Below are 113463 nucleotides of genomic sequence, written 5' to 3' on the forward strand. Positions count from 1 at the left end.
GTACTGCACTCGGGAGGGTGTGGGAGAGTAGGTCGCCGCCGGACATCTTTCACGGGAGTGGAGGAGTGCTTGAACCCCCAGGTTGTCTGGGAGTGTTCGCCTCCTCCACTCCCTTTTTTCATGCCCGGACACCGGCGTGGGCTTGTTCCCGGGAGGTCGGCACGCGGGCTGCGGCCGGGTGGGCGGTAGAGCTGGCCGGAGGTGCGATGCGTGCGCTGCCAGGGGTTCGGTGCCCGGGGTCGGCTGCGGCGAGCGGGCGCTGGAGCTGTTCCGGGTACTGCCGCGCTCGCTTCCCCGCCCGCCGGCCACGGAGATGCTGGGGCGTGAGGAGTGAATGGTCGCTCGAGGTCGCTGGACGTCCCACCGGACGGGAACCTCTCCCTCACCACCTGGACAGCACCGCACAGGGTGGTGATGGCCGCTCCAGGTGCCACCGGGCTGGGACCGAGACCTCTCTGCTGTCGGGTGAGCTCAGCTCAGCAGCAGTTCAGCACGGTGCAGCGCGGTGACGGAAGCTCCGCCCCGGAACTGCGGTGCATCCCGACGAGGTGGTCGCCGGCCAGCGCTCGAGGGCGGTCGGGTCAGGTCCGCTCCAGCGCGAGGCGGGTCACCGCCTCCGGTCCGGGCTCATCCCAGCAGCGCGTGCCAGAGCAGCAGCTGTGTCAACAGGAAGCCGCTGACGAGGTTGAGGACGAGGAATCGGCGCCACCCGTCCCGTGACCGCGCGGCCTCGGAGTCATCGAGCCCGCGATAGGGCCAGATGCTGACGATGTAAGGGACGACCAGGACGGCGCCGAGCAGAGTCGGCCACGGCAGCGTGAGCATGACCAGGCCCGCGGCGGCGTACGCCCCGATCGCCAGGCGGACGGTCCGACGAGCCCCGAGCACGGTCGCGACGGAGCCGATCCCGGCGGCGCGATCGGGCACGATGTCCTGCACAGCACCGAAGGCATGGGAGGCCATCGACCACAGGAAGAACGCCCCCAGCGCCCCGAGCGAGGTCACGGTGATCGGCGCACCGACGAGCGCGAGCCCCACGGCGGCCGGTCCCACGAAGTGCGTCGCCGAGGTGATCGAGTCGAGCACCGGACGCTCCTTGAGACGGACCCGGGGCGCCGAGTATCCGATCACCGCCGCCAGCACCACAGCCATCAGGAGGGAGGAGGCCCAGTTCCCGAGCACCACCAGGACGAGCGTGAACGGGAGCGCGAGCAGCCCTGCCGCCCACAGGGTCACCGCGTGCCATCGTCGGTCCAGGACCACGCCCTCGACCCCGCCCTTGCGCGGGTTGCGCAGATCCGATTCATGGTCGAAGACGTCATTGACCCCGTACATCAGCAGGTTGTACGGGATGAGGAAGAACAGGGTGCCCACCAGCAACGTGGGGGTCAGACCTCCGCCGGCGAGCAACCATGCCGCGGCGAAGGGGTAGGCGGTGTTGATCCAGCTCAGCGGGCGTGAGGAGCCCACCAGCTGGCGCACCATACCGGGGGCATCGGCCACAGCGGTCATCATCGCTCCTTCTCGGCTGGTGTCGCCAGCAGCCACAGCGCGGGCAGGAGGAGCCCGGCTGCGACGGGCCAGGCCAGATCCTCGACCGGGACCAGCCCGATCCTGACCCCGCTGAGCAGTGACGGCTCGTAGCGGAACAGGTCTGCCGCGATCATCAGGGAGTCGAAGACCAGGGTGAGCACGGTCAGTGAGCCCACGGTCAGCGCGGTGGCGGCCCACCAGCGTCGGCCGGGGCGGCGCAGGACCGCGACCAGCGCGATGAGCAGGAGGGGTGGCAGCAGGAACAGCGTGGCCAGCGCGGCATACGTCATGGTCCGGTCTCCGGGTCCATCGGGCGTCGGCCGTGTCGATCCGCGAGCGGTGCGGCGGGCGGCGCAGCGTCGGATCCTCTCCGCCGGATGTCTGCCCTCCCGGGGCACCGCCGTCGCAGCACCTCCTCCGCCAGTCCTCGCAGCACCAGGGTCGTGTACGAGAGGAAGGTGACGAACACGAGCTCCTCGAGAGGCAGCTCGGGGGCCAGCATGATGCCGGTCATCGCCTCGCTCCGGCCGGCCATGTAGTGGCCTGCGGAGATCGCCGCCAGATCCCAGAGCAGGAAGAAGCCCGCGCTCAGAGCGAGCACGAGGACGGCGCGCCGCGGAGCGCACCACAGCACGAGCCTGAAGCGACGATCCACCAGAGCCATGCCCGCGGCGGAGACCAGCAGGGAGATCAGGTACAGCAGCGAGGTCACGGCACGACCACCGGGTCCGTCTCGGGCTCCGGGAGGGGAGCGCTCGAGCGATCGCCGCGCAGTCGCTTGGCGACCAGCTCCGCGCTGATCACGCACATCGGCAGACCCACCCCGGGGATCGTGCTGGAGCCGGCATAGAGCAGGCCGTCGACGTGGCGCGAGGCGTTGCCGGCGCGGAAGAAGGCGCTCTGGCCCGTGGTGTGTGCGGGGCCCAGCATGCTGCCGCGCCACGCCCCCAGGTCCTCGTGGAACTCCGCCGGGCCGATGGTGCGCCGCACGACGATGCGCTCGGCGAGGTCCGGCACCTCCGCCTCCGCGGCGATGCGCGCGATCGCCTCGTCCGCGATCCGTTCGACCTGCGCGGCGCCGCCCCCGTCCAGGCCGCCGCGGCCCAGGCCGGGATCCGAGGGGACCGGGACCAGCACGAACAGGTTCTCGTGCCCGGCCGGTGCGACGGCCGGATCGGTGGCGGAGGGGCGGCAGACGTACAGGGACGCGGGGGAGGGGACACGTCCCTCCGCGATCGCTCCGAAGTTCTCGTCCCAGTCGGCGGTGAAGAACAGGCTGTGGTGCGCGAGCTGCGGGAGCTCGCCGCGCACGCCCAGCAGCACGAGCACCGCCCCGGGCCCGCTGGTGCGTCGCGTCCACCAGGACTCCGGGAAGGTCTGCAGCTCGCGCGGGAGCATCGTCGTCTCGACCCGATGGAGATCCGCGGTCGCGACGACGGTGTCCGCCACCAGCGTGCGCTCGATGTCGTCGGACCCGCGCACGGCCACCCCGGTCGTGCGGGCGCGGTGTGTGCTCCGCCCTGGCAGGAGGCCCGCGGCGCGGTGGGTGGGCTCGGTGAGGATCCGCGTGGCCCGGGTGGAGGTGTGCAGGCGCACCCCCTGCTCTGCGGCGAGGCCCGCGATGACGTCGATGACGCGAGCGAAGCCGCCCTCGGGGTACTGCACGCCTCCTGTCAGGTCCAGTGCGCTCATCAGGTGATACATGCTCGGTGTCCGGTCCGGGGAGGAGCCGAGGAAGACCGCCGGGTAGCCCAGCACCTGCCGCAGGCGCGGGTCGCGGAAGCGGCGGCCCACGAAGTGCTCGAGCGACTCGGTGAGCAGTGCGAGCAGACGCGGCGCGCGGGCCAGCAGCTCGCGGTCGAGGAAGGGGCGGAGCGAGGTGAAGGAGGTGTACAGGAAGTGTTCGAGCGCCACGTCGTACGTGGTCTGCGCGGAATCGAGGTACCGGGCGAGTCGCAGGCCCGCGCCGGGCTCGATCGCCTCGAAGGCGTCGGCATTGCGTGCGGCGGAGGCCCGCACGTCCAGCGGCCGTCCGCGATGACCGTCGAAGAACACCCGGTAGCCGGGATCCAGCCGACGCAGGTCCAGCTGCTCCGCGGAGGAGGTCCCCAGCAGGCGGAAGAAGTGGTCGAACACCTCGGGCATCAGGTACCAGGACGGCCCGGTGTCGAAGCGGAACCCGTCCCGCTCCCACCGCCCGGCCCGGCCGCCCAGCTCCGGACGGGCCTCGACCAGATCCACCCGGTGACCGTCCCGCGCCAGCAGCGCGGCGGTCGCGAGCCCCGAGATGCCACCGCCGATCACCACCACGGAGCGCGGGGCGGCGTCCTCCGGGCGCTCAGGGTCGACGGCCGGGCGCATCGCCGGGCTCACGGGTGGACCCCGATCAGGGCGCGCGCGAGCACCAGCGCCTTCTCGTGGTCGGGCACCCGGACCCGGGAGCGGAGGATCTCCGACGCCGGTGTCGCTCGCAGCCGCCGAGACAGCGCGAGGTACAGCCCGTGGGCGGCGGCCACTGCGCGGCGGCTGCTCGGCGGCAGCTGGGGGATCGCCTCGGCCGCACGGCGCAGATCCGCATCGATCGCATCCAGCAGCAGGTCGCGCTGTGCGTCCGTGATGGCCGCGGGGTCGATCCCGGGGACGTACGAGCGGCCCAGACGGTCGCGGTCCTCGGCCAGGTCGCGCAGGAAGTTGACCTTCTGGAAGGCGGCTCCGAGGCACCGTGCGGGCTCCCGCAGCCGCTGGTAGGTCACCTCGTCGCCGCCGACGAACACGCGCAGGCACATCAAGCCCACCACTTCGGCGGAGCCGTGGACGTAGGTCTGCAGGCTCTCGGCATCGTGCGCGGAGATCGTGAGGTCCGCTCGCATCGCGGCGAAGAACGGGTCGATGAGCTCGGGGCCGATGCCGAACCGGCGCGCGGTGAGGCCGAAGGAGTGCACCACCAGGTTGGTGCTGCGCCCGGTGCGCAGCGCCCGGCCGGTCTCCACCTCGAGCTCGTCCAGCAGCCGGGCCCGCTCGGCGTCGGGCAGGCAGGGATCGGGGTCGTCCACGACCTCGTCGGCGATCCTCACCAGCGCATAGAGGTTCCGTACGTGGGTGCGTACCGGCTCCTCCAGAAACCGCGAGGCCCAGCCGAAGGACGTGGAGTAGCCGGCGATGACACAGCCCGCGCTGCGCTGGGCGACCCGGTCGTAGAGCGGCGCCGGATCCTCGGCCGCGAGCGCGTTCATCGGGGCTCTCCGCGCTGGGCGCGGCGCGCCTGAGCGGTGATCGCGGCGAGGGCGATGAGCACGGCCGCGACCACGGCGGCGACGGCGGTGACGGGCGAGGAGGGAGCATCGGTCCAGCGGCCGACCGCGATCCACCCGAGCCCCCAGATCATCGCCAGCGGTGCCGCGATCGGATGGCGGCCCGCGACGATGAGCGCGATCCCGATCACCGCCACGACCGCCAGCACGAGGACCGCGAACAGCGCCGGGACGCCGAACCCGGTGAACCCGGCGCCGAACAGGGCCGCGGCGACGTTCGCGCAGGTCGCGACGCTCACCCAGCCCAGGTACACCCCGAAGGTGCCGTCGACGACGACCTTCTCGAGGAGCCCCCGGGCGGGGCGGGCGGCGAGGCGCCGGAACAGGTCGGCCAGGACGGCGAGCAGGGCCAGGATGACCAGCACGCTGAGCCACACCCAGCCGGCCTGGACCACGAGGATCCAGGCGGCGTTCAGCAGCAAGGAGGCGATCGCGTGCCCGGCGATGCGGCGCTCGTCGTCCGCATCCCACCACTGCCACAGCGCGTAGGCGCCGAGCCCGAGGTAGATGAGGGACCAGATCGAGAAGGCGGATCCAGCCGGGGCGAGATGGGTGGCGTCGGCGGAGAGCAGGCCCCCGGCGGCCTCGGAGATCGAGACCCCGCCGAAGGCCCCCACGCCGATCGCGGTGCCGACCATCGCCAGCACGAAGGCGAGGGACACCGCGAGGTGACGCAGAAGGGCGGTGGGGGTGGTGCGGTCGGTGCTCATGAGTCCTCCTGGGTCGCGTCGATGCCGCCGCGGCGAGGGCGCACGGCCGGTGCGGCCGTCTCCGCCGAGCGGGCGATATTGCGCTGCATGCCGCCGAAGACGACCCCGTGGAACGGCCATACTGCCCACCAGTACAGATCCCCGGCCAGACCCCGGGGGTGGAAGACCGCCCGCTGGTGCAGCACGGAGCCGCCGTCACCGGCCTCCTCCACCCGCAGCTCCAGCCAGGCCCGTCCGGGCACGCGCATCTCCGCGCGCAGCCGCAGCAGCCGGCCCGGCTCCAGCCGTTCCACGCGCCACCAGTCCACCGCCTCGCCCACGCTGAGGCGGTGCGGGTGACGCCGGCCGCGGCGCAGGCCCGGTCCGCCGACGAGGCGATCGAGGAGGCCGCGAACCCTCCAACCGAGCCGCCAGGAGTACCAGCCGTTCGTGCCGCCGATCCCTTCGATGACCGACCAGACGGTCGCCGGGGAGGCGTCGACGTGACGGCTGCGGGTGTCGAGCCGCGTGATGCCGCCGGCCCACTCGGGATCCTCCGGCAGCGGGGCGGACGGGGCGCGGGCCGGGAGCGCGGAATGCCAGGCGGTGGGGACGTCGAGGTCCCGCAGCCTGGTCAGGGCGAGCTCGATGGCGCGATCCGCACCGGTCAGGCCGCCGGCGGGGTCGGGGATCAGGGAGCGGACCGTGTCGTCCCGGGCGACGGACTCGTGGATCAGCGACTCCACGAGGGGACGTGCGATACCGGTCGGGACGGGCGTGACCAGCCCGATCCAGAGGCTCGCGAGCCGCGGGGTGAGCACCGGAACGGCGAGGATCCGGCGGGGGCGCAGCCCGGCGACGCGCGCGTAGGCGCGCAGGAGCCCGGCGTAGGTGATGACATCCGGCCCGGCGATGTCGAGGGTGCGGTCCTGATCGCCCTCGAGCCCGGCGGCGCCGACCAGGTAGTGCAGCACGTCGCGCACGGCGATCGGCTGCAGGCGGTTGTGGATCCAGCGCGGAGCGATCATCACCGGGAGCCGCTCGGCGAGATGGCGCATGATCTCGAAGGAGGCGCTGCCGGAGCCGAGGATCACCGCGGCCCGGAGCACCACGGTGGGCACGGTGGACGCCAGCAGGATGTCGGCGACCTCCTGGCGGGAGGCCATGTGCGCGGAGAGCTCCTCGTCCTCGGGGTGGAGACCGCCGAGGTAGACGATCCGGCGCACCCCGGCCCTCTCCGCCGCCCGGGCGAAGGCGAGCGCGCCGCGACGGTCGCGCGCGGCGAAGCGTCGGCCGCCTCCCATCCCGTGGATCAGGTAGTAGGCGACGTCGATGCCGGCCAGCGCCCGCTCCAGGCTCGCCGCCTCCTCCACATCCGCCTCGACGACCTCGATGTCCTCGCGCCAGGGGCGTGCGTCGAGCCCATCGGCGCGCCGAGCCATGGCGCGCACCGGCAGCCCGGCCGCCAACAGCTCCGGGATCAACCGACCGCCGATGTACCCGGTGGCGCCGGTGACGAGCACGCGGGCGGACTCGCGCGCCCGGTCGTCGGAGTGCGATGAGGTGCGGGTCGCCGGACTCATGCGAGCTGACCTGCTCGATCGGGTTCCGGGGCGGCGGGGGCCGCCTCCGGGGCCGGGGACAGGGCGGACTCGGCAACGGCCAGGATCTCCGTGGTGGTGGCGGTCAGCGCCTGCGTCAGGGCAGGGGGGAGCCGATGACGGGTGGCGGCCTCGATCGCGCTGCGGAGATGCCAGCATCCCAGGTCCTCTGTCCAGGCCCGCGAGCCGCTCTCGACCAGCAGGTCGCGGGCACGGCGCGCCCCCACCGCGTCGAGGTCCGCCCGACCGATGAGCGGTCGCAGCCGCGGCCAGACGGGCGTGCTGGAGGCGTGGGCGAGCAGCACCGTGCGCTTTCCCTCCCGCAGGTCTCCGAGGGCGCTCTTGCCGGTGCGCTGCTCGTCCCCGAAGATCCCCAGCAGGTCGTCGAACAGCTGGAAGCCGATGCCGAGCAGGCCACCGATCTCGTCGAGCGCGGTGAGCACCTCCTCCGAGGCGTCGGCGAGCAGCGCGCCGGCGTGGAGGGGGAGCTGGAAGGAGTACACGGCGGTCTTGAGCTCGGCGACCCGGAGAGCGTCGCGCAGCGGTGCGGAGGAGGGCGTGAGGTCCAGCTGCAGGCGCACGTCCGCGAGCTCACCGGCCGCCGAGGCGTGGACGGTGGTCTCGAGCAGGTCCAGGAGCCGGTCCACCACGGGCGGCGGGGCCTGGCAGCGGACGATGGCGCGTGCGGCGGCCAGCAGTCCCAGATCGCCGGCGAGGATCCCCGCCGCCTCGCCGTAGCGCTCGGCGCCGGCCGGGGAGGCGCCGTGGCACCGGGCGCGCTGGGCGAAGGCGCCGGAGAGGTTCGGCACGCCGCGGCGCATCCGGTCGCCGTCGATGACGTCGTCCTGGACCACGAACGCGGTGTGGAGGAGCTCGATCGCCGCGCCCACCTGGAACGCTGCGTTGTGCCGAACTCCTCCGAGGGCGTGGTGCGCGGCGATCAGCAGGGCGGGTCGGAACCGCTTGCCGCCCTCGGCCGAGCGGGCGAGGGCGGACCACAGCGCGCCATGGTCCTCGAGCGGGAGGATGCCGGGCGTCGTGGCACCGCCGCTCAGCAGCAGCCCGAGCTCCCGGTCGATCGCCCGACGGTCCTCTTCACTCACGAGGAGATCCCGGGCGCTCATGGAGTGCTCCCGAGAGCGGCGGAGCGGAGCGCACCCGCGTCGGCGGGCGGGGCGGCGGGAGCCAGGTGGGCGCGCAGCGCGGGGATCTGGCGCACGGCCCATGGGCTGAGGGTCCAGGGAGCCAGCTCCGCCAGGTGGATGAGGTGCTCGGGGCGGACCCACCGCAGCTCCATCACCTCCGACGGGCGGGGGACGGGGGCGCTCGCGGCCTCGGCGACGAAGACCGGGCAGATCTCGTTCTCGACCACGCCGGAGGCGTCGACCGCGCGATAGCGGAAGTCGGGCAGCGCAGGGCGGAGGGCCTGGACCTCCATCCCCAGCTCGTGGCGCGCGTGGCGGGTCACCGCCTCGGACAGCGCCTCGCCCTGGCGAGGATGGCCGCAGAAGGAGTTGGTCCACACGCCCGGCCAGGTGCGCTTGGTCAGTGCTCGCCGGGTCACCAGCACCGATCCGTCCTCGTGGAGGACGTAGCAGGAGAATCCCAGGTGCAGCGGGGTGTCGGTGGTGTGGACGGAGGCGCGCGGGGCTCGCCCCCGCACCTGTCCGTCGGCGTGCACCAGGAGGACATGGTCGCTGATGGCGGCGTCGGGCATCGCCCCTCCTGAACTACTTAGCCTGTCTAGTTAAGTGGACTGTAGCATCCAGGCATGCATGACGAGTCGCGGGGCAGGGGCACGGGGGCGACCGACGGCGCCGCCGGGCCCTCCACCGAGGAGCCGGGCGGCTCCTACTGGTATGCGGACGCGGACTCCGCGGTGCAGCTGCTCTCCGCGCTGCGAGGATTCCGCGCGGCGGACACGGACCTGCGCCGGCGCATGAGTGCCGGGATGGACATGAACGTCACCGATCTGGCCGCTCTGCGGTTCGTCATCGCGCACGAGGTCGCCGAGGAGCCGGTCACTCCGCTCGGTCTGGCCCAGCACCTCCGGATCTCCGGGGCCTCCACCACGAAACTGCTGGACCGGCTCACCGCCTCCGGGCACCTGGCCCGCGTCCCGCATCCGCGGGACGGCCGCTCGCGGATCATCGTGGCCACCGATCACGCCCACGCCCAGGTGCGCGAGCGCCTGACCCGGATGCACGAGCGGATGCTGGAGATCGCGCGGTCGGTGCCCGAGGCGTCGCGGCAGGACGCCGTCGACTTCCTCCGGGCCATGGCCGAGCATCTGGACACGGAGTCGGTGCCGGAGCAGCTCACGCCGCACGTGGGTCAGGACCGGCGAGCTGCGCGATGATGACGGCTCCTTCTCGGCGCGCTCCCCGGGGTCTGCTCGCTGCGGTGCGCTCGCCGGATGTGCTCACCGGCGCTCTGCAGATGCTCAAGAGCGTGGCCGCCGCCACCCTCGCCTGGTGGCTGTCGATCGCCATCCTGGACTCGCAGCTGCCCTTCCTCGCGCCGTGGGTGGCGCTGCTGACCGTGCACGCCACCGTCTACCGCTCGGTGCGCCACGGTCTGCAGACCACCGTGGCCTCGGCGCTCGGGGTGGGGCTGTCGTTCCTCGTCGGCGCGCTGCTGGGCGTGCACCTGTGGAGCTTCGCGCTGGCCCTGCTCGTCGGTCTGCTGGTGGCGAAGATCCCCGGCATCCGGGAGGAGGGGGTCGCGGTCGCGACCACGGCGATCTTCGTGCTCGGCAGCGGCTTCGGTGAGCAGGCCCCGCTGCTGGAGGATCGGATCCTCGAGGTGGCGCTGGGGGTCGGGGTGGGCGTCGCCGTGAACCTGGTGGTCGTCCCCCCGCTGCGTGACCGGCAGGCAGCGCAGACGGTGGACAGCATCAATCGGCGGATGGGGGCCGTGCTGACCGAGATGGCCGACGAGTTCGGCACCTCCTGGGACGACGGCCGGGCGGAGGCATGGTTCGCCGAGACCGGCAGGATGCGGGACGAGCTCGACGCCGCCTGGCAGACCGTGCGCGTCGCGCGCGAGAGCGAGCGCGGCAACCCGCGACGGCGACTGCGCCGGGGGCGCCCGGCCGTCGACAGCTCCGCGTCCTACGAGGAGATCCTCGGACGTGTCGACGAGGGCGTCTCCCACCTGCGGCATCTCGCGCGCACCTTGCGGGAGGCCGCCTCCGCGGACGAGGTCTCCTCCGCGGAGACAGCGTGGGGCGAGGACTTCCGCCAGCGGTGGGTCGCGATCCTGCGGGACACCGGTCACGCGCTCGAGGACCCGGACGCGGAGGTCGAGCCCATCGCCGACCGGCTCGATGAGCTCGCCGCCGAGATCTCGTCGAACGGTGCGCTGCCGGCAAGGGCGTGGCCGCTCTACGGCTCGCTGCTGGCCAGCACGCGCCATATCGCGGTGATCGTCGACGACGTGGCCTCGGCCCGGGCGGCCCGCGAGGAGGAGCGGACGAACCCGGCGAGCTGACCGCGCGAGCTCAGGCGCGCTCGCCCAGCTCCACGACGTTCGGGGCCAGGCGCTCGTTGCTGCCGTACATGAAGTGATTGGCCATGTTCTCCGAGTAGCGGCTCGCCTCCGGGGTGCGGCCCACGGCCTCGGCCACCTCCCGGAGGTGGATCGGGGCGGCGCCGCAGCACACCCCCAGGTAGTTCACGCCCAGGGCGAAGGCCTCCGCGGCGAAGTCCCGGATCTCGTAGCGGTTGGTGAACAGCGGATCCAGAGCGGTGGGGAAGGTGCGCCCGTGCGGGGACGGGACGGCGGCGGCGTCATCGGAGAGGTTGAAGAACGTCGGCTCCTCCTCCGTGGTCCGGTAGGGGACCGGCAGCGCGCCCACGTGGCACGACACCGCCTCGCGGATCTGCCGCAGCCAGGGCATCATCGTCGCCGGGCCGCGGAAGCAGTTCAGCCCCACCACGTCGGCGCCGCCCTGCTCGAGGCGCTGGGCCGTCTCGACGATGCCGACCCCGTCGGCCATCTCCTGGAAGGCCATCGGGGCGAGCGTGAGGACCACCGGCAGCCCGGAGGAGGCGGCGACCTCGAGCGCCGCGAGCGCCTCCCCGGCGTAGTAGAAGGTCTCGCCGACGATGAGGTCCGCACCCTCCTCGACGGCCCAGCCCACCATCTCCTCGAACATGCCGCGCACCTCCGCCTGGCGGGCGGGATCGGCCGGATCCCAGATGTTCGAGTTCGAGATGTTGCCGGCCATGAGGTTCCCGGGGACGTCGTCGGCGACCTCGCGGGCGATGCGCAGCGCGGAGCGGTTCAGCGGCTCCAGCAGGTCCTCCTTGCCGATCACGCGCATCTTCTCGCGATGGCCGTTGTAGGTGAACGCCTCCACCACGTCGGAGCCGGCGCGCTGGAAGTCCACGTGCAGGCCGCGCAGCGCCTCCGGGTGGTCGAGGGCGACCTCGGGGACGAACTCGCCCGCGGTGAGATACCCGCGGCGCTCGAGCTCGAAGAGGAAGCCCTCCGCGCAGAGGACGGGGCCGGCGTCGAGGCGCTCGGTGAGGATGTTCTGGGGCATGGGGGCACTCCGTGGTCGGTCGAGGGGCCGTCCCGGCCGAGACTAGCTCTCCGGCGCGGCGGTACCGCCTCCGTGGCGGAGTGTGAACGCGGCGCGGTCCGCTCCCGGTCCACGCGTGAGGGACGCTCGGCGGGCCCGGGTCCACCCCATCGAGTACGCCCAGGCCATCACCTCCCGCAGCGGGGAGCGCAGGGCGATCCCCACCGCGACCTCGCGCAGCGCCGCGACGGTCGGCGGGAGCGGACGCCCCAGCACCGTGTTCGCCTGTGCCAGGTGCCCGGCGCGGCGGGCGCGACGGCGGATCCGGCGCTCGGCGCGCTGCCAGGCGGGGTCCTCGTTCAGCGGCCCGCGGCTCTCCCCCTCGGCCGCGCTCTGCAGCAGGGGCGCGAGCTCGAGGGCGTCGAGCCACCCCAGGGTGATGCCCTGACCCCCGATCGGGCTGATCTCGTGCACGGCATCGCCCACCAGCAGGCAGCGCCCGCTCAGCATCGTCCGTGCGGTGCGTCGCCGCACGGTGAAGACGCTGAGCATGCTGCACGTCGCCGCCTCGAGGCTCACCCCGGTGCGCGCGCGGACCAGGTCCGTCAGAGTCCTCGCGGTGGGTTGGACGGGCGGGGTCGTCCCCGTGTGCACCACCCAGCGCCGCCGGTGATCCGGCAGGGGGAAGGACTCGACGACGCCGTCGGGCTCGAGGTGGATGATCGCCTCGCGATCCGCGGAGCGCTCACCCGGTGCGCCGGGGTCGGCGAGATCTCCCATGAGATAGGTGTCCGGACCCTCGCCGCCGGTGGTGGGGATCCCCAGCAGGCGGCGCACGCCGCTGCGAGAGCCGTCGGCCCCCACCACCACGGCGGCGCGCCGCGGGGGTGCCGGGCCGGTCGCCGGCGTGCCCTCGGCGCGCTGCGCGGTGATCGCCACCCCCTGCGCCTCCTCCTGCAGGCCCGTCACCTCCCATCCGCGATGCAGAGCACCGGGTGCGAGCTCGGCCAGGCGCCGTTCGAGCAGGGCCTCGGTGCGGCTCTGCGGCAGCGACAGCACGTAGGGGCGCTGCGGCCAGGCCCGGGCGAAGCGCAGCGTGCCCAGCTCTCGCCCCCGGCTCCGTGCACGACCGCGCCGGATCCTCGTCCCGGCGGCCACGGCCGCCGCGTCCAGCCCCACCGCCGCCAGCGCCTCCAGGGCCGGCGGGTGCAGGCCGATGGCGCGCGACTGGTCCCTCGGGACGGTGCGGCGCTCGAGGACCTGCACATCCACCCCGCCCGTCGCGAGCAGGCAGGCGAGGAACAGGCCCGTCGGCCCGCCGCCGACGACCAGCACCCCGCAGGGGGACGGCGCCTCGTGCGCCGACGGTGTTCCGGCCCCGTGCGCGGCGGTCATCGTGCCCCGGCCCCGGTGAGGTCCCGGGTGAGCAGCAGGCGCCATCGGGCCGGCGCGCTCACCGACCAGGTCGCAGGAACGCTCCGGGCCAGCTCGGGCGCGGTGTAGCTGCGCCGGATCGAGGTCAGCCCGTCGGTGCGGATGAAGGAGCCGGGGGACAGCGGAGCGGCGCCCAGCGCGAACAGGGCGTAGCCCAGCCGATCCCGCTGGATGTCGCTGTGGACCACGGCGGCGCCGGCCAGCCGCGCGGAATCGGCCAGCAGGCCCTCGAGCTGCGCCGGGGCGAGATGGTGCAGCAGATGGTTGGAGATCACCAGGTCGAAGCGCGCTCCCTCGGCCACCAGATCCGCGGAGGTGGCCCGGCGGAAGCGCACCCCCGCGACCGGCGGCCGGGACCGCGCCCAGGCGTGCGCCCGTGGATCGGGGTCGATGCCGGTGACGCGCAGATCCAGGCCGTCTCGGCGGGCCCAGCGGGCGAGGGACCGGGCCAGGTCGCCGCCCCCGCTGCCCACGTCCAGCAGGGTCGAGGGGCCGCGCTCGCGCAGATGCGGCCGCAGGTGCCGGCGGTAGGTGGCATGCCACCCGGCCACCACCGCGTTGACCACGCGGAAACGGGCGTAGGTGCGCTCGAGGCGGCGCGGATCGCAGTGCGGGTCGTCCATCTCCTCGGTGGCGTGCCGGTCCCGCGCGGCGAGGTCCGGCACGATCACGAGCCGGTCGCGGAGGCGGGGGCGCCGTGGACGGTCAGCAGCGCGGTCTCCACCGTCAGCCCGGGGCCGAAGGCCATGGAGCACACGCGCTCGCTCGTGCCGGGCTCCGCGGTGCGCAGGATCTTCTCGAGCACGAACATCACGGTGGCGCTGGACATGTTCCCGAAGTCGCGCAGCGTCTCGCGGGCGGGGACCAGCTGGGATTCCTCGAGCGCGAGCTTGGCCTCCACCTTGTCCAGGATGCTGCGGCCCCCGGGGTGGATGGCCCACTGCTCGATCTCGCGGTAGGGGATCCCCTCCAGCGTGGGCTCGTGGGCGAGCAGCGGGGCCAGCGCGTCGACGATGTGCTCGTCGATGATGTGGGGGACGTAGGTGCCCAGCACCATCTCGAAGCCGTTGTCGCCGATGTTCCAAGCCATCGCCTCCTCGCCGACGGGAGTCAGCACCGTCTCGAAGTGGTCCAGCTGCAGCACGGGGGTGGAGGAGGGCAGGTCCCGGCCGGTGATGATCGCGCCGGCGGCGCCGTCGGCGAACAGGGAGGAGCCGACGATGGTGTCCGGGTCGTTCGAGGTCCGCACGTGCAGGGTGCACAGCTCCACGGTCGCCACGAGCACCACGGCCTGGGGATCGGCGCGGCAGATGGTCTGGGCCTGGCGCAGGGCGGGCAGCGCGGCGTAGCAGCCCATGAAGCCCAGGTGGTAGCGCTGGACCGAGGGGTTCAGGCCCAGGGAGCGCACGATCCGGTAGTCGGGGCCCGGGGCGAAGAAGCCGGTGCAGGAGACGGTGATGACGTGGGTGACGTCGGCCGCCTCGATCCCTTCCGCGCCCTCGAGGGCGCCCGCGGCGACGCGCGTGTAGAGCTCCGTGGCCTCCCGGGCGAAGATCGCGTTGCGCACCCCGGTGGTGGGGTTCAGGAAGCGCCTCGTCTCGGCGTCGAAGAAGACCGGCTCGCCCTCGGCCGGCGGGCCGTCCCATTCGTCCAGCGCGCTGTAGCGCCGTTCGATCCCGGAGGAGTTGAACGAGGTCGCGACCAGGCGCTGTCCGAGCCGGCTGAGATCGGGCTGCGCGGCCAGGACATCACGCACCGCCTCCTGGGGGAGCTCGGTGGCGGGGACGGCGACGTCCAGGGACCGGAGAGTGACAGTCATGTCTCATGGTCATGACAGGGCGCCGCCCGGGGCAACCCCTGGGGCGCCCCGATCCCTTTCCGGGCAGGGCCGGCGCGGCGACCGAGCGGTCCGGGGACGAGGGAGGGGGTGTCCCGGCGCTCATCTGGACCCGGTGCGCCCGGACTGGGGATAATCGGCCGTGCGCCGCCCCGTTCGCCCTCTCGTCGACAGGACATGCATGAGCACCGATCGCCGTTTCCCCCGCAGCGTCTACCAGCACGGGAATGAGCCCGATCCCCGCTTCAGCCTCGCCAACGAACGGACGTTCCTGGCCTGGCTGCGCACCGCGCTGGCCATGTACGCCGGAGCGTTCGCGCTCGAGGCGCTGGCCCTGCCGGAGGCCACCGGATGGCGGCTCAGCGCCGCCGCGGTGTTCGTGCTGCTCGGCACCCTCGCCGCGGTCCAGGCCTGGGTGCGGTGGCGCTCGACGGAGAAGTCCCTGCGCCTGGCGCGGCCGCTGCCGGGCCTGGCCGTCGGCGGAGTGCTCGTGGTGGGGCTGATCGTCGGCGCCGCCCTGGTGACCATCGGGCTGTTCGCATGAGCCAGGTCCACGAGGGCGTCTACGACGACGGGCTGCAGCCCGAGCGCACGCTGCTGGCCTGGCGCCGCACCTGTCTGTCCTTCGCCGTGGCGAGCCTGGTCGGGATGCGGGTGGCGCTGCCGACGCTCGGCCTGCCCGCGGTGATCGTCGGCGTCGTGTGCGCGGGCCTCGCCGTCCTCGCCTACGTCGTCGCCGCCACCGGCTACTCCCGGGCCCATCGGGCCCTGCACGAGTCCGATGCCCTGGGTCGGGGCGGACTGCCGATGATCCTCGCGACCGCCTCCGTGCTGTGCCTGGGCGTGCTGTGCCTGTACTACCTCGTCTCCGGGGCGGTGCGGGAGCTCGGCTGAGACGGGGCGCGGACGACGCCGCGCTCAGATGACCGAGCGGCCGCCGTCCACGCGCACGTCCTCGCCGGTGATCATCGCGGCGCCGTCGCTCGCGAGGAAGGCCACCAGCGCGGCGACCTCCTGCGGGGTGGCGAAGCGGCCCGCGGGGATCTCCGCCATGGCGCGCTCGCCCTTCTCGCCGGCCCAGACGTCCCGGGCCAGGGCGGTGTCCACGATGGTGGGGGAGACGGTGTTCACGGTGACCCCGCGGCGCGCCCACTCCACGGCGAGGACCCGCGTGAAGCCCAGGACCCCGGCCTTGCTCGCCGAGTACGCGGCGTGCTCGGGCAGGCCGATCTCCGCGGCCTGCGAGGCGATCGTGATGATGCGGCCGGTGCCGGCGGCGAGCATGTGCCGCCCGGCGGCCTGGGCGAGGTAGAAGCTCCCGGAGAGGTTCACGTCGAGGGTCTTCTGCCACTGAGCCGCGCTGAGCTCCTCCGCGGGAGCCATCAGCCCCAGCCCGGCGCAGTTGACCAGCGCGTAGGGGATCTCCTGCTCCGCGACGACCCGCTCGACGAGCTCGGCCACGAGCGCGGGATCCGCGATGTCCGCGACGTACCCGGCGTGCCCCTGACCGGGCAGGGCCGCCATCGCGCCGGTCACCTCCTCGGAGAGGTCCACCCCGGCGATCCGGGCGCCGCGCTCGGCGAGATGGGCGGCGATGGCATGGCCGATGCCGGAGGCGGCACCGGTGACGATCGCGAGGCGTCCGGAGAGATCATGCGACATGGGGAGCTCCTGGTCGGGAGGGGGCACGGGGTGCCCGGGGTGCTGTCCCCTCCACCCTAACGAGGGCGCCGCGGTCGATGCCGCCGGGCGCCCTGCGCGGGCGCCCGGCCGGCGGCGGGATCAGTCCTGGAGGCGGGCCACCAGGTCGATCTCGACCAGGATGTTCGCCAGCTGCGAGCCGACGGTGGTGCGCACCGGGAACGGCTCCGAGAAGAACTCCCGGTAGGCGGCGTTGAACTCCTGGAAGTCGGCGAGGTCCGCGAGGTGCACGGTCGTCTTCAGCGCGTCGTCGAGGGTCGCTCCGCGCTCGGCGAGCACCGCCTGGATGTTGCGCAGGACCTGCCGGGTCTGCTCGCCGACGGACTCGGCGACCTCGCCGGTGGCGGGGTCCTGCGGGCCGAAACCGGCGGTGAACAGCAGATCGCCGCTGACGATCGCCTGGCTGTAGGGCCCGGCGGGCTGCGGGGCGTTCGTGGTGGCGAGGGCTTCCTTCTTCACGGTGCTCATCGTTCTCCCTGTTGTGGTGAGCGGACGGACGGAGGCGCCGCGGAGCGGTCGCCCCGCGAGGCGGCAGGACCGAGGCCCTGCGGCGTCGCCGGGGCGGCTCGCAGGCCGCCGCCGGGACGGTCGCCGGTGAGCTGGCCACCGGCGAGGACTGGACGGCCGCCGACGAGCACGTCGTCGATGCCGACGGCGAAGGCGGTGGGGTCGTCGTACGTGGCCATGTCGCGCACCGCCTCGGGATCGACGAGGGCGAGGTCGGCGAGATGGCCGGGGCGGAGGCGTCCGCGGGCGCCGAGTCGGAAGCGGTCCACCGGCCCGGTCGAGAGGTGGCGCACCGCCGCGGGCCAGTCGAGGTCTCCCCGCTCGCGCACGAAGGTCGCGAGATAGGAGGCGAAGGTGCCGCGGGCGCGCGGATGAGGGTGCGCCCCGATGAAGATCCCGTCGGATCCGCCGAGGTGTCGGGGGTGGGCGATCAGCCGGCCCAGGTCCTCGACGCTCCGCTGATGGGGGACGGCCATCACCACGTTCACCGCGAGGCGGGAGGCGGACAGCAGGTCCAGGGCGGCGTCGATCGGGTCCGTGCCGCGCCGCCGGGCGAGCTCGGCGAGGGTCAGCCCATGGGCGTCCGCGAACTCGGGAGCGGGGGTGTGGCCGATCGTCATCAGCTCCGGCCAGGCGGGGCCCAGGCTCGCGTAGCGATCCACCCGCGGGAACCACTCCCGTCGCAGACGCTCGCGCTCGCCGCCGTCCCGCAGGCGGGCCGCGGCCTCCTCGGGCGCCAGGGCGTTCAGCGCCGGGGGCAGCAGCGACATGGCCAGGAGCGAGCAGCCGCGGGTGTACGGATAGGCGTCGAAGCTCGCCTCGACGCCTCGCTCCTCGAGCAGGGCCATCAGGCGCCGGGCCTCCTCGGCCCGGGTGTGGAAGTGGGAGATGTGCACGGGGACCCCGGCGCTATCGCCGATCCGGGCGACCTCCTCGATGCCCACCTGCGAGTTGTCCTCGTAGCCGCCGCGCATATGGGTCACGTACGGCAGGTCGGTGCCGGCCAGGGGTGCGCACAGCGCCGCGATCTCCTCGGCGTCCGCGAACAGCCCCGGGGTGTAGTCGAGCCCCGTGGAGAGCCCGACGGCGCCGTCGGCCAGACCCTCGGCGACGAGCGCCGCCATCCGGTCGCGCTGCGTCGCATCGGCGGGAGCGTCCGCGGGGCCCATCACCTCGTGGCGCACGGTCCCGGCGGGCACCAGGTAGGCGACGTTCAGCGGGATCCGCCCGTCGTAGCTCGCCAGCAGGTCCGCGACCCGCGACCCGCGATAGGCGGGATGCGGGCCGTTGATCGCGGCGAAGTACTCGGAGGCGTGGGCCCCGTCCCCGGGCGCGTAGGAAACGCCGTCCTGGCCGCCGATGACCGAGGTGATCCCCTGTCGCAGCAGGGCCTGCTGCACCTCCTCGTCGAAGATCGCGCCCTCGGCATGGGAGTGCGCGTCGACGAATCCGGGGACGACCAGTCGCCCGTCGGCCTCGAGGATGCGCGCTCCGGCGGTCTGCGCGGGCGGGAGATCGCCGACGGCGAGGATGCGCTCGTCCTCGAGGAGGACGTCGGCGCGGGCGAGGCCGTCTCCGTCGACGACGATTCCTCCGCGGATCAGCAGTGACATGAGGACGATCTTCGCAGACCCGCGCACCTCGCGACGCCGCGGCGCCGCGAGGTGGACGGCGACGGGCTCAGAAGAAGGTCTCGACCGCCTCGTGCACGAGGCCTGAGGTGGTGTCGAGGATCGGGATCAGCCGCCACTTGTCGAAGGCCGTGCACGGGTGGGACAGCCCCAGGGAGACCACGTCACCGATCCTGAGCGGTTCCTCGTCCCCGAGGCGCAGGAAGGTGTGCTGATCGTTGAGGGCGGTGACCTCGCCGGCCAGCGGCCGCTCCGGCCCGCCGAGCGTCCGGGAGACACCCAGCGGCACGGGGAGCCCCTCGTCGAAGGGCAGGTCCCGTTTGCCGGCGTCGAGCAGTGCGAGGCCCGGCTCCGGCATCGAGACCACCCGGGCGTAGCCGCGCATCCCGGCGTGCAGCGCCTGTTCGTCCTCGACCCCGCGGGTGGCGTCCAGCGGGGAGATGCCCCGGTAGAAGCCGCTGTCGTGGACGATGTACGCCCCGGAGCGCAGGATCGCCCGGACATCCGCGAGCCCCGCGAAGCTCGCGGCCACCACGTCGAAGTAGGCGCTGCCGCCCGCGGTCACCCACGGGGTGCCGCTGACCAGGGGCCGCACCCTGTCCACGAGCGCGGCGAGCTGATCGCAGTAGGCACCTACGACACGCAGGGCCTCCTCGGAGCGGTCGTGCGCCAGCGCCCCCTCGTAGCCGGCCACGCCGCGCAGGACGAGAGCGGGGGAGGCGGCGACGCGCTCGGCGAGGGAGAGGACGTCGGCCGCGGTGCGCGCTCCGGTGCGCCCGCCCTCGGCGCCGAGTTCGACCAGCACCCCCAGCCGGGCGTCCGGCGGGAGCGCCTCGTCCAGCAGGTCGATCGTGGCCGGCGAGTCCGCCCAGCACACCAGCTCCTGCTCGGGATGGGCGGCCAGGTGCGCGGCCAGTCGCCGCAGCAGCGCGGGATCGGTGCAGGTGTTCGCGATCTGCACCGTCGGCACGCCGGCGCGCAGGGCGACGTCCGCCTGCCAGCCGGTCGCCACCGTGATCCCCGTGGCGCCGGCCGCGAGCTGGCGGCGCCACAGCACCGGCGCCATGGTGGTCTTCCCGTGCGGCATCAGCTCGAGCCCGCGCTCGCCGGTCCACGCGGCCATCACCTGCAGGTTGTGCGCGATGGCCTGCTCATCGAGCACCAGCAGCGGGGTGGAGAACTCCGCGAGCGGCAGCTCGAGCGCCGTGATGTCCCGGCCGACGGCTCCTGCCGGGAAGGACTTGTCCTCCGCACGGACCGTGCGCTGGACCTGCTGGGACATGGGCGACCTCGCTCTGCTCGATGACGGTGACTGCGAGTCTCGGGGTTCGGCCGGGAGTGCGCAAGGTGGCGACGAGACTCACGGCGAATGCCCGCGAAACATCCTCGGTGCTACACGTAGAGGTGCCTGCGAACCGGTGTGACGCTGGGGCATGGGATGTGAGCTGACGATGGGTGCGGGAGCGGGGATCACGGCGAAGTACGCAAGGGCCTACCGGCAGGCTTCGAGGAAGGACGAGGGGGGTAATGGTGGACGAGGTCACTGCGGTCACGGGGTGGTCCCGGGACAGCGCCAGGAGGCGCCTGCAGGGCGCCGCCAGGCCGGCGAGCGGGATCTCGGCGGAGCCGCTCACGGAAGTACTCCTTCGACGCCCTGAAGGCCCCGCTGTCGTGGCGTTCGCGAAGTTGCGTATCCGCAAATACGTGAACGTTCGCGGCCCTCTCCCGATGCTGCGGCCCTCTCCCGACGCTGCGGTCGGTGTCGACACGAGAGCGCGGACGATAGACCGCTGCCTCCGCCCGGCCCGGGAGAGGGCCCCCTGCGTGGGCTCTCAGCGACGAGGACGTCGCCATTGCTGCGCACCTCGATCACGGTCCGCAAGGCCGGCGACGAGGTCGAGGCCGAGCCGGGGTTCTTCGAGGGTGACACCGTCGCGCACTGCGCTCTGTCTGACGCTCAAGGGCGAGTTCGCCCGCACCCTCGATCTGACCTGCGTGCATACCGGGTGGACGTGCACTCGCTCGATCCAGAACAACGCCCACGTCCACTTCCTGGCCGCGCTCGAAGACGCCGTGGGTACGGCGGTATGCGTTCCACTGGCGCTACGACACCCCCGAGGAGCTGGCACTGCTGAACCGGCTCTGGCCGCTGGTCAACGACCGGATGAACTACCACACGCCCACCAGGAAGCCCACCGGCTGGTCGAGCGATGCCTCCGGTCGGCGCCGCCGCGCCGACGACGATCCCGCCACGCCGCTGGACCGCCTGCTGGCCGCGGACGTGTTCTCGAACAAGCAGAGCCAGGAGCTGATCGCGTATCGCAGCACGCTCAACCCGGCCGAGATCGCCCGCAACATCCAGACCATCCAGGACCGCCTCACCGGCCATGCCCGCGACCGCACGCTCGACCTCGGGGCCCCGCTCACAAAACCCCTCCCCGACACCCCCACAGGGATCCGCCTCCGCCCGAGCGCGTGAGGTTTCGCGGGCATCCCTACGTGAGGCACCGAAGAGATGTCGCGGGCAGATTGACATGAGGCACTACGGGTGGGGGCGGCCTCACCGCCCTCGTGCGCTGCGGCGGATCACCCGCCCGATCGTGCGTGCCGGACCGGCACCGGCGGCGAGATAGGTCCCCAGCAGCGCCGTGGCCCCGCCGGCGGCGAGCAGGAGGGGGTCGCGCAGCCCGCGGGGGCGCCCGGACGCGGAGGCGGCCGCGACGCGTCCGATCCCCACCAGCAGCGCCCCCATCGTGATGCTCGCGACCACGCGGTCCCCCGTCGCCTCGACGCGCTCGATGAGCGGCTCGAGGTCGGAGGCGTCCATGCGCACGGCGACGCCGCGCGCCTCGTAGTCGTCCAGGAGGCGCTGGGCGCGGCGGGGAGCCTCCGCCCCGAGGTGCAGGGCATCCAATCCTGCGGAGGAGACGCGGTGGAGGATCGCCTCCGGGGACCACAGCTGCGCGAGCGCGACGGGCAGCACCTCCTGCAGCACATCGGTGATGCGGAACGCGGGGTCCAGGGCGATGGCGCTGGCCTCGACCAGGACCAGCATCCGCAGCAGCATCGAGATCTCCGAGGGCAGCTGCAGCCGGTGCCGACGGATCAGCACCGTGAGCCGGGAGAAGAACTGCTCGAGGGAGATATCGCCGAGGGCGCGCCCCTCGACCGTCTCCAGCAGCGCCTGCACGTCCCGGTGGTAGCGAGGCCGGTCCAGGCTGCCGCGCGGCGGGGCGAGGCGCAGCAGGGCCGCGGCGACGCCGTCGCGGTCGTGACGGGACAGGGCGAAGGTCAGGCGGACGATGTCCTCCCGCTCGCTCGGTCGCAGCTCGCCGATCATCCCGTAGTCGATCAGCCAGAGACCGCCGTCCTCGCGCACGAACATGTTGCCCGGGTGCGGGTCCGCGTGGAAGATCCCGTCCACGAGCACCATCTGCACGATCGTGCGAGTCGCGGCCCGGGCGAGCGCCGGGCGATCGATCCCGGCCCCGTCCAGCGCCGGGCCGTCGGTGATGCGCAGGCCCCGGGCGCGCTCCTCGGTGAGGACCTGCGAGGTGCTCGCCTCGGCGTACACCCGCGGGATGCGCACCACGGGGTCCCCGGCGAGGTTCTCCCGGAAGCGCTCGACGTTCGCCGCCTCCGTGCGATAGTCCAGCTCGCGGCGGAGGCTGCGGTCGAAGGCCTCGACCAGCCCCACGATGTCCACGTCCCGGGCGAGGTCCCACTCGCGGTCCGCGATCCCGGCGAGGTGGCGGAGGATGTCGAGATCGGTGATGACCGATTCCTGCACGCCCGGCTTGCGCACCTTGACGACCACCTCGGTGCCTTCCCGCAGGCGCGCGCCGTGCGCCTGCCCGATCGAGGCCGTCGCCAGCGGCGTGTGGTCGAAGGCGGCGAAGGCCTCGTCCGCCGCGGCGCCGAGCTCCTCGCGCACCAGAGCGGCGATCTCCTCGTAGGGGACGGGGGTGACGCCGTCCTGGAGGCGCGTCAGCTCCTCCGTGTACTCCGCGGGGAGCAGATCGTCCCGGGTGGCGAGCATCTGTCCGAGCTTGACGAAGGTGGGCCCCAGTTCCTCGAGGGCCGTGCGCAGGCGGACCGGCCCCGGCAGCGCGTCCTCACGGTCCTCCGCGGCGGCGCCGAGCGAGGCCAGCAGGCCCCGGCGCATCGGCGCCGGCACGTGCTCGGCGAGTCCGACCTGCTCGGCGAGGGCGAACAGCCCATTGCCGACCAGCACCTCGGCGATCTGGCGGTAGCGGGCGGCGGAGTGCGGGAGGACCATGGATGTCTCCTGGGGTGGGCGGCGTGCCCGATGCTATCTGGCACCCGGCGTCCCGCCCGGTCGTCGGACCCTCCCCATGGACGGAAGGGGCGGTGCGGTGCGACCCTGGCCGTGCACGGCATTCGCGCGGCACCGCGTGCTCGCGCAGCCCGAGGAGGGGAGGCACCTCGATGACCCCGATCCCCGAGACCATGACCGCCATGCTGCTCACCGGCCACGGCGGCCCGGACCAGCTGGTCCTCTCCCATGACGTCCCCACTCCGCGCCCGGCGGCCGGGGAGGTGCTCGTCGACGTGCACGCCTGCGGGATGAACAACACCGACATCTGGGTGCGTGAGGGTGCCTACGGGTCCGAGACGGACCCCGGTGCGGTCTCCAGCTGGCGACGGGGGCGCCCCACCCTGGAGTTCCCCCGCATCCAGGGCGCCGACATCGTGGGCCGCATCGCCGCGCTCGGCGCGGGTGTCGACCCCGAGCGCCTCGGACAGCGGGTGATGGTCGACTTCAGCCTGTACCACCGCCCCGAGGGCGACGACTCCCTGGCGGACATCGACTACATCGGCCACGGCCGCGACGGCGGGTACGCCGAGTACGTCGCGGTGCCCGCCGAGAACGCCTACGAGATCACCGCCGAGATCCCCGATGCCGCCCTGGCCACCTTCTGCTGCGCCTATCTCACCGCGGAGCAGATGCTCGACCGCGCCCGCCTGGCGGTGGGGGAGCGGGTGCTGGTCACCGGCGCCTCCGGCGGTGTCGGCTCCGCGGTGATCCAGCTGGCCCGCGTGCGCGGCGCGATCCCGTACGCCGTGACCAGCGCCGGCAAGGAGGACGCGCTGCGCGCCATCGGTGCCGAGGACGTGGTCCTGCGCGACGTCGAGGACCTGGTGGGAGCGGTGGAGGCGATGATCGGCGCCCCGGTGGACGTGGTCGCGGACCTCGTGGCCGGGGAGATGTTCAACGATCTGCTGCGGATCCTGCGCCCGGAGGGCCGCTACACCACCGCCGGGGCGATCGGCGGGCCGGTGGTGCAGCTGGACCTGCGCACGATGTACCTCAAGCAGCTCGAGCTGCACGGCTCCTCGCAGGGCACCCGCACCGCCTTCCGTCGCCTGGTGGGGCACATCCAGGAGGGCAGGATCCGCCCGCTGCTGGACCGCACCTTCCCGCTCTCCGCGCTGCGGGAGGCGCAGCGCGCCTTCGGTGCCAAGACCTTCATCGGCAAGCTGGTGGTGGTGCCGGACCGGCACTGGGAGCGCGTGGGGGCGCCGTATGCGCCGTGAACGGACCCTCGAGCTCATCGACACCCAGGCCGGCGGGGACGTCTCCCGCGTGGTCACCGCCGGCATCGAGCCGATCCCCGGGGGCGACGCCCTCGAGAAGGCCCGGTTCCTCGAGCGGGAGGGCGACGGCCTGCGGCGCCTGCTGCTCTCGGAGCCCTACGGGGATCCGGCGATGTCGGTGGACCTGATCGTCGCCCCGGGGGATCCGGAGGCGCAGGCCGGCTACATCATCATGGAGGCCATGGGGTACCCGCTGTACTCGGGGTCCAACACGATCTGCGTGGCGACCGCCCTGCTGGAGGGCGGCATGGTCCAGATGGTCGACGGACTGCAGGACCTGGTGCTGGAGTCGCCGGCGGGGCCGGCCCGCATCACGGCGCAGAACGTCGAGGGTCGCGTCGAGTCGATCACCACCCAGGGAGCTCCCGCCTATGTCGCCGAGCGGGGCCTGTCCGTCGAGGTCCCCGATCACGGGCGGGTGTCCTTCGACCTGGTGTGGAGCGGCGGCTACTACGCGATGATCCGCGCCGCGGAGCACGGCTTCGAGCTCACGCCCGAGGAGCAGATCGCCCTGACCGCCTTCGGCGACGCCTTCGTGCGCGCCGCCCGCCCCGGGCTGCGGCAGGAGCACCCCACCCTGGGGGACGTGGGGCCGCTGCCCTTCGTGCACTTCATGGGCCGGGTGCGGACGCTGGAGAACGGGAAGGTGGAGTCCCGCTCCGCGACCTACGTCCACCCCGGGGTGCTGTGCCGGAGCCCCACGGGCACCGGCACCTCCGCCCGCCTCGCGCTCCTGGCCGGGGACGGCGAGCTCGCCCCGGGGGACACGCTGGAGACGATCTCGCCGCGCGGCAACCGCTTCGTGGGCACCGTGAAGGGCGAGGCCAGGGTGGGGGACTTCGCGGCCTGGCACTCGACCATCACCGGCACCGCCCGGGTGCTGGCCCGCTCGCGGATCACCGTGGACCTCGACGACCCGCTCGTGGACGCCTCGGACCTGGAGCGGCTGCTGACGCCGTGAGCGTCGAGAACGGGGCCGTCGGCCGCCGCCGGGTGTGACCAATCCAGCCCAGTCCGGCACCTGCTGCCGACGTACACTTCATCGGTGTCAGAACCCGCCGCCTCCTGCTCGTCCGCCGCCTCGGACGGCGCCAGCGCACCCGATGCCACCGCGTCCGGTGAGCTCACCGCCGAGGACGTCGCCACGGCCCTGCGGGTGCTGCAGGCGGCGCCCACCCTGACCGAGGGCAGCGAGGACCTCGTGGCGATCGTCCGCGCCACCCGCACCTTCACCAAGCGCCTGACGAAGACGCGGCGCGGCACCAAGACCTGGGCGCAGCGCAAGGCCGACCGGGCCGTGGTCGAGGCGACCGCCACCGGGTCCCCGCTGCGCATCGACGACGAGACCAGGGGGATCCCGCTGGTATCCTCGGCGCGCGGCGCCTTCGCCGGGGAGCTGCAGAAAGCGCGCGGCTGCTACATCTGCAAGGTCGAGTACACCCTGGTGGACGCCTTCTACCACGGGCTCTGCCCGGACTGCGCGGCGATGTCCCACACCAAGCGGGATCAGCGCACGGACCTCACGGGCAAGCGGGCGCTGCTCACGGGAGGCCGCGCCAAGATCGGCATGTACATCGCGCTGCGCCTGCTGCGCGACGGGGCGCACACCACGATCACCACGCGCTTCCCCAAGGACGCCAGCCGACGGTTCGCGCAGATGGAGGACGCCGCGGACTGGATCCACCGGCTCACGATCGTCGGCATCGATCTGCGTGACCCCACCCAGGTGGTCGCCCTCGCCGATGACGTCGCCGCCGCCGGCCCCCTGGACATCCTCATCAACAACGCCGCCCAGACCGTGCGGCGCTCACCCTCCTCGTACTCCGCCCTGATCGAGGCGGAGGAGGCCCCGCTGCCCAGCGACCTCACCCTGCCGGAGATGATGAGCTTCGACCGCATCTCCGAGGCGCACCCCGCGGCGATCGCCGGGGTGCTGGACGCGCAGTCCGTCCCGCATCACGACGGGGAGTCCCTGGAGCACGCCCGATCGGCGCAGAGCGCGGCGTCGATGACCGCTCTCGCGCTGCGCGCCGGCGGGGCCAGCCTCGAGGCGCACCGGGCGGGGACCGCGGTCGACGCGGGCGGTCTGCTCCCGGACCTGCAGACGAGCAACTCGTGGACGCAGACGGTCGACCAGGTGGATCCCCTCGAGATGCTCGAGGTGCAGCTGTGCAATGAGACCGCGCCGTTCCTCCTGATCAGTCGCCTGCGGGCCTCGCTGCGCGCCGCCGTCCAGGCCGGGGCGCGTCGCGCCTACATCGTCAACGTCTCCGCCATGGAGGGCCAGTTCTCCCGGCGCTACAAGGGCGCCGGCCACCCGCACACGAACATGGCCAAGGCGGCCCTGAACATGCTCACCCGGACCAGCGCCGGCGAAGCCTTCGAGACGGACCGCATCCTCATGACCGCGGTCGACACCGGCTGGATCACCGATGAGCGACCGCACCAGGAGAAGCTGCGCATCGCCGCGGAGGGCTGGCACGCGCCGCTGGACCTCGTGGACGGTGCCGCCCGGGTGTACGACCCGATCGTGCGCGGCGAGGCCGGCGAGGACCTCTACGGCTGCTTCGTCAAGGACTACGCGCCCAGCCCCTGGTGAGGGCAGGGGCGGCCGAGATCCGCGCCGTGCGCGCCGCGGGAGCAGGTCTTGTCCGCCGGGGTGCCGCGTGCCAGCCTGAGGTCATGTGCCGGAACATCAGACCGCTCCACAACTTCGCCCCCGAGGCCACCTCCCAAGAGGTACATGACGCGGCCCTGCAGTACGTGCGCAAGGTCAGCGGGATGACGAAGCCGTCCCAGGCCAATGCTGAGGTCTTCGATCGAGCCGTCGCCGAGATCGCCCACGCCACCGAGCATCTGCTGGCGGATCTGGTGACCTCGGCGCCTCCGAAGGACCGCGAGGTGGAGCGGGAGAAGGCCCGCGCCCGCTCCGCGAAGCGGTTCCCGGCGGCCAGCGCGTCCTGAGGTCTTCGCACGCGGAGGACCGTGCCGTGCCGGTCAGCTCCCGTGTCCTGAGGATGTGCCCCGAGGCGCCGTCAGGCCGCGCAGGACGCGTCGATCAGCACCTCGGCGGCGCGTCGGGCCTGCGCGGCGGCGGCGGGATCCCCGGAGATGGCCGCGGTGCTCTGGGCGCCTTCGGCGAGGATCGACAGCTGATCGGCGAGCAGCGTCGGCGCGCCGAGCTCGGTGACGAGACCCGCCATGTACCGCTGGAACGACGCCTTGTGCTCCCGCACGATGCCGGCGACCTCGGGGTCTGTTCCGCCGAGCTCGCCGAAGGCGTTGAGGAATGCGCAGCCGCGGAAGGTGTCCGTGCAGAACCAGTCCTCGAGATACGAGTAGACGGCGAGGAGTCGTGCGCGCGCGTCGGGCCCGGCCGCGTCCACGCGCTGGGACAGGGACTGCTCCCAGATGTCGTGCTGGCGCGCGAGCACTGCGGTGACGAGGTCGTTCTTGGACGGGTACAGCCCGTAGAGCCTGCGCAGCGACACCCCCGCCGCCGTGCGGAGATCCGCCATGCCGACGGCGGCATATCCCTTGCGGTAGAAGAGCTCCTCGGCCGCGGTGAGGATTCGCCGGCGCGCCTCGATGTCGTCCATCGTCCGAGTCTACTTGACGTGAGAACGATCGTTCTCTAGATTGTGTGGCACGAGGTGAGAACGATCGTTCTCGCCTCTTCGAGGCCCGGGCAGGGCCTCCCGGACAAGGAGCTGCACCATGGGACGCATCACCGTCGGCACCGAGAACAGCACGGACATCGAGCTCTACTACGAGGACCAGGGGTCGGGTCAGCCCGTCGTCCTGATCCACGGCTACCCGCTGGACGGCCACAGCTGGGAGCTGCAGACCCGCGAGCTGCTCGCGCAGGGCTACCGCGTGATCACCTACGACCGCCGCGGCTTCGGGGGCTCCACCAAGGTCGGCGCCGGATACGACTACGACACCTTCGCCGCGGATCTGCACACCGTGCTCGAGACCCTCGACCTGCGCGACGTCATCCTCGTCGGGTTCTCGATGGGCACGGGAGAGCTCGCCCGCTACGTGGGCCGCCACGGTCACGAGCGGATCGCCAAGCTGGCCTTCCTCGCGTCGCTCGAGCCTTTCCTCGTCCAGCGCGAGGACAACCCCGAGGGTGTGCCGCAGGACGTCTTCGACGGCATCGTCGACGCCGCGAAGAAGGACCGCTATGCCTGGTACACCGACTTCTTCGCGGACTTCTACAACCTCGACGAGAACCTCGGCACCCGCATCAGCCAGCAGGTGGTCGACGCCAGCTGGAACGTGGCCATCTCCAGCGCCCCGGTCGCCGCCCACGCCGTGGTGCCCACCTGGATCGAGGACTTCCGCCCCGACGTGGAGGCGGTGCGGGAGAGCGGGAAGCCCGTCCTGATCCTGCACGGCACCGGTGACCGCACTCTCCCGATCGATGCCACCGCCCGCCGTTTCCGCACGGCGGTGCCGGAGGCGGAGTACGTCGAGATCGAGGGCGCCCCGCACGGGCTGCTCTGGACCCACGCGGACGAGGTGAACTCCGCGCTGACGGCCTTCCTGGCTCGCTGATTGACCGTTCGCTGACGCTCCCGCGGTGCCCCGAGGCCGGAGGCATGACTTTCGGGGCATCGTGGGGGAGCGCGGTGCGAGTGGCCTTGGCGGCTGAGGGCGCCCTCGTGGAGCAGCACGTCTGAGCCGTCGTCGGCACGTCGCGAGCTCGCATACCCCACCTGTTCCACGCCTCCCGCCGCACGTACCCTGGCAGCACCACGACATGGGAGGCCTCGCCATGACCGCTCGATCCGGAGAACCCACGCACGAACCGTTCCCCGGCCCTGGGGAGCCGCCCGTCCCACAGCTCGAGGATGATGAGACGACGGCACCCCGGCCGGAGGAGGAGATCGCGGATCGGCTGCGGTCCGCGCCCGATCCGGATGGCCGCCCTCACGACGGCTGACACGCAGGGCACCGCACACGATCACGTCGCCCCGGTGGGGCCGTGACTCCTTGGAGCATGCGGAGCAGTTTCTCCTCGAGATCAGTGGTGCTGTCGATCTACTGACCCGCACCGCACCGCACCGCACCGCACGCCGCACGGTCGCGATGTCGCAATCACTCGTCCGCGTGAGTCGGGCGCCGGCCGATGGGCCCGACATGTCACCCTCCGGGCGATTCCTCGACCGTGTTCCTGCCCCTGCCGTCGGCCGTTCAGGCCTCGTTCGGAGCGATGTGACCCGGCCCGCATAGCTTCCGCGGACATGAGTTCCCTCTCCCGCCGCTCTCTCCTCTCCGCCACCGCCGTGGGCGGTGCTGCCGTCGCCATGTATTCCCCCCATGCCCGACCCGCCGCAGCCGCCCCCACCGCCTCCGCCGACCAGGTCATCGCCTTCATCACCGACGTCCACGTGGACCCCGAGGCGGACGCCAAGATGGCCGGCGCCCAGGCCACCGTCGATGCACTCATCGCGCAGGATCCCGACCTCATCCTCCACGGCGGCGACATCACCGAGTACGGCAGCGTCGCCGAGCTGCAGGCCTGGCTGGACCTGCTCCCGGCGGGCCTGCGCGAGCGCGTCCACCACGTGCCCGGCAACCACGAGACCCGCTGGGACGCGTCCGGCTTCGAGTCCTACCGCGAGGCGATCGGGGCGCTGCAGCACTCCGTGGATCTCGGCGACCTGCACATCGTGCTGACCGACCCCACCCTCACCCAGCAGCAGGTGGGCTACCACGACCAGGCGGACCTGGACTGGCTGCACGCCGATCTCGCCCAGGCGAAGGGCCGGCCGATCCTCGCCGTGGGTCACTATCCGATCGGTGTGGACTCCTACTACATCAGCAATCGCGAGGACCTGATCTCCCTGCTGGCGGACGCGGGTGTGGCCGGTTTCCTCAGCGGCCACATCCACCGTGAGCGCATCACCCGAGTCAACGGGATCACCGAGTTCGTGGGCGTCGCCAGCCGCAACGAGCCCGGCTTCTACCTGCTGACCCGCCAGCGCGGCGAGGACACGGACGAACTCCAGATCGAGCGGGTCACCGCCGCAGACCCCACCCGGCCCGACGCCGAGCCCGGCCGCCGCCCCGCCGGGACGATCGATCTCTCCCGTCCCACCCCGGACGCGCAGACACTCCGCCCGCAGAACGTGACCGCGACCGTGAGCGGGAATCAGCTCGAGGTGCGCGTGGTCGCCGCCGGCCGTGCTCCGATCGCGACCGTCGAGGGGACCATCCACCCCCACACCCGGCTGGACGGCACGGGCGAGTGGCACGCCTTCGAGGCCGACGGGCCCCACTTCGACGGTCTGCTGGACCTGTCCGCCCTGGTGCCCGGCGAGCACCGCGTGATCGTGCGCGTGACCGGCGAGGACGGGGCGATCTGGCGCGAGGTCGTCCCCTTCGCCATCGACGGCTTCACCCCCGCGTGGACCCTCGAGGTGAACGGCAGCATCCAGGGCGCGCTCGCCGAGGTCGACGGCATAGTCGTCGCCGCGACGACGACGGGGGAGGTGCGCGGAGTCCGCGCCGATGGCGGCACGGCCAAGACCGTGTGGACCCACGAGATCGGCGCCGTCCACTCCAACCTTGCCACCGACGCGGAGACCGGCCGCGTCTTCGTTCCCACCGGCGACCACCAGGTCCACGCCTTCGACGCCGCCACCGGCGAGGTGCTGTGGTCCACGGATCTGGGGGCACCGGTGATGTCCGATCTGGGGACCGGCGAGATCGACGGCACCGCGGTGGTGCTGGCCTGCGCGATGGAGACCTTCGCCTGCCTCGATGCCGCGACCGGTGAGGTCCGGTGGACCTGGGAGATGCCGCAGGTCAGCTGCGGCCTGCCGGTCACCGACGGGGAGCGCGTGTACGTGGGCGGCGGCGACGGCAACGCCTGGGCGGTCGACGCCCGCACCGGCGAGCCGCTGTGGCACAAGGACCACTCGAACCGCTCCGGCTCCTACTCCCGCCTCATCTACGGCCCCTGGGACACGCAGCTGCTGCTGATGCCCGAGGACCTGCTGGTGGTCGCCGCGGTGGAGCAGCTGCGGGCCGTGGACCGTGCCACCGGGGAGACGGTCTGGGAGATCACGGGCGCCTTCCGCCACTCCACCCCCACCATGCTGGGTGAGGACCTGCTGGTCACCGAGGAGGATGGCACCCTGCGAGTGATCGAGCCGGCTACAGGCACGGTCCGTCTCGAGCACGGCACCGAGCCCGACGCGTGGAACCCCGCGATGCTGATCGACGCCCCTGCCGTGACCGTGACCGGCATGTCGGGCCTGATCGAGGACGTGGACACGGACGCGGGCACCTCCGAGCTGCGCGGCCAGATCTCCCGCGACCTGATCTTCGCCTCACCGGTCGCCCTCGAGGGCGGGGCCGTGCAGGTGTTCGGCACCATGGGTGGCGAGCTGCGGGCCTACGCCCGCGGCTGAGACGCCGCCGACGACAGCGCCGCCTCTGCGCGGTCGGCGGAGAAGGCGGCCGTTCGACTGAGCGGCCGGGGAGGGCTCTTGCTGACTTCCCCGGCTGCTCGGCCTTTGCGTCGTGCCGGGGCGAGTATGGACGGGTCCGCTGGTGCCGCCTGGCGAACCGTCGCGTGGATCGAGTGAATGCTGTGGCGCGATCGTCGGCGCCGTTGACGGTGATCAGGCGACTGATCCGCGGGTTCCCGTGCGCGGCGACGTAGACCCGTGCCCGGTGGGCACCTCCGGTCGCCGTCGCTGCTTTCGGGACAACTCGCTGCCCTGGTTTCTCACCGGGACTGCGAAGGGCCTCGACCGAGCCGTAAGCCTTCGGCCGTCCGACGGCCGGTGCGCCGACGGGTACCGTGCGGAGGACCTGCGTACCGGACCAGAAGGATCGCCCCATGCCGCCCGCCCTCGACCGCCCGGCCTACGACGCCCCCATCGGGCGCCGCGGCTCCTACTCCAAGGGCGTCGCCCGGCGTCAGGAGATCCTCGACCGCGCGCTCGAGGTGTTCCGCGAGCGCGGTCCGGAGGGGACCTCGCTGCGCCGCGTCGCGGAGGAGATCGGCGTCTCCCACGGGGCGCTGCTGCACTACTTCCGCTCCAGGGAGCAGCTGCTGCTGGCCCTGTACGAGCACACCGAGGCGCACCGCCGGGACCTGCGGGAGCAGGAGGAGCCGCGCGACCTGGGGGCCACCGAGCACCTCGTGGCCGCCGCCGGGGTCAACGTGCGCGTGCCCGGCTTCGTCCAGCTCTACTCGACCCTCGTGGCCGGCTCCGTCGAGGAGGGCAGCGAGGAGACTCGGGACTACTTCACGCGCCGCTTCGAGCGGGTGCGGGACTTGACGGCCCAGCGCTTGCGCCGGCAGCAGGAGGCCGGCGAGGTGCGCGCGGACCTCGACGCCGATGCGCTCGCTGCGCTCCTGGTCGCCGCCTCCGACGGTCTGCAGACACAGTGGCTGCTGGACCCCGAGATCGATCTCGAGGACACGCTGGGGATGTTCAGCGAGCTGCTGCGCCCCTGACGGTCCTCTCCACCGCGCCGTCGCCGGGCGTCCCGTGAACGTTTCAAGAACACGAGCGTAAGAGACCGGGTGCGCCTAGAAGTACCTCTGGGGTCCGCGTAATGTGCCGAGAGGGCGACATTGGTGCCGGCATGCCGCGGCAACCGCCCTGGGAATCTGCCGCCAGTTGCGATCGGAAACGCAAAGTCATGAGTTCGCAGGCCTTAGGTCGTGCCTTTGTGGCGCCGGAACGGCGCGCTGCTCGAAAGAAGAAGATGTGGAGGAGCCTCGGTGTTTTCGCGCTGCTCGCGGGCCCGAACCTTGCCCTTCTGCTGATTTTCACCTATCGGCCGATGTTCATGAGCTTCTACTACTCACTGCTCAACTGGAACGTCGGATCCGATGCCGCGCAGTTCGTCGGCGCAGCGAACTATGTCGAATGGTTCAGCGACCCTGCGTCCGGCCAGATCGTCATCACCACGGCGCTGTACGCGATCGGGACCGTCGTCGGCAGCATGACACTCGGCCTCGCGCTCGCCCTGGCCCTCAATCGGAAGCTCGTCGGTCGGGGGATCGTCCGCACCGTCACCTTTGCGCCGTACGTCCTGTCGGGCATCGCCGTCGGCTTCCTGTGGATGTACATCTTCAACCCGAACATCGGGCTGCTCGCGACGGTCCTCGGATGGTTCGGGGTCCCCTCCCCGCAGTGGTTCACGCAGGAACCCTGGCCGCTGCTGATGCTCATCATCGTGACGCTCTGGAAGCACATCGGATACGTCGCCCTGATCTACCTGGCCGGCCTGCAGTCGGTGCCGCAGGACCTCCGCGATGCCGCCTCCTTGGATGGGGCCGGCGCCTGGCGCACCTTGCGGGCGATCGTGCTCCCGCTGCTGGGTCCGGTGACGTTCTTCCTGCTGATCACCCTGACGCTCAGCGCGTTGCAGTCCTTCGATCTCATCCGGTCGATGACCAATGGCGGCCCTCTGGGGTCGACCAAGACGCTCATGTATCAGGTCTATGTCGAGGGCTTCCAGATCGGCCGTGGGGGGTACGGCTCCGCCGTCGCGACGATCCTGTTCGTGCTGCTCCTCCTTGTCACGCTGATCCAGATGAAGTTCGTCGAGAGGAAGGTGCATTACCGGTGAGCGTCATCATCGAGCGGTCGTCCGCTGCCGAGCACCTCACGGGAGAGCTCCCGGAAGCTCCCGCGCCGACACCGCTGGCCCGGCGGCGGCGCACCCGCAGCCCGGGATCGATCGCGCTGGACAGCGGCCTCTACGTGACGCTGATGCTGGCGGTGATCGTCATGGCGTTCCCGGTGATCTGGATGCTCCTGTCGAGCTTCAAGACCACCGCAGAGGTCTCGGCCGTGCCGATCCAGTGGCTCCCGGAGAACTGGAATGCCGACAACTATGCGGCTGTCGCGAACTCCATCCCGATCGGACGGATGTTCTTCAACAGTGTCATGATCACCGCGGTCGGAACCGGCCTCAAGGTGCTGCTCGGCCTCACCTGCGCCTATGCACTCGTCTTCGTGAACATTCCGTTCAAGAATGTGGCATTCCTGCTGGTCCTGTTCACTCTGTTGATCCCGGGGCAGATCACGATCATCCCGAACTACACGCTGATCGCCGGGCTCGACCTGACCAACACGTATGTCGGAATCATCCTTCCCGGAGTGGCGAGTGCCTTCGCGACCTTCCTGTTCCGCCAGCAATTCATGCAGTTGCCGATATCGTTGCTGGAGGCCGCGGAACTCGATGGGGCAGGCCATCTTCGTCGCCTCTTCCGCATCGTCGTGCCGATCTCCGTCCCGACCATCGCAGCGGTCACGCTCGTGACGATCGTCGGTGAATGGAACGAGTACCTGTGGCCCAGCCTGGTGGCGAAGAGTCCGGAGCTCATGACCCTGCCCGTCGGCCTCACCCACCTCCAGGACATCGAAGGAGTCCAGAACTGGGGTGTGCTCCTGGCCGCCACCACGCTCCTGACTCTGCCGATCCTGATCGTCTTCATGGTGCTTCAGCGCCGTCTCGTCGCGGGTCTCACCGCCGGCGCGGTCACCGGCTGATCCGTCCGGCTCTACCGCCAAGATCACCCCTGACGACCCCACAGTCTTCCCAGCACCGCTCGCCGTCAGATCACTAGGAGTAGACAGACCATGCGCAATCGAAGTGGCCTCATCCTGCCGGATTCCCACCGCCACCCGTCCCGTCGGCGGCTGCTCCAGCTGGGCGGAGTCGGTGTCGGAGCAGGCCTGCTCGCGGCCTGCGGCCCCGCCGTCGGAGGCGGCGACAGCGACAGCAATGCCGACGTGGCAGCCCAGACAGACTGGACCACCGTCGTGCCCGCCGACTCGATCACCTTCATGTCGCTGCAGGCGGACACCGAGCTCGAGCAGGCACTGGTCGCCGAGTTCACCGCCGACACGGGTATCGCGGTCAACCACGTCTCCGGCGGCGGATCCTACGAGGACCTCGCGCAGAACTTCCGGGCATCGGCCGGAACCTCCGAGCAGCCGGACGTCGCGCAGGCCTCAGATGTCTTCTGGTTCCAATACGTGACGACCGGTCACACCATTCCCGTGGACGGGCTGCTGGAACACCTCGAGGTCGATGTCGCCGACTTCCAGGAGGCGCTCTACGGCGACTACGAGTACGAGGGGCAGCACTGGGCGATGCCCTACGGCCGCTCCACGCCGATGTTCTACTACAACAAGGAGGTCTGGGAAGCTGCCGGTCTGCCCGACCGCGGCCCCGACACCTGGAGCGAGTTCCTCGAGTGGACCCCGCAGATCCAGTCGGCGCTCCCGGCCGAGGGGGCCGCGATGGGCTGGACCGCACCGTCCCCCTCCGGCACCGCCTGGTTCGCGCAGAGCATCCTGTGGGCGCACGATGCGGCGTTCTCTCACGAATGGGAGTGGAGCCTCGACACCGAGGAGGCCCTCTGGGTGGGCAACTTCTACCGCGACGCCTTCCACGGGCCAGATGCCTGGTCCAAGATCGCTGTGGACCAGGCCGCGGAATTCGGGGCCGGCCTCTACGGGTCCATCATGGGCTCCACCGGCGGCATCGTGACCTACCGCGAGATGCTGCCGTCCCTCGGCGTCGCCTTCATGCCCGGCGGCACCATCCCGGACGACGCTCCCCGTGTCCCGACCGGCGGCAACGGCCTGGCGATCACCGGACCCACCCCGGAGAAGCAGCTTGCCGGCGGCATGCTCCTCGCACACCTCGCGACGCCGGAGAATGCGGCTCGCTGGGCTGTGGACACCGGGTACATGCCGACCCGTAAGGCGTCGATCGAGACCGAGACCATGCAGACTGCGATCGAGGAGGTCCCCGATCGCCAGATCCCGATCGATCAGCTCGCCATCACCAAGGTCCAGGACTACGCGCGAGCCCTTCTGCCCGGCGGTGACCTGCTGATCACGGAGCACTTCGAGCGGATCATCCTCGCCGGGGAGGAGCCCGAGGGCGTCTTCGAGGAGCTCACCGCCGCGTTCCAGCGTGCGCACGAGCAGAACGTCGAGCCCTACGACGTATGACGCCGCGCATCGTCGCTCACCGTGGCAACTCGTCGGTCGCTCCGGAGAACACCCTGGCGGCGCTGGTCAGCGCCGCCAGGGCCGACGCCCACATGATCGAGATCGACCTGCAGATGACGACGGACGGCGTCGGAGTGGTCTTCCATGACCATCCGCTCGGGCGTACGGCGGCCGGCACCGGACTGCTGCGGGATCTCGACAGCGCAGCGGTCGCCGGTCTCGACGTGGGTTCCTGGTTCGACCCTGCGTTCGCCGGCACCGCGGTCCCGCTGCTGCCCGAGGTGCTCGAGCTGCTTCGGCGCTACGAGTCCCTGGGACTGCTGCTCGAGGTGAGCGGGCCGTGGAAGGCGGACGCGCTTGCCCGGGAGCTCGCCACCATCAGCGACGCCGGTCTGGCAGAACGGGTGATCGTGCAGAGCTTCGCGCTGGAGTCACTCGAGATCTCTCGGGATGTCGCTCCCTCCCTGCAGCTCGGATACCTGAGTGCGACCTGGGGAGACAGCGTGATGGAGTCCTGCGCGCAGGTGGATGCGCAGTGGTGCAACGTGAACTGGGACGTCATCGGCGAGAACCCCGATGTGGTCGAGGCGAATCGTGAGCGGGGGTTGCGGACCATGGCCTGGACGGTGAACGAGCCCGAGAAGTGGGCTGCAGCGATCGATGCCGGCGTCGACGGCATCATCACCGATCGGCCCGACCGGCTGCGAGGCTGGCTCGCCGCCCGGCGCTGATCCTCTCCGGCTAGCGACCTGAGGATGCATGCCCTGCCCGCGATCTGCGGTCAGGGCGTGCACAGTCCCCTGGGGCGGGAGGTCAGACGGCCGCTCCGGTCCGAGGGGGTACGGCATCGCGCGCCGCCAGGACCTCGGCCGGTGCGTCCGTGCAGATCGCATCTGCCCCCATGGCTGCAATCTCCAGGGCGCGCACGGGATCGTTGATGGTCCAGACCCAGGCCTCCATCCCTGCCGTGTGGATGCTCGAGATGATCTCAGGAGTGAGGTTCTGCTCGTAGATCGAGAGCCCGGGTGCGTTCAGTCGTCGCGCGAACTCGAGGGCATCCGTCCAGTCGAGCGCCAGGCGATGCAGTTTCTCGGCCTGCTCCGGCGTCATCTGCTCGGCGTACCTCCGGGCCAGCGCCTCGGCGTTTCGCCGGTCACCCAGGGTCAACGGGTACACCGGCGCCTTCGCGCGCCGGTGGAGATCCTCCAGCGTTGCCCAGTGCCCGGAGGAGATGAACCAGTCGAGATCGTCCACGCCGGAGACGGCCTCGAGCACGCCGTCGGCGGCGTCGGGATCCTTGATCTCGATGTTCACGCGGAGCTTCCCGGCCGCGAGCTCCAGAACCTCATTGAGCGTCGGCACATGCTCTCCGTTGCCCGCGTTCACGCCACGCAGCTCCACGGACGTCCACTCCTTCACCGGGCCCCTCGCCTCCGTGGTGCGGTCCAGCGTGTCGTCGTGGATCACGACGATGCGGCCGTCCTTGGCCCGGTAGCAGTCGAGTTCTATGCCGTCAGCGCCGCACTCCAGTGCTGCCGAGAAAGCTGCGAGCGTGTTCTCCGGTGCGTCGATCGATGCACCGCGGTGGGCGTAAACCTTCATGGAAGTCCTCACGGTGGGAGATGCTCTGCGGGAACGCTACGGGACCCATACGAACAGTCGGTGCTGGTGGAATGAACGTTCTCCTCAGTGGCCCTTGCTGCCACCCGGGCTCACGGCGCCGAGAGCTCCTCCCGATACTCCTCGATGAGCGCGACGATCGCCGGATCCTCCTCGACTGCAGAGAGATCCTCGTAGAGGAAGCCCGAGTGGTCGATCAGCACGTAGCTCCCGCCCTGCACCTCGAACGTCAGGTCGAGGCGACCCAGGTAGTGCTCCTGCTCGCCGCCTCCGGCCGTGATCGGGACGGTGTGTCCCTCGGGATTCAGCTCGGTCTCCGGGGTGCGGAGCACGATGTGGCTGTCCCCACCGATCACGGCGTCCACGCCCGCGACCTGCGCGATCCGGTGGTCGTCGGGGTTGCCGGCGTGGCTGAGCGCCACGGTGACATCGGCCTTCGCGCCGACCTCCTCGATCAGGCCGCCCTCGAGCGCGTCGACGGGATCGATGAAGTCGAGCGTCTCGACGTCCTCCCACTCGCGCTGCTCCGGCTTCATGGAGGTCAGGCCGATGATCCCCACCTTCACGCCTCCCAAGTTCTGCGTGACGTGGGGCTTCGTGAACGAGAGGTGCTTGCCAGTCTCCGCGACCACCACGTTGCCCAGCAGGATCGGGAAGTTCAGCGTGCGCTGGTAGTCCTTCATCTGCTCGTACGAGTCCTCAGCGGTGCCGGAGCCGGCCGGGAACACCCGGAAGTCGTTGTTGCCGATGACGGTCGCGTCGAAGCCGATCTCCTTGAGGATCTCGGTCTCCAGCGCCCCCTGGAACGTCTCGAACTCGCCGCGCAGGAACAGATCGCCGGCATCGAGCACGAGGACGTTCTCCTCCTCGTCACGCACCTGGTCGATCAGCGTCGCGTACTTCGCCACGTTGTTCTCGTGGGGCTGGCCGTCCTTGCCGGTGACGGTCTCCCGCAGGTGTCCGTGGAGATCGTTGGTGTGCATGATCGTCAGCGCGAAGCGCCTGCCCTCCGTGAGCTTCGCGCCCTGCGCGCCCGAGGGCGCCGCGACCGCGGACGCCGCGGGCGCGAGCAGGCCGACGGTGAGCGCGGCGGTGACGAGGCGGCGGCGGGACAGGGCGGTCATGGTGGGCTCCGTTCGGATGGGGGCACGTGCTGCTCGAGCCGAGTGCCCCCATCCCAGCGGATCCGCATGACACGGAGACGACGGGGACGAGCGGTGCGGTGACGACGAGATGAACGGGGAGTGCCGAGGTCCCGGAGCCCGCGATTCAGCGCACGGGTCATCGTCGATCGCAGCGGAACGCACCGGCCCCGCCACCCGAGTGGGCGGCGGGGCCGGTCGGGCGCTGGCTCCGGCCTCAGCAGGGAACGGCGACCTCGTCGGTCTCCTCGGCCTCCGGCGCGGCCGCCACGGCGCGCGCCTGCTGGCGCCGGTGCACCGCGTACGACCAGCCCGCGATCCCCAGGCCGAGGATCGCGAGCACCACGCCGGTCCAGGCCGGGGCCAGCAGGCCCCAGCCCGCGGCGAGCACGGCCGCGCCCAGCGCCGCGCCCAGGGAGTTGCCGATGTTCAGCGCCGAATGGTGCAGCGCGGCGGCGAGGGAGGGGGCGTCGGGGGAGGCGTCCAGCAGGAACAGCTGCAGCGAGGGGCCCATGAGCTGGGAGGTCACGGCGATCGCCAGCAGCAGGATCATCCCGGCCACCGCATTCTCGGCGACCAGCGCGAACACGGCCAGGCTGAGCGCCATGCCGATCAGGCCCAGGAAGATCGTGCCGTAGACGCTGCGATCGGCGAGGCGCCCGGCGAGGATGTTCCCCGCCGTCATGCCGAATCCGAACACCAGCAGCGCGAGCGGCACGGCCCTCTCACCGAGGCCCATCACCCCCGGCACGATCTCGCCGATGTAGCTGTAGACCGCGAACATGCCGCCGAAGCCGATGGCGCCGATGCCGAGGGCGAACCACACCTGCACCCGCCGCAGCGCCCGCAGCTCGCCGCGGATCGAACCGGTCGCGCCCGTCCCCTCCGGCTCCGGCACCAGGCGCCAGATCGCGACGGTGCTGGCGGCGGCGACCAGCACCACGATCACGTAGGCGGAGCGCCATCCGATGGACTGGCCCAGCGCCGTCGAGGCCGGGACCCCGAGCATCGTGGCGATCGTCAGGCCCAGCATCACCAGGGACACGGAGCGGGCGCGCCGTCCCGGCGGGGACAGGCGCGCGGCGACCAGCGAGGCGACGCCGAAGTAGGCGCCGTGGGGGAGGCCGGCGAGGAAGCGTGCGATCGCGAGCACGGTGAAGTCCGGGGCCAGGGCGGACAGGAGGTTCCCCACGCCGATCAGGGCGATCAGCAGCACCAGCAGCCGGGCTCGGGGGACCCGCACGGCCGCGATGGTCACCAGCGGCGCGCCGATCACCACGCCGAGCGCGTAGAGGGTGATGAGCATCCCGGCCTGCGGGATGCTCACCGCGAGGTCGTCGGCGATCTGCGGGAGCAGGCCCATGGTCGCGAACTCGGTGGTGCCGATCGCGAAGGCGCCCAGCGACATGGCCAGGATCACCAGCCGCAGACGGCCGGGGGGCAGCGGGGCGGGCGGGGCAGCGGCAGGCGTGGTCACGGGTCTCCAGCGCAGAAAGGGGGCGGGGCATCGCTGCCGACGCTGGAAGCGGTGAGTACCCCTCGATCGTAGAGGGGGCGGGGTCGGTGGTGCCAGCGAGCGTGGCGAACCTCGGCGATGTCACCACCGGGGCACCCGCGGCGACTTGCGATATTACAAGGATCACGTTCAAGCGAGTTTGCGATGATCGCAAGGTGTCCGTATGGTCGATTGTCGGACAGACATGAGGACGACACGGATGAAAGGGAGCTCGACGTACATGAGACCACCGACTCACCCAGGTGTAACGGCTGATCACGAGCCCGTACCGGATGCTGGACGTGATGCCGTGAGCTCCCCGGCGGTGCGGGCCACCCGCCGTGGCGTCCTCGGTGGTGGCGTGGGGCTCGGGCTGAGCGCCATTCTGGCTGCTTGCGGCAGCACGGCGGCGCCCGCGGAGCAGTTCGATCTCGAGGGGCCCCCGACCACGGGCGGAACGGTCCGCGTGGGCTTCGTCGGCGGCGGCGCCTCGGACACCCTCGACGGCGCGAACGCCACCAACCTCGGCGACATCGCCCGCGCCGTGAACGTCTACAGCACGCTGCTCTCCTTCGACGACGACTACGTGCTGCAGCCCATGCTCGCCACCTCGGTCACCCCCAACGAGGACGCCACCGTGTGGACCGTCGTGTTGCGGGACGGCGTGAGCTTCAGCGACGGACGGCCGCTGCGGCCCGAGGACGTCGTGGCGAGCTTCGAGAGGATCGTCGACCCCGAGGACCCCAAGTCCGGCGCCGCCTCCCTCGCCCACCTGCAGGAGATCGTCCCCGTCGACGGGCGCACCATCGAGTTCCGCCTCGCGACCTCGGACACCGCCCTGGACGAGTCGCTCGGCCAGTACACCTCGATCATCGTCCCGGAGGACTTCGACGCCGCCCACCCGGTGGGCACCGGCCCGTTCACCGTGGAGAGCTTCACCCCCGGGCAGTCCACCGAGCTGCGGCGCAATCCGCACTACTGGGGCGAGGACGGCCCCTACCTGGACACGGTCAGCCTGCTGAACTTCAACGACACCGATGCGCTGATCAACGCGCTGCTGTCGAACCAGGTCGACGCCGTCGCCCAGATCCCCTCGGCGCTGACCGAGGTGATCGGTGCGGACGAGCGGATCAGGATCCTCGACTCCGAGACCGGCATGTACCTGCCCTTCACGATGCGCGTGGATCGGGCCCCCTTCGACGACGAGCGGGTCCGCCAGGCCTTCCGCCTGGCCGTGGACCGCGAGGGGATGATCGAGCAGGTCCTCTCCGGCAAGGGCACCCTCGGCAACGACATGTACGCCGTCTTCGATCCCTCCTACCCGGACGAGCTGCCGCAGCGCGCCCAGGACATCGCCGAGGCGAAGCGACTGCTGGCCGAGGCCGGTCATCCCGACGGCCTCGAGGTCGAGCTGGTCACCGCCCCGATCCAGTCCGGCGTGGTCGAGGCGGCGCAGGTCTTCGCCGAGCAGGCCGCCGAGGCGGGCATCACGGTGTCGATCAACCGCATGGACCTCACGGCGTACTGGACCGACTACCTCGAGTACGACTTCTCCCAGACGTTCTGGTACACCCGCAACTTCCTGGCCCAGTCCAACGCCGCGGTGATGCCCGGCGCCCCGTTCAACGAGACGCACTGGGAGGACGAGGAGTTCACCGCGCTGGTGGAGGAGGCCCGCACGGTGGTCGACGACGCGGCGCGCGGCGAGCTCATCGCCCGTGCCCAGGAGATCCTGTACGACCGCGGCGGCTACCTCCTCTGGGGCTTCGCCAACCAGGTCGACGCCTATCAGGGGTACCTCGGCGGCTTCGTCGAGAACCGCACGGGAATACCGCTGTCCGGCTTCCGCCTGGACCGCGTGTGGATCGGAGAGGCCGCATGATCGTCCAGCTCATCATCCGACGCCTGGCGATCAGCCTGGTCATCCTCCTGGCCATCTCCGTGCTCGTCTTCGGCGCCACGCTGCTGCTCCCGGGCGACCCGGCCCTGGCCATCCTCGGCCAGCAGGCCACCCCGGAGCGCATCCAGGCGCTGCACGAGCAGATGCACCTCGACGATCCCGCCTGGAGTCGCTATCTCTCCTGGCTCGGCGGGCTGTTCACGGGCGACCTGGGCACCTCGGTGGCCTCCGGCCAGCCGGTCGCGGAGCTGGTGGGCGAGCGCGCCCGCGCCTCCGTGGTGCTCATGATCGCCGCGGCGCTGATCAGCGTCCCGGCGGGCATCGCCCTGGGCATCTGGTCCGCTCTGCGCCGCGGTCGCACCGTCGACAGCGCGATCACGGGCATCTCCCTGGTGCTCGCGGCCCTGCCCGAGTTCGTCATCGGCATCGCGCTGGTGGCCCTGTTCGCCACCACGGTGTTCAGCATCCTGCCCGCGGTCACGATGGCTCCCCCGGGGACCCAGCCCTGGGACTTCCCCGCGCAGCTGATCCTGCCCATCGCGGTGCTGGTCCTGGTGGTCACCCCGTACATCGCCCGGATGATGCGGGCGACGATGCTCGAGGTGCTCGACTCCGGATATGTGGAGATGGCCCGCCTCAAGGGCGTTCCCGAGCGCCGCGTGATCCTGCGCCACGCCCTGCCCCATGCCATCGGCCCCGTGGCCCAGGTGGTCGCGATCCAGCTGGCCTGGATGGCCGGCGGCGTGGTGGTCGTCGAGTACCTGTTCCGCTATCCCGGACTGGGACAGGCCCTGATCGACGCGGTCAACTACCGCGACGTGCAGGTGGTGCAGGCGGTGACCATGATCGTCGCGGTCATCTACATCGTCGTGAACCTGCTGGCGGACATCGTCGGCATCCTCGCCAACCCGAAGCTTCGCACCGGAGGTGACAGGTGATGACGCACGCCACGACTCCAGACTCCGCCGTCGATCCCACGACCGTCGACCCGTCGGGCGCCGGTCCCGCGCGCTCCGCCCCGGACCGTCCCGCACGGCGCAGCACCCTCGTCACCCGGACCTGGGCGCAGCGCCAAGCGAAGGTCGGCGTGGTGCTGACGGCCCTGATCGTCCTCATCGCCGTCATCGGGCCGCTGCTGCTGCCCTGGGCCACCGGCTACACCGCGACCGGATTCGCCGATCGCCCCTTCCAGGACACCGGCCTGTTCGGCACCGACAACCTGGGCCGGGACGTGCTCAGCCGCTTCCTCGCCGGAGGCACCTCCCTGCTGCTCTACTCGGTGCTCGCCACCGCGCTGGGCCTGTTCCTGGGCATGCTGTTCGGGATGGTCGCCGCCTACATCGGCGGCTGGCTGGACGCGCTGATCATGCGCTCGAACGACGTGCTGCTGGCGATCCCGCAGCTGGTGTTCGCGCTGCTGGCCATCACCGTGCTGGGTCCGCAGCCCTGGGTGCTGGTGGCCGTCATCGCCATCACCCACGCCCCCCGCATCGCCCGCGTGACGCGGGCGGCGACCCTCGACGTCATCGGCGAGGACTACATCCGCGCCGCGGAGATGTACGCGGTGCCGCGCCGACGGATCCTGTTCCGCGAGGTGCTGCCCAACATCACCGGCCCGCTGGCGGTCGAGGCCGGTCTGCGCCTGACCTACTCCATCGGCGCGATCGCCTCGCTGTCCTTCCTGGGCCTGGGCATGCAGCCGCCGGCCGCGGACTGGGGCCTGATGATCAACGAGAACCGCATCGCCCTGTCCCTGCAGCCCTGGGGCGTCATGCTCCCGGTGCTCGCCATCGCCGTCCTGACCATCGGAACCAACCTCATCGCGGACTCGATCGCACGGGCCTCCGCGAGCGCGAACGTAGGGGAGAAGTGATGTCCAGAGCACGCAGCGCCGAGGCGACCCTCACGCCCACCGGGGCGCCGATGGTCGACGGCTCCGCCTGGCACGAGCAGGTCGCCGCGGGCGGCGACGTCCTCGAGATCGAGGACCTGCGGATCGCCACCACCGCCGGCGGCCGCGAGGTGGTCCGCGGCGTCGACCTCCACCTGCGCCAGGGGGAGCTGCTCGCCCTGGTCGGGGAGTCCGGCTCCGGGAAGACCACGGTGGGGCTGGCGACCCTGGGCCACTTCCGGTCGGGCCTCACCCACGCCGGCGGCTCCGTCACCATCCACCCCTCGAACACCACGGCCCCGGCGCTGATGACCGCGCTGGGGGAGGAGTCGCTGCGCCGTCTGCGCGGCTCGCGGGTCTCCTACATCCCGCAGGACCCCGCGCTGTCGTTGAACCCGGCCATGCGCGTCGGCGAGCAGATCGGCGAGGTCCTCGAGATCCACGAGTTCGGGTCCTCCGAGGCCGAGCGCATCGAGCGCGTGCGCAGCGTGCTGCGGGAGGTCGGTCTGCCGGACGACGACGCCTACCGCCGCCGCTGGCCCCACCAGCTCTCCGGCGGTCAGCAGCAGCGCATCGGCATCGCCATGGCCTTCGCGATGTACCCGGACGTGCTGGTGCTCGACGAGCCGACGACCGGGCTGGACGTCTCCACGCAGGCCGTGGTGCTCGAGACCATCCGGGAGATGACGGTGACGAACCGCGTCGCCGCCCTCTACATCACCCACGACCTCGCCGTGGTCGCCGAGATCGCCGACCGCGTGGCCGTCATGCTGCAGGGCGAGCTGGTCGAGGAGGGTCCCACGGACGAGGTGCTCCGCGCGCCCCGCCACCGGTACACCCGCACCCTGCTCGCCGCCGTCCCCGACCTCGCCGGCAGGAACCGGATCGGCGAGTTCGAGGCGCGTCGCCGCGCCGTCGAGGCGGCGGAGGCGGACGCGGCCCGGACCTCGGACCCGGACTCCGGCCCGGCCGCCGCGCGCGGCGAGGACCGCCCCGTCGCGGCTCCGGCGCCCGCCGCCGCCCCCGGGGACCCGCTGATCGCCGTGCGCGACGTGTCGCTGTCCTACGGCGAGAAGCAGGTGCTCAGCAGCGTGGACCTCACGCTGCGCGCCGGGGAGTGCACGCTGCTGCTGGGCGAGTCCGGATCGGGCAAGACCACCCTGTCCCGGTCGATCGCGGGTCTGCTGGACCACTGGTCGGGCTCCATCTCCTATCAGGGGACGGAGCTGGCGCCGTCCACGCGGCGTCGCAGCCTCGCCCAGCGCCAGGACATCCAGTACGTCTTCCAGTCCCCGTTCTCCTCGCTGAACCCGCGGCGCACGCTGGGCCAGTCCCTCGCGGTGCCGCTGGAGATGTCCGGCGATCTCAGCGCCGCCGAGCGCACCCAGCGGGTGCGCGAGGCGCTGGACGCCGTGCGGCTGGGCCGGGCCTTCATCGACCGTCGCCCGGGGGACCTCTCCGGCGGCGAGCGGCAGCGCGCCGCGATCGCCCGCGCGCTGGTGAACATGCCGCGGGTGCTGATCTGCGACGAGATCACCTCGGCGCTGGACGTGTCGGTCCAGGCCAGCATCATCGATCTGCTGACCCGTCTGCGGGAGGAGAGGGGCCTGTCGATGCTCTTCGTCACCCACAACATCGCCCTGGCCCGCCACGTGGCCGAGCGCGTCGCGGTCCTCGACCACGGCGTGATCGTCGACGATGGTCCCACGGACCAGGTGCTGACCGCTCCGAGCAACACCTACACCGAGGAGCTGCTGGCGAACATCCCGTCCCTCTGAGGACGGGAGGGCGCCGTGCCGCAGCGGTTCCGGTGCCGCCCACCAGCAGCCGACGACGCAGGGGAAGACCTCATGTCGACATCGAAGACACCCATCACCGGGGCGGACGGCGCCGAGGCGCCCGCGGCCACCGACGCGGAGGCGGTGCGCGCCCGGGTGCGCTCCTGCATCGCCAGCTCCGGGCTCGCCCAGCGCGAGTTCGCCCGGCGGATCGAGCTGGAGGAGTCCAAGCTGTCCAAGGCCCTCGGCGGCACCCGCCGCTTCGGGCCGGAGGAGCTGGTGCGCATCGCGACCGTCGGCGGTGTGACCGTGAACTGGCTGGTGTCCGGATCGGACGCGGGCAGCGGACCGGCCGCGGTGCCCGATGCGATGAGCCTGCCGCGCCGGATCCGGGAGACCCCGGATCAGGTGCGTCGGCGCCAGGAGATCGTCGAGGCCGCCTGGCAGCTGTTCGCCTCCCGCGGGCTGCACGGCGTGAAGATCACCGAGATCGCCGCGGAGGCGAAGGTCAGCACCGCCGCGGTGTACTACTACTTCGACAGCAAGCGGGAGCTGTTCGAGGAGACGCTGCGCTACTCGGTGAAGCTCGCCTTCGATCGACAGGTCGCCACCCTCTCCCTCATCGAGGACCCGCGCGAGCGGCTCGAGCACCTCATCGGCCTGCAGCTGCCCACCGGCAGCGCCGGGGCCCAGGAGTTCTCGATCTGGCTGCAGGCCTGGTCCGAGGTCTCCATCGGCGCCGGCTCCCAGCAGAACCAGGCCTTCGCCTACCAGCGCTGGTACCGCACCGTGCGCGACGTGCTGCGCGAGGGCCAGGAGGCCGGGGTGTACGTCGACGAGCCGGTCGAGGACCTCACCACCCAGCTGACCAGCCTGATCGACGGCCTCGGGATCAAGGTCCTGGTGGGGACCCTCGACGTCGAGCAGATGCGCACCCAGGTCCATCGCTTCCTCGCCCGCCTCGAGGTGGACCGCCCCTGAGGGACCCGCCCCTCTCCCACCCACCGCCCCACCCCCAGAACCACGACCCCGAGAAAGGGATCTCCATGAGCCGCCCCGTCATCCTCACCGCCGCCCTCACCGGCGCCGGTGACACCACCGCCAAGAGCGAGCACGTCCCGGTCACCCCCGAGCAGATCGCCGCCGACGCGATCGCCTCCGCCCGCGCCGGCGCCTCCGTCGTCCACATCCACGTCCGCGACGTCGAGACCGGCCTGGCCTCCCGCGACGTGGCCCTCTACCGGGAGGTGGTGCGGCTGGTCGGGGAGAGCGACGTCGATCCGGTCATCAACCTCACCGCCGGCATGGGCGGCGATCTCGTCCTCGACCCGAGCGATCCCACCCGCGAGCTGGGCCGACTGGAGGGCAGCGACCTGATCAGCGGCCTGGACCGTCTGCCGCACGTGGAGCAGCTGCTCCCGGAGATCTGCACCCTGGACTGCGGCACCCTCAATTTCGGCGAGGGCAGCCAGATCTACGTCAGCACGCCGGACATGCTCCGCGAGGGCGCCGCGCGCATCAAGGAGCTCGGCGTGAAGCCGGAGATGGAGATCTTCGACACCGGCCAGCTGTGGTTCGCCAACGTCATGGTCGCCGAGGGGCTGATCGCCCCGCCGCCGATGTACCAGCTGTGCATGGGGATCCCCTATGGCGCCCCGGTCGACCCCGGCCTGCTCGACGCCATGGTGCACATGCTCCCCGAGGGGGCGCAGTGGACGTCCTTCGCCATCGGCCGCAACCAGCTGCGCTGGGTGGCGCAGTCGGTGCTGCTGGGCGGCCACGTCCGCGTGGGCCTCGAGGACAACCTCTACCTCCGCAAGGGCGTCAAGGCCACCAACGCCCAGCTCGTCGAGGAGGCCGGGAAGATCGTCGACTCCCTCGGCGACCGGATCGCCACCCCCGACGAGGCCCGCGACATCCTCCAGCTCGACCGAAAGGCTCCCACCGCATGACCACCTCCTCCGCTCCGCAGACCCCCGGCACGCCCCTGCCGGACGCCGCCTCGATCACCACCATCGCCTGCGTCGGCATCGGCACCATCGGCGGCGGCTGGGCCGCGTACTTCCTCGCCCGCGGCTACCGGGTCCAGGCCTGGGACCCCTCGCCCGAGGCGGGCGAGCGGGTCCGCGCGCTCATCGACGCGGCCTGGCCGGCCCTGACCCAGCTGGGTCTCGCCGAGGGCGCCGACCCGCACAACATCTCCGTGCACACCGATCTCGCCGAGGCGCTCGACGGCGCCGAGTTCGTGCAGGAGAACGCCCCCGAGGTGCTGGAGATGAAGCAGCAGCTGCTCGCGGACATCGACGAGCACGCCGCCCCCGGCGTCGTCATCGCCTCCTCCACCTCCGGCTACTCCATGACGGAGATGGCGGTCAAGGCCACCCATCCGGAGCGGCTGGTCGTCGGCCATCCCTTCAACCCGCCCTACCTCATCCCGCTGGTCGAGGTGGTCGGCGGCGAGAGCACCGACCCGGCGGTCGTGGACTGGACCTCGCGGTGGTACGAGCAGCTGGGCAAGTCCGTGATCACGATGGACCGCGAGGTGCCCGGCTTCATCGCCAACCGCCTGCAGGAGGCGCTGTGGCGCGAGGCGCTGCACATGGTGGACAACGGCGAGGCGACGGTCGAGCAGATCGACCGCTCCATCACCGACGGCCCCGGGCTGCGCTGGCCCCTGCAGGGTCCCATGCTCACCTTCCACCTCGCCGGCGGGCCCGGCGGGATGGCCCACATGCTCGACCACTTCGGGCCCTCGCTGAAGTCCCCGTGGACCCGCCTGGAGGCCCCGGAGCTGACCGACGAGCTGCGAGATGCGGTCGTCGCCGGCTGTGACGAGGAGGCCGACGGTCGCACCGTGCCCGAGCTGATCGCCCAGCGCGACCAGGCGATCATCGCGGTGCGCCAGGTGGTCGAGCAGCTGCGCCGCGAGACCGGCGCATGAGCTCTCTGAGCCCTCACCGCAGCGCGGTGCGCGAGGAGTGGATCGACTACAACGGCCACCTCTCCGAGGCGTACTACGTGCTCGTGTTCGGCCATGCCACCGACCAGGTCATGGAGCAGATCGGGCTGGGGCCGGCCGAGCGTGAGCGCACGGGCTCCTCGCTGTACACCGTCGAGGCGCACGTGCGGTACCTGCAGGAGGTGGCACTCGGCGCGGAGCTCGAGGTCACCACCGTGATCGCCGGATCCGCAGCCAAGAAGCTGCACCTGGCTCACGAGATGCGCTCGGGCGGTGAGCTGGTCGCCACCGAGGAGATCCTCGCCCTGCACGTCGCGGGCGAGCCCGCCCGGGCCACGCCGTTCCCGGAGTCCGTCGCCGCGCGGATCGCCGAGCTCACCGCTGCGGGGGCCGACGCTCCCGCGCCCGAGTGGACCGGCCGCGCGATCCGCGTCTGACCGCCCCACCACCGTCCGTCCCCTCCAGGAGGTATCCACCGATGTCCACGCCCACCCCGTCCGCCGAGGACACGACCGGGGTCGTCGTCCGTGCGTCCGACGGCCTGCCCGGCGACATCGCCGAGCGTCTGGTCGACGTCTTCGCACGTCACCTCGCCGCCACCGACGGCGGGATGGCGTTCTCCGTCCACCGCGCCGGACAGCCGCTGCTGCAGCTGCACGGCGGGCGGGCGGCGCCGGGGCGGGCGTGGACGGAGGACACCATGGCGGTGCTCTTCTCCGGCACCAAGGGCCTGACCGCGACCCTCGCGGCGATCCTGATCGGCCGCGGACAGCTGGATCCCGAGGCCCCGGTTGCGGAGTGCTGGCCGGAGTTCGCGGCCGCCGGCAAGGAGCAGGTGCGCATCCACCACCTGCTCGACCACACCGTCGGCCTGCCCTATGTCGATCCCGACCCGGCCACGCAGGCCGAGGTGCTCGACAACCGCCTGATGGCCGAGCGCCTGGCGGCGCAGCCGACCCTGTGGGAGCCGGGCACGAAGGTCGCCTACCACGCGATCACCTACGGCTACCTGCTGGCGGAGGTGATGCGCCGGGTCACCGGGCGCGGCCCCGGCGAGCTGCTGCGCACCGAGCTGGCCGAGCCCCTGGGCCTGGACTTCCACCTGGGCCTGCCCGCGGCGGAGGAGGAGCGCGTCGCCCCGGTGTTCCGCGCCCCGGACTACCGGATCTCCACCTATCTGGAGGACGACCCGGAGCGCCGGGCGATCGTGAACCGGATGTACGGCAGCAGCCTGACCGCCGAGCAGCCGCCGTTCAACACCCGTGAGCACCACGCGGCGGAGCTCGCCGCCGGCGGCGCGATCGGAACGGCCGATGCGATGTCGCGTCTCTACTCCCTGCTGATCTCCCCGGAGTCGCTGCCGGCGCCGATCGTCCCGGCCGAGACCCTGGCGCGGGCCACCCGGACCTGGTCCGAGGGGAAGGACGCGATCAACGACCGGCCGGTGCGCTTCGGGCTGGGCTACGAGCTCGACGACCCGCTGGGCACCTACGGCCCGGTGCGCCCCGCCCTGGGCCACAGCGGCGCCGGTGGCGGGCTGCACGGGGCCTGGCCGGAGAAGGATCTCGCCTTCTCCTTCCTGCCGTCGATGATGCAGAGCGAGGACGTGGATCGACGGGTCAAGGACCTGCTGGCGGTGCTGGCCGAGGCCTGAGGGCCGCGGCGGGGCGGCCCGGGGCGGAAGGCTCGTCGGCGGGCGCGCGGATCCCGGTACTGTGCTGGTGAGCCGGTCGCAGCAGCCCGGCACCCGCGTGCCCGACGACTCCGCGCGGGCCCTCGATCCGATGGGACGCATCATGGAACACCTCACCGTCGCCGGCCACTCCGAGCCCATCCCCACCTCCGCCGTCGCCGCGTCGCTCCTGGAGAAGCGGCTTGAGGAGACGCGCTCCGCACGCGGCGCCGAGGCGGCGGACGCGCTCGAGGCCCTCGTCGGCGAACGGCTCGGCTCCCTGCTCGAGGGCGGCATGCCCAGCATCGACCTGGCCACCATGCGCTCCGTCGTCGACTTCGTGGAGACGCCGAAGGAGGACGAGGCGCCGGCCACGGGCCTGGGCCGCGTGGTCCAGGACCTCAAGGACAAGGCCGCGCAGCGCGGGATGCGCTCGATGCCCTGAGCGCCGGCGCTCAGCGGGTGGAGACGACTCCCTCGCTGATCCGCAGCGCGTTCGCGAGGATCGTCAGGACGGGGTTCACCCCGCCGTTCGTGACGTGCGTGGAGCCGTCGGCGATCACGATGTTCTCGTGCCCCCACACCCTGCCCTCGGGGGAGACCACGGAACGGGCCGGGTCGGTGCCCATCCGGCAGGTCCCGGCCTGGTGCTGGCCGCCGCTGGGCGGGGTGGGCGCGGTCATCGACGGCATCGGGCGGATCTCCGCGGCGCCGGCGGCGGCGAGCCACGCGGCGGCGCGGTGGGAGAGCAGGTCCCGGCCTCGCAGGTCCTCCGGATGCAGGCTCCCCTCGAGCCGCACCAGCGATCGTCCGAAGCGGTCGCGGCGCCCGGTGAGACGGCGCACCCTCGAGGATGCGGAGGTCACCTCCTGGATCGGGCCCATGATGCGGGCGAAGCGGAGCATCGCCCGCTCCATGGTCGGTGATCCCAACGGGGTGTCCGCGGCGACCAGCCCGGTGTCGTGGAGGGAGCGCTGCATGCTGGCGGGGGTGGGCACGAACTCGTCGGCCAGGATCCCGCCGCCGACGATCCCCTCGTTGCCATGGCGGAGATCGGTGGTCGCGATCTGCGGGCCGGGACCGCGCAGATCGACCACTTCCTCGGCGAACAGCGCGGAGGCACCGCCGTAGGCGTGCCCCTGCAGGTGACGGCCCACCTGGTCGGTGTCGTTGCCCAGGCCGTGGGGGTGCTCCTCCGTGGCGCTGTCCAGGAGCAGGCGCGCGCTCTCGATGGCGCCGGCGGCGAGCACCACGAGCCCGGCGCGCACGGTGGCCCGCCAGATCCTCCCGTCCCTCGCGCCCACGAGCTCCACCCCGCGGGCGCGCCCCGAGCCCGCGACGAGGATCCGGGAGGCCTGCGCACCGGGCAGGAGCGTGGTGTTCCCCGTCGCGAGCGCCGCGGGGAGGGAGGTGGTGTGGCTGCCGGCCCGGGCGCCGACGGGGCAGTCGAAGCCGACGCACTGCGCGCACCGCCGGCAGGCGCTGCGTCCGGCGTAGGGCCGGGTGTTGATCAGCAGCGGGACCGGCTGCGTGCCGAGGCCCAGCTGCCCGGCGGCGCGCTCCAGCCGCGCGGACAGCGGCGAGGGCGGGAAGGGCCCCATGGGCAGGGGGACGCTGCGCGGCCCGTCCCACGGGCCCGGCGAGGATCCGCCGCTGACGCCGAAGCTCTGCTCGATGCGGGCGTAGTAGGGCTCGAGGTCGTCGTAGGTGATCGGCCAATCGGCCAGGGAGCTGCCCTCGGGGACCCCGTAGGTGCTGGCCATCGCCAGGTCCCGCGGGGCGAGGCGCCAGGCCTGCGCCCCGTAGACGCGGGTGCCGCCGCCGATGGTCATCGCGTTGTTGCTCCACAGCGAGTCCGCGGAGCGGACGCGGCGGAGGTCGTCGGCGCCGAGGAGGACCTCCCGCTCCTCGGCGTCCGCGCCCGGCCCGGAGCGGGGGAACAGACCCGAGGCAGCGCGTGGGGTGCGCAGATGCTCGGTGAGCAGCGCGGAGCGATCCGGGAGGGTGCCGCGCTCGAGGACGAGCACGCTGCACCCGGCCTCGGCGAGGGTCTGGGCGGCCACGCCGCCGCCGGCACCGGAGCCGATGACGATCGCGTCGTAGGTCTCCGCGAGGTCCTCCGGGGTCGCGAGATCCCGCGGGCCGATGCGCAACGGTTCCCAGTGCTCGGGCGGGGGCGGCGACCAGGCGCCGACGTGCGGGGCGAGGGCGGGCCCGACCCGGTCCGCAGCGAGCCCGTGCGCATAGAGCGCATCGCCCACGACGGTGCGCAGCGCGCGCCCGGCGGCCTCGCCGTCCGCGGCGAGCACGGCGTCCAGCCACGCCGGCTGCTCGGTGGTGCCGACGGCGAGGATCCGGGCCGTGAGCTCGTCGATCAGGTCCTCGCGGGCGAGGGCCGGGTCGAGGGCGCGGGCGACCTGCGCCCGCACCGCCGCGGTGATGTCACTGTCCTGCAAGGGAGCCTCCGATGCCGCCGACGCTGAAGAAACGGTTGAGGAACGCGAAGATGAGCACGGGGGGCAGCATCATGATGACGGCGCTCGCCATGACCGGCCCCCAGTCCGTCGCGTTCTGCTGGAAGAAGGTCTGCAGCCCGATCGGCAGCGTGAAGTTCTGCTCGGAGCGCAGGAAGACCAGCGCGATCAGATAGTCGTTCCACGCGAGCAGGAACGAGTAGATCGCCGTGGACAGCACTCCGGGCAGCGAGTTGCGCAGGATGATCCGCACGAATCCGCCGAGCACCGAGCATCCGTCGATCCACGCGGCCTCCTCCAGAGAGGCGGGGATGGAGTCGAAGTACGCGGCCATCATCCAGGTCGCGACCGTCAGCGACGAGGCCACGAAGATGATGGTGATGCCCGTCAGCGAGTCGACCAGGTGCAGCCTGCTGAACACCATGAACAGCGGGATCACGAAGATCACGACCGGCAGGGACTGCACGACGAAGATGCCCAGGGAGAAGGCGGAGACCGCCCGGGAGCGCCCACGGGAGATGACGTAGCCGGCCGGGGCCGCGACCACCACCGAGATGACCGTCGCCGCGATGGTCGAGAGCAGACTGTTGCGCAGCCAGATCGGCAGGTCCGTGCTCGTCAGCACGTGGATGAATGACTCGAGGGTCGGCCCCGCAGTCTCTGAGGAGGTCAGGGGGCGGAATGCCAGGCCGATGACCACGAAGATCGGCAGGAGGCACAGCACGGCGAGGAGGGTGAGCGCCATGGGCCGCCACGGCATGGAGCGCTGCCGTCCACTGCGCCGTGTGGAGGCTGGGAGAGTGGCGATAGCCATGGTCAGTCAGCCTTTCGGATGCTGCGGAACAGAGCGAGAGAGATGCCGATCAGGGCGGCTGTCATGAGGAACGCGACGGCGACTCCGTACCCGGGCTGGAACGACTGGAACACGGACCGATAGGCGAGGACCACGAGGGAGGTGGTCGCATCGACCGGGCCGCCCCCGGTGAGGAGGTAGATGGTCGGGAAGTCGTTGATGGTGAACATCGACATCAGCACCCAGCTGATGTACGTCGACTTCGCGGTCAGCGGGAGGGTGATGTGGAGGAGAGCCCCCACTCGTCCGGCCCCGTCCACCGTGGCCGCTTCGTAGACGGTGTCATCGATGCCTTCGAGCGCCGCGGACATCATGAGGAACATGAAGGGGAAGCTGATCCAGATCTTGAACAGGCAGACCATGACGACCGCCAATGTCGGATCGGCGAGGAACAGCACATCAGGCATGCCGAGTGCGGCGAAGAACTGGGGGATCGGGCTCGACGCCGTCGCCACCAGCCAGTTCCAGCTCATCGACGTCACCACGACCGGCACCACCCACGGAAGCAGGAAGGCGACCTTCAGGATGGACCGTCCGAGGAACGGCCGACGGAATGCGAGTGCCAGGGCATACCCCACGAGCCAGCTGCCCAGCACACCGCACAGCGTGAAGACGAGTGTGAAGCGGACGGCCTTCCAGAACGAGGGGTCGGTGAGGACGGTCCGGTAGTTCTCGAGCCCGACGAAGGGGCCCTGCGCGATGAGCGACCCATCGTGCAGGGACTGCTGTGCTGCGTAGAGCACGGGGTAGGCGTTCACCACGACCATGAGGACCAGCGCAGGTGCTGCGAGGGCTGTCATCGTGAGCGCGCGGCTGCGTCCTCTCAAGGGGATGCCTCCAGATGTGGCGATGGGGGAGCGGGTACGGCGGGCCTCACATGAGCTGCTCGAGCTCGCTCTGGAGGGTCTCCAGCATCTGTCGCGGACTCTGATCACCCTGCACGACCTGCTGCACGAAGGCTGCTGCGGCTTCGCCGCCGTCGACCGAGTTGAGGGCTCCGAACGCGGCGGGCGCCTTCGCCCCGAGCGTTTTCCCGATGGGCTGCCACTCCTCGATCGCGATCACCGCGTTGGGGTTCGAGGCGATCTTCTCGTTCGCTGCGAGACGTTCGGTGACGGGGAGGTCGATCATGACGTCCTGCAACCAGAACTCGTCGGTCTGCGTGGCCCACCACGCCGCGTACTGGTCGCTCGAAACCTGGTCGGGAGTGTTCTCGTAGAGCATGATCGCGTTGATGTAGTAGATCGTTCCCGTGCTCCCGTTCGTGCTGGTCACCGGGCTCATGACGCGGAGGTCGGAGGAGACGGGGTCCTTCATGACCTTGTCGAAGCCGGTTTGGCCGAATCCCATGGCGATGCGCCCTTCGGCCCAGTCCGAATCCAGGTTGTCGCTGGTGTAGCTGGCCGATCGGGGATCGATGATCCCCTCGCCCACCATCTCTTCGACGAACTCGAGTGCCTCGATGTTCTCGTCGCTGTCCGCGAAGGGCTCGCCGTCCTCGGTGAACAGGCCGCCGCCGTTGTTGATGAACAGGGCGAAGATGCTGTGCTGGGCGTCGGTGGTGCTGCTGCCAGCGGCCATCCCGAAGCCGATCTTCCCCGCCGCCTTGAGCTTCTTCCCGGCATCGAGATACTCCTGCCAGGTGGTCGGGACATCGGCGCCCGCCTCCTCGAGCATCGACTCCCGGTACCACAGCACGCGCAGATCCAGGCCCCAGGGGATGCCCGCGTAGCCCTGTTCGGTGTGCATCGACTCCAGCAGCCCGGGCAGGAAGTCCGCCTTGCCCTGCTCCTCGAGGAGAGCGATCGCCCCGTCGGCCGGGACCACGGCGGAGTCCTCCAGGAAGGAGAAGGGCTGGAACGCCGCACCGGTGCTCACCGCCGGGCCGGTCCCCGACGCCACGGCGGAGCTGAACGTCTGGTACCAGTTCGCCCAGGGGATGGATTGGTAGGTCACGCCCAGGGCGTCGTCCTCGGGCTCGTAGCCGCCGGCGAGCTCTTGCGCGAGGGCGGTGTAGTCGGCTCCGGTGCCCCAGACCATGTCCCAGAAGACGAGGTCGCCACCACCGGAGGAGGAGCCGCCTCCGGATCCGCAGGCAGAGAGGGCCGCACCGGCGGAGAGGGCGCCGGTGGCGCTGAGGAGGGTACGGCGGGTGAACGGTCGGCGTCGGTGATCCTGCATGTTCGCTCGTCTCCTTTGAAGGCGGAACACGGGGCTGCGACGACAGTGCGCAACCGGTTGCGCGATCAACGGTAAGTGACGCCCGTCACCTCGTCAAGAGAGATGGCGCCGGCGATCCGGCCCGACGGGTGCTGAGCGCGACCTGTCAGGAGGTGGAACTGCGGACGTGCAGCACCGGGGGCTCGATGGCGGGGAGGTCGCCGTGCTCGTCCACATAGGTCGCATTCAGGAGCGCGCGCGTCCACAGGCGGCCCAGGCCGGTGACGTCATGTTCCAGCGACGTCAGGGGAGGATCGCTCAGGAGGCACAGCTCGGAGCCCAGCCAGCTGATCACGGAGACGTCGCGGGGAACGTCCACTCCGGAGGAGCGGAGCGCCGTCATCGTCTCGATCGCAGCGAGCTCGTTGTCGACCACCAGGGCTGTGAGGCGGTTCCCTTTCTGCAGAGTGAGGGCCTCATGAGCGATCGCACGGGGATCGAGAGAGGTTGATGTGCTGGTGATTGCCTCGACCTTCCCGCGCCACTCGTCGAGTGCTTCGACGCGCCGCCGGGTGGCGATGAACTGCATCGGTCCGGCGACCCACCCGAAGCGGCGGTGGCCGGTGGCGTGGAGATGCCTCATGATCTCGTGCACCCCGGCGAGATCGTGCCCGGAAACACAGGCGTCCGGCCCCATGGTTTCGGTCGGATCCTCTCCGAGGGACCCGACGGCGGAGGTCGGGATGCCGCGTTCGCGGAGCAGTTCGACCCGCGGGTCATGGACCTCCAGATCGGTGAGCAGGATGCCGTCGACCCGGCGCTCCGACTCCCACTCCGCATAGATGCGCAGCTCGTCCTCCAAGGTGTCGACGAGCTTGAGAACGAGGTTGTAGGGCGTCGCGGAGAGCTCCATCTGGACTCCGATGAGCTGGTCCATGAAAAAGGGGTCGATGGTGGAGGACTTCGGGGTCCGGCGCACCACCCAACCGATCGCCCCGGCCTGCGCGAGCGACAGTGCCCGGGCCGTGGAGTTCGGACGCCATCCGTGAGCCCGTGCGAGCTCGAGGACACGATCCCTCGTCGCCGTGGAGACGCCGGGCTTTCCCGACAGCGCCCGGGACACTGCCGATTTGTTGACCCCCGCCTCGCTGGCGAGATCGGCGATCGTGAATCGGTTTTTCGCCATGCCTCAGTATGGCGGGAGAAGAGGGCGCCGTCCGCGGTGCCAGCTCGGATGCGGATATCGTCGAGGGCATCGGCCACGCCGTCCCCGGCCACCCGGGGTCGCCCGCCGATGCACCTCCTCGGTGCCTCCGAGGTCCCCTCCGGAGAGAAGGAGCGCCATGAGCGTCCCCCACCTGCTGGACCACATCGTCATCGCCGGCCCCGACCTGTCCGAGCTCGTGGACTGGTTCCACGACCTCACCGGCATCACCGCCGCCCTGGGCGGCGCCCACCCCACCGGCACCGCCAACGCGCTGGTCGCCCTCACCGTCGGCGGCGAGCGGCGCCCGCACTACCTCGAGCTGATCGGCCCCGACCCGGAGCGGGAGGGCGAGGAGCTGCCCAAGAGCTTCAACATCCACCGCCTGCGGAAGCCCACCGTCATCACCTACGCGGTCCACCCCGAAGGGATCGACCGTGTCGTCGAGCAGGCCCGTGACCAGGGCGTCGAGCTGGGGGAGGTGGAGGACCTCTCGCGCCGCACCCCCGAGGGCGCGCTGCTGCAGTGGCGCCTGACCCGCGCGCCGGCACCGCAGAACTACGGCATCCCCTTCCTCATCGACTGGGGCTCCACCGAGCAGCCCGGGCTCGGCGACCTGCCCGTCATCGAGCTCGCGTCCTTCGAGCGCGTCGAGGCGGGGCCCGCTCCGCTGCGGCAGGCCTACGAGGCGCTGGGCCTGGGCGAGGGGCTCGCCGCGATCCGCGAGGGCCGCGGCTCGCGCTTCGCGCTGCAGCTGCGCACGGCCGACGGGCGCGAGATCGAGCTCTGAGGCGCGGCGCGGGCGGCCGATGCCGCGGCGCGGTGCGGCGGATCGAGCTGGTGATTCGGTCCTGTGTGAGCCGCCTTGCCGGACCACATGACCAGCTGGTTGCGCTCAGCTGGGGACCTGGGGCGCGCCGAGGCGGCGGTCAGAGCTCGGTGACGAAACCCTGCTCGACCATGAACTCCAGCGCGACGTCCGCCGGGAGCTCGCCGAACTCGTCGACCCGGAGGTTCATCGCCCGCAGCGCGTCGTCCGTGAGCGCGGGGGTGACCTGCGCGTACACCGCGGCGAGCTCGGGATAGGTCCCGAGCGTGGCCGTGTTCAGCACGGCCGCCGCGTTGTAGGCGGGGAAGTAGCCGCGGTCGTCCTCCAGCACCGTGAGGTCCAGGCTCTCGATGCGGCCGTCGGTCGTGAAGACCTCGCCGAAGTTGCAGGTGCCGCGGTCGGTCGCGGTGTAGACGGCGCCGGTGTCGAAGATGGCGATGTTGTCCTCGGGGACGCCCTCGGGGTCATCGCGCGGGATGCCGTAGGTCTCCAGCATGGGCACCAGGCCGTCGGGCCGGGAGTTGAACTCGGACTCGACGCACAGCGTGCGGTCCTCGACGGGCAGCTCCGCGAGCTCGCTGAGCGTCGAGACCCCGCCGAGCTCCTCGACGGCCTCCGAGCGCACGGCGAAGGCGTAGGTGTTGTTCAGCGGCGCGGGCTCGAGCCAGGTCAGGCCCGAGGCGGCGTCCGCATCCCGCACCGCCTCCCACTGCTCCTGCTGGTCCGGGATGCCCTCGGACTCACCGAGGTAGGTCAGCCAGGCGGTGCCGGTGTACTCCCAGGTCATGTCCGCCTCGCCGGAGGTCATCAGCTCGCGCGCGGGGACGGAGCCGGGCACGTTGGTGAGGTCGTTGACCTGGAAGCCGGCGGCCTTCGCCGCGAGCACCCCGATCTTCCCGAGGATCAGCTGCTCGGTGAAGTTCTTCCCGGTCACGGTGATGGTGGCGTCCTCGGGCAGGCCCTCGATGGCCCGGATCGAACCGGGACCGACCTCCGGGGAGTAGGCCGTGGCCGGGCGCAGTCCGCAGCCCGCCACGGGGAGCAGGCCCAGCGCGGCCAGGGCGCCGAGGCGCCGACGGCTGAGCGTCGGTCCCCGACCGGAGCGGGAGGAGGGTGCGGCCATGATCAGAGTCCCTTCGGGCGGGCGAGGTGCTCGACGACCCGGCCCAGCCAGTCGATGATCAGCGCGAGCAGCGCGATGAGCAGCGCACCGGCGATGAGCACGGTGAAGAGGTAGAGGTTGACGCCGGTGATGATGAGCAGCCCCAGGCCGCCGGCGTTGACGAAGGCGCCGAGGGAGGCGGTGCCCACCAGGAGCACCAGCGCGGTGCGCACACCGGAGAGCATCACGGGCACCGCGAGCGGGAGCTCGACCCGCAGCAGCACGGACAGGGCCGTCATCCCCATGCCGCGGCCGGCCTCGACCAGGCGCTGGTCGACGCCGCGGATGCCGACCATCGTGTTGCGCAGCACGGGCAGGACGGCGTAGAGCACCAGGGCGATGATCGCGGCGCGGAAGCCGTCGGGCACGAGCGCGGCCAGCAGCACGATGAGGCCGATGGCCGGGGCGGCCTGGCCCACGTTCGCGACCGCGAGGACCGGTTCGGCGAGGAACCGCAGCGGCCGACGGGTCAGCAGGATCCCCAGCGGGATCGCGATCACCAGCACGATCACGGTGGAGACGAAGGTCAGCGCGAGGTGCTCGCCGGTGAGGTTGAGCAGGGTCGTGGGGTTCAGGGTGTTGCGCTCGGTCGTGCTGAGCGGCGCGGTCATCAGCCAGATCGCGAAGGCGGCGAGCAGGGCGAGCAGCACGGCGATCTGGATGCCGAGCGCCTTCCAGCCGCGAACCGATTCCTCGGCCGCCGCGCTGGTCCCGGTGGCGGTGGTGGTCTCAGTCATCGGCGCCGGTCCCGGTGGTGGCGGTCTCGTCCTCGGGCGTGACGGCGTCGAAGGTGCCGGTGTTGGTGCCCACCGGGGCGTCGCTCGAGCGCTCGGCGGCGGCGTCGCGGGCCGCGCGGATCGCGTCCATCACGGTCTCCACGTCCACGACGCCCTCGAAGACGCCGCCGCGGCCGGTGACGAGGGTGGCGCCCGCGCTCGAGGCGAGCATGACGTCCAGCGCGTCGTTGAGGGTCGCGCCGGAGCCGACCACGGGCATCGACGCATCGTGCTGGGTGGGCAGCTGCCGCATGCGGGACAGGGCACGACGGCCCGGCCAGGCCAGCGGGCGCCCCTTGGCGTCGGTGACCACGACGTGCTCATGACCGGCGGCCTCCGCGCGACGCAGCGCCTCGGCGGCATCGCCGCCAGCGGGAGCGATGACCGCGTCGTAGGCCTCGACCTCGCGCACGCGGCGCAGGGCGAGCTGCTTGAGCGCCGCCCCGGAGCCGATGAAGTTCTCGACGAACTCGTCCGCGGGCTCGGCGAGGATGCGCTCGGGGGTGTCGTACTGGACGATCTGCGCTCCTTCGCGGAACACCACGATCCAGTCGCCGAGCTTGACGGCCTCGTCGAAGTCGTGGGTGACGATGACCATCGTCTTGCGCACCTCGTGCTGGATGCGGATCAGCTCGTCCTGCAGGCGCTGGCGGGTGATCGGGTCGACGGCGCCGAAGGGCTCGTCCATCAGCAGCACGGGCGGGTCCGCGGCGAGCGCGCGGGCCACACCGACCCGCTGCTGCTGTCCGCCGGAGAGCTCCTTGGGGTAGCGGTCGCGGTAGACCTCGGGATCGAGGCCCACCAGATCGAGCAGCTCGTCGATGCGCGCGGCGATGCGGGCCGTGTCCCAGCCCAGCATCTTGGGCACGATCGCGATGTTCTGCGCGACGCTCATGTGCGGGAAGAGCCCGCCGGCCTGGATGACGTACCCGATGCGGCGGCGCAGCTCGTCGCCGTTGATCGCGGTGACGTCCTCCTCGCCCAGCAGGATGCTGCCCTCGGTGGGCTCGATGAGCCGGTTGATCATCTTCAGCGTGGTGGTCTTGCCGCACCCGGAGGGACCCACGAGCATCACGACCTGGCCCTCGGGGACCTCCAGGGTCACGCCGTCGACGGCAGGGCGCTCCTGGCCCGGGTAGCGCTTGGTGACGTTGTCCAGGCGGATCGAGCGCCCGGAGATCCCCTGGGCGCCGTCCTCGGTGGTGGTGGCGTGGTCGATGTCAATCACGGATGCCCTTCGAGGTCGTGAGCCGGCCGATGCCGAGCAGGAGGAGGTCGAGGATCAGCGCGAGGATCACGATGCCGACGGTGCCGGTGATGATCGACTCGAGCGCGCCGGCCCCGCCGAGGCGCGAGAGCCCCTGGAAGATGAATCCGCCGAGCCCGGGGCCCAGCACGTACGCGGCCACGGCCGCCACGCCCATCACCATCTGCGCCGAGATGCGCACGCCGCTGAGGATCACGGGCCAGGCCAGCGGCAGCTCGACCCGGAAGAAGATGCCCAGGCGGCTCATGCCGATGCCGCGGGCGGACTCGACGAGGGCAGGGTCCACGTCCGCGAGCCCCACCACCGCGTTGCGCAGGATCGGCAGCGTCGCGAAGAAGACGATGACCACCACGGCGGGCGGGACGCCGAAGCCCAGCGGCGCCACCATCAGGCCGATGAGCGCGAAGGAGGGGATCGTCAGGCCGACGGCGCTGACCGCGTTGGCGATCCCGCGGCCGGCGCGGCTGCGGTGCACGAGGGCGGCCAGCAGAACGGCGATGAGGGTCGCGATGATGACGGACTGGGCGACGAGACTGAAATGCTGGACGGACGCGAAGATGATCTCGCTCGAGCGCGAGCGGACAAATTCGCCGATATTCACAGATACGCCTCAGATGTTGGTCGGGGAGGTGCTCGCCGGGTGTTTCCGGTGGGAATCGGGCAGGGCTCTCTTCGAGGTCGAGACTAGGTGGCGGGGGTGGGGAGGGCAAGCCGGAGGCGCTGATCCGGGTGTCGATCACCGGCTGTGCGGTCGGGGTGGCGACGTGTCGGTGCGGCATTGCCACAGGCCAGGGAGGGGTGTGGAGGTGTCGCCTGTGGAGGGGTGGCGATCGGGTGGCGGGGGTCACTCTGGAGGAGTGCGGGCCGGAGAATATGTGGCTGGATGTGCAGGTGGTGACGCATCTCGGTATGCGAAGAAGCGTGGTCGAGGTGTGCTCAAAAATGCTGTCGACGTGCTGCTGCAGGGGTCATGGTGAGGCGCGGGGGCGGGCCTTTGTGGAATCCGTGCCGTGGTGGAGTATCGGGGCAGTCCGGAGCGGGGCGGGATGCCCGCCAGTCTCGCCCGTGCCCCACGCAGCAGCACGGCGGCCCGAGTGGCACGGGGCGATCCTGTTCGTGTCCGTGGTGAGCATCTATCCGGGGTCTCTCCGGGGCGGGGGCACGGTGGTCGCTGCCGGCGTCGTCGGCGCTGCGTTGGTGGGCCGGAGCCGACGTCGCCGACCGGCGTCCCCTGCAGCGATCGGCGATCGAGCGGCACCGCGCCGACCGTGATGCTTCCGAGACCTGAAGTGTGGCGCACCCGCTATCGCCGCAGGAGCCCCATCGTGTTCTCTGATCGAGAAGCGCCACGCTGGATCGACGACGATGCAGTCGCGCCGAACCCGGACTGGTGGCGTTCGCTCCTCTCTCGGTGAAGGGTCGCCATGGCTCAAGGTTTCAGCGCGCTCGATCGGAACAAGAAGATCGGCGTGATCTCGGCGCTGTCCTGCTGCGGCTGCGGCGGGCTCGCCCTCCTCCTGATCGTGCTCCTGGGCGTTCTGGGCGCGACGGTGGCACCGGAGGCCTCCGAGAAGGAGCCCGCCTCGACGGTCCAGGAAGCCGCGCCGGCGGAGGCGGAGCCCGAGCCGGCCGCGGAGACGGAGCCGACTCCGGCGCCCGAGTCGACCGCGGTGGCGGAGCCGAGCCCGGAGTCGGCGACGGAGCCGGCACCCTCGACGGAGGCGACCCCCACGGAGCCGCCGCCGGACACCTCGACCGCGCTCGGCGTGCTCGCCACGCTCGAGGTGAAGGGCCGCGCGCCGACCACCGGGTACGACCGTGACCTCTTCGGCTGGCGCGACGACATCGACCACAACGGCTGCGACACCCGCAATGACGTGCTCCGCCGCGACCTCTCCGACATCGTGCTCAAGCGCGGCACCGATGGCTGCGTGGTGCTGTCCGGAACGCTCGCGCCGTCTCCGTACAGCGGATCGGACGTCGCCTTCGACCAGCAGGCCGACAACAACCTCGACATCGATCACGTGGTCGCGCTGTCCGATGCCTGGCAGACCGGTGCGGCGCAGTGGGAGGACCAGGAGCTCCGCGAGTTCGCCAACGACCCGCTGAACCTCATCGCCGTCGAGGACCACCTCAACCAGCAGAAGGGCGACGGCGACGCCGCGACCTGGCTGCCGCCGAACACCTCCTACCGGTGCGAGTATGTCTCCCGCCAGATCGCGGTGAAGGCCAAGTACGACCTCTGGGTGAAGCCCGCGGAGAAGGACGCCATGGAGGAGGTGCTCGGGGACTGCGAGGGACAGGCCGCCTTCGCGGACGACGACGCCACTCCCGATCGGTGGGAGGGTGAGGGAGCTCGGGAGCAGCCTGCCCCCGAGCCCGAGCCCGAGCCCGAGCCTGAGCCCGAGCCCGAGCCCGAGCCCGCGCCGGCCGCGGATCCTGCGCCGGTGGAGGAGCCCGCCGGGGACGGAGGCACTGCGTTCTATGAGAACTGCGATGCCGTGCGGGCCGCCGGGAAGGCCCCGATCCATGCCGGGGACCCGGGGTACTCCCGGAAGCTGGACCGGGACGGAGACGGCATCGGATGTGAGTGAGCGCGGGGCGCGGCGTGGCGGGATCCAGCGCCGATCATCGAGGGGCTGCCCGGCGACGACCTCCGTCTGCGCGATGCCGTGCTGACCGTCGCCGACCAGGTGCGCCGTCTGCCCTGATCACCTCACTCCGGCAGTGGGTCCTCCCGCTGCGGATACGAGGGCTGGGCGCCATGGCGGGTGACGGCGAACGCGCCGACGCGCGCGGCGTGCCGGCAGGCGTCGGCCGCACCGGTCCCGCGGGCGAGGCCCACCGCGAGGGCGCCCACGAAGGCGTCCCCGGCGCCCGTGGTGTCGACGGCGCGCACGGCCGGGGAGGGGATCTCGATCAGCTCTCCGCCCTCGGTCAGGAGCGCGCCGTCCGCGCCGCGGGTCATGACCACGGAGCGCACGCCGGCGTCGCGCAGCCGGCGAACCGTCTCCGCGTCGTCGTCCGGAGCCTCCTCGCCCGTCAGCGCTCGCAGGGCCAGGCGTCCCTCGGACTCGTTGACGACGAGCGGGTCGGCCGCGGCGAGCGTCGCGGGGTCGACGTCGATCACCGGGGCGAGGTTGAGCAGGAAGCGCGTGCCGGCCTCGGTGCACAGCCGTGCGAGCTGATCGACTGCTGCCGCGGGGATCTCCCCCTGGGAGACCACCAGGTCGTTCGTGGCGACGTCCTCGCGCAGGGCGTCGATGTCCTGCGCGGTCCAGGTGCCGTTGGCCCCGGGGATGATGACGATGCTGTTCTCGCCCGTCTCGTCCACGGTGACCACGGCCAGGCCGGTCTCCGTCCCGGACTGCTGCGTCGTCGCGGAGAGGTCCGCGCCGGCGCGGTGCAGGAGCTCGAGTGCGAGATCGGCGTCGGCCCCGGTGCCCGTGCGGCCCGCGAAGCGGACGTCGCCGCCCAGCAGTGCGGCCGCGCAGGCCTGGTTCGCGCCCTTGCCGCCGGGGGAGCGGCGCGAGGAGGTGCCGGCGAGGGTCTCACCCGGTGCCGGATGCCGGGGGACGCTCAGGACGAGGTCCACGTTCACGGAGCCGACGACGAGGACGCGGCCCGGAGGAGGGCTGACGTGGTCAGGCATGTCGAGTGTCCTTCCGGCGGGCGAGGGGGCTCGGCCACGGTAACCGACCGCCCCGGCCGCGCACGCCCGGGCCTGTTGTCGGTCGGGGCGAGCTCGCCATGGAATGAGCCGCGGATTCGCCGTTGATCTCGCCCCGATCATGGGACGGAGCTGGCCTCGATCGGGCGAGCGCACCGCCCGAGCACGGCAGAGGGCCGAACTCCCTCAGGCGGACTCCCGCCGCCGCAGCTCCATCTCCAGCACCTCGGTGCGCGGCGTCCCGCCGTCCAGCAGGTCCCGCAACAGCGAGACGGCCACCTCGCCCTCGCTCACCATGGGCTGCGCGACCGTGGTCAGAGGCGGATCGGCCTGGGCGGCGAGGGGATGGTCGTCGAAGCCGATGACGGCGACGTCCTCGGGCACGCGCCGTCCGGCGGCGCGCAGGGCATCGATCGCACCGACGGCGAGCCGGTCGGAGGCGCACAGGACAGCGTCGATCTCCGCGCCGTCGGCGAGGAAGGCGGCGAGGGACTGCTCGCCGGTGCGCTCGTCCCACCCGCCGAAGACCACCCGCTCCGCGGGCAGCGCCGCGCCCAGGACGTTCCGGTAGCCCGCGAGGCGATCGGCGGAGGCAGGGTTGTCCCGCGGTCCCAGCAGAGCGATCGGGTGGCGCCGACCGTCCTCGGCGAGCTGCTGGGCGGCCAGCTGCGCGCCGATCACGTCGTCGGCATAGACGGTGGAGAACTGTCCGGCGTAGGGGTCCCCGGGCAGCCGGCCGCACAGTACGGCCGGGGTGTTCATGCTGGCCATGTGCTCGAGCAGCACCTCGTCGACGTAGGGCGTGAGGTGGATGATGCCGTCCACCACGCCCTGCTCGAGCAGGCTGCGCACCTTGGCCTGCTCCGCCGCGGAAGAGGCCTGCAGCAGCAGCGGGGTGAGCGGCGTCGCGGAGAGCGCGCTGTAGGTGCCGCGCAGGATCGACGCGAAGGTGGGGTCGGTCCACATGTCCTCGAACGGCTCGGTGACCAGCAGGGCGACGGCGTCGGACCGCCCGGTGGCGAGGCTGCGAGCCTGGTAGGAGACGACGTATCCGGCGCGGCGCATGGCCTCCTCGACCCGCGTCCGCGTCTCCTCCGTGACGAGCGAGGAGCCGTTGAGCACGCGGGACACGGTGGTCTTGGAGACGCCGGCGAGGCGCGCCACGTCCCGCATGGTCGCACGGGAGCGCGCGGTGTCGTGCGAGGTCACGGGGTCGAGCTCCTCTCGGGCCTGGGGCGCCCGCGATGGCAGTCGCGGGTCGGATCCTTCCATTCTCCGGGATCCCGGCGCCGTCGACGCACAGCGACCGCACCGTGACATCGGCCCGCGCCTCGGAGTGGACATGCCGATGAAACCGGGTCCATACTATCTGGAACCGGTCCCATTCAGCGGGGCCGGGTCCCTGACGAGAAGGAGGAGCCGGTGGAGACGCCGAACTTCTGGGAGGACCACACGCTCACGGGGCGCGGTCGTCTCCCCGCCCGCGCCTACTTCTTCGGCTACGCCGACGCACCCACCGCGGCCGCGATGCGTCGCGAGGACTCCCGCGGCTTCACCTCCCTCAGCGGCCCCTGGCGCTTCCGGCTGGTCGACGGTCCAGCCCGTGTGGACCCCGCTGTGCACAGGAGACTCCACCGCGACTGGGACCTGGTGGAGGTACCGCACCTGTGGCAGCTCGACGGCTACGGCACCCCTGCCTACACCGACGAGGCCTATCCCTTCCCGGTGGACCCTCCCTTCGTCCCCTCGACCACACCGACTGCCGTCTACCAGCGCACCGTCACGATCGATGCGCTGGCACCCGAGCGCGAGCGGGTGCTGCTGCGGCTGGACGGGGTGGAGAGCTGCGCCGAGGTCAGAGTCGACGGCACGTCGGTCGGCGTTACCAAGGGCTCCCGCCTCGCGGCCGAGTTCGACCTCACCGATCACCTCCGGGTGGGGGAGAACCTGCTGTCGATCACGGTGCTGCAGTACAGCGACGGCACCTACCTCGAGGATCAGGACATGTGGTGGCTCTCGGGGATCTTCCGTGACCTCTACCTGCTCACACGCCCCGTCGACGGACTGCGCGACCTCGCGATCCGCACCCCGTGGGACACGGAGCGCGCCGGGCTCGAGATCGACGCCACGACGGGACCCGGCTGCGCCCGCATCGACTGGGTGCTGCGCGACGGGGAGCGCATCGCCGCCGAGGGGAGCACCGCGACCGCCGACGGCACGGCCGCGATCCGCGGCGGCGTGGACCGTCCCGTCGGATGGACCCCTGAGGATCCGCACCTCTATCGCCTCGAGCTCACCCTCCGCGACGCCGCCGACGAGGTCATCGAGGTCGTCCCGCACCGCGTGGGGCTGCGGGAGATCACCATCGAGGAGGGGGTGCTGCGCTGGAACGGACGCTACGTGATGATGCACGGCGTCAACCGCCACGACTGGGACGACCGCCGCGGCCGGGCCGTGGACATGGAGCGGGTGCGGCGCGACCTGGTGCTCATGAAGCAGCACAACATCAACGCCGTGCGCACCGCCCACTACCCGAACGACCCGCGCTTCTACGAGATGTGCGACGAGCTGGGCCTGTTCGTCCTCGCCGAGACGGACCTCGAGACCCACGGCTTCGCCGCCACCGGGCGGCTCGAGCAGCTCACCGACGATCCGGCCTGGGAGCACGCCTATGTGGACCGCATCGAGCGCCATGTGCTCGCCCAGCGCAATCACCCCTCGATCATCCTGTGGTCGCTGGGCAACGAGTCCGGCTTCGGCCGCAATGTTCGGCCGATGTACGAGCGGGCGAAGCAGCTGGATCCCACGAGGCCTGTCCACTACGAGGAGGACCGGGATGCAGAGGTGGTGGACGTGGTCTCCACCATGTACTCCCGGGTCTCGCAGATGAACGACTTCGGCGAGCACTCGATGGGGAAGCCCCGCATCCTGTGCGAGTACGGGCATGCGATGGGCAACGGCCCCGGGGGTCTGGCCGAGTACCAGGAGGTCTTCGATCGCTGGCCCTCCCTGCAGGGGCACTTCCTGTGGGAGTGGTCCGACCAGGGCATCCGCCGAGACCGCGAGGACGGACCGGTCTGGCTCTACGGCGGGGACTTCGGCGAGCACACCCACAATGCGAACTTCTGCATCGACGGGCTGATCACGCCCTGGCAGGAACCCGGCCCGGGCGCGCTGGAATACAAGAACCTGCTGTGCCCGGTGCGGATCGAGTGCACGGACGGGCAGCTCGAGGTGCGCTCCCGTCAGCTCTTCGAGCCGCTGCAGGGCCTGGACCTCGTGCTCGAGAAGCGCCGCGAAGGCACCGTGGTCTCCTCCCGGGTGATCGGCTGCCCGGAGGTGGCGCCGGGGGAGAGCGTGCCGATGCCCGCGGCGATCGATCCGGCCGCCCTGGTGGGTGAGGGGTCGCTGACGATCCGGGTGCTTCGCCGCGAGGCCACGATGTACAGCGAGCCCGGTCATGAACTGGGCGTCCAGGAGATCGCCGCCTTCCCCGCCGTGCACACACCGCGCGCTCTGGGCCCGGGCCCCGCCGCGGTCCGCGCTCGCGCCGAAGGGCTCGAGCTGCACCTCGGCACCGGTGACGACGCACTGGTCGTCGACACAGCCGACGGGATGCTGCGCAGCTGGCGCGCGGCGGGCCGCGAGCAGATCGTGCGGCCCCCGCGCGTGCAGCTCTGGAAGCCGCTGATCGACAACCACGCCCAGGAGGACGCGGACCTGTGGGAGCCGCACCTGCTGCGCCACCTCGAGACCTCCGTGCGCGCGGTGGACTGGGAGGCCGACGAGGAGCGGGCGGTGGTGCGGGTGCACGCACGCCTGGCGGCCCCCGGACTCGACGTCGGCCTCGAGACGTGGCTGACCTGGACGCTGGCCGCCGACGGGGCGCTGAGCTGTCACCTGACCGGCACGCCCATCGGGACCTACCGCGGACTGATCCCGAAGGTCGGGATCGAGCTCGGCATCGACCCCGCTCTGCGCCACGTCGCCTACCACGGCCGCGGCCCGGGGGAGAACTACACCGATTCCTCCGCCGCGACCTGGGTGGGGTGCTTCGAGACGACGGTCGATCAGATGGACACCCCGTACGTGGTGCCGCAGGACTACGGCAACCGGCAGGACGTGCGCTGGGCAGAGCTGACCGACGGCGCCGGGCACGGCCTCGCCGTCGAGGCCGACGGCCCGCTGCTGAACCTCAGCGCCTGGCCCTATACCCGCGAAGAGATCGACCGCGCGCGTCACCGTGCGGACCTCGTGCGCGACGAGGAGGCGATCACGCTGAACCTCGACCATCGCCTGCAGGGGCTCGGTTCGAACTCCTGGGGCTCGGAAGTGCTCGAGACGCACCGCCTGCGCCTCGGGGACGTCGACTACGGATTCCGCCTGCGGGCCCTCACCGGTCAGGAGAACTGAGATGGAGATCTTCGACGGCACGGCGGACCTCGCCCGCGTCACCGCCGGACACCGCCCGTGGCAGCGCGTCCTCGAGGCGATCGAGCGCGCGCCCACCTGGTACGAGGGGTCCATGCACTCCCTCGGTGACTCGCTCACCGCCCTGCGCACTAGGTGCCGCTGGGAGGCCGAGCACTTCACCGGCCACCGCCGCTACCTCGAGGTGACCTGCGCGGGGGCGAGCCCTGTCGAGCTCGAGGTCGCGCGGAAGGACGAGCTGGTATCCGCCGGCGACTACCGCGACACGAGCGACCGCGAGCACTTCACCGGCACCGGTCGCCCGGTGCGGCTCGAGCCGCGCCAGATCCTCGTCTTGGCGACCGATGAGGCACTGCGCTGGCGCGCACCGGCCGACGCTCCCGCGACCGTCGTCCACCTGACCGTCGAGGGCACGGTGCTGCGCTCGCCGTAGAGCCCGCGCCACCGCCCCACCGTTCCCCTGCCCCACCTTCCCGAGAGGACCTCATGCGCGCCCTCACCGCCCTGGAACCGAAGCTGCTCGCCGTGCTGGCGCTGGTCCTCGTGACCGCCATCTGGGGCTCCACCTTCGTGATCATCAAGGACGCGATCACCACGGTGGATCCCAGCGACTTCCTGTTCGTCCGCTTCCTGCTGGCCAGCGCGGTCCTGGGCGGCCTGCTGTGGCGACGCCTTCTGCGGACCCCTCATCGCGCCGCGCTGATCGGGGTCGGCATCGGCGGGGTCTACGGGCTCGCGCAGCTGCTGCAGACCTGGGGCCTGGCCTCCACCTCCGCCTCGGTCTCCGGCTTCCTCACCGGCGCCTACGTGGTGCTGACTCCATTCGTCGCCTTCCTCGTGGTGCGTTCGCGCGTCACCGGGCGCTCCATGGCCGCCAGCGTCATCGCGCTGGTGGGCATCGCGGTGCTGTCGCTGACAGGGCTCGCAGTGGGCGGCGGCGAGGCGCTCACGCTGCTCAGCGCCGTGGTCTACGCGCTGCACATCGTGCTGGTGGGCCGCTTCGCCCATGATCTCGACGCCATCGACCTCACCGCGTTCCAGATGTTCGGCATCACCGCCGTGGTGGGTGTGGCGGCTATCCCCGGCGGGGTCCCGATGCCCACCGACGCGGGGGCCTGGGGCGCGATCCTCTACACCGCGCTCGTGGCCAGCATCGGCGTGCTCTTCCTGCAGTCCTGGGCACAGCGCCATGTCTCCGCCGCAGCGACCGCCGTGGTCATGGCCCTCGAGCCGATCTTCGCGACCCTCTTCGCGATCGCCTTCGGCGGGGAGGTCGTCACCGGACGACTGCTGCTGGGCGGGGCGCTGATCCTCGGCGCGATCCTGCTGGCGACCGTCGGCGCGGAGGAGCCGGAGCTCGCGCCGGGGCCGACGGGCGATGCAGCGGGCACCCGGGGCGCGACCGACGCCCCACCGTCCGTCGACCCTGACCCGGACGACCTCGACCCCGTCAGCCCCGACTCCGGCTCGACCCGCTCCGACCCACAGCCGTGCTCCGGCCCGCCGGCCTGAGGCACTTCGACCCCACCGACCCACCACCAGGGCGGCCGATCGCTCGGCCGCCGATCGACAAAGGAGTACGCATCATGGTGCAGAACAATCCCCGACCGTCCCGTCGCGGCGTCACCCGACTGGGCCAGTCCCCGCTCAGCCGGCGCCTCGTCCTGGGCGGCGCCCTCGGCGGCGCCGCCCTCGGGGCGCTGGGCCTGTCCGCCTGCAGCGGCTCGAGCGGCGCGAGCTCCGAGGGTCAGGTCATCTGGTCCACCTGGGGCTCCCCGGAGGACTTGAAGACCTTTGACAAGGTCCAGGCCGCCTACACGGACAACCACCCCGAGACCGAGCTGGTCTTCAATCCTGTCCCCTCCTACTCCGAATACCACTCCAAGCTGCTCACCCAGCTCTCCGCGGGCAGCGCCCCGGACGTGTTCTACGTGGGCGACGACCACGTCGCCTCCCTGTTGCGCAATGACGTGCTGCTGGGTCTGAACGATCAGCTGGGAGAGAAGACCGCCGGGCTCAGCGCGGACGACTTCAATGAGCGACTGCTGGAGATCGCCACCCTCGACGGCGAGCTCTACGCCCTGCCCAACGACGTCAACCCCGACACCCTCTGGTACGACAAGCAGGCCCTCGAGGACGCCGGCATCACCGAGGACCCGGCCGCGCTCGCCGAGCAGGACCAGTGGACCACCGAGGCCTACTTCGAGATGCTCGCCAAGCTCCAGGCCTCCGGCGTGCACGGCGCCGCGTACTACAACTACTGGGCCACCCACTACTCCTGGATCACCAGCCAGGGCGGGCAGGTGTACGACGGCGACGCCTTCGTCGCCCACGAGGACCCGCTCGCCGCACCCGCGCTGCAGGACTTCGCCGACCGCTTCGTCTCCGGCGAGCAGATCGTCGCCGACACCCTCCCCGAGGGCGCCGGGGTGGGCAGCCTGCTGGTCACCCACCAGCTGGGCTTCCTCGCCGCGGGCCGCTACATGATCGGCTCGATCGAGGACGCGGGCGTGGATACGGCCCTCTACGACATCGTCCGCTGGCCCACCCCTGACGGCGCCGCGGCCCCCACTGGTGTGGCCGCCTCCTATCTCGCGGTCAACGCCCAGACCCAGGCGCAGGAGGCGGCGCTCGGGTTCTTCGGCGAGTTCCTGAACACCGACGGGCAGCGGCTGCGTCTCGAGGGCTCCGGCACCGCCGTCCCCTCGATCGAGGGCGCCGACGAGCTCATCACCGAATCCGCCTACCCCGAGCACGCGCAGACCATGCTCGACATGCGCGATCTGGGCTACGCGAACTTCGCCGTCGAGGCCGCCGTCCCGGACCTGTCGGGCACGATCTCCGTGGACCACATGCTGCCGCTGTACGAGGGGGCGAAGGACGCGGCGACCACCCTGGACGAGGTGGCGGCGCTGATCGCGGAGGAGACGGCGCAATGAGCACCGCGACGCGCAATCCCGAGGCGGCCTGGCGCCGCCGGGACCGCCTGTGGGGCATGGCCTTCGTGGCCCCGCAGGCCCTGGGGATGGCGGTGTTCACCCTGCTGCCCTTCGCGGTCGCCTTCTATCTGGCCTTCACCGAGTGGAACGGCTTCGGCACGCCGCAGTGGGTGGGGCTGGCGAACTTCGCCGATCAGATCGGCGACCCGCTGCTGCGCCGCTCGATCCTCAACACCCTGGTGCTCGCCCTGGTGACGGTCCCGATCGGACTGGGGCTGTCGATGGTGCTGGCCACGATGCTGAACTCGATCAGGCGTCGCGGACTCTACCTGCTGCTGCTGTTCGCGCCCGTTGTGACCAGCCAGGTCGCGATCGCGTTGATCTGGCAGCAGATGCTGCGGCCCGATGGTGCGTTCTCGAGCCTCATCGCGCGCGTCCTCGGGGTCGTCCCGCCGGACTGGCTGGCCAACCCGTACACGGCGCTGGCGGCGGTCTGTTTGGTGACGATCTGGGCCTCGGTGGGACTGAACACGGTGATCTTCATGGCGGGGCTGCAGAACATCTCCCCGTCGGTGCTGGAAGCTGCGCAGATCGACGGCGCCGGAGTGCTCACGCGCTTCCTCCGGATCGTCCTGCCGATGGTCTCCCCGGTCATCTTCTACCAGAGCGTGGTCGCGTTCATCTCCTCGCTGCAGACCTTCGACCTGGTGTTCGTGCTGGTCAAGGACGCAGGCCCCGACAACGGCACCCGCACGATCGTCTACCACATCTACGACGAGGGATTCCAGAAGTCCGATTTCGGCGTCTCCAGCGCGGCCTCGATCATCCTGCTCGCTCTGACCCTCCTGATCACCGCCATCCAGTTCGGGGCGCAGAAGCGCTTCGTCCACTACGAGGAGTGACCGATGCTCACCACCTCCGCCCCGCACGCCGCGGACCCCGCGGCCCTCGCCCCGGTCGGCTCGCAGCCGGCCTCCTCCCGCTCCGCAGACCGCCGCTCCCGGGACGGCATCGGCCGGGCCGCGCTGCACATCGTGCTGTCCGTGATCGGGATCCTCTTCGTCGTCCCGTTCCTGTGGATGCTGCTGACCAGCTTCAAGGGCCTCGAGCAGCTGCTCCAGGCACCGCTGTCGATCCTGCCCGACCCGTGGGTTCCTGCGAACTGGCCCGAGGCCTGGAACGCCCTGCCCTTCGGCCGTGCGTACGTCAACAGCATCTACATGACTGTGCTCATCGTGGCCGGCACCATCCTCACCTCGACGATGGCCGCCTACGGCTTCGCGCGGATCCCCTTCCGCGGCTCGAACCTGCTCTTCTGGGTGTTCCTGTCGATGCAGATGGTGCCCAAGCAGGTCACGCTGGTGCCCTTCTACTTCCTCATGGCGAAGATCGGCTGGGTGGACTCCCACCTCGCGCTCATCGTCCCCGCGATGATGATCAACCCCTTCGCCGTGTTCCTGGCCCGCCAGTTCATCCTCTCGGTGCCCCGTGAGCTCGAGGAGGCGGCACTGGTCGACGGCGCCTCGCGCCCACGGATCTACTGGCGGATCATCCTGCCCGCCATCCGACCGGGCATCGGCGCGATCGGGATCATCGCGGCGCTGGATGCCTGGAACAACTTCCTCCTGCCGTTGGTGCTGCTGAACTCGCGCGAGCTGTTCACCGTGCCGCTGCTGCTCTCGCAGTTCCAGGGCCAGTACGGCGGCATGAACTACGGCATCGTTATGGCCGCGACGGCGCTGTCCACCATTCCGATGCTCGTCGCCTTCGTCATCGGCCAGAAGCAGATCATCGCCTCGCTCGCCAGCTCCGGGCTGGGCGGGCGCTGAGGAGCAGACATGACCACCACCCCCGCACCCGACCTCCGCCTCGCCGACCTCGCAGAGTTCATCGATCTCGACGCCGCGCCGTACTCCACCCGCTTCTCCCGCTTGCTGGTGCTCAGCGCCGACGGCATGTCCACCTGGGCGGGGCGGGCGCGGACGGCCTCGGGGACCGACACATCACGGGCGGCCGGACCTCAGGGGGAGGCTGCGGCCGGTGCGCGGTCCGACACGCACCGGAGCACGGGACTCCTGAGCGTGCTGCGCGCCGCGTACGAGCGCTCTGCCGCCGACTCCGTCGTCCTCGATGACCTGCGCCTGCAGCGCGGCGGGGTGCCGGAGACCTGGGAGGCGGGGGCCGACGGGATCCGCTTCGCTGGCGGGGCGCGCCTGCTCGTCACGGCTGAGGACCGTATCGTGCTCACCGGACTTCGCGCGGGCGACGAGCTCACCACTCGCTGGACGCTGCCCACGGAGGAGACCGATGCCTGGCCAGGGCGCGTCTCGTTGCGTGAGACCCTGCACGTGACCGGCCGTGCCGAGGTGCTGGCAGACGGGGACCAGGTGCAGATCCGGGCGCACGGAGCGGTGGAGCTGGTGTGGTCGGTGCTGCCCGTGCCGGCCGCCCTCGATGCCGCCGCACTGGTGACCGAGCATGATCGGACACTCGCGGCATGGATGGCCCGGTGCCCCCGCGTGGCCCCGCCGCGGCAGGCGATGACGGCCCTGTGCTGGTGGGTGCTGGGCAACAACACGCTGCACCTGCGCGGGGAGACCTCGCAGGAGGCGGTGGTCGTGCCCTCCAAGCTCGGCTACGTGGGCCTGTGGCAGTGGGACGCCTACTTCATCGCGCTGGGGCTGCGTCACGGGGCGCCCGAGCTGGCCGCCGCGCAGATGGAGGTGGCTCTCGGCCACGCCCGCGCCGACGGGCAGCTGCCGGACGTCGTCCATGACCACGGCGTCCTCGACTCGAGCGAGAGCCTCCCGCCCGGCGACGTGGAGAACCTGCGCCGTCTGGGCTCTCCGACCCTCGAGGGCCAGGAGGTGCCGCTGACCAAGCCTCCGCTGACGGCCCTGACCCTCGAGCTGCTGAGCACCGAGCTGGGTCCCGCGGTGATCGATCGGCACCTCGAGGCGGTGCTCGCCGCCCAGCGCTGGTGGTTCCGTCGCTCCGATCCCGGGGAGACGGGCTGGCCCGCCTACCTCCACCCCTACAGCTCCGGGCTCGATGACTCCCCGGTCTTCGACCACAACGCGATCCTGCGCTCCCCGGACCTCGCTGCCTACCTGGTGGGCCAGGACCAGCTGCTGGCCGCCTGGCTCGCCGAGCGTGGGCGGGAGGACGAGGCCGCACAGTGCCGCGCCCGCGGCGAGCGGCTGCGAGAGCTGCTCGAGGCGAGCTGGGACGGCGAGCGGGAGCTGTTCGTGGTGCCGGGGGAGCGGAGCGAGGTCACCACCCGCACGGTCCTCAACCTCCTCGCCCTGCTCATCCCGGGCCTGCGGCCCAGCATCCGCGACAGCCTCATCGCCCAGGTCACGGACCCGGCGCGCTTCGGCGGGCGGTGGCCGCTGCCCACCGTCTCCCGCGATGACCCGGACTTCTCCCCGGAGCGTATGTGGCGGGGCCCGATCTGGGTGAACACCGCTTGGCTGGTGCGCCAGGGACTGCTCACTCAGGGTGAGGATGAGCTCGCCGAATCGGTGCGCACCGCCGTGCTCGACCTCGTCCAGCACGCGGGCGGGCCCTCGGAGTACTTCAACCCCGACACCGGGCGCAAGGCGGACCGGGCGACCGTGCTCTTCGGCTGGTCCTCCGCACTGTTCGTGGACCTCGCCGTGCAGGAAGCCGCGGAGGTCCGGTAACCCGGCCGTCGCGCGTTCCGCGGCCGGACCCTAGGTCGAGGCGCGTTTGCCGGGGTATTCGGCACGAGTTCCGCGGCGAACGCGCCTCGACCTGTGACGGACGGACTGCCGGGCAGGCGGGGGCGCAGTGCGTGGCACCCCCGAGGGCGCGCCGAGTCCACGGTCGAGCCGCGTACTGCGGCCCGCTGTCCCGGGCGCCGTGTCCCAGACCTGCGGCTCACCGCACCGGCGCGACCCCCAGCTCCGCAGAGAGGGCGCGGACGCGCTCGGTGAGCTGATCGCGGAGCTGGCGCATGCGCTCCTCGCCCTCGACGCCGCGCTCCGAGGGCTCCTCGAGGATCCAGGTCTCGATCCTCCCGGCCATCCCCGGCACGGGGTCGACCTGCGCCTCCTCGCCGACGACCACCACGCGGTCCACCCTCCGCAGCAGCTCGGGATCGATCGGCTTGGGGTGCTCGCCCTCCATGCTCGCGCCCACCTCGGTGACCGAGGCCGCGGACTGCGCATTCAGCGACCCGCCGGGCGCTGTCCCCGCCGAGTGCACCTCCGCCGCGTCGCCCACCTCGTGCCGCATCAGGGCCGCGGCCATCTGGGACTTGCCGCCGTTCTTCACGCACACGAACAGCACCGACGGCGTGGCCGCGGTCGCCTCGGCTCCCTCATCGCCGGCGGTGTGCGCCGTGGCATCGGTCGCGACCGTCGGCTCCAGCGACGCGATCAGCTCGACCACGCGGCGGCGGATCTCGTCGCGGATGGGGCGCACGGCCTCGAGGCCCTGTCCGGCGGGGTCCTCGAGCGCCCAGTCCTCGTAGCGCTTCCCGGGGTAGATGGGGCAGGCGTCGCCGCAGCCCATGGTGATCACGACGTCGGAGGCCTGGACCGACTCGGGGGTGAGGACCTTGGGCTGCTCGGCGCGCAGGTCGATGCCCTCCTCGGCCATCGCCTCGACGGCGACGGGGTTGATCTGCTCGGCCGGCATCGAGCCGGCGGAGCGCACCTCGATGCGGCCCTCGCCCAGGTGGCGGAGGTAGCCGGCGGCCATCTGCGACCTCCCGGCGTTGTGGACGCAGACGAACAGGACGGCGGGTGCAGTGGTCATGGGGCTCCTCAGGAGTCGGCGGGGACGAGAGTCTCGAGCAGGGTGCGGACACGGGCGGCGATGTCGTCGCGGATCGCGCGGGTCTCCTCCGGGGAGGCGAGTGCGGGGTCGCCCACCGGCCAGTCCTCGTAGCGGACGCCGGGGATGACCGGGCACACGTCGCCGCAGCCCATGGTGATCACGACGTCGGCCGCGCGCACGGCGTCATCGGTGAGGGGAGTGGGGAAGGGCTCCTCGGCGCTCTGCGCTCCCTCCATCTCCTCGAGCAGGGAGCGCACGTGCGGGTGGACCTCGGTGGCGGGCGCGGAGCCGGCCGAGCGGGCCACCACCCGGTCCCCGGCCATCTGGCGGACGAGGGCGGCGGCGAGCTGGGAGCGGCCGGCGTTGGCGACGCAGACGAACAGGACCTGGGGCCGGCCGGCCTCGCGGTCGCGGGTGAGATCCACCAGGCGCTGGCGGGCGAAGCGCTCCGTGAGCGTGACCAGATGCGCGGTGATGCGGGCGGACCGGGCCAGCGCCGTGTACGACTCCCGCACGATTGCCACGACCAGGTCCTCGGAGAGCTCGGGCCGCTCCGCGACGAGCTCCTCGGCGAGATGGGTGAGGCGGAGGTCGACATCGGCCGGAGGGTCCTCGGACTCCGCGGCGGGCGGGGCCAGCGCGGCCGGGGCGAAGCCGTCCATCAGGGAGGTCACGGCGCCGCGACGGTCCTCGGGGATCCGGTACCAGACCCAGGTGCCGCGGCGCTCCGAGGTGAGCAGCCCGGCGCTGCGCAGGGTCTTCAGATGGTGGGAGACGGTGGGCTGGGAGACCTCGGCGAGCTCGGCGAGGTCGCAGACGCAGGACTCGCCGCGCGGATCGGTCATGATCGCCGAGAGCATCCGCAGGCGCAGCGGGTCGGAAAGCGCCTTGAGCGTCCCGGCCACGGAGGCGGCGGCCTCGACGCCCATGGCGTGGCCGTGGATCGGGGCGCAGGCCTCGTCCGCGGTGCGGTCGGGGTCGGTGATGGTCATGCTGCCCTCGCTTCGGTGGCGGTGCGGGGAGGGGCCGACGGCGGTGTCGGGGCCGGCGGCTGAATCGACATATCTCTATATTGATGGATGTCGATGAGTGACGCAAGAGGTGCCTGCCCCGGATTCCGGATCACCGGCTCGAGGGTCTCACGCTCGCCGCCGCCCAGAGCTCGCGCGGACGATCAGCGTCGGCGAGAGGGGCGGGATCGGGTCGACCTCCTCGTCGCGGATGCGCCGCAGCAGTGCGTCGACCGCGCGGCGAGCGTGCTCTGAGGCATCGAAGCCGACCGTCGTGAGCGGGGGCCAGGTGTGCTGGGACATGGGTGAGGCGTCGAATCCGACCACGCTGACCTGGTCCGGAATGCTCACGCCGTGCTCGAGCAGCGCATGGAGCACTCCGAGGGCCATGGCGTCGTTGGCGGCGAAGATGGCGGAGACCTCCCGATCCTCGGCGACCCGACACCCGGCGCGGTAGCCGGAATCCGCGCTCCAGTCCCCGCGTACGACCTCCGGGATGTGCGCGCCGGCATCCCGGAGTGCCCGGCGCCAGGATGTCTCGCGGAGCGCCGCGGCCATCGCGTCCTCCGGGCCGGCCACGTGGTGCACGGTGCGGTGACCGAGCTCCAGCAGATGGCAGACGACCTGCCGTACAGCGGCATCCGTATCGACATGGACACTGGGCCCCGGGAAGTCCTCGACCTGGCTGGTCGTCACCAGCGGGATCGTGGCCCGCACCGTACGCAGGGACTCTGCGTCCGGGATCCAGGGGGCCATCACCACGATCCCGTCGCACCCGGTCCGGTGCAGGCGGTCGATACCTTCTGCGACCGTGGTCGCGTCGAACGCGCCGATGCGGGCGATGCACACGCCGAGGCCGGCGGCGGCCGCCGCCTCCTCGAGTCCGGCCAGTATCTCCGCCCCATGTCCCAGGCGCCCGAGGTCGTGGACGAGGACGCCGATCATCCCCGCGGAACCGACCTTCAAGGCTCTCGCCACCACGTCCGGCTGATACCCGAGCTCGTCGATCACGCTCTGCACGCGCTCCTGGGTCTCCGGCCGCACGCCGGCACCCCCGCGGGCGACCCGGGACGCCGTCTGCCGGGAGACCCCCGCTCGCACCGCCACATCGGTCAGGGTCGCCCTCGCGGCCAGTCGAGCTCGTGCGTGCGGTCGTCCTGCCATGCGCTCATGCCTCCTCGCTCCTCGGCGCCGGGCGCCCCGGCGACCTGGGTTGGGGTCTCCGGGCGGCACCGTGCACAGCTGAATCTAGACGGTCGGGCGGCAGCGCGCCCGTCGATGGCCGCCGCTTGACCCGCGGCGCCATGTCTGCAATGTTATCGATATCAAGCGGGCAGGATCCACTGCCCTCCCGGTCGCGAGGGCACCGTCGCCCTGCGGCCCGCGCCGCGACGAAGACGACGAGGAGCATGCACATGGTCAAGGACTCCGTCCACCCCATCTCCCGGAGGACCTGCATCTCCCTGGCCGGTGCGGGAGGGCTCACCGCGGCGATCTCGGCATGCGGCGGAAACGGTGGTGCCAGCGGTGGCGACCCCTCCGAGCTCCTCTTCTACAACCAGTCCCGCGGGCAGGAGGCTGCGCTGACGAAGCTCGCCGAGCAGTACTCCGCACAGGCCGACGTCACGGTGAGGGTCGAGACCCCGGGCCCGGCGGACTTTCCGGCGAAGCTGCAGAGCAAGGCGCAGTCCGGAGACATGCCGGACATCTACTCCGCGCTCGACGAGGGCATGGCCCCTTACTACAAGGCTGGGTGGGCCATGGACCTCACCGAGCAGATGGACAGCGGCTGGTCCGACACCTTCACCCCGCTCGCCCTGTCGCTCACCCGCTTCGCCGAGGGGAACAACCTCGAAGTCCCGCCGGGGATCTATTCAGCTCACTGGGATCTGAACATCTTCGGGCTCTTCGTCAACCCTGAGACGACCGGGGTCGATCTCGCAACACCGCCGGCGACGCTGGAGGACCTGATCGATGCTCTGGTCGAGGCGTCGCCGGATCAGGGATTGTTCTCGGTCGCGGCGTCGCTCTGCGCGAACCTCCTCCAGGAGCTCGGATCCAAGTTCCTCTCCGACGAGGAGATCGAGGCGACCCTCTCGGGCAGCGCGCCCTGGACCGCACCGGGTTGGGTCGATGCCTTCGGCGCCTTCGAGACCCTCCGCGACAGCGGCGTCATCGCCAGCGGCACCCTGCCCGGCGGGTCGGACGACAATCCCGGTGTCGAGAAGTCCTTCTTCTCCGTGCAGGACGTCGGGGCGATCTACAACGGATCGGGGGCGGTGGCCGTGGCGCGGTCGACGGCGCCGGACTTCACGGACTACGGGGTCGTCGGGCTGCCACCGATCTCCGGTGGGGCGCACGCCCCTCGGTCGGTGGTTCGTGTGGGAAAGGGGGCCGCGATCAACCCCAAGGGTGCGAATCCTGAGGCGGCCCTCGCGTTCGTCACCTGGCTGTCCGAGCCCGCTCAGCAGAAGGTGTTCGCCGAGGAGGCGGGCCTGACCCCGACGGCCGCCGAGCTCATCGATGCCGGCGACGTCGCCGAGCAACTGCGTGCCGTCGCGGCCGGCGTGGACTCTGCGCAGGCCGTCCCCTCGACCTTCACGTCCGACGTGCGCACCGCCATCGGCGCGGCCGCGCAGAGCATCGTGCTCGGCGAGCTCGGCGTCGACGAGGCCCTCGAGGACGTCCAGTCCGCCCAGGACCGCAGCGCATGACCTCCGCAACGGTGTCGGCGCCGGTGGCCACACCGGCGCGCCGACGGCGCGGGCGACGCCGGAGCCTGACTGCCTGGCTCTTCCTGCTGCCCGCGGCCGCCTTCGTCCTCGCTCTCACCATCGCCCCGTTCTTCCAGGCCATCCTCATGAGCTTCCAGGAGTGGGACGGCATCAGCATGGAGACGCCGTGGGTCGGCCTCGAGAACTATGCCGCGGTGATGAGCGACAGCGAGTTCTGGGGGTCGATGCGCAATGTCGTCACGTTCGGACTGGCCGGATTCTTCCTCGGCAACGGGATCGCGATCTCGATGGCTCTCGCGGTCAACGCCGCCCCTCGTGCGCGAGCGTTCTTCCGGACGGCGTTCTACCTCCCCAGCGTGTTCTCCGTCGTCGTCGTCGGCCTGATCTTCCGGTGGCTGCTCGAACCGAGGGTCGGCGTGATCAATACGCTGCTGGAGTCCCTCGGCCTCGGCGCGCTGGCGCACAACTGGCTGGGGGACCCGGCCACGGCGGTCCCCGCCGTGGCCCTGACCTTCGTCTGGTACCACTGGGGCTTCGCCTTCATCCTCTTCCTCGCGGGCCTGCAGGACGTCCCCAAGGAGCTCCACGAGGCCGCGAGCCTCGACGGCGCCCTGGCGTGGGGACGGTTCCGGTACGTCACATGGCCGCACCTCGCGCCGGTGACCTCGATCGTCTCCCTGCTGACCCTGGTCGCCGCACTGCAGATCTTCGGGACGGTCCAGGTGCTGACCAATGGAGGTCCCGGTTCGCACACGATGGTCCCGACGCTGCGGATCTACAACGAGGCCTTCTCGAGCTTCCGCTACGGCACTGCGGCCGCCATGTCGGTCCTCTTCGGGGGCGCGCTCATGGCGCTCGCGATCTTCCAGCTCTGGATCACCTCCCGCAGGAGCGGCCGATGACGCCGTCGACCCTTCGAGCCCCTGCTCCTCGACGCGCGCCCGGCACGGCCGAGGCGCCGCCGCGCCGCCCACGGGGCCGCGCCCCGGGACTGACAGGCCTCTACATCCTGCTGGTGGTCGCCGCGGTGATCACGCTCTTCCCGATCTTCTGGCTGCTGTCCGGATCGCTCATGTCGCTCGAGGAGCTGTACTCCGGGCAGAGCATCATCCCGACCACCTTCGCCTGGGAGAACTATGCCGCAGGCTGGATCGACGGGAACCTGGGCCTGCTCCTGGTCAACAGCCTCGTGTACTCGATCAGTGCGGTGGCGGGGACCCTCGTGTGCGCGAGCCTCGCGGGCTATGCGCTGGCGCGCCTGGAGTTCCAGGGCAAGAGCATCGTCTCTGCCATCCTCCTGGCGGTCATGATCATCCCGGCCCCCGCAATGTTCATCGCCCAGTACAAGCTGCTCGTCACCTTCGGTCTGACCGACAGCCGTGCGGGCTACATCGCCATCCTCATCGCCGGCGGCATCCCGATGAGCACGCTGATCATGCGCAGCTTCTTCGCCAGCCAGCCGCGAGCCCTCGAGGAGGCCGGGCGGATCGACGGAGCGTCGTCGCTGCGGATCTTCGCGAGCATCATCCTCCCGCTGGCGCGCCCGGGCCTGGCGGCGGTCGCGGTGATCCAGGGGCTCAACGTCTGGAACGAGTACCTCATGGCCCTGGTGCTCTTCGACACCGATGCCCTGATGCCCGTGCAGCGCGGACTGATGAGCTTCGTGTCCTCGGAGACCCCGCAGCAGACGGTCCTCCTCGCAGCGACGACGATCTCGGTGATCCCCGTCCTGATCTTCTATCTCCTGGCCCAGAAGCAGATCGTGCAGGGACTCGGCTCCGGGGCTGTGAAGTGAACCGCCCCCGCACCCCTCAGGCCACGTAGGGCGCGTCGCGGTAGTGCTCCTGGAGCCGGGCCAGCTCCGCCTCGAGCTCGGCGCGGATCCCGGCATGCTCCGGGGAGTCGGCGAGGTTGCGCAGCTCCTCGGGGTCCTCCTCGAGATCGTAGAGCTCCCACTCGGGCGGGTAGCGGGTGTCCTTCGACCCGTCGGTGCCGAGGCCCGCGTTGTAGAAGTACACCAGCTTGTGGCGGTGGGTGCGCACGCCGTAGTGGGACCACACGTGGTGGGGCTCGCTGTCGTGCTCCCAGTAGCGGTAGTACATCGAGCGCGGCCATGTCTCGTCGGCCTCGCCGCGCAGCAGGGGCAGGAAGCTGCGGCCCTGCTGCTGGGGCAGCTCCGCGTCCGCGTCGAGGCCGCAGGCCTCCAGCAGCGTCGCCGCGAAGTCCACGTTGGTGAGGATCTCCCCGCAGCGCTCGCCGGCGGGCAGATGCTCCGGCCAGCGGATCATCAGCGGCATCTGCAGGGACTGGTCGTAGATGAAGCGCTTGTCGTACCAGCCGTGATCGCCGAGGAAGAATCCCTGGTCCGAGGTGTAGACGACGATCGTGTTGTCTGTCAGGCCGCGCTGGTCGAGGTGGTCAAGGAGACGGCCCACGTTGTCGTCGATCGACTGGACGCACTGCAGGTAGTCGCGCAGGTAGCGCTGGTAGACCCAGCGGATGCGCGCCTCGCGGTTCTCCTCGCCCTGCAGCTCCGCGGGCACCGGCTCCTTGATGTCGGTGGCGATGTCGAGGTCGTCGGCGAGGGTCATCGTCGCCTCCCGCACCGCGCGTGAGCGGGTCGCGAAGTCGTCGAACAGGGTGGCGGGCTCGGGGATGCTGCCTGCGGGGTAGAGGTCGCGGTGCTTCGCATCCGGCTCCCACGGCCGGTGCGGGGCCTTGTGGTGGACGAGCACACAGAAGGGCTCCTCGCCCTGCTCGTCGATCCAGTCCAGCGAGAGGTCGGTGACGATGTCCGTCGCGTAGCCCTCGACCTGCTCCTCGCCGGCGGGGGAGATCATCGTCGGATCGTGGTACTCGCCCTGGTCGGGGAAGATCTGCCAGTTGTCGAAGTCCTGCGGCAGGGACTCGCCGGTCTCGCCCAGGTGCCACTTGCCGAACAGCGCCGTGCGGTAGCCGGCCTCCTGCAGCACGGACGGGAAGGTGCGCGTGGCGTGGTCGAAGCGGGAATAGATCGAGTCGACGCCGTTGATATGGCTGTAGGTGCCGGTGAGGATCGTGGCCCGCGAGGGCGAGCAGATCGAGTTGGTGCAGAACGTGGCATCGCAGCGCACGCCATCGCGCGCAAGGCGGTCCAGGTGCGGGGTGCGGTTCACGCGGCTGCCGTAGGCGCTGATCGCATGGGCGGCGTGGTCGTCGGACATGACGAAGACGATGTTGGGGCGGCTCATGGTCGGCCAATCTAGACTGCGACCATGAAGCTGTCTAGAGAGCTCGTGGTCGACGGTAGGCTCCGCCCATGACCGCCGCTGAGCTCCGCCCCTCGGCGAGACGCCCGGCCGCGCACCGGCGGATCGAGGCGCACCTGCGCGCTCTGCTCGAGGGCGCCGCTCCCGGTGATCGCATGCCCGGCGACCGGGAGCTCAGCGAGCAGTTCGCCGTGAGCCGGATGACCGCCCGGCAGGCGGTGGCGACGCTCGTGGCCGAGGGGCGGCTGCACCGCATCGCCGGCAGCGGCACCTTCGTCTCCGCCCATCGCGTCCACCGCCGCAGCGACCGGCTGCTCTCCTTCGGCGAGCACATGCGCCGCCAGGGCCTGGCGGCCTCCGCCCGCCTGCTCACCGCGCATCTCCGCCCCGGCACCGCGGAGGAGAACCGCGAGCTGGGTCAGGAGCGGGGCGCGATGGTGTGCGAAGTGGAGCGGGTGCTGTGCGGGGACGGGGTGCCGATCGCCCGGGAGAGCTGCCGGATCGCCGGCGACTGCGCGCGCGTGCTCGAGACGGACCTCGAGACGGGGTCGCTGTTCACGGCGCTGGATGCTCTGGGCCGCGGCCCGGCCCGCTCGATGGGCACGTTGCGCGCCGCGTCCGCGACGGCCGATACCGCGCGGCTGCTCGAGGTCGCCGTCGGCCAGGCGTTGCTGGTCCAGCATCTGCGGCTGCTCGATGCCGAGGAGCGCCCGGTGCTGCTCTCGGCCACGTCCTTCGTGGGGGAGCGGTTCGTGCTCGACGTGGACCAGTTGAGGCACGAGTACGCGGACCCGGCGGAGCGCGCGCTCGAGCCGAGCTACGAGGTGCGGGGGCTCGGAACCTGACCCATGTCACTGTGTGTACGCTCGAGATGAACGCACTGGTGAGACCAGTGCGGATCACCTGAAGAGCGCAGCGCCGTCACGACCTCCCTCCATGCCGTCCCGGCCGCACCGCGCGCAGTTCTTCCCCTGCAACGAACAGGATGATGACGAATGGCCATGGGCTTCGTGCGACCGTCTCCCCATTGCCGCAGTCGGCGGCTGGTGCTCGCGGCCGGGCTCCTGATGCCGGCGACGATCTCCAGCTGCGCTCTCACGCCGGCACGTGACGGCACGCCAGCCGCAGCCGGGCCGACCCGGGACTCCGCCGGGTCGGCCGACACCGCCTCGCCGACCGGGCTCGACCCCGCTGCCGCCTTCGGCGACCTCGAGGCGGAGTTCGCTGCGCGTCTCGGCGTGTATGCGATCGACACCGGGACCGGCGAGGTGGTCGAGCACCGGGCCGACGAACGCTTCGGCTTCGCCTCGACGATCAAGCTCTTCGCGGCCGCCGAGCTCCTCGACGCCACGACGGAGTCCGAGCTCGAGACGAGCATCGACGTGCCCGAGACGGTTCTGGCCCATTCGCCCGTGCTCGAGGAGCACGCCGGCGGCACCGTCACACTCGCCGAGGCGATCGACGCGTCACTCGTCTCCAGCGACAACACCGCCGCAGACTTCGTCTTCGACCAGCTCGGCGGTCCGGAGGCACTCGAGGAGAGGCTTCGCGCGATCGGCGACGACACGACGAGAGTCGCCCGTTCCGAGCCCGAGCTCAACGACATCGCTCCCGGCGATGAGCGCGACACGAGCACCGCGCGAGCGTTCGCCACCTCGCTGCGCGCCTACACGGTCGCCGACACCCTGGCGGAGGACGACCGCGCGGCGCTGGTCGACGCGATGGTGCGCAGCACCACCGGCGATGCGCTGATCCGGGCCGGAGCGCCGACAGGATGGACCGTCGGGGACCGCTCCGGCGCGGCGGGGGTCTACGGTTCGCGCAACGACATCGGCATCGCCTATCCGCCCGACGGCGGGGCCCCGGTCGTGCTCGTGATCTTCACGGATCGCGCGGCAGAGGACGCCGACTTCGACGACGCTCTTCTCGCCGAAGCGACCCAGGTGGTGTTCGACGCCCTCCGCGGCTGACACCGCGGTGTCGGCGGGTGCGATGAGGGTGCGGACCCGGAGGAGCGGGCTCCGGTCCTGCACCGCCAGCTCCGAGCGGGCCGCCCGCGCGACGGTCATGGTCACCGCAGGTTCCGGATCAGTCCTCGCTTGCTCTCGTGGAAGAGCGCCGGGTCATCGTCCCGCTCTCGATGGACGTGCGAGGGCGTCCAGGTGCGGAGCGCGTCGGCACGATCGTGGACCGTTGCCGCCAGGAAGCTCGCCACGTCGTCGATCACCGCAGGTTCGAGCGACGGGCAGGAGTTCACCTCGAACACGATGAGGTCGCCGGTGCTCGCCTCCTCCCCGATATCGATGCCCCCGATGAGCGTCCCGGCGGCCCGCGAGGCGCGGGCGGCCAGGTCAGAGAGCTCCGCGGTGAGCGGGCACATGGCGATGGAGCCGCCGGCGAGCACGTTGGTGACGAACGAGTCCTCGGGGGCATAGCGATACATCGCGAAGACGGGATGGTGGTTGATCGTGTACACCCGGATGTCCCGTCCCCCGGTCTCCACATAGGGCATCACCAGATACGGCTCCTGCGTCTCCTCCCGGGAGTCCAGCCATCGCCTGCGAGTCTTCTCCCCGTCGATGTGCGCGATGCCCTCACCCCCGTACCCGCTGAGAGGCTTGACGACCACATCCGCATGTCCGCGCTCCATCCAGGCCAGGAGATCCGCCGGATCGCGCGCGGAGAGCACCCCATGGTGGGCTGCCCCGGCGGCAGCGAGACGCGCGGAGTCGAGCAGCTTGTTCTCGGCGCGGAACAGAGTGGCGGCGTCGTTGACGACGGAGATACCGGCTTCGACGAAGAGCTCCAGAGCGACCATTCCGGGCACCAGGAGCTCCTCGAGCACCCAGCCCAGCACGAGGGCGGGCTCCACGTCGCCGCCGGGGATCGAGAACCGCAGGCGCCCGTCCTCGATGCGGGTGACGAGATCCCGGGGATCGCAGCGCACGGCGTCCACGCCGTGCTCCCTCAGAGCGGGGAACAGGAGCGCGAAGTCCTCGTCATCCCGGGCATCGGCGAGGACCAGGAGGAGAGGTCGGCGCGTGTGCGCAACATCGATCATGGTGACCTCCGGACGGGTCGTGTCACGTTATGAGTGGGGCCGTTGCCGATCACGAGCACGGCGGGGACCTGCCGGGACCGGTGGACGAGCGTGGTGCGTGCCAGTTTCGCGGACGAAGGACCGGGTGGCACAGCAGGTGAACCGAGCGGTCCGTCGAGGTGTTGACCTCCGTCCTGCGAGGAGAGTCGATGCCTGTCGAGCACGAGAGGCTCGCCGGGCATTTCCTGGCGAGGAGGGCGCTGGGAGTACCTCACGGCGCACGAGCAGAGGCAAGAGCCCGCTCATGATCGAGGACCTCACCATCGATCCTGACGACACCGTCCCACCGGCGCGCCCACACCCAGCTCTGCGCACCCTGCCGCTCACCCCGTTGCCGCGGCTCCGCGCCCGCCTCGGCCGCGGCCCCGTCTCGGTAGGGTGCCCGCGGATGCTCGGCTCCGGCCTCGGATACTCCGACCCGGGATGCCACTCCATGACGACCGGCACTGGCGCGGGAGGCCCGACCTGGGAGGATGGGGCATCGACCACGACGGGTCCCTGCCGACGACACCTCCGGATGTGCCGCCATGACGAACACCCCGCCCACGGATACCGACCGCACCGCCGCTCCGGCACCGCGCCGACTGCTCGCCCCGGACATGTCCCGCGGCGCGATGTTGCTGATGATCGCCGCCGCCTACGCGACGGTGTACGCCGGCTCGCACTTCGGCGCGGATGTCTCGCAGCTGCCGCTTGCCGACCGCGTCACTGCCTTCGCCAGTGCCCTGCTCCTGGACAACCGCGCATTCCCCCTGTTCGCGATCCTGTTCGGCTACTGGGTGGCGCGCGGGACGGACCGCCGGAGCGAGCGGGACGGGATCCCGCGCCAGGCGTACGTCCGGCTGCTGCGACGGGCCGGGGCGCTGCTGCTGTTCGGGGTGATCCACGCGGTCCTGGTCTTCCCCGGTGAGATCCTCAGCTCCTACGGCATCGCGCTGCTGCTCGTGGGCTGGTTGCTGCTGCTCAGCACCCGCGCGCTGGTGGTGGCGCTCGGGGTGCTCCTGGTCGGCTCCGCGCTCCTGAACACGCTGTTCGCCGTCGCCTACGCCTACGCTGCGGCGACGGATCCGGTCGCGCTGGCCGCTGTGCCCGGATACCTCACGGCCGGGGATTGGGCGGGACGGATCCTCGCCTACCCGGTCACGCTGGTGTTCATGGTCCTCGGCTACCCGCTCCTGCTGCTGGTGGTGACCGGATTCCTCGCCGGGAGGCTGCGGCTGTTCGAGGACGTCGACCGACACCGGCGCACGCTGCGGCTGCTCGCCACGCTCGGCATCGCCGTCTCCGTCGGCGGTGCCCTGCCCGCGGCGCTCGCCTCGGTGGGCGCGCTCGACGCCGGCTGGGCGACCATCGGGCTGCTGAACGGTCTGCAGATCCTCACCGGGGTCGCCGGAGGCCTCGGCTACGCCTCGCTCTTCACGCTGATCGGCACCCGCGTCGAGCAGCACCCCGGCCGGTTCGCCCGGGCGCTCGCGGCGATGGGATCCCGCTCATTGACCTTCTACCTGCTGCACTCGGTGCTGATCGCTGCGACCCTCCATTCCGAGCTGATCGGGGTCGGCGCCCACGTCGGCCCCTTCGGCGCGGTCGCTGTCGCCACCGGGGTCTGGCTCCTGGGGCTGCTCGCGGCGTCCGCGCTGGAGCGCGCCGGACGACCCGGGCCGCTGGACGCCCTCATGCGCCGCCTGGTCGACGGGGCGCCCGCCCGCAGCTGAGAGGGCCGCACCACCCACGATCCGGTGCACCCGCAGGCAGTAGGGTCGGCGCGTGTCCTTCTCCGCTCGCGTCCCCGTCCCCGAGCCCGAGCCGCCGGTGGCGCCCTTCGCCCCCGGCACGCCCGTGGTGCTGCGCAGCATCAGGAACCGGCCGTCGGCCGCTCCCGCGCCGAGCTTCGCCGTGGCGGGGACCGTCGTGGTCGACTCCGCGGAGCTCTCGGTCGTCGCCACCACCGAGGGATCGGGCATGGCGCGGCGCGCGGGCCGCAGGGACGGGCCCCGCGGTCGGCAGGTCGCGCCACTGGACTGGGACGGCACCCATCAGGTGACCTCCTGGCGCGGGCCGACGGTGATCCGCGTGCACCGTGGCGGGGAGAACTGGTCGATCTGGCGCTGGCACGACGGCGAGACCTGGGTCGGCGACTGGTACGGGAACCTCGAGTGCCCCTGGCAGCGCTCCCCGATCGGCTTCGACACCCAGGACTGGGATCTCGACGTGGTCGGTACCGGCACTCCTGGCACGGACTCCTGGCGGGTCGAGTACAAGGACGACGACGAACTGGAGTTCATGGTGCAGGTCGGGGCCGCCCCCGCCTCCGAGGCCGAGCGCATCCGGGAGCAGGGCCGGGTGCTGCATGCGGCGTTCACTCGGGGGAGCTGGCCCCTGGATGCGGACTGGACCGCGTGGCTGCCCGCGGCCGACGTCGGCCCGACGCCCCTCCCGGCGGGATGGCGGGATCTGGATCCACGGTCGACGCACGGGGGCTGAGCCCGACGTCCACCGCGCGCGGGGACAGGATGGGGCATGGACGGCTTCGGCACCACCCAGCGTTCCGGTCAGGGAGTCGTTCCCCCTCCCCGCCCCGTGATGACAACGTCATGACCCGTAGCAACAAGTGCGGCAGTCCCACGCTCGATGTGGCGGATGTGTCCTGTTGAGGTCCCCGTGCCGCAGTCCCATGCCTAGTTCTCGGTGTGCACTCGTACGCCGCGTTCTCCAGGACGCACGTGTGGCTGGAGTTCCCACTCCGGGGTGTAGTCGCCGGTGAACTGGGGTCGGTACGGTATCGTCTCGTCGGTGTACAGCCTGTCGAGTCGACGCCGCAGGTCGTCGCGTACTCGCTCGTAGTCGGTGATGCGGTCGGCGCTGGGGAGAGCCCATGGATGGAGGACGCTCATCCCGGTGTAGGCGAAGGTGCCGTGGAGCAGGCCGAACAGCAGCTCGTTCAACTCGCCAGACTTGCCTCGCGGACCGATGGCATGCGGCCGGTCTCCAAGCGTGGTGACCACAAGTGCACGCTTGCCAACGAACGGGCCCTGCTCGAACCGGAGCCTGCGGCCGGTGCAGGGATCGGTGCCGAAGGCGAATCCGCTGACGAAGACGCGATCGAACCAGCCTTTGAGGATGGCGGGCATCCCGTACCACCACAGTGGGAACTGGACGACGATCGCGTCCGCCGCCTGGAGCTTTGCCTGCTCGGCGACGATCTCAGCCGGCTGGTTGCCCGAGATGTAGGCGTCTCGCGTGTCGGTGCTCACGCGGAATGGTCGCTGCTCGTCGCCGGGATCCTGCCCTCCGTCGCGGGCACGAACAACCGGGTCCCACTCCATGGCGTAGAGGTCCGATTCGAGGACGGTGTGCCCGATTCGGCGAAGGTGCGCGATGGCGTCGCGACGCAGGCAACCGTTCAAGGAGGACGGCTCGGGGTGAGCGCTGAGCCAATGGACTGTCGACGCGGTGGTGTCAGTGTGCTGCATGCTTCGATGCTCTCTGCTTAGAGTAGATTCCGCTAGTACGGACATTTTTGTCACCAGGAGGGTTCATGCGTCTGCCCGTGTCGCGAGCGATGGAGGTCTGCCCCGTCGAGGTGGCGGTGTCCGTGCTGGGAGGAACATGGAAGCTCACGCTGGTGAAGCATCTCCTCGGTGGCACCCGGCGCTTCAACGAGCTCGGCCGACTCGTGCCGCTGGCGAACACAAGGACGCTGACGCGACAGCTGCGTGAACTCGAAGAGGACGGCGTCGTCAAGCGCACGGCGTACCCCGAGGTGCCGCCGCGCGTCGAATACGCCCTCACGGAGAGAGGTCGATCCCTCGAACCGCTGGTGAAGGCTATGGAAGCGTGGGGGGCGGACTTTGCCAGGGAGTGGGCAGTCTGACGCTTGGCAGTGAAAGGGGAAAGGATCCTGTTGCTCTGCGGTGTACCTCAGCGGCACATCCGGACCGCGCCTTCGCGACGATTGTGAGGAGGGTCTCCGCCGAGTCTTTCGTGACAGATCTGCTGACCGTGCAGTGCAGGCCACCTCGCCATGACGCCAGGAGAGGCAGCTCCTCGATCACCTGATCAACTGCGGCACGAGATGCGTTCACCGTCAGGCACAGATCGGCCCCTGAATATTGCCCAGCCGAACGACGCCGCTCCGCAGCCCCACCCCGCTCAGGCACTCTCCGCGGTCAGCGCCGCGGGCGGCAGCCAGTCCGCCCCGAGCAGCTGGGCGACGTCGGCGAATCCGGCGGTGTCCCCGCCCACGGTGTCGGAGGCCGCGGCGATGCGCTCCACCATCACCTTGCTGACCTGCTCCTCGACGGTGCCCTGGGCGTAGGCGATGTGCCACGGGGAGACCTGGTGGTCGCGGTGGGTGCGCCCGGTGACCTGCCGGCCGGCGATCCCCGAGAAGCGGGCCTGGTGGAAGAGGCCCACGCGGGGCTCGGTGCTGGCCCGGCGGCCGCCGGCGAGGGTCTCCCCGGCGTGCAGGCTGATCGAGGCGACGGTGGTGAACACGCAGACGGGGGCCTGCCCGGTCTGGAACCGGAGCCTCTCGGTCTCGACGTCGAAGCGGCCCTGGCCGTAGATCGTGGCGACCTCGAGGCCGGCATCGCGCAGTCGTTCGGTGATCGGTTCCGCGGCGGTCCCGACGAACTCGACCGAGCACGCCACCTGGCGCCCGGCCTCGACCTGCTGGGCGATCCAGGAGACGGTGGAGTCCACGCGGATCAGCCCGGCCTTCTGGCGGAAGCGCAGCAGCGCCGCCCGGCCCTTGGCGGTGTTGCGGCCCCGCCGGGCGATGTCCATCTCGCGGCAGAACTCTCCCCATTCGGCCTCGTACGTCGCCCGCTCCGCGGGAGTGAGCGTCACGGGCATGCCGGAGATCGGCACCGGCCCCCACGGCGCCGCGCGGTGCAGCATCGCCGTCGGCCGCTGGTCCTCGAGCCAGCCGCGCACTCGCGCGAGGTCTTCGGCGCGCCGCGCCGGATCGGTGGTCCACGTGGCGCCGTAGCGACCCCGCTCCACGCCGATGCCATGACGCTCGAGAGCGGCGGCGAAGGTGGCGCCGGGCTGGGAGGCCGAGGTCCAGTCCTTCATGGTCTCGCCGTGCGCCTGCGCGTAGGCCGGCGCGAGGTAGGGCAGCTCGAGCGGTGTGTGGCCGGGCGTGGCGGTGGTCGCGATGACGAACGGGGCCTTCTCGTGCGGTTTTGCGTGCCCGGAGATCCGCGCCCAGAGCTTCCACCGCTTCGTGGTGGTCCGCCGCAGCGCGTGCGCCTCGTCAGCGATGATCACGTCCCAGGAGTGGTCGGTGACCTTCTCCAGGCGGTCCCAGGTGATCACCACCCATTCCAGACCGTCGTCGCCCAGAGCCGTGATCGTGCGGCACCAGTGCCCGATCGTGATCGCGGCGGGGCGGTCGGCGACCACGAGCACCCGCTGCGCCCCGCGGAGGTCGCCCGCGGCCGTGGCCCCGAGGACGGCGGAGATGGTCTTGCCGACGCCGGGCTCGTCGGCCAGCAGGAACTGGCGGCCGCCGGCCTGGGCGTGCTCGGCGATCGCGTCGGCGGCCTCGAACTGGTTCTGGCGGGGCTCGAGGTCCTCGGACGGCGCCGGATTCTCGGTGGGGGAGTCGGGGTTGAGGGTGTTCTCGAGGAAGCGTCCCAGGGTGTGCGGCCCGGGCGCGTAGGGCGCGAGATGCGCCGGGAGCTCTCGGCCGACGTGCAGGTGCATCCGCACCGCCGGATGCCAGGTGGCGCCCTCGACCTGGGTCCCGTAGGGGACGTCGAGCACCCAGAGTCGTTCGCCGGGGCCGACGAAGGGCAGCTCCCTGGGTGCGCCGGCAGACCCTTTGCGGCGCGGAGACCTGCGGCGACGGCGGGTGCTGGACCGGCGGGGGGAGGGCATCTCGAGAGGGTACCTGGGCATCGTCCCCCTCCGTCGTCTGCGCAGGGCTCGAAAGCCGGCACCAGGCGATCGAGGCGTGCCGGAGACCACGGGCGCGTCCCTCCACGCCGAGCGGTGATCGTGCGAGGAGCCGGCACGACCGACGTCACACGGATCAGCGACCGCCACCCCCTTCCGCGCGGGTCCTGCATCCGCAAGTATGGAGGTTCTGGCAGAAGCGCCCCTGCGCCTGCCCCACGACTTCCCGACGCGATGGACGCGGCCCCGGCACTCGCCGGGGCCGTCGCTCTGCGCGCCGGAGACTCCACCCTCTTCGACCCGGAGCTGTGCTTCCCATGCCCGTCGTCCTCACCCGCGGCGCCCCCTGGCGCGTCATCCTCCTCTTCGCCGTCCCGCTGCTGCTGGGCAACATCGTCCAGCAGATGTACCAGTTCGCGGACGCCGCCGTGATCGGCCGACACCTCGGCGTGAACTCCCTCGCCGCCGTCGGTGCGACCGGGGGGCTGCTGTTCCTGCTGCTCGGATTCGCGATCGGTGTGAGCACCGGCTTCGCCGTCCCCACGGCGCAGGCGTACGGTGCCGGGGATCGTCGGGGCGTGGCCCGCTCCGTCGTCGCCGGCACCATCCTCACCGCCGCGATCAGCGTTGTCGTCTCCGTGGGCGGGGCGCTCGCCGCCGGGCCGATGCTCTCCGTGCTGCGCACCCCCGCCGAGCTGCTGCCGGAGGCGACCACGTTCGCGCGGATCAGCTTCCTGGGCGCCGGGACCGTCATGTTCTTCAACTACCTCGCGGCGATCATCCGCGCGATCGGCGACTCCCGCACCCCGCTGCGCTACCTGATCATCGCCTGCCTGCTCAACGTCGTCCTCTCCATCGCCTTCGTCATGGGGGCCGGCCTCGGCATCGCCGGCGCCGCGCTCTCCACGTGCATCGCTCAGCTCGCCTCCGCCCTGCTGTGCCTCGCGCACGTGCGGGCGAAGGTGCCGGCGCTCCACGTGGCCCGCGAGGACTGGCGCATCGACCGGGCCGCGCTCGCCGAGCACCTGCGGATCGGTCTGCCGATGGGATTCCAGGCCTCGATCATCGCGATCGGCAGCCTCGCCGTGCAGATCCGCATCAACACCCTCGGGCCCGACGCCGTCGCCGCGTACACGACCTATGCGCGGGTGGACGGCCTGGGCGTGGCGCTGCTGCAGTCCCTGGGGCTCGCCGCGACCACCTTCGCGGCCCAGAACCTGGGGGCGGGGAAGGGGCGGCGGATCCGTCGCGGCATCGTGCAGGCGCTCGGCCTCGCGGTCGGCTCGTCCCTCGCGATCGGCGTGGTGCTCGTGCTCGCGGGAAGGCCGCTGGTGCACCTGTTCGTGGGGGAAGGATCCGAGGACGTCGTCGAGATGGCGATGCTCCCCCTGCACATCAATGCCGCGCTGTACAGCATCCTCGGCATCCTGTTCGTGCTGCGCGGCGCCCTGCAGGGCCTGGGACAGCCGCTGGTGCCGATGCTCACCGGCGTCATCGAGCTGGCGATGCGGCTGGGCACCGCGGTCGTGCTCGGCGCGCTGTTCGGCTTCGCCGGCGTGGTGTGGGGGACCCCGCTCGCCTGGGCAGGAGCGGTGGCGCTGCTCGTGCCCGCCTACGTGCGCGCCCACCGCCGCCTCGCCGCGCTGCCCGACGGCCCGGCCGTCACCGGCTCCTTCGCCGCGGTCACCGGCCAGATCCCCGCCGTCACCGGCGCCCTCCCGACGGTGACGGGTCAGATCCCCGCCGTCACGGGGGCCATCCCCACCATCACCGGATCGTTCCCGACGGTCACCGGGCCGATCCCGGTGGTCACGGGCCCGGTCCCGGTGGCGACCGAGCCCGTGCCGACCGTCACCGAGCCGGTGCCTGCGGTCGCGTGCTCCTCGCTGGAGGTTCCGGGACCGGAACGGACTGCTCCGAGCACGGCGCCGGAACCGGCGACGGTGCCGGACACCTCGGAGGTCGAGGAGCGGACCGAGGCGGATCTCGTCGCCGTCGGCGCTGCAGGCCGGCGGGAGTGACCTCGTCCTCCCCTGACGTGCCGGAGACGTCCTCCGCGCGCTGAGCCGGTGGCTCGACCCCCTGCTGGTCAGACGTGCCCTGAGCGGGTCGGCCCCCGTCGCGCTCGCGACCCCGCCCGTGGGTGGCGACGGCGGATGGAGAGCGGCGGGAGCTGGGCACCCCGCGACCCGACCAGGGCCACCATTGACCGGACCCGGACGCCGGGCGAGGATCGTGCATCAGGCGCGGGCGGCCGCGCCGCCGGACGGAGGTCACGGAGAGCGAGGGCACGGGGAGCATGAGGATCGGCGAGATCGCCGCGCGGACCGGGGCCAGTCCCCGTTCGCTGCGCTACTACGAGCAGCAGGGACTGCTGGCCCCGTCCCGCACCGCGTCCGGACAGCGGGAGTACACCGCCGCCGACGAAGCGGCCGTCCGCCAGATCCAGGAGCTGCTGGGTGCCGGCATCTGCAGCGCCGTCATCCAGGAGCTGCTCCCGGCCCTGTCCGCTCCCGCCCGCGACCAGGCCCTGCTGGGAGAGGCTCTCGCCGCCGCGGAGAACCGCCTGCACAGCGAGCGCCACGAGATCGAGGAGGAACTGGCGGGGCTCGCACGACTGCGGGAACGGCTGGGGCTTGACCCTGACACGCATGTCAGGGACCACGATGGGCCGCATGAGCGATCCGACCCCACCCCGCCAGCTGCGCCTGATCATCGAGACCGACGACTTCGATGAGGCGCTGACCTTCTACCGCGACGTGCTCGGCATGCCCGAGCAGCCGGCCTTCGCCACCGAGGGCGAGGATCGGGTGGCGATCCTGCACGCCGGGATCGCCACCCTCGAGCTCGCCACCCCGGAGCACGCCCGCGCCGTCGACGAGGTCGAGGGTGCACCCCCGGCGACGGGGCCGACGCTCCGCATCGCCCTCGAGGTCGAGGACACCCAGGAGGCCCTGGACGCCGCCCGCACGCACGGCGCCGAGACCCTGGCGCCGCCCACCCGCACCCCCTTCCGCACGCTCAACGCCCGTGTGCAGGGTCCGGCCCGATGGCAGGTCGGCTTCTTCCAGGAGCTCGAGAGCCTGGAGGAGCGGGCGGCACGGGACGGGTTCTCGACGGATGGGGAGCGGCCGCGCTGAGGCGTGGGTGCTGACGAGCGAGCTCAGAGCAGTCGGCGGCCCACCATGCTCGCGGCATCCTGGAGCACAGCTCGGAACATGGTGTCGTCGCGCTGTTCGAGCCAGCTCAGCGATGCTCCGTAGAGCAGCGTCAACGCCTGGTCGGCGACCAGCGTGACCTCGACCTCCCAGCGCAGGCCCGACTGCTCGGCCAGGTCGTCGAGGAAGGCCGCCATGGTCCGGCGGTGCTCCTGCTGGGACTGCACGGCCAGAGATCGCAGCTTCTCGTCGCGGGCCGCCATCAGCGAGAGCTCGAAGTAGGCGGTCTCGACGTCCGGAGCGGCGATGACGGAGTCCGCGTAGGCCATGAAGAGCTCTGCCACGGCAGCGGCGGCATCGTCGGGACCGTGCACCTGTCGGTCCTGCTGCGTCGGCATCAGGTCCGACAGGTGAGTGAGGTCCAGCCGCAGCACCGCACGCATCAGCTCGTCCTTGGAGGAGAACGCATAGTGCACCGACCCGTGGGGGACCCCGGCCTCCTTCGCCAGGGCCCTCGTGGTCAGCGCCCATGCTCCGTCGCGCGCCATGACCGTCACGGCGGTCTCGGCGAGCTCCTGGCGGCGCTGGTCGATCGGGACGTTGGTGCGGCGCGGCTCAGCCACGAGTCGCCCCGGCCCTGTCGGCGGACGCCTCGTCGGCGCGTGGCATGGTCTCCTCGTCCGGAGCCGCGGCGGCGTGGGAGGCCGCCCGCGACTCCGAGCGCAGGCCCCGCCAGGCCAGCACCAGGGTGATGGCCGCCGTGCCGATGCCGATCGCGGCCACGAGGTCGATTCCCGTCATGAAGGCAGTATCCGCGATCTCGCGGAGGCGGGCACCACCGTCGGGCAGCGTCGTCGCGACCTCATGAGCACCGGCCAGGGTCTGGGACGCAGCGGTCGCGGACTCGGAATCCATGCCGGGCAGGGATGCGGTCTCGACGACACGACTCGAGTACACGGCCATCCCCGCCGTGCCGAGCACGGCGGTGCCCATCGCTCCACCGAACTCGTACCCGGTCTCGGAGATCGCTGCAGCGGCGCCGGCGCGGTCGCTCGGGGCGGCCGTGAGGATCACGTCGTTCGTGAGGGTCTCGGCCAGGCCGACGCCGAGGCCGAACGCGGCCGAGAGGAGCGCGAACAGGACGATGGTCGCGGCAGTGTCCAGCTGGGTGCCGATGATGAACGCGAGGATCACGAGGGCCAGGCCCGCCATCACCACCGTGCGCACCGAGGTCATCCGTGCCACGACGGGAGCCAGCATGGTGCCGACCACGGTGGCCAGCGCGAGCGGGAGCATCCACAGGCCGGCCTGGGCCGAACCCATGCCGCGCACGAGCATGAGGTACTGCGGGAGGAAGAACATGAAGCCCATGAGCGCGAACACGGTGATCACATTGATGGTCAGGGCCGAGGTGAACGCGGAGTTCCTGAAGAGGGAGACGTCGAGCATCGGGTTCTCGCGGCGGCGCTGACGGGTGATGAACCAGGCCAGCGCAGCGATGCCGAGGACGAGGGCGGCGAGCACCGTCCAGTCCAGCCCCTTGACACCGGTCTTGAGCGCATAGACCAGGGAGATCATGCCCGCGATCGAGAGGATCACGGAGATCGGGTCGAACGGGCCCGGGTTCGGGTCCTTCGCCTCGGGCAGCAGGAAGGGGCCGGTGAGCAGGAACAGCACGATCACCGGCACGTTCAGGAGGAACACGGAGCCCCACGAGAAGTTCTCCAGCAGCAGCCCGCCGACCACCGGGCCCAGGGCGGCGCCGCCGCCGAACGCAGCGGCCCACACGGCGATCGCGGAGCGGCGCTCGGTGCGGTCCGGGAAGATCGCGCGGATCAGGCCGAGGGTGGAGGGCATGAGGGTGGCTCCGCCGATGCCGAGCAGAGCACGGCCGAGGATCAGCATCTCGGGGCTGGTGGCGAAGGCGGCCACGAGGGAGGCGGCGCCGAACAGGGGCGCGCCGATCATGAGCATCCGCTTGCGGCCGATCCGGTCTCCGAGCGACCCCGTGAAGATCAGCAGACCGGCGAGCAGGAACGAATAGAGATCGATGATCCAGAGCAGCTGGTTCGACGTCGGCTGCAGGTCCGCGGACAGGGCCGGCACGGCGATGCCGAGCACGGACATGTCGATCGAGATCAACAGCACGGGAAGCACGAGGACGACCAGAGCCGTCCAACGACGCAGGGGGGACACGGGTCACCTCTCGAGGGAGCGGACGGGCTGCGAACGGCAGGCACGCAGCGACTCCGGGGCGCGCAGCGCCCCGGTCGGAAAGACTCTCCCACAAAGTTGGCCAACTGGCCAACTCTGTGTGACGGGCATCGTGCGGCGTCGCGCCGCTGCTGCATTCGCGAGGAATGGCGCGCGGCCGACCGCGGCGTCGATGGTCCAGCCCGACCTCTCTGGGCAGCGGCCCTGAGCAGGAAGGAGCGGCTCGACCGTCTCCCGCGGGCCGATCGTCGGCGATTCCCCTTCCCCGCCGCGAGCTCTTCGTGCTGTGCTGGGGTGATGGGGCGCCCTGCGCCGAACGCCGGCGCCGCCCCACCCGCGCAGCGCCGCGACCGTGAAAGGCAGGACCATGTCCCTCGACCCACTGCTCGCCCCGGATGCCCGACCGGAGACGGTCGCACAGGCAGTCACCGTGAGCGAGGTGCGGCGATGACGGTCCTCGCGCTGACCGAGCTGGACCCGGCGGACCTCGAGAGCATCGGCGGCAAAGCTGCGGGCCTGGCCATGTTGATCGCCGCCGGGGAGCGGGTCCCCGCGGGGTTCTGCCTCACCACCGAGGCCTACGATGCGGGCCGCATCCCCCGCGAGGAGGTCGCCGCGGCGTACGCCGCGCTGGGTGACGAGGTGCCCGTGGCCGTCCGCTCCAGCGCCACCGCGGAGGACCTCCCCGGCGCCAGCTTCGCCGGCCAGCAGGACACGCTCCTGGACGTGGTGGGCCTCGAGGATCTGCTCGCCGCGATCGAGACCTGCTGGGCGTCGATCGACTCCGAGCGGGCTCTGGCCTATCGCGCGGCGCACGGCATCGACGGATCGCGGATGGCCGTGGTGGTCCAGACCATGATCGCGCCGCAGGCCGCGGGCGTGCTGTTCACGGCGAACCCGCTCACCGGCACCCGCGGCGAGATGGTCGTCGACGCCGTCACGGGATCAGGGGCCGCCGTGGTCGACGGCAGCGTCGATGCCGACCACTACGTGCTGGGCGAGACGATCCCGTCGCGGGCCGAGGGATGTCTGGACACCGCCCAGCTCGCCGAGCTGCGGAGCGTCGGCCTCCGGATCCAGGAGCACTTCGGTTCGCCGCAGGACATCGAATGGGCCTACGACACCGCCGGCACCCTGTGGCTGCTCCAGTCCCGGTCCATCACCAGTCTGTTCCCCGCCCCCGAGTCCCAGGACGGCGAGCTGCGCGTCTACATGGAGGCCGGGCACATGCAGGGCATGCTGCGGCCCATGACCCCGATGGGTGCCTCCGTGATGCTCCGCATCACCCGGCAGTGGCTCGACCTCTTCGGGGCGAGAACCCTGGACGTCACCGCGCTGCTCCGCTTCGTCGGCGGGCGGATGTACCTGGACCTCACCCCCTTCGCCCGCAGCCCCCGCGTCCGCCGGGATCTGCTCGAGATGATGGCGACCTACGGCCCGCGCGTGGTCCCGGCCATCGAGAAGGCCGTCCGGGATCCTCGGCTGACCTCGCAGCGTCTGCGCATCCCCCTGGGCGCCGTCGCGCGGATGGTGGCCCACAACGTCCCGCCGATCGCCCGCGGGGCGGTCGCCGCCCTGCGTCGCCCCGATGCCGAGCGCCGCGAGGTCCTCGCCTCCGCCGGCGCCGTGCGCGAGGCCTGCGAGGCGCCGACGGCCGCCTCGACGGTGGCCGAGCACCTCGACGACGCCGAGCGCGTCCACCTGGAGGTGCTGGCCGGGCCGATGATCCGGGCCCTGAACCCGCTGTGGGTGGCCATGGGCTGCCAGGGCCTGGCCGTCGGGCTGCTGCGCGGCATCGCCACGGAGAGCGAGGTCTCGGAGGTGGTGCGCGGGGCCCCGCACAACGTCACCACCGAGATGGACCTGGAGCTGTGGCGGATCGCGGACGGGGCCGCGGAGCACCGCGAGCTGCTCACCGAGACCCCCGTGCCGCAGCTGGTGCAGATGCTCCGCGAGGGCACGCTGCCCGATATCGGCCTGGAGCGGTTCCTCGCCGACTACGGCCACCGGGGAGCGGCCGAGATCGACGTGGGTGTGCCGCGCTGGGGCGAGGACCCCGCACCCGTCTTCGACGCGCTCGCGAACTACCTGCGCCTGACCGACCCCTCCCAGGCGCCCGAGGCCCGCTTCCGGCGCGCCGCCGAGGAGGGCGAGGCCGCGATCACGGAGCTGGTGGAGCGGGTGCGGGCCCGCCGCGCGCCCCTCGCCCCGCTGGTCGGCGTCCTCCTGCGCCGCACGCGCCAGCTCATCGGCCTGCGCGAGTTCCCCAAGTTCCTGTGGCTGTTCGCGCTCGGTCAGGCGCGGCGACGCCTGCTCGCCGCCGGGGCGCTCCTCGTCGCGCAGGGGCAGCTCGAGGACGCCGAGGACATCATGTTCCTCGAGGTCGACGAGGTGCGCGCCGCCGCGGACGAGGGCACGGATCTGCGGGAGCTGGTCGCTCAGCGGCGCGCGACCCACGACCGGGAGATGCGGCGCCGCCACGTGCCGGTGGTGCTGCTCTCCGACGGCACCGACGTCGAGGCCACCCTCCCCGCGCTCGAGGACTCCGGCGGTCTCCGCGGCGTCGGCGCCGCCCCCGGCCGGGCGACCGGGCGCGCCCGGGTGATCACGGATCCCCGCGGGGCGCGCATCGACCCCGGCGAGATCCTGGTCGCGCCCACCACCGATCCCGGCTGGACCCCGCTGTTCCTCACCGCGGCCGGGCTGGTCACCGAGACCGGCGCGGCCATGGCCCACGGCCCCACCGTCGCCCGCGAGTACGGCATCCCCGCCGTGATCTGCGTGAAGGGCGCGACCACGCAGATCCGCACCGGTCAGCTGATCTCGATCGACGGGGCGAGCGGGATGGTGGTGATCGAGGGGGAGGGTGAGGACCTCGCAGGGATCAAGGACTGATCCGACGCTGGCGGGACGCGGGCCCGTCACCCCGCCCCTCGAGATCACGAACAGGTCACGCTTCCACGGCCCGTCGCCATGCACACGTTTGCATGCCACGCTCCCGCTCATCCCACCGAAGAGATGAGGAAGAACAATGGCAGTTCTTGACTGGGTCGTCATCGCCGGCTATTTCGTCGTGATGGTCGTGATCGGCATCTACGCGAAGTCCAAGATCTCCGACGCCTCGGACTTCTACGTCGCGGGCGGGAAGCTGCCGGCGTGGCTCGTCGGCATCTCCCACCACATGTCCGGGTACTCGGCCGCCGTCTTCGTGGGCTACGCGGCACTCGCCTACACGACCGGTTTCGCCGTGTACGTCTGGTGGGCGCTGAGCATCACCGTGGCGTGCTCCGTCGGCGCCTGGCTCTTCGCGCCGCGCTGGCCGCGCCTGCGCCAGAAGCTGGGCATCATCTCCCCGCTGGAGTACCTGGCCACGCGCTACAACGTGCCCACAGAGCAGCTGCTGGCCTGGTCCGGAGCGGCGCTGAAGGTGTTCGACGTGGCCGCGAAGTGGGTCGCGAGCGCGATCCTGCTGCAGGTCTTCGCCGGGTTGCCGGTGATGTGGGGCATCCTCGTCGTCGGCGGCGTCACGATGGTCTACTCGACCATCGGCGGGATCTGGGCCGACGTCCTCACGGATCTGGGGCAGTTCCTCATCCAGTTCATCGCCGCGATCGCCATGCTCGGGATCGTGCTCGTGCAGCTGGGCGGAGTCTCCGCCCTGTGGACCATGTGGGACCAGCTCCCCGCCGGCCACGCCTCGCCGTTCAACAACGACCTCACCGTCTGGTTCTTCCTGGCCTACTGCATCATCTCCACGCTGTCCTACAACGGTGGCACCTGGAACCTCGCGATGCGCATGATCTCCACGGCCGACGGTGCCGCCGCGCGGCGCTCGATGATCTTCTCCGGGGTTCTCTACCTGATCTGGCCGCTGGTGCTCTTCATCCCCATGTGGGCGGCACCGATCTTCCTCCCGGGCCTCGCGAATCCCGAGGAGTCCTACGCGCTGATGGCTCAGCAGTTCCTCCCGGCCGGGCTGGTGGGCCTGGTGCTCGCGGGCATGTTCGCGCACACGATGGCCATGACCGCCTCCGACGCGAACGCGATCTCCTCGGTGGTGGTGCGCGACATCATCCCCGCGCTGCGCCGGGACCGCGGCTTCCTCCCCGCGCGGAAGGAGCTGTTCATGGCACGGCTGACCACCTTCCTCTTCATCGTCCTGTCGATGGGGATCGCGCTCACGGCCGACAGCTTCGGCGGCGTCCTGGGCCTGCTCATCGCGTGGTTCGGCGCTCTGGTGGGACCGATCGCCGTCCCGATGCTGCTGGGCCTGCTGCCGGCCTTCCGCCGCTCCGGCTCCGCGGCGGCGATCACGTCCTGGGCCGTGGGCCTGGCGGTCTTCGCGGTGAACAAGTACGCGCTCGCCGGACCCATCGAGGCGATGGGCACGGCCAGCGCCCAGGCACTCACGGTGGCCGCCCCGGTGGTGTGCTCGATCGTCGTGTTCACCCTCTACGGCCTCATCAGCCCTCGGCGCAGTGCGACGGTCGATGCGCTGGTCGACTCGCTCGGCTACGACGGGCCGACCGCCGACGCGCCGGCCGTCGCCGCCGAGAGGGCCGCACGATGACCACCCTCCGCCACCACCTCGAGGAGGACGTGCTTCGCTGGTGGAGTCGGGAAGGGGCCGACGACGACCTCGGCGGTGTGCACACGTGCTTCACCAACCGCGGGGAACGGATCAGCTCCGAGAAGTACACCTGGTCCCAGGGGCGGTGGGCGTGGACCTGCGCCCTGGTCGCCGACGAGATCGACGCCGGTCGCCTCTCGGGTGACGCGGAGCTGTGGCGGCGGCGCGCGGCGAGGACCGCCCGCTTCCTCGCCGAGCACGCCTTCCTCGACGACGGCCGCACCAGCTTCCTCCTCAGCGACGCCGGCGAGATGCTGCCTGACCAGGACGGTGAGCTCGCCACCAGCGTCTTCGCCGATCTCTTCGCGGCGCTCGGCCTGGCCGGCGCTGCCCGGACGCCAGGGGAGGGGCGGGAAGCCTGCCTGGAGCGAGCCCACCGCACCCTCGCCATCTCCGAGGCCGCGATCGGGCAGGGCACCGCGCGCAGCGCCCCCTACCCTGTGCCCGCCGGCTTTCGCGACCTGGCCGGCCCCATGACCCTCGTCCACGTCGCCGGCGAACTGCACCGCGCCGACCCCACCGCGGCGACGAAGGCCAGCGCGCGTGCCGCTCGCGACGCGCTGGTCCACGGAGAGGATTCCTTCCTCGCCCCGGGCACCTGGTGGGAGTTCCGTCCCGACCGCGCCGCCGACCACGACACCCTGCTGGCGCGGCATGTGACGCCCGGGCACCTGCTCGAGGTGCTCTGGATGCTGGTGCACGTCGGGGACCACCAGCCACAGCTCGCGGTACCCGGAGCGACTCTCGCCGCACTCGCGACGCGGGCGCTGGAGACCGGCTGGGACCAGGCCGAGGGCGGCCTGCTGCGCTACGTCGACCGGGACACCGGCGGTGCGCCCGACGGCCGCCGGATCGACACCCCGTACGAGGCGCTCGTCGAGCGGACCTGGGACACCAAGCTCTGGTGGGTGCATGCCGAGGCGATGTACTCCACCGCGCTGCTCGCCCGCCGCACCGGCTCCCCGGAACTGGCCCGCTGGGCCGCGCGGGTGCGCGACTACACGCTCGCCACCTTCCCCGACCCGGACGGCCGGGAGTGGATCCAGATCCGCTCCCGGGACGGCAGTCCGCTCGACGAAGTGGTCGCGCTGCCCGTCAAGGACCCCATGCACATCGCTCGCTCGCTCCTGCTGCTGAATGCTCTCGAGAACACCCCCACCACCGAGGAGAACCCGCTGTGACCACCCCCGACCACCCGCTGGCGATCCACGCCCATCCCACCGCCGGGGAGATGGGCGCCGCCGCCGCCGCGGCCGCGGCCCAGACCCTCCGCGCGGCCATCGCGGAGCGGGGCGGTGCCCGCCTCATGCTCGCGGCGGCTCCGAGCCAGTCCGCCACCCTCCATGCGCTCGTCACCGCGGAGGACCTCGACTTCTCCGTCATCGACTGCTTCCACATGGACGACTACATCGGGCTGTCGCCCTCGGCCCCGCAGGGCTTCGGCAACTGGCTCCAGCGGGAGCTCTTCGATCACGTCGCCCCGCGCTCCTTCCACCGCATCGACGTCACCGCCCAGCCCGAGGCCGCCGCCGCGGCCTATCGGGCGGTGATGGGGGAGGAGCTCTTCGACGTCACGCTGTGCGGGCTGGGAGTCAACGGGCACCTGGCCTTCAACGACCCGCCGGCGGACCTGGCGGACCCGCTCTCCGCGCGCGTGGTCGAGCTCGACCTCGTCTCGCGGCGGCAGCAGGTCGACGAGGGGCACTTCCCCTCCGTCGACGCCGTCCCCGCCCACGCCATCACCGTGACGATCCCGCGTCTGCTCGCCGCGCGCCGTATCGTCGCCTCCGTTCCCACCGCCGTGAAGCGGCAGGCCGTGCACGACGCCGTGAACCAGCCGATCTCCGGCGCCCACCCGGGCACCGCGCTGCGCACCCACCCCGATGCCCACCTGTTCGTCGACGCGGAGGCCGATCCCCGATGACCCTCGATCCCGCACAGCTCGCCGAAGAGTACCTCGGGGCCGCGACGGCGCTCCTGCATCGGATCCGCACGGAGGAGGAATCCGCGGTCACCGAGGCGGCGGGCCTGCTCGCCCAGCAGATCGCGCAGGACCGCCTGGTGCACGTCTACGGGCCCGGCGGGCATTCGAACCTCGCCTCCCAGGAGGTGTTCTTCCGTGCCGGCGGGCTCATGCACGTCACCGCGATCCTCGACGAGGGCACGCTGCTCTCCTCCGGCGCGCTGCGCTCCATGGCCATCGAGCGCACCCCCGGCTACGGGAGGATCGTCATCGAGGACAACCGCCTGAGGGAGGATGATCTGCTGATCCTCGTCAACGCCTACGGCATCAACACCGCCCTCCTCGACGCCGCCCTCACGGCTCGTGAGCGGGGCTGCATGGTCCTCGGCGTCTCCAGCCGCGAGCACGCCGACGCCACCGCCCCGGACCATCCCGCGCGCCATCCCTCGCGGCAGAACCTCCACGACGTGGTGGACCTGCACATCGACACCAAGGTGCCCGTGGGCGACGCCGTGATCGGGATCGACGGGGTCGCCGAGCGCACCGGTGCGATCTCCACCTTCGCCAATGCCTTCACCATGAACTGGCTGATGATGAGCACGGTCGCGGCACTTGCCGAGCGCGGCATCGACCCGCCGATCTGGCGCTCGGGCAACGCCCCGGGCGGCGACGAGGCCAATTCCCGCTTCATCGAGCGCTTCACCGGACGGGTGAGGTCGCTGTGAGCACCCTGGTGCGCGGCCTCGACCCGACCACCGGCGATCTGCTCGAGGTGACGATCGACGAGCGGATCACCGCGATCACCCGGCGCCCGGGCGCCGGTGCGGAGCTGCCGTACCTCGCCCCGGGGCTCATCGACCTGCAGGTCAACGGCTTCGCGGGGATCGACGTCAACGGTCCGGAGGTCACCGCCGCGCGGATCGTCGAGATCACCGATGCGCTCGCCCGGCGCGGCGTGACCACCTGGGTCCCCACCATCGTCACCGCCTCCGAGGAGGCGATCTGCCGCTCCCTGCGCGCCGTCGCGGAGGCCCGCTCCCACTCGCCCCACCTGGCACAGGCGATCCCCTGCGCCCATGTCGAGGGCCCGTTCCTCTCGGACCGCGACGGCCCCCGGGGCGTGCACGATGCCGCGCAGATCCGACCGATCGACGCCGAGGAGGTCGCGCGCTGGCAGCAGGCCGGCCCCGTCGGCATGATCACCCTCTCTCCGCACACCGAGGAGTCTCCGGCGCAGATCGCGCGCATCGCGCGGCTCGGCATCCGCGTCGCGATCGGTCACACGCACGCGAGCGGAGAGCAGATCATCGCGGCTGTCGACGCAGGCGCGACACTCTCCACCCACCTGGGCAACGGGATCTCCCCGCAGCTGGCCCGCCACCCCAACCCGCTCTGGACGCAGCTCGCCGAGGACCGTCTCACCTGTGGTCTCATCGCCGACGGGCACCATCTCCCGCCCGAGACCCTCGAGGTCATGCTCCGCGCCAAGGGCGTGGACCGCGCCTTCCTGGTCTCGGACGCGACCGAGCTCGCCGGCCGGCCGCCGGGCCGCTACGAGACCGCCGTCGGAGGCACCGTCGAGCTCTCGACCGACGGCCGGCTCTCCTACGTGGGCACCGAGCTGCTCGCCGGCGCCGCGAGCGACGTGGCCGCTGGCCTGCGGTTCGTGCTGCGCGCGACGAGCCTCTCGCTGCGGGATGCGTTGGCGCTGGTGACTCGCACGCCCGGCCGGATCCTGGGCCGGGACACGGTGCTGCGGGTCGGCGGGCCCGCCGATCTCGTGGCGCTCACGGCCGACGGGACGCTCCGGGGCGTGTGGCAGCACGGGCAGGAGGTCGACCTCGCATGATCGCTGTGGGAGCCGCCGTCGTCCCCCTCGGCATCGCGTCCCCGGTGCCGATGTCCGGTTTCGCCGCCCGGAATGCGCCGAGCCTCGGTGAGCACGATCCTCTGACCGCCCGCGCGCTCGCGCTCGAAGAGGTCGTGCTGATCACCGTGGACGTCTGTGCGCTCGAGGAGAGCACCTGCGAGGAGATCTCCCGGTCCGTGCATCCTGAGCGGCCCGAGCGGGTGATCACCACGGCGACCCACACCCACGCCGGGCCGTGCTCCACGCCGACCCGCCTCACGCGATGCTCGCCCGAGATCCTCCGGGTCATCACCCGGGCCGCGGTCGCCGCGGGTGCTGCCGCCCGCGCCGCTCGCCGGCCCTGCACGATGGAGCACCGCTCCGCGCACGAGGTGGGTGTCGCCTCCAACCGCCGCCATCCCGAGCGGCCGGTGGACCCGCCCGTGCAGATGCTCCGCTTCTCCGACGCGACCAGCGGCGAGGTGGCCGTGAGCCTCCTGACGTATCCGTGCCACCCCGTCGTGCTCGACGGCACCAACCGTCTGCTCTCCGGCGACTACGTGCACCCCCTGCGGGAGCGCATCGAGGCCGAGCACCCGGGGTCGATCGCCGTCTTCGCGACCGGCTGTGCCGGCGACTTCAACACCGGGCACAGCGCCGAGGCGTCCTTCTCGCTGGAGGGATCCTCGTCGCGGACTTTCTCCGAAGCCCGCCGCGTGGGCACAGAGATCGCGGAGGCAGCGCTCGCCGCCGCTCGCGCGGAGGCTGCGGGCCCCGTCGGTGGGCCCATCCCGTCGGTGGACGAGGTGCACTGCGCCGGGGTCCCGGTCACGTTGGCCGTCGACCGACCCTGCGCCGAGCAGGTCGCTGTCCACACCGCGGCCTGGAGCAGCGAGCTCGTGACCGCCGCGCCGGGACGCGCGGCCCTGCTCTCCCTCTGGCTCGACTGGGCAGACGCCGTGCCCGAGGGGAGTACGTGGACCGGTCGCGTCAGCGTCGTCCGGCTCGGCACCGTCACGATCGTGGCGCTGCCGGGGGAGCCCTTCTGGCAGATCGCCGAGGAGATCCGGGACCGGATCGACGGGCCCTGCCTCGTGCTCGGCTATGCCGACGGCTGCCCCGGATACATCCCGACCGCCGAGGAGATCCCGCTGGGTGGGTACGAGGTGGAGGATGCTCACAGGTACTACGGCATGCCGGGACCCTTTGCAGCGGGCTCGGATCAGATCCTCATCGACAAGGCGGTGACCGCATGGCGGGAGGCCGGGTGAAGAAGGCGCCGACGATCGTCGAGCTCGCCCAGGAGCTCGGCGTCTCGCCGTCGACGGTCTCTCGCGCCTTCACCGCCCCGCGCCTGCTGAAGCCGGAGACGGTGGACAGGGTTCGCGCCGCGGCCGCGGAACGCGGCTACGTGCCCAACGTCCACGCCCGGGCGCTCAGCACCGGGGTGCCGCGCACGATCGGCCTCATCGTCCCCGATATCGCCAATCCCTTCTTCCCGCCGATGATCCGCGCCGCCCAGCGCACCGCCGAGGAGACCGGCCACACCGTGCTCGTCGCCGACACCGACGGCGACGTGGATCGCGAGAAGCGCACCATCGAGCGACTGAGCGCGCAGTCGGAGAGCCTGATCATCGCCAGCTCCCGCCTACCCGGGGACCAGCTGGCCGAGCTCACTGCGCGCCGCCGCGTCCTCTTCCTCAACCGGGACGAGCCGGAGACCGCACGGATCCTGGTCAGTTCCCGCGACCCGCTCGCCCGCGCCACGGTGCGCCTGCTGGAGCTGGGGCACACGAGGTTCGTGTACGTCGGCGGACCCGAGGGATCGTGGTCGGACGCCGAACGGCACGGCACTGTCGCGGAGACCCTGGCCGGCACCGGGGCGCAGCTCACCTCGCTGCGCATCCCGAGCGGCACCTACGACGACACCCTGACAGCCGGCGATCTCATCCTCTCCGGCGCCCCGACAGCCGTGATCGCCTTCGACGACGTCATCGCCCACGGCGTCATGGACGTGCTGCTCCATCGCGGGATCTCCGTTCCGGGTCAGGTGAGCGTGGTGGGCTGCGACGACACGATCGCGCTGACCACTCAGCCTCCCCTGACCAGCATCGCCCTGAAGGCCGCCGAGGCCGGGGAGCTCGCCGTGCGCACCGTGGTGGTGGGGCAGGTGAGCGAGATGCTCACGCCGCAGCGGATCGCGCTGCAGGGGGAGCTGCGCGAACGGGCGACGGTGGGGAGGGTGGGGTGATGCGGGAACATCGGGCGCCGTGGCTGCGACTCGATGCCTGCACCGATGACCTGATGGTCCTCCTCAGGGGCGAGTGACCGCCGCAGCGTGCCTACACGGGCTCCGGCCGCAGGATGATCTGCCCGCGCTCGCCGTCCTTCGCGTAGACCAGCACGAATCCGTCGCGATGTGCGGGGACGTAGGTGACCACCACCCCGGCCCTGTCGAGCGTCGCCTTCCACTGCTCCAGCGCCTCGAGCTCCTCCTGGGTTCCGCACGGCAGGCCGTCGCGCAGCAGGCTCTCGCGTTCGAGCATGCGGTAGATGTACGTATCGCGGTGCTCGTCCCGGACGGGCCAGGGGATGAGCGAGAGGTCCATGACGTGCTACGCCTCCTCGGCGGATCGGGACGGCGGGTTCACGCCTGATCACGTCCCATCGCCCACAGCGCGGCGATCTCGATCAGGAGGAACACGCCGAGAGCGGTGGACCCCCAGGCGTGCATGCCCGTGAGCGGGGCGATGGCGAGGAGGACGGTCGTGGCGACCGCGCCGAGAGCGATGACGGTGTGGCGGGACATCGAGGACTCCGTTCGTGAGGGGACATGCTGCCGACGGGAGCGCCGGCATCGCCCGCGGACCCTACGAAGCAGGTCCGACACTTCTGCGCTCCCGGCGCCAGCGGGACCACAGGCTCAGCGTCCGGGTGCACGCAGACTCGAGGCGAGTACACCGTGGAATTCCTGCTTGATTCTCGATCGAAGTCGCCTCGAGTGGCGGGCCCGCGTTCAGGCGGTGCCCGGCTCCCACTCCCACACCGTGCTGGGCCGCCCGGTCGCCCCCTCCGGCAGCGCGACCCGGTCCGTCGGCCGCACCCAACCCGTTGCCAGCAACCGGCGCTTCATGTTCGAGGCATCCGCCCGCACCGCCTGCCCGGCGGCCTGCTCGAGCTCGCGCTGCAGGGCGGTCGCGGTGCGGGTGGTGAATTCCGCGCCCAGCAGTGCCCGTGCCATCTCCCGGTCCTGCCAGATCTGCGCGGCCAGCGACCGCACCGCGGCGGCGATCATCGCGGCGTGGTCGAAGGGCAGCGGCCCCAGCGCGGCCACGGGCACGGCCAGGGCGGGCGGACCCGGCGCGAGGTCCCGGGCGGGGCCGAGGGCCAGCTTCGTCACTGCCATCGTGGGCCCGCGCGGGTCCCGGGCGGGGGAGTCGAAGACGCCCACGTCCCGCAGCAGCACCTCGGCCTCGATCCCGGTCTTCGTGCGCAGCGCACGCGCGGCCGCCTCGACGGAGCGCTCGCGCCCCATGAGCACCCCGGGCAGCGCCGGCTCGCCGAGGTGCGGCGCGAACTGGCGCGGCCCGAGGGTGACGCGCAGCGTCCCGTCGGCCCCCAGGTGCAGCGGGACCACGTCCACGCTGACCAGGGGCTGCTCGAAGCTCTCCGCGCTCATGCGTCCTCCCTGTCCTCCCGCAGCTGCTCGCGCACCTCGGCGAAGGACTGGGTGCGCACGGCCCGTCCATCCTCCCAGACCACCTGCAGCGCGCTCGCGGCCTCCTGCTCCTCGGTGGCCTGCTGGATCAGTTCCAGCTCCCCGTCGGCCCCGCGGATCACGGCGAGGCGGCCGGTGGCCGAGCGCTTGGTGCCCGAGTCCGTGACCGGGTCCTTCATGAGGTCCCGGCCCACGCCGTCCACCTCCGCCCAGGTCGCCTTGATCGCGGAGGAGAAGGTGTCGCGGGTGACGTACTGGTAGGTGAAGGAGCCGATGCCGAGGACCACGGTGGTGGAGGCGAAGCCCTTGGCGGCGAGCCGTTCGAGGATCGCCGCGGCCCGCTCCAGGGTGATCGAGTCGCCGTAGATCGCGCCCACGTGCTCATCCAGCTCGCGGTACCCCTGCGCGGTAACGGTGCCGCCGAACTCCTCCCACAGCAGCTCCACCACCCCGGCCTCCGAGGGCGTGACCGCTTCCCCGGCGGCGCGCCGCGCGGCGCGCTCCTCGGCGCTCAGGGTGCCACAGAGGATGTCCACGGGATCGCCCGAATCGGGACGGATCACGAGCTTCCCGTCCCGCGCCATGATCCGCTCCTTCATCGCGGGCAGGATCTCGGTGAGCACGGCCCACAGGTCCCAGGTGTCCGAGACGACGGAGAGCACCCCGGCGGGGTAGGTCTCCAGCAGGCGGGTGAAGGTCTCCTCCTCGCCGTCCTGTCCGCCGGCGCACATCACCGAGTGCTCGGTGGCCGGGACACTGGCACCCACCAGGCCGTTCTCCCCGGGGTAGTAGCGGCGGATCCACTCCAGCGCCGGGATCGAGTCGGTGCCCAGGAACGAGGTGAGGTGACCGGCGCCGGAGGCCATGGCCGCGCCGATCGAGGTCTGGCCACGGAAGGAGAAGTCGTGCCCCTGGAAGTCCACGCCCGCGGTGGAGCCGGTGGTCCGCAGCGCCGCCTCCTCGAGCAGCCGCCGGTACTGCAGCGCGATGGTCGCGGTGGTGGAGGGGTGCCACACCTGCGCCGAGAGCGCCGACTCGATGTAGTTGACCAGCCAGAAGAACTCCGGCTCCGTGTTCTCGATCGTGAAGGACGGCACCCGCAGCGGCACCCGCGTCCCCTCGGGCACGGCGCAGAAGCGCAGCGGCAGGTAGCCCTTCCGGTGCAGGGCACGGATGTGGTCGGTGCTCACCGCACCCGGCCCCAGGTAGGCGTCCATGACCTCCTGGTACTGGCGGGCCACCTCGTCCTCCTCGGCCGCGAAGAAGGGGGCGAAGGCCTCGATGAGGAACTCCTGGCAGAAGGCCTGCAGCCCGAAGTGGACCACGTGGTCCACGCCCGGCAGGCGCGAGCCGCGATTGGTCCAGTTGGAGTAGACCCGCGTGGTGTGCGGCGGGTACTGCTGGATGTGGCCCACCTTGTAACCGTCGGTGAGCAGCAGCGGCGCGATCGCCGCGGCGGTGGTCAGGGGAGCGGCGGTGGTGGTGGTCATCGCAGGGCCTCTCGGATCAGAGTGTCGGTCAGGGGGTGGATGGTGGCGGCCACGTCGGGATGCGTGTGCCCGGGGTGGGAGTCGGTGGTGTGGATGTGCCCGAAGTGTTCGCGCAGCTGCGGGGCGCGGCCGGAGAAGACGCCGTGGGTGACCCACAGGTCCAGCCGGTCCGGGCCCAGCCCGGTCGCCTCGGCGAGACCGCGGAAGGTGCCGCCCCCGTCGCAGATGTCGTCGACGACCAGCAGCTTTCCCGCACTCGGCAGCGGATCGCAGGTGAAGCCGGAGAGCGCGCCGGTGGCGAAGTCGCGGTGCTTGCGCGCCTGGACCAGCGGCAGTCCCAGCGCGTGGGCCACGGCGCCGGAGCGCTCGGCGGCCCCGGCGTCCGGCGCGATGACGCCGACGTAGTCGCTGACGTGCGCATCGGCCACCCGACGGGTCAGCGCCTGGCGCACGAATCGGCTCAGCGGGTACACCTCGAGGTTCTCGATCAGCGCGGGCATGACAGGGGAATGGGGGTCGATCGCCAGCACCCGGTCCGCGCCGAGGGCGTTGAGGAGCCGCGCGTAGACCTCCGCCCCGAAGGGGACTCCGCGGTCCTGGCGGGCACCGGGGAGGTAGGGCAGGACCAGGGCTGCGCGGCGCCCGGCGCGGCGGGCCGCATCGATCGCCATCCCGGCCGCGACCAGGTCCTCCGCGCCGGCACCGCGGACCAGCACGGCCAACGGTCCGGTCGCGCCGTCCGCGGGGATCACGTGCTGCTCGCCGGCGGGGAACTGCATGGTCCGGCCGGCGTCGGGGCCGACGGTCCCGCTGGCGAGGGTGAACATCTCGATCATCGCCCGCTCCCTCCTAGTGGTTGTTGTAACTATTACTGAGAGCAGTCTGCCGCCGAGGTTCTGGTTCTGTCAACTAGTAGTCGTGTGACGCACGGCGCGGAGACGATGTGATCGCGGTGCACGGCCGCGATCTCCGCAGCGGGAGCCGCGGCTCGTCCGGTTCGTGTGACGCAAGCGGGGT

At 71.5% G+C, this 113463-nt stretch carries 101 protein-coding genes and 1 pseudogene; 54 read left to right on the forward strand and 48 right to left on the reverse strand.

Going from position 1 to position 113463, the window contains the following annotated elements:
- Positions 1–627: 627 nt before the first annotated feature.
- From CXH06_RS06190 to idi, 9 genes are read right to left on the reverse strand one after another with little or no spacing between them, the layout of a single operon-like run.
- Complete coding sequence (locus CXH06_RS06190) at positions 628–1512, reverse strand: prenyltransferase (RefSeq protein ID WP_114854298.1); 885 nt, start codon at positions 1510–1512, stop codon at positions 628–630.
- The gene (locus tag CXH06_RS06195; protein WP_114854299.1) at positions 1512–1823 is read right to left on the reverse strand and encodes a lycopene cyclase domain-containing protein; all 312 of its coding nucleotides are present in this window, start codon (positions 1821–1823) and stop codon (positions 1512–1514) included. The genes CXH06_RS06190 and CXH06_RS06195 overlap by 1 nt, the downstream gene beginning before the upstream one ends.
- On the reverse strand, positions 1820–2245 hold the full coding sequence (locus tag CXH06_RS06200; protein ID WP_114854300.1) for a lycopene cyclase domain-containing protein: 426 nt from the start codon (positions 2243–2245) through the stop codon (positions 1820–1822). The genes CXH06_RS06195 and CXH06_RS06200 overlap by 4 nt, the downstream gene beginning before the upstream one ends.
- Positions 2242–3894 carry a phytoene desaturase family protein gene (gene crtI / locus CXH06_RS06205; protein WP_114854301.1) on the reverse strand — a complete coding sequence of 551 codons (1653 nt, stop codon included), beginning with the start codon at positions 3892–3894 and terminating at the stop codon, positions 2242–2244. Before crtI ends, CXH06_RS06200 begins: the two co-directional genes overlap by 4 nt.
- Before the next feature lie 8 nt (positions 3895–3902).
- Positions 3903–4766, reverse strand: a complete 864-nt coding sequence (locus tag CXH06_RS06210; protein WP_114854302.1) for a phytoene/squalene synthase family protein — start codon at positions 4764–4766, stop codon at positions 3903–3905.
- Entirely contained in the window at positions 4763–5554 is a 792-nt protein-coding gene (locus CXH06_RS06215; RefSeq protein ID WP_114854303.1) for a tryptophan-rich sensory protein, read from the reverse strand. Before CXH06_RS06215 ends, CXH06_RS06210 begins: the two co-directional genes overlap by 4 nt.
- Entirely contained in the window at positions 5551–7116 is a 1566-nt protein-coding gene (locus CXH06_RS06220) for an SDR family oxidoreductase (protein WP_114854304.1), read from the reverse strand. The genes CXH06_RS06215 and CXH06_RS06220 overlap by 4 nt, the downstream gene beginning before the upstream one ends.
- Positions 7113–8258, reverse strand: a complete 1146-nt coding sequence (locus CXH06_RS06225) for a polyprenyl synthetase family protein (protein WP_232820226.1) — start codon at positions 8256–8258, stop codon at positions 7113–7115. The genes CXH06_RS06220 and CXH06_RS06225 overlap by 4 nt, the downstream gene beginning before the upstream one ends.
- Positions 8255–8851, reverse strand: coding sequence for an isopentenyl-diphosphate Delta-isomerase (gene idi, locus CXH06_RS06230; RefSeq protein WP_114854305.1), 597 nt, complete (start codon positions 8849–8851; stop codon positions 8255–8257). Before idi ends, CXH06_RS06225 begins: the two co-directional genes overlap by 4 nt.
- Positions 8852–8905: 54 nt before the next feature.
- On the opposite strand from idi, the gene CXH06_RS06235 reads away from it, so the two are divergent.
- Complete coding sequence (locus tag CXH06_RS06235) at positions 8906–9493, forward strand: MarR family winged helix-turn-helix transcriptional regulator (protein ID WP_114854306.1); 588 nt, start codon at positions 8906–8908, stop codon at positions 9491–9493.
- 44 nt (positions 9494–9537) lie between these two features.
- Positions 9538–10626: an aromatic acid exporter family protein gene (locus CXH06_RS06240; RefSeq protein WP_232820227.1), complete on the forward strand. Its 1089-nt coding sequence runs from the start codon at positions 9538–9540 to the stop codon at positions 10624–10626.
- Between the two features lie 10 nt (positions 10627–10636).
- Here CXH06_RS06240 and CXH06_RS06245 read toward each other — a convergent pair whose 3' ends face one another.
- From CXH06_RS06245 to CXH06_RS06260, 4 genes are read right to left on the reverse strand one after another with little or no spacing between them, the layout of a single operon-like run.
- A complete protein-coding gene (locus CXH06_RS06245; protein WP_114854308.1) occupies positions 10637–11683 on the reverse strand; it encodes a homocysteine S-methyltransferase family protein in 1047 nt (348 codons plus the stop codon).
- A 42-nt stretch (positions 11684–11725) separates the two neighbouring features.
- Positions 11726–13057, reverse strand: coding sequence for an NAD(P)/FAD-dependent oxidoreductase (locus CXH06_RS06250; protein ID WP_114854309.1), 1332 nt, complete (start codon positions 13055–13057; stop codon positions 11726–11728).
- Positions 13054–13767, reverse strand: coding sequence for a class I SAM-dependent methyltransferase (locus CXH06_RS06255; protein ID WP_114854310.1), 714 nt, complete (start codon positions 13765–13767; stop codon positions 13054–13056). Before CXH06_RS06255 ends, CXH06_RS06250 begins: the two co-directional genes overlap by 4 nt.
- Positions 13764–14915, reverse strand: a complete 1152-nt coding sequence (locus CXH06_RS06260; protein ID WP_114854311.1) for a type III polyketide synthase — start codon at positions 14913–14915, stop codon at positions 13764–13766. Before CXH06_RS06260 ends, CXH06_RS06255 begins: the two co-directional genes overlap by 4 nt.
- 199 nt (positions 14916–15114) lie before the next feature.
- Between CXH06_RS06260 and CXH06_RS06265 the strand changes: the two genes are divergently transcribed.
- Entirely contained in the window at positions 15115–15477 is a 363-nt protein-coding gene (locus CXH06_RS06265) for a YidH family protein (protein ID WP_114854312.1), read from the forward strand.
- Positions 15474–15827 carry a YidH family protein gene (locus CXH06_RS06270; protein WP_114854313.1) on the forward strand — a complete coding sequence of 118 codons (354 nt, stop codon included), beginning with the start codon at positions 15474–15476 and terminating at the stop codon, positions 15825–15827. Before CXH06_RS06265 ends, CXH06_RS06270 begins: the two co-directional genes overlap by 4 nt.
- Before the next feature lie 24 nt (positions 15828–15851).
- Here the strand turns inward: CXH06_RS06270 and CXH06_RS06275 are convergent, their stop codons facing one another.
- The 4 genes from CXH06_RS06275 to CXH06_RS06290 all read right to left on the reverse strand — a co-directional run bounded on the left by CXH06_RS06275 (position 15852) and on the right by CXH06_RS06290 (position 20054).
- A complete protein-coding gene (locus tag CXH06_RS06275; RefSeq protein WP_114854314.1) occupies positions 15852–16595 on the reverse strand; it encodes a GolD/DthD family dehydrogenase in 744 nt (247 codons plus the stop codon).
- 120 nt (positions 16596–16715) lie between these two features.
- Positions 16716–17102 (reverse strand): RidA family protein, encoded by a 387-nt coding sequence (locus tag CXH06_RS06280; protein WP_114854315.1) that lies wholly within the window; start codon positions 17100–17102, stop codon positions 16716–16718.
- The gene (locus CXH06_RS06285) at positions 17099–18754 is read right to left on the reverse strand and encodes an amidohydrolase family protein (RefSeq protein WP_114854316.1); all 1656 of its coding nucleotides are present in this window, start codon (positions 18752–18754) and stop codon (positions 17099–17101) included. The genes CXH06_RS06280 and CXH06_RS06285 overlap by 4 nt, the downstream gene beginning before the upstream one ends.
- Before the next feature lie 67 nt (positions 18755–18821).
- Positions 18822–20054 carry an alanine racemase gene (locus CXH06_RS06290; protein WP_114854317.1) on the reverse strand — a complete coding sequence of 411 codons (1233 nt, stop codon included), beginning with the start codon at positions 20052–20054 and terminating at the stop codon, positions 18822–18824.
- An 882-nt stretch (positions 20055–20936) separates the two neighbouring features.
- Between CXH06_RS06290 and CXH06_RS06300 the strand changes: the two genes are divergently transcribed.
- The gene (locus CXH06_RS06300) at positions 20937–21251 is read left to right on the forward strand and encodes a transposase (RefSeq protein WP_198684024.1); all 315 of its coding nucleotides are present in this window, start codon (positions 20937–20939) and stop codon (positions 21249–21251) included.
- A gap of 81 nt (positions 21252–21332) precedes the next feature.
- On the opposite strand, the gene CXH06_RS06305 is transcribed toward CXH06_RS06300, so the two are convergent.
- The gene (locus CXH06_RS06305; RefSeq protein ID WP_114854320.1) at positions 21333–23051 is read right to left on the reverse strand and encodes an AarF/ABC1/UbiB kinase family protein; all 1719 of its coding nucleotides are present in this window, start codon (positions 23049–23051) and stop codon (positions 21333–21335) included.
- Between the two features lie 170 nt (positions 23052–23221).
- Here CXH06_RS06305 and CXH06_RS06310 point away from each other — a divergent pair, with 170 nt between their 5' ends.
- From CXH06_RS06310 to CXH06_RS06325, 4 genes are all read left to right on the forward strand, one after another.
- Positions 23222–24331 (forward strand): alcohol dehydrogenase family protein, encoded by a 1110-nt coding sequence (locus CXH06_RS06310; protein ID WP_157975637.1) that lies wholly within the window; start codon positions 23222–23224, stop codon positions 24329–24331.
- Positions 24321–25352 carry a proline racemase family protein gene (locus tag CXH06_RS06315; RefSeq protein WP_114854321.1) on the forward strand — a complete coding sequence of 344 codons (1032 nt, stop codon included), beginning with the start codon at positions 24321–24323 and terminating at the stop codon, positions 25350–25352. Before CXH06_RS06310 ends, CXH06_RS06315 begins: the two co-directional genes overlap by 11 nt.
- 84 nt (positions 25353–25436) lie before the next feature.
- On the forward strand, positions 25437–26990 hold the full coding sequence (locus CXH06_RS06320; RefSeq protein ID WP_369832972.1) for an SDR family NAD(P)-dependent oxidoreductase: 1554 nt from the start codon (positions 25437–25439) through the stop codon (positions 26988–26990).
- Positions 26991–27073: 83 nt separating this feature from the next.
- On the forward strand, positions 27074–27355 hold the full coding sequence (locus CXH06_RS06325) for a DUF2277 domain-containing protein (RefSeq protein ID WP_114854322.1): 282 nt from the start codon (positions 27074–27076) through the stop codon (positions 27353–27355).
- Positions 27356–27426: 71 nt separating this feature from the next.
- Here CXH06_RS06325 and CXH06_RS06330 read toward each other — a convergent pair whose 3' ends face one another.
- The gene (locus CXH06_RS06330) at positions 27427–27990 is read right to left on the reverse strand and encodes a TetR/AcrR family transcriptional regulator (protein WP_114854323.1); all 564 of its coding nucleotides are present in this window, start codon (positions 27988–27990) and stop codon (positions 27427–27429) included.
- A 118-nt stretch (positions 27991–28108) separates the two neighbouring features.
- On the opposite strand from CXH06_RS06330, the gene CXH06_RS06335 reads away from it, so the two are divergent.
- The 7 genes from CXH06_RS06335 to CXH06_RS06365 all read left to right on the forward strand — a co-directional run bounded on the left by CXH06_RS06335 (position 28109) and on the right by CXH06_RS06365 (position 37130).
- Entirely contained in the window at positions 28109–28951 is an 843-nt protein-coding gene (locus CXH06_RS06335) for an alpha/beta fold hydrolase (RefSeq protein ID WP_114854324.1), read from the forward strand.
- A gap of 689 nt (positions 28952–29640) precedes the next feature.
- The gene (locus CXH06_RS06340; RefSeq protein WP_114854325.1) at positions 29641–31815 is read left to right on the forward strand and encodes a PQQ-binding-like beta-propeller repeat protein; all 2175 of its coding nucleotides are present in this window, start codon (positions 29641–29643) and stop codon (positions 31813–31815) included.
- A gap of 434 nt (positions 31816–32249) precedes the next feature.
- Positions 32250–32873, forward strand: coding sequence for a TetR/AcrR family transcriptional regulator (locus tag CXH06_RS06345; protein WP_114854326.1), 624 nt, complete (start codon positions 32250–32252; stop codon positions 32871–32873).
- A gap of 188 nt (positions 32874–33061) precedes the next feature.
- Positions 33062–33997 carry a carbohydrate ABC transporter permease gene (locus CXH06_RS06350; protein ID WP_114854327.1) on the forward strand — a complete coding sequence of 312 codons (936 nt, stop codon included), beginning with the start codon at positions 33062–33064 and terminating at the stop codon, positions 33995–33997.
- A complete protein-coding gene (locus CXH06_RS06355) occupies positions 33994–34923 on the forward strand; it encodes a carbohydrate ABC transporter permease (protein ID WP_232820228.1) in 930 nt (309 codons plus the stop codon). The genes CXH06_RS06350 and CXH06_RS06355 overlap by 4 nt, the downstream gene beginning before the upstream one ends.
- 90 nt (positions 34924–35013) lie before the next feature.
- Complete coding sequence (locus CXH06_RS06360) at positions 35014–36399, forward strand: extracellular solute-binding protein (protein ID WP_114854328.1); 1386 nt, start codon at positions 35014–35016, stop codon at positions 36397–36399.
- On the forward strand, positions 36396–37130 hold the full coding sequence (locus CXH06_RS06365) for a glycerophosphodiester phosphodiesterase family protein (RefSeq protein ID WP_114854329.1): 735 nt from the start codon (positions 36396–36398) through the stop codon (positions 37128–37130). Before CXH06_RS06360 ends, CXH06_RS06365 begins: the two co-directional genes overlap by 4 nt.
- 82 nt (positions 37131–37212) lie before the next feature.
- Here the strand turns inward: CXH06_RS06365 and CXH06_RS06370 are convergent, their stop codons facing one another.
- The 3 genes from CXH06_RS06370 to CXH06_RS06380 all read right to left on the reverse strand — a co-directional run bounded on the left by CXH06_RS06370 (position 37213) and on the right by CXH06_RS06380 (position 40638).
- Positions 37213–38001, reverse strand: a complete 789-nt coding sequence (locus CXH06_RS06370; protein ID WP_114854330.1) for a glycerophosphodiester phosphodiesterase family protein — start codon at positions 37999–38001, stop codon at positions 37213–37215.
- Between the two features lie 110 nt (positions 38002–38111).
- Positions 38112–39143: a bifunctional UDP-sugar hydrolase/5'-nucleotidase gene (locus CXH06_RS06375; RefSeq protein WP_114854331.1), complete on the reverse strand. Its 1032-nt coding sequence runs from the start codon at positions 39141–39143 to the stop codon at positions 38112–38114.
- 235 nt (positions 39144–39378) lie between these two features.
- Positions 39379–40638: an MFS transporter gene (locus tag CXH06_RS06380; protein ID WP_232820229.1), complete on the reverse strand. Its 1260-nt coding sequence runs from the start codon at positions 40636–40638 to the stop codon at positions 39379–39381.
- Positions 40639–40966: 328 nt separating this feature from the next.
- Here CXH06_RS06380 and CXH06_RS06385 point away from each other — a divergent pair, with 328 nt between their 5' ends.
- From CXH06_RS06385 to CXH06_RS06430, 10 genes are all read left to right on the forward strand, one after another.
- Entirely contained in the window at positions 40967–42538 is a 1572-nt protein-coding gene (locus tag CXH06_RS06385) for an ABC transporter substrate-binding protein (RefSeq protein ID WP_232820230.1), read from the forward strand.
- A complete protein-coding gene (locus CXH06_RS06390; protein WP_198684025.1) occupies positions 42535–43494 on the forward strand; it encodes an ABC transporter permease in 960 nt (319 codons plus the stop codon). Before CXH06_RS06385 ends, CXH06_RS06390 begins: the two co-directional genes overlap by 4 nt.
- A complete protein-coding gene (locus CXH06_RS06395; protein ID WP_114854333.1) occupies positions 43494–44429 on the forward strand; it encodes an ABC transporter permease in 936 nt (311 codons plus the stop codon). The genes CXH06_RS06390 and CXH06_RS06395 overlap by 1 nt, the downstream gene beginning before the upstream one ends.
- Positions 44429–46225, forward strand: a complete 1797-nt coding sequence (locus CXH06_RS06400; RefSeq protein ID WP_232820231.1) for an ABC transporter ATP-binding protein — start codon at positions 44429–44431, stop codon at positions 46223–46225. The genes CXH06_RS06395 and CXH06_RS06400 overlap by 1 nt, the downstream gene beginning before the upstream one ends.
- A gap of 72 nt (positions 46226–46297) precedes the next feature.
- Positions 46298–47206, forward strand: coding sequence for a TetR family transcriptional regulator C-terminal domain-containing protein (locus CXH06_RS06405; RefSeq protein WP_114854334.1), 909 nt, complete (start codon positions 46298–46300; stop codon positions 47204–47206).
- A gap of 65 nt (positions 47207–47271) precedes the next feature.
- Positions 47272–48177 carry a 3-keto-5-aminohexanoate cleavage protein gene (locus tag CXH06_RS06410; RefSeq protein ID WP_114854335.1) on the forward strand — a complete coding sequence of 302 codons (906 nt, stop codon included), beginning with the start codon at positions 47272–47274 and terminating at the stop codon, positions 48175–48177.
- Positions 48174–49166: a 3-hydroxyacyl-CoA dehydrogenase NAD-binding domain-containing protein gene (locus tag CXH06_RS06415; protein ID WP_114854336.1), complete on the forward strand. Its 993-nt coding sequence runs from the start codon at positions 48174–48176 to the stop codon at positions 49164–49166. The genes CXH06_RS06410 and CXH06_RS06415 overlap by 4 nt, the downstream gene beginning before the upstream one ends.
- The gene (locus CXH06_RS06420) at positions 49163–49621 is read left to right on the forward strand and encodes a thioesterase family protein (protein ID WP_114854337.1); all 459 of its coding nucleotides are present in this window, start codon (positions 49163–49165) and stop codon (positions 49619–49621) included. Before CXH06_RS06415 ends, CXH06_RS06420 begins: the two co-directional genes overlap by 4 nt.
- A 41-nt stretch (positions 49622–49662) precedes the next feature.
- Positions 49663–50838, forward strand: coding sequence for a serine hydrolase (locus CXH06_RS06425; protein WP_114854338.1), 1176 nt, complete (start codon positions 49663–49665; stop codon positions 50836–50838).
- 67 nt (positions 50839–50905) lie between these two features.
- Positions 50906–51301: a hypothetical protein gene (locus tag CXH06_RS06430; protein ID WP_232820232.1), complete on the forward strand. Its 396-nt coding sequence runs from the start codon at positions 50906–50908 to the stop codon at positions 51299–51301.
- A gap of 10 nt (positions 51302–51311) precedes the next feature.
- On the opposite strand, the gene CXH06_RS06435 is transcribed toward CXH06_RS06430, so the two are convergent.
- The 5 genes from CXH06_RS06435 to CXH06_RS06455 all read right to left on the reverse strand — a co-directional run bounded on the left by CXH06_RS06435 (position 51312) and on the right by CXH06_RS06455 (position 57529).
- Positions 51312–53312, reverse strand: coding sequence for a GMC oxidoreductase (locus tag CXH06_RS06435; protein WP_114854339.1), 2001 nt, complete (start codon positions 53310–53312; stop codon positions 51312–51314).
- Complete coding sequence (locus CXH06_RS06440; RefSeq protein ID WP_232820233.1) at positions 53299–54075, reverse strand: carbohydrate ABC transporter permease; 777 nt, start codon at positions 54073–54075, stop codon at positions 53299–53301. Before CXH06_RS06440 ends, CXH06_RS06435 begins: the two co-directional genes overlap by 14 nt.
- A 71-nt stretch (positions 54076–54146) precedes the next feature.
- Positions 54147–54983, reverse strand: a complete 837-nt coding sequence (locus CXH06_RS06445) for a carbohydrate ABC transporter permease (RefSeq protein ID WP_114854341.1) — start codon at positions 54981–54983, stop codon at positions 54147–54149.
- A 73-nt stretch (positions 54984–55056) separates the two neighbouring features.
- Positions 55057–56364, reverse strand: a complete 1308-nt coding sequence (locus CXH06_RS06450) for an ABC transporter substrate-binding protein (RefSeq protein ID WP_114854342.1) — start codon at positions 56362–56364, stop codon at positions 55057–55059.
- A 145-nt stretch (positions 56365–56509) separates the two neighbouring features.
- Positions 56510–57529: a LacI family DNA-binding transcriptional regulator gene (locus tag CXH06_RS06455; protein WP_114854343.1), complete on the reverse strand. Its 1020-nt coding sequence runs from the start codon at positions 57527–57529 to the stop codon at positions 56510–56512.
- Between the two features lie 157 nt (positions 57530–57686).
- Here CXH06_RS06455 and CXH06_RS06460 point away from each other — a divergent pair, with 157 nt between their 5' ends.
- On the forward strand, positions 57687–58337 hold the full coding sequence (locus CXH06_RS06460) for a VOC family protein (protein WP_114854344.1): 651 nt from the start codon (positions 57687–57689) through the stop codon (positions 58335–58337).
- 139 nt (positions 58338–58476) lie between these two features.
- Here the strand turns inward: CXH06_RS06460 and CXH06_RS06465 are convergent, their stop codons facing one another.
- The 4 genes from CXH06_RS06465 to CXH06_RS06480 are packed head-to-tail and all read right to left on the reverse strand — an operon-like array spanning position 58477 to position 62176.
- Complete coding sequence (locus CXH06_RS06465; RefSeq protein ID WP_114854345.1) at positions 58477–59499, reverse strand: glycine betaine ABC transporter substrate-binding protein; 1023 nt, start codon at positions 59497–59499, stop codon at positions 58477–58479.
- Positions 59500–59501: 2 nt separating this feature from the next.
- Positions 59502–60275: an ABC transporter permease gene (locus CXH06_RS06470; RefSeq protein ID WP_114854346.1), complete on the reverse strand. Its 774-nt coding sequence runs from the start codon at positions 60273–60275 to the stop codon at positions 59502–59504.
- Positions 60268–61533 carry an ABC transporter ATP-binding protein gene (locus CXH06_RS06475; RefSeq protein ID WP_369832975.1) on the reverse strand — a complete coding sequence of 422 codons (1266 nt, stop codon included), beginning with the start codon at positions 61531–61533 and terminating at the stop codon, positions 60268–60270. The genes CXH06_RS06470 and CXH06_RS06475 overlap by 8 nt, the downstream gene beginning before the upstream one ends.
- Position 61534: 1 nt before the next feature.
- Positions 61535–62176, reverse strand: a complete 642-nt coding sequence (locus CXH06_RS06480) for an ABC transporter permease (protein WP_114854503.1) — start codon at positions 62174–62176, stop codon at positions 61535–61537.
- An 829-nt stretch (positions 62177–63005) separates the two neighbouring features.
- On the opposite strand from CXH06_RS06480, the gene CXH06_RS06485 reads away from it, so the two are divergent.
- Positions 63006–64175 (forward strand): DUF1524 domain-containing protein, encoded by a 1170-nt coding sequence (locus CXH06_RS06485; protein ID WP_114854348.1) that lies wholly within the window; start codon positions 63006–63008, stop codon positions 64173–64175.
- 122 nt (positions 64176–64297) lie between these two features.
- Here CXH06_RS06485 and CXH06_RS06490 read toward each other — a convergent pair whose 3' ends face one another.
- Both CXH06_RS06490 and CXH06_RS06495 read right to left on the reverse strand, forming a co-directional pair.
- Positions 64298–65233 carry a ribokinase gene (locus tag CXH06_RS06490; RefSeq protein WP_114854349.1) on the reverse strand — a complete coding sequence of 312 codons (936 nt, stop codon included), beginning with the start codon at positions 65231–65233 and terminating at the stop codon, positions 64298–64300.
- Positions 65234–65437: 204 nt separating this feature from the next.
- Complete coding sequence (locus CXH06_RS06495) at positions 65438–66460, reverse strand: LacI family DNA-binding transcriptional regulator (RefSeq protein ID WP_198684026.1); 1023 nt, start codon at positions 66458–66460, stop codon at positions 65438–65440.
- A 213-nt stretch (positions 66461–66673) separates the two neighbouring features.
- Between CXH06_RS06495 and CXH06_RS06500 the strand changes: the two genes are divergently transcribed.
- The 7 genes from CXH06_RS06500 to CXH06_RS06530 all read left to right on the forward strand — a co-directional run bounded on the left by CXH06_RS06500 (position 66674) and on the right by CXH06_RS06530 (position 76307).
- Positions 66674–69664: a glycoside hydrolase family 2 TIM barrel-domain containing protein gene (locus CXH06_RS06500; protein WP_114854351.1), complete on the forward strand. Its 2991-nt coding sequence runs from the start codon at positions 66674–66676 to the stop codon at positions 69662–69664.
- Position 69665: 1 nt separating this feature from the next.
- Positions 69666–70115, forward strand: coding sequence for a hypothetical protein (locus CXH06_RS06505; RefSeq protein ID WP_114854352.1), 450 nt, complete (start codon positions 69666–69668; stop codon positions 70113–70115).
- A 53-nt stretch (positions 70116–70168) separates the two neighbouring features.
- On the forward strand, positions 70169–71194 hold the full coding sequence (locus CXH06_RS06510) for a DMT family transporter (RefSeq protein ID WP_114854353.1): 1026 nt from the start codon (positions 70169–70171) through the stop codon (positions 71192–71194).
- A gap of 74 nt (positions 71195–71268) precedes the next feature.
- Positions 71269–72621 (forward strand): extracellular solute-binding protein, encoded by a 1353-nt coding sequence (locus tag CXH06_RS06515; protein ID WP_114854354.1) that lies wholly within the window; start codon positions 71269–71271, stop codon positions 72619–72621.
- A complete protein-coding gene (locus CXH06_RS06520) occupies positions 72618–73523 on the forward strand; it encodes a carbohydrate ABC transporter permease (RefSeq protein ID WP_198684027.1) in 906 nt (301 codons plus the stop codon). Before CXH06_RS06515 ends, CXH06_RS06520 begins: the two co-directional genes overlap by 4 nt.
- 3 nt (positions 73524–73526) lie before the next feature.
- Positions 73527–74450, forward strand: coding sequence for a carbohydrate ABC transporter permease (locus CXH06_RS06525; RefSeq protein ID WP_114854355.1), 924 nt, complete (start codon positions 73527–73529; stop codon positions 74448–74450).
- A 9-nt stretch (positions 74451–74459) separates the two neighbouring features.
- Positions 74460–76307, forward strand: coding sequence for a hypothetical protein (locus CXH06_RS06530; protein WP_114854356.1), 1848 nt, complete (start codon positions 74460–74462; stop codon positions 76305–76307).
- 217 nt (positions 76308–76524) lie between these two features.
- On the opposite strand, the gene CXH06_RS18565 is transcribed toward CXH06_RS06530, so the two are convergent.
- The 4 genes and pseudogenes from CXH06_RS18565 to CXH06_RS06545 all read right to left on the reverse strand — a co-directional run bounded on the left by CXH06_RS18565 (position 76525) and on the right by CXH06_RS06545 (position 79601).
- A complete protein-coding gene (locus CXH06_RS18565) occupies positions 76525–77037 on the reverse strand; it encodes a low molecular weight phosphatase family protein (RefSeq protein WP_255411414.1) in 513 nt (170 codons plus the stop codon).
- Positions 77014–77406: pseudogene (locus CXH06_RS18570) on the reverse strand (arsenate reductase ArsC); the annotation flags it as partial. The gene CXH06_RS18565 and the pseudogene CXH06_RS18570, both read right to left, overlap by 24 nt.
- 8 nt (positions 77407–77414) lie before the next feature.
- Complete coding sequence (locus CXH06_RS06540) at positions 77415–78419, reverse strand: metalloregulator ArsR/SmtB family transcription factor (RefSeq protein WP_114854358.1); 1005 nt, start codon at positions 78417–78419, stop codon at positions 77415–77417.
- A 147-nt stretch (positions 78420–78566) separates the two neighbouring features.
- Positions 78567–79601 (reverse strand): LacI family DNA-binding transcriptional regulator, encoded by a 1035-nt coding sequence (locus tag CXH06_RS06545; protein WP_114854359.1) that lies wholly within the window; start codon positions 79599–79601, stop codon positions 78567–78569.
- Between the two features lie 251 nt (positions 79602–79852).
- Here CXH06_RS06545 and CXH06_RS06550 point away from each other — a divergent pair, with 251 nt between their 5' ends.
- From CXH06_RS06550 to CXH06_RS06560, 3 genes are read left to right on the forward strand one after another with little or no spacing between them, the layout of a single operon-like run.
- Entirely contained in the window at positions 79853–81151 is a 1299-nt protein-coding gene (locus tag CXH06_RS06550; RefSeq protein ID WP_157975638.1) for an ABC transporter substrate-binding protein, read from the forward strand.
- On the forward strand, positions 81148–82074 hold the full coding sequence (locus CXH06_RS06555; RefSeq protein WP_114854361.1) for a carbohydrate ABC transporter permease: 927 nt from the start codon (positions 81148–81150) through the stop codon (positions 82072–82074). Before CXH06_RS06550 ends, CXH06_RS06555 begins: the two co-directional genes overlap by 4 nt.
- Positions 82071–82967, forward strand: coding sequence for a carbohydrate ABC transporter permease (locus CXH06_RS06560; protein WP_114854362.1), 897 nt, complete (start codon positions 82071–82073; stop codon positions 82965–82967). The genes CXH06_RS06555 and CXH06_RS06560 overlap by 4 nt, the downstream gene beginning before the upstream one ends.
- Before the next feature lie 16 nt (positions 82968–82983).
- Here CXH06_RS06560 and CXH06_RS06565 read toward each other — a convergent pair whose 3' ends face one another.
- Positions 82984–84402 carry a sulfatase gene (locus tag CXH06_RS06565; protein WP_114854363.1) on the reverse strand — a complete coding sequence of 473 codons (1419 nt, stop codon included), beginning with the start codon at positions 84400–84402 and terminating at the stop codon, positions 82984–82986.
- A 68-nt stretch (positions 84403–84470) separates the two neighbouring features.
- On the opposite strand from CXH06_RS06565, the gene CXH06_RS06570 reads away from it, so the two are divergent.
- Entirely contained in the window at positions 84471–85265 is a 795-nt protein-coding gene (locus CXH06_RS06570) for a GntR family transcriptional regulator (RefSeq protein ID WP_114854364.1), read from the forward strand.
- 150 nt (positions 85266–85415) lie between these two features.
- Complete coding sequence (gene bla, locus CXH06_RS06575) at positions 85416–86390, forward strand: class A beta-lactamase (protein ID WP_198684028.1); 975 nt, start codon at positions 85416–85418, stop codon at positions 86388–86390.
- A gap of 101 nt (positions 86391–86491) precedes the next feature.
- On the opposite strand, the gene CXH06_RS06580 is transcribed toward bla, so the two are convergent.
- Complete coding sequence (locus CXH06_RS06580) at positions 86492–87481, reverse strand: RimK family alpha-L-glutamate ligase (RefSeq protein WP_114854365.1); 990 nt, start codon at positions 87479–87481, stop codon at positions 86492–86494.
- A 566-nt stretch (positions 87482–88047) separates the two neighbouring features.
- Here CXH06_RS06580 and CXH06_RS06585 point away from each other — a divergent pair.
- The gene (locus CXH06_RS06585; protein WP_198684029.1) at positions 88048–89235 is read left to right on the forward strand and encodes a DUF418 domain-containing protein; all 1188 of its coding nucleotides are present in this window, start codon (positions 88048–88050) and stop codon (positions 89233–89235) included.
- 52 nt (positions 89236–89287) lie between these two features.
- A complete protein-coding gene (locus CXH06_RS06590; RefSeq protein WP_114854366.1) occupies positions 89288–90004 on the forward strand; it encodes a DUF402 domain-containing protein in 717 nt (238 codons plus the stop codon).
- Positions 90005–90198: 194 nt separating this feature from the next.
- Here CXH06_RS06590 and CXH06_RS06595 read toward each other — a convergent pair whose 3' ends face one another.
- Entirely contained in the window at positions 90199–90993 is a 795-nt protein-coding gene (locus tag CXH06_RS06595; protein WP_114854367.1) for an NAD(P)H-dependent oxidoreductase, read from the reverse strand.
- 65 nt (positions 90994–91058) lie between these two features.
- Here CXH06_RS06595 and CXH06_RS06600 point away from each other — a divergent pair, with 65 nt between their 5' ends.
- Complete coding sequence (locus CXH06_RS06600) at positions 91059–91394, forward strand: helix-turn-helix domain-containing protein (protein ID WP_198684030.1); 336 nt, start codon at positions 91059–91061, stop codon at positions 91392–91394.
- A 278-nt stretch (positions 91395–91672) separates the two neighbouring features.
- On the opposite strand, the gene CXH06_RS06605 is transcribed toward CXH06_RS06600, so the two are convergent.
- The gene (locus tag CXH06_RS06605; RefSeq protein WP_114854508.1) at positions 91673–93406 is read right to left on the reverse strand and encodes a DEAD/DEAH box helicase family protein; all 1734 of its coding nucleotides are present in this window, start codon (positions 93404–93406) and stop codon (positions 91673–91675) included.
- A 335-nt stretch (positions 93407–93741) separates the two neighbouring features.
- Here CXH06_RS06605 and CXH06_RS06610 point away from each other — a divergent pair, with 335 nt between their 5' ends.
- The 3 genes from CXH06_RS06610 (at position 93742) to CXH06_RS06620 (ending at position 96564) form a co-directional block, all read left to right on the forward strand.
- Positions 93742–95445 (forward strand): MATE family efflux transporter, encoded by a 1704-nt coding sequence (locus CXH06_RS06610; protein WP_114854368.1) that lies wholly within the window; start codon positions 93742–93744, stop codon positions 95443–95445.
- A gap of 278 nt (positions 95446–95723) precedes the next feature.
- Positions 95724–96161 (forward strand): MerR family transcriptional regulator, encoded by a 438-nt coding sequence (locus CXH06_RS06615; protein WP_114854369.1) that lies wholly within the window; start codon positions 95724–95726, stop codon positions 96159–96161.
- Positions 96100–96564: a glyoxalase/bleomycin resistance/extradiol dioxygenase family protein gene (locus tag CXH06_RS06620; RefSeq protein WP_114854370.1), complete on the forward strand. Its 465-nt coding sequence runs from the start codon at positions 96100–96102 to the stop codon at positions 96562–96564. The genes CXH06_RS06615 and CXH06_RS06620 overlap by 62 nt, the downstream gene beginning before the upstream one ends.
- Positions 96565–96587: 23 nt before the next feature.
- Here CXH06_RS06620 and CXH06_RS06625 read toward each other — a convergent pair whose 3' ends face one another.
- Together CXH06_RS06625 and CXH06_RS06630 are read right to left on the reverse strand one after the other, a co-directional pair.
- The gene (locus tag CXH06_RS06625; RefSeq protein ID WP_114854371.1) at positions 96588–97205 is read right to left on the reverse strand and encodes a TetR/AcrR family transcriptional regulator; all 618 of its coding nucleotides are present in this window, start codon (positions 97203–97205) and stop codon (positions 96588–96590) included.
- The gene (locus CXH06_RS06630; RefSeq protein WP_114854372.1) at positions 97198–98778 is read right to left on the reverse strand and encodes an MFS transporter; all 1581 of its coding nucleotides are present in this window, start codon (positions 98776–98778) and stop codon (positions 97198–97200) included. The genes CXH06_RS06625 and CXH06_RS06630 overlap by 8 nt, the downstream gene beginning before the upstream one ends.
- Positions 98779–99243: 465 nt before the next feature.
- On the opposite strand from CXH06_RS06630, the gene CXH06_RS06635 reads away from it, so the two are divergent.
- The 8 genes from CXH06_RS06635 to CXH06_RS06670 all read left to right on the forward strand — a co-directional run bounded on the left by CXH06_RS06635 (position 99244) and on the right by CXH06_RS06670 (position 109489).
- On the forward strand, positions 99244–101691 hold the full coding sequence (locus CXH06_RS06635) for a PEP/pyruvate-binding domain-containing protein (protein WP_114854373.1): 2448 nt from the start codon (positions 99244–99246) through the stop codon (positions 101689–101691).
- A 136-nt stretch (positions 101692–101827) separates the two neighbouring features.
- Positions 101828–103366, forward strand: a complete 1539-nt coding sequence (locus tag CXH06_RS06640) for a sodium:solute symporter family protein (protein WP_114854374.1) — start codon at positions 101828–101830, stop codon at positions 103364–103366.
- Complete coding sequence (locus CXH06_RS06645) at positions 103363–104607, forward strand: AGE family epimerase/isomerase (RefSeq protein WP_114854375.1); 1245 nt, start codon at positions 103363–103365, stop codon at positions 104605–104607. The genes CXH06_RS06640 and CXH06_RS06645 overlap by 4 nt, the downstream gene beginning before the upstream one ends.
- The gene (locus CXH06_RS06650; protein WP_114854376.1) at positions 104604–105350 is read left to right on the forward strand and encodes a 6-phosphogluconolactonase; all 747 of its coding nucleotides are present in this window, start codon (positions 104604–104606) and stop codon (positions 105348–105350) included. The genes CXH06_RS06645 and CXH06_RS06650 overlap by 4 nt, the downstream gene beginning before the upstream one ends.
- Positions 105347–106114, forward strand: coding sequence for a sugar isomerase domain-containing protein (locus CXH06_RS06655; RefSeq protein WP_114854377.1), 768 nt, complete (start codon positions 105347–105349; stop codon positions 106112–106114). Before CXH06_RS06650 ends, CXH06_RS06655 begins: the two co-directional genes overlap by 4 nt.
- On the forward strand, positions 106111–107238 hold the full coding sequence (locus CXH06_RS06660) for an N-acetylglucosamine-6-phosphate deacetylase (RefSeq protein ID WP_157975639.1): 1128 nt from the start codon (positions 106111–106113) through the stop codon (positions 107236–107238). The genes CXH06_RS06655 and CXH06_RS06660 overlap by 4 nt, the downstream gene beginning before the upstream one ends.
- On the forward strand, positions 107235–108509 hold the full coding sequence (locus tag CXH06_RS06665) for an alkaline ceramidase (RefSeq protein WP_114854379.1): 1275 nt from the start codon (positions 107235–107237) through the stop codon (positions 108507–108509). Before CXH06_RS06660 ends, CXH06_RS06665 begins: the two co-directional genes overlap by 4 nt.
- On the forward strand, positions 108491–109489 hold the full coding sequence (locus CXH06_RS06670; protein ID WP_114854380.1) for a LacI family DNA-binding transcriptional regulator: 999 nt from the start codon (positions 108491–108493) through the stop codon (positions 109487–109489). Before CXH06_RS06665 ends, CXH06_RS06670 begins: the two co-directional genes overlap by 19 nt.
- A gap of 91 nt (positions 109490–109580) precedes the next feature.
- Here the strand turns inward: CXH06_RS06670 and CXH06_RS06675 are convergent, their stop codons facing one another.
- The 5 genes from CXH06_RS06675 to CXH06_RS06690 form a co-directional block, all read right to left on the reverse strand.
- Complete coding sequence (locus CXH06_RS06675; protein ID WP_114854381.1) at positions 109581–109847, reverse strand: hypothetical protein; 267 nt, start codon at positions 109845–109847, stop codon at positions 109581–109583.
- A gap of 38 nt (positions 109848–109885) precedes the next feature.
- A complete protein-coding gene (locus CXH06_RS18315) occupies positions 109886–110047 on the reverse strand; it encodes a hypothetical protein (protein ID WP_157975640.1) in 162 nt (53 codons plus the stop codon).
- A 207-nt stretch (positions 110048–110254) separates the two neighbouring features.
- Complete coding sequence (locus CXH06_RS06680) at positions 110255–110917, reverse strand: NUDIX hydrolase (RefSeq protein ID WP_114854382.1); 663 nt, start codon at positions 110915–110917, stop codon at positions 110255–110257.
- Positions 110914–112446, reverse strand: coding sequence for a nicotinate phosphoribosyltransferase (locus CXH06_RS06685; protein WP_114854383.1), 1533 nt, complete (start codon positions 112444–112446; stop codon positions 110914–110916). The genes CXH06_RS06680 and CXH06_RS06685 overlap by 4 nt, the downstream gene beginning before the upstream one ends.
- On the reverse strand, positions 112443–113282 hold the full coding sequence (locus tag CXH06_RS06690) for a ribose-phosphate pyrophosphokinase (RefSeq protein ID WP_114854384.1): 840 nt from the start codon (positions 113280–113282) through the stop codon (positions 112443–112445). The genes CXH06_RS06685 and CXH06_RS06690 overlap by 4 nt, the downstream gene beginning before the upstream one ends.
- Positions 113283–113463: the final 181 nt, after the last annotated feature.

Source organism: Brachybacterium sp. YJGR34, from assembly GCF_003347015.1.
Taxonomy (GTDB): Bacteria; Actinomycetota; Actinomycetes; order Actinomycetales; family Dermabacteraceae; genus Brachybacterium.

Bases quoted from the DNA above. Each gene is read 5' to 3' on its own strand.
- bla (WP_198684028.1), top strand. From the start codon at position 85,416: ATGGCCATGGGCTTCGTGCGACCGTCTCCCCATTGCCGCAGTCGGCGG.
- CXH06_RS06555 (WP_114854361.1), top strand. From the start codon at position 81,148: ATGACCTCCGCAACGGTGTCGGCGCCGGTGGCCACACCGGCGCGCCGA.
- CXH06_RS06680 (WP_114854382.1), bottom strand. From the start codon at position 110,917: ATGAGCGCGGAGAGCTTCGAGCAGCCCCTGGTCAGCGTGGACGTGGTC.
- CXH06_RS06330 (WP_114854323.1), bottom strand. From the start codon at position 27,990: ATGGACGACATCGAGGCGCGCCGGCGAATCCTCACCGCGGCCGAGGAG.
- CXH06_RS06425 (WP_114854338.1), top strand. From the start codon at position 49,663: ATGTCCACGCCCACCCCGTCCGCCGAGGACACGACCGGGGTCGTCGTC.
- CXH06_RS06335 (WP_114854324.1), top strand. From the start codon at position 28,109: ATGGGACGCATCACCGTCGGCACCGAGAACAGCACGGACATCGAGCTC.
- CXH06_RS06190 (WP_114854298.1), bottom strand. From the start codon at position 1,512: ATGACCGCTGTGGCCGATGCCCCCGGTATGGTGCGCCAGCTGGTGGGC.
- CXH06_RS06245 (WP_114854308.1), bottom strand. From the start codon at position 11,683: ATGCCCCAGAACATCCTCACCGAGCGCCTCGACGCCGGCCCCGTCCTC.
- CXH06_RS06610 (WP_114854368.1), top strand. From the start codon at position 93,742: ATGCCCGTCGTCCTCACCCGCGGCGCCCCCTGGCGCGTCATCCTCCTC.
- CXH06_RS06220 (WP_114854304.1), bottom strand. From the start codon at position 7,116: ATGAGTCCGGCGACCCGCACCTCATCGCACTCCGACGACCGGGCGCGC.
- CXH06_RS06455 (WP_114854343.1), bottom strand. From the start codon at position 57,529: ATGGCGAAAAACCGATTCACGATCGCCGATCTCGCCAGCGAGGCGGGG.
- CXH06_RS06440 (WP_232820233.1), bottom strand. From the start codon at position 54,075: ATGGCGCTCACCCTCCTCGCCGTGCTGTGCCTCCTGCCGATCTTCGTG.
- CXH06_RS06420 (WP_114854337.1), top strand. From the start codon at position 49,163: ATGAGCTCTCTGAGCCCTCACCGCAGCGCGGTGCGCGAGGAGTGGATC.
- CXH06_RS06375 (WP_114854331.1), bottom strand. From the start codon at position 39,143: ATGACCGCCCTGTCCCGCCGCCGCCTCGTCACCGCCGCGCTCACCGTC.
- CXH06_RS06545 (WP_114854359.1), bottom strand. From the start codon at position 79,601: ATGGCAGGACGACCGCACGCACGAGCTCGACTGGCCGCGAGGGCGACC.
- CXH06_RS18315 (WP_157975640.1), bottom strand. From the start codon at position 110,047: ATGTCCCGCCACACCGTCATCGCTCTCGGCGCGGTCGCCACGACCGTC.
- CXH06_RS06400 (WP_232820231.1), top strand. From the start codon at position 44,429: ATGTCCAGAGCACGCAGCGCCGAGGCGACCCTCACGCCCACCGGGGCG.
- CXH06_RS06235 (WP_114854306.1), top strand. From the start codon at position 8,906: ATGCATGACGAGTCGCGGGGCAGGGGCACGGGGGCGACCGACGGCGCC.
- crtI (WP_114854301.1), bottom strand. From the start codon at position 3,894: ATGCGCCCGGCCGTCGACCCTGAGCGCCCGGAGGACGCCGCCCCGCGC.
- CXH06_RS06395 (WP_114854333.1), top strand. From the start codon at position 43,494: ATGACGCACGCCACGACTCCAGACTCCGCCGTCGATCCCACGACCGTC.
- CXH06_RS06260 (WP_114854311.1), bottom strand. From the start codon at position 14,915: ATGACTGTCACTCTCCGGTCCCTGGACGTCGCCGTCCCCGCCACCGAG.
- CXH06_RS06315 (WP_114854321.1), top strand. From the start codon at position 24,321: ATGCGCCGTGAACGGACCCTCGAGCTCATCGACACCCAGGCCGGCGGG.
- CXH06_RS06530 (WP_114854356.1), top strand. From the start codon at position 74,460: ATGACCACCACCCCCGCACCCGACCTCCGCCTCGCCGACCTCGCAGAG.
- CXH06_RS06415 (WP_114854336.1), top strand. From the start codon at position 48,174: ATGACCACCTCCTCCGCTCCGCAGACCCCCGGCACGCCCCTGCCGGAC.
- CXH06_RS06615 (WP_114854369.1), top strand. From the start codon at position 95,724: ATGAGGATCGGCGAGATCGCCGCGCGGACCGGGGCCAGTCCCCGTTCG.
- CXH06_RS06210 (WP_114854302.1), bottom strand. From the start codon at position 4,766: ATGAACGCGCTCGCGGCCGAGGATCCGGCGCCGCTCTACGACCGGGTC.
- CXH06_RS06285 (WP_114854316.1), bottom strand. From the start codon at position 18,754: ATGTCACTGCTGATCCGCGGAGGAATCGTCGTCGACGGAGACGGCCTC.
- CXH06_RS06350 (WP_114854327.1), top strand. From the start codon at position 33,062: ATGAGTTCGCAGGCCTTAGGTCGTGCCTTTGTGGCGCCGGAACGGCGC.
- CXH06_RS06485 (WP_114854348.1), top strand. From the start codon at position 63,006: ATGGCTCAAGGTTTCAGCGCGCTCGATCGGAACAAGAAGATCGGCGTG.
- CXH06_RS06635 (WP_114854373.1), top strand. From the start codon at position 99,244: ATGACGGTCCTCGCGCTGACCGAGCTGGACCCGGCGGACCTCGAGAGC.
- CXH06_RS06645 (WP_114854375.1), top strand. From the start codon at position 103,363: ATGACCACCCTCCGCCACCACCTCGAGGAGGACGTGCTTCGCTGGTGG.
- CXH06_RS06275 (WP_114854314.1), bottom strand. From the start codon at position 16,595: ATGTCGCATGATCTCTCCGGACGCCTCGCGATCGTCACCGGTGCCGCC.
- CXH06_RS06215 (WP_114854303.1), bottom strand. From the start codon at position 5,554: ATGAGCACCGACCGCACCACCCCCACCGCCCTTCTGCGTCACCTCGCG.
- CXH06_RS06670 (WP_114854380.1), top strand. From the start codon at position 108,491: ATGGCGGGAGGCCGGGTGAAGAAGGCGCCGACGATCGTCGAGCTCGCC.
- CXH06_RS06560 (WP_114854362.1), top strand. From the start codon at position 82,071: ATGACGCCGTCGACCCTTCGAGCCCCTGCTCCTCGACGCGCGCCCGGC.
- CXH06_RS06465 (WP_114854345.1), bottom strand. From the start codon at position 59,499: ATGGCCGCACCCTCCTCCCGCTCCGGTCGGGGACCGACGCTCAGCCGT.
- CXH06_RS06540 (WP_114854358.1), bottom strand. From the start codon at position 78,419: ATGACCATCACCGACCCCGACCGCACCGCGGACGAGGCCTGCGCCCCG.
- CXH06_RS06580 (WP_114854365.1), bottom strand. From the start codon at position 87,481: ATGATCGATGTTGCGCACACGCGCCGACCTCTCCTCCTGGTCCTCGCC.
- CXH06_RS06665 (WP_114854379.1), top strand. From the start codon at position 107,235: ATGATCGCTGTGGGAGCCGCCGTCGTCCCCCTCGGCATCGCGTCCCCG.
- CXH06_RS06515 (WP_114854354.1), top strand. From the start codon at position 71,269: ATGGTGCAGAACAATCCCCGACCGTCCCGTCGCGGCGTCACCCGACTG.
- CXH06_RS06410 (WP_114854335.1), top strand. From the start codon at position 47,272: ATGAGCCGCCCCGTCATCCTCACCGCCGCCCTCACCGGCGCCGGTGAC.
- CXH06_RS06445 (WP_114854341.1), bottom strand. From the start codon at position 54,983: ATGACAGCCCTCGCAGCACCTGCGCTGGTCCTCATGGTCGTGGTGAAC.
- CXH06_RS06570 (WP_114854364.1), top strand. From the start codon at position 84,471: ATGACCGCCGCTGAGCTCCGCCCCTCGGCGAGACGCCCGGCCGCGCAC.
- CXH06_RS06340 (WP_114854325.1), top strand. From the start codon at position 29,641: ATGAGTTCCCTCTCCCGCCGCTCTCTCCTCTCCGCCACCGCCGTGGGC.
- CXH06_RS06690 (WP_114854384.1), bottom strand. From the start codon at position 113,282: ATGATCGAGATGTTCACCCTCGCCAGCGGGACCGTCGGCCCCGACGCC.
- CXH06_RS06505 (WP_114854352.1), top strand. From the start codon at position 69,666: ATGGAGATCTTCGACGGCACGGCGGACCTCGCCCGCGTCACCGCCGGA.
- CXH06_RS06325 (WP_114854322.1), top strand. From the start codon at position 27,074: ATGTGCCGGAACATCAGACCGCTCCACAACTTCGCCCCCGAGGCCACC.
- CXH06_RS06595 (WP_114854367.1), bottom strand. From the start codon at position 90,993: ATGCAGCACACTGACACCACCGCGTCGACAGTCCATTGGCTCAGCGCT.
- CXH06_RS06300 (WP_198684024.1), top strand. From the start codon at position 20,937: ATGAACTACCACACGCCCACCAGGAAGCCCACCGGCTGGTCGAGCGAT.
- CXH06_RS06675 (WP_114854381.1), bottom strand. From the start codon at position 109,847: ATGGACCTCTCGCTCATCCCCTGGCCCGTCCGGGACGAGCACCGCGAT.
- CXH06_RS06250 (WP_114854309.1), bottom strand. From the start codon at position 13,057: ATGACCGCCGCGCACGGGGCCGGAACACCGTCGGCGCACGAGGCGCCG.
- CXH06_RS06405 (WP_114854334.1), top strand. From the start codon at position 46,298: ATGTCGACATCGAAGACACCCATCACCGGGGCGGACGGCGCCGAGGCG.
- CXH06_RS06600 (WP_198684030.1), top strand. From the start codon at position 91,059: ATGCGTCTGCCCGTGTCGCGAGCGATGGAGGTCTGCCCCGTCGAGGTG.
- CXH06_RS06655 (WP_114854377.1), top strand. From the start codon at position 105,347: ATGACCCTCGATCCCGCACAGCTCGCCGAAGAGTACCTCGGGGCCGCG.
- CXH06_RS06310 (WP_157975637.1), top strand. From the start codon at position 23,222: ATGACCCCGATCCCCGAGACCATGACCGCCATGCTGCTCACCGGCCAC.
- CXH06_RS06525 (WP_114854355.1), top strand. From the start codon at position 73,527: ATGCTCACCACCTCCGCCCCGCACGCCGCGGACCCCGCGGCCCTCGCC.
- CXH06_RS06585 (WP_198684029.1), top strand. From the start codon at position 88,048: ATGACGAACACCCCGCCCACGGATACCGACCGCACCGCCGCTCCGGCA.
- CXH06_RS06460 (WP_114854344.1), top strand. From the start codon at position 57,687: ATGAGCGTCCCCCACCTGCTGGACCACATCGTCATCGCCGGCCCCGAC.
- CXH06_RS06605 (WP_114854508.1), bottom strand. From the start codon at position 93,406: ATGCCCTCCCCCCGCCGGTCCAGCACCCGCCGTCGCCGCAGGTCTCCG.
- CXH06_RS06520 (WP_198684027.1), top strand. From the start codon at position 72,618: ATGAGCACCGCGACGCGCAATCCCGAGGCGGCCTGGCGCCGCCGGGAC.
- CXH06_RS06360 (WP_114854328.1), top strand. From the start codon at position 35,014: ATGCGCAATCGAAGTGGCCTCATCCTGCCGGATTCCCACCGCCACCCG.
- CXH06_RS06370 (WP_114854330.1), bottom strand. From the start codon at position 38,001: ATGAAGGTTTACGCCCACCGCGGTGCATCGATCGACGCACCGGAGAAC.
- CXH06_RS06450 (WP_114854342.1), bottom strand. From the start codon at position 56,364: ATGCAGGATCACCGACGCCGACCGTTCACCCGCCGTACCCTCCTCAGC.
- CXH06_RS06640 (WP_114854374.1), top strand. From the start codon at position 101,828: ATGGCAGTTCTTGACTGGGTCGTCATCGCCGGCTATTTCGTCGTGATG.
- CXH06_RS06510 (WP_114854353.1), top strand. From the start codon at position 70,169: ATGCGCGCCCTCACCGCCCTGGAACCGAAGCTGCTCGCCGTGCTGGCG.
- CXH06_RS06290 (WP_114854317.1), bottom strand. From the start codon at position 20,054: ATGTCCCAGCAGGTCCAGCGCACGGTCCGTGCGGAGGACAAGTCCTTC.
- CXH06_RS06470 (WP_114854346.1), bottom strand. From the start codon at position 60,275: ATGACTGAGACCACCACCGCCACCGGGACCAGCGCGGCGGCCGAGGAA.
- CXH06_RS06225 (WP_232820226.1), bottom strand. From the start codon at position 8,258: ATGAGCGCCCGGGATCTCCTCGTGAGTGAAGAGGACCGTCGGGCGATC.
- CXH06_RS06280 (WP_114854315.1), bottom strand. From the start codon at position 17,102: ATGAGCACCGTGAAGAAGGAAGCCCTCGCCACCACGAACGCCCCGCAG.
- CXH06_RS06390 (WP_198684025.1), top strand. From the start codon at position 42,535: ATGATCGTCCAGCTCATCATCCGACGCCTGGCGATCAGCCTGGTCATC.
- CXH06_RS06365 (WP_114854329.1), top strand. From the start codon at position 36,396: ATGACGCCGCGCATCGTCGCTCACCGTGGCAACTCGTCGGTCGCTCCG.
- CXH06_RS06565 (WP_114854363.1), bottom strand. From the start codon at position 84,402: ATGAGCCGCCCCAACATCGTCTTCGTCATGTCCGACGACCACGCCGCC.
- CXH06_RS06270 (WP_114854313.1), top strand. From the start codon at position 15,474: ATGAGCCAGGTCCACGAGGGCGTCTACGACGACGGGCTGCAGCCCGAG.
- CXH06_RS06685 (WP_114854383.1), bottom strand. From the start codon at position 112,446: ATGACCACCACCACCGCCGCTCCCCTGACCACCGCCGCGGCGATCGCG.
- CXH06_RS06550 (WP_157975638.1), top strand. From the start codon at position 79,853: ATGGTCAAGGACTCCGTCCACCCCATCTCCCGGAGGACCTGCATCTCC.
- CXH06_RS06195 (WP_114854299.1), bottom strand. From the start codon at position 1,823: ATGACGTATGCCGCGCTGGCCACGCTGTTCCTGCTGCCACCCCTCCTG.
- CXH06_RS06620 (WP_114854370.1), top strand. From the start codon at position 96,100: ATGAGCGATCCGACCCCACCCCGCCAGCTGCGCCTGATCATCGAGACC.
- CXH06_RS06490 (WP_114854349.1), bottom strand. From the start codon at position 65,233: ATGCCTGACCACGTCAGCCCTCCTCCGGGCCGCGTCCTCGTCGTCGGC.
- CXH06_RS06305 (WP_114854320.1), bottom strand. From the start codon at position 23,051: ATGGTCCTCCCGCACTCCGCCGCCCGCTACCGCCAGATCGCCGAGGTG.
- CXH06_RS06345 (WP_114854326.1), top strand. From the start codon at position 32,250: ATGCCGCCCGCCCTCGACCGCCCGGCCTACGACGCCCCCATCGGGCGC.
- CXH06_RS06265 (WP_114854312.1), top strand. From the start codon at position 15,115: ATGAGCACCGATCGCCGTTTCCCCCGCAGCGTCTACCAGCACGGGAAT.
- idi (WP_114854305.1), bottom strand. From the start codon at position 8,851: ATGCCCGACGCCGCCATCAGCGACCATGTCCTCCTGGTGCACGCCGAC.